This window comes from Pseudoalteromonas sp. SR43-3 (assembly GCF_014163875.1).
Classification (GTDB): Bacteria; Pseudomonadota; Gammaproteobacteria; order Enterobacterales; family Alteromonadaceae; genus Pseudoalteromonas; species Pseudoalteromonas distincta.
In genome coordinates this window covers 57,672-173,014 of the sequence record NZ_JACJEC010000005.1, presented here as the reverse complement: position 1 = coordinate 173,014, position 115,343 = coordinate 57,672, and the positions used below count along the sequence as shown (strand labels likewise).

106 protein-coding genes, 6 tRNA genes and 1 pseudogene (2 of these 113 cut by a window edge) are annotated in these 115,343 nt (G+C 39.0%); 73 read left to right on the top strand and 40 right to left on the bottom strand.

What is annotated here, in order from left to right; all coding sequences use genetic code 11:
- Window positions 1–676: the beginning of a TonB-dependent receptor gene (locus H5088_RS08830; protein WP_182732703.1), read on the bottom strand. It extends 1,916 nt beyond the left edge of the window; only the first 676 of its 2,592 coding nucleotides appear in the window; its start codon is at window positions 674–676; its stop codon lies beyond the left edge, outside the window.
- Between the two features lie 428 nt (window positions 677–1,104).
- Complete coding sequence (gene smpB, locus H5088_RS08825; protein ID WP_004335699.1) at window positions 1,105–1,584, bottom strand: SsrA-binding protein SmpB; 480 nt, start codon at window positions 1,582–1,584, stop codon at window positions 1,105–1,107.
- Window positions 1,585–1,730: 146 nt separating this feature from the next.
- Here smpB and H5088_RS08820 point away from each other — a divergent pair, with 146 nt between their 5' ends.
- Window positions 1,731–2,171, top strand: coding sequence for a type II toxin-antitoxin system RatA family toxin (locus tag H5088_RS08820; RefSeq protein ID WP_138488724.1), 441 nt, complete (start codon window positions 1,731–1,733; stop codon window positions 2,169–2,171).
- Window positions 2,168–2,491: an RnfH family protein gene (locus tag H5088_RS08815; protein WP_004335703.1), complete on the top strand. Its 324-nt coding sequence runs from the start codon at window positions 2,168–2,170 to the stop codon at window positions 2,489–2,491. Before H5088_RS08820 ends, H5088_RS08815 begins: the two co-directional genes overlap by 4 nt.
- Before the next feature lie 133 nt (window positions 2,492–2,624).
- Here H5088_RS08815 and H5088_RS08810 read toward each other — a convergent pair whose 3' ends face one another.
- On the bottom strand, window positions 2,625–2,984 hold the full coding sequence (locus H5088_RS08810) for an outer membrane protein assembly factor BamE (RefSeq protein WP_004335706.1): 360 nt from the start codon (window positions 2,982–2,984) through the stop codon (window positions 2,625–2,627).
- 107 nt (window positions 2,985–3,091) lie between these two features.
- On the opposite strand from H5088_RS08810, the gene H5088_RS08805 reads away from it, so the two are divergent.
- The gene (locus H5088_RS08805) at window positions 3,092–3,421 is read left to right on the top strand and encodes a GIY-YIG nuclease family protein (RefSeq protein WP_024594786.1); all 330 of its coding nucleotides are present in this window, start codon (window positions 3,092–3,094) and stop codon (window positions 3,419–3,421) included.
- Between the two features lie 94 nt (window positions 3,422–3,515).
- Here the strand turns inward: H5088_RS08805 and H5088_RS08800 are convergent, their stop codons facing one another.
- Together H5088_RS08800 and ilvC are read right to left on the bottom strand one after the other, a co-directional pair.
- Complete coding sequence (locus H5088_RS08800) at window positions 3,516–5,435, bottom strand: methyl-accepting chemotaxis protein (RefSeq protein WP_182752691.1); 1,920 nt, start codon at window positions 5,433–5,435, stop codon at window positions 3,516–3,518.
- Window positions 5,436–5,627: 192 nt separating this feature from the next.
- Window positions 5,628–7,100: a ketol-acid reductoisomerase gene (gene ilvC, locus H5088_RS08795; protein WP_182752690.1), complete on the bottom strand. Its 1,473-nt coding sequence runs from the start codon at window positions 7,098–7,100 to the stop codon at window positions 5,628–5,630.
- Window positions 7,101–7,239: 139 nt separating this feature from the next.
- Here ilvC and ilvY point away from each other — a divergent pair, with 139 nt between their 5' ends.
- From ilvY to H5088_RS08765, 6 genes are all read left to right on the top strand, one after another.
- Window positions 7,240–8,145: an HTH-type transcriptional activator IlvY gene (ilvY, locus tag H5088_RS08790; RefSeq protein WP_182752689.1), complete on the top strand. Its 906-nt coding sequence runs from the start codon at window positions 7,240–7,242 to the stop codon at window positions 8,143–8,145.
- Window positions 8,146–8,261: 116 nt separating this feature from the next.
- Window positions 8,262–9,308 (top strand): GGDEF domain-containing protein, encoded by a 1,047-nt coding sequence (locus H5088_RS08785; RefSeq protein WP_182752688.1) that lies wholly within the window; start codon window positions 8,262–8,264, stop codon window positions 9,306–9,308.
- Between the two features lie 400 nt (window positions 9,309–9,708).
- Window positions 9,709–10,521, top strand: coding sequence for a MipA/OmpV family protein (locus H5088_RS08780; protein ID WP_182752687.1), 813 nt, complete (start codon window positions 9,709–9,711; stop codon window positions 10,519–10,521).
- 1 nt (window position 10,522) lies between these two features.
- Entirely contained in the window at window positions 10,523–10,903 is a 381-nt protein-coding gene (locus H5088_RS08775; RefSeq protein WP_024594944.1) for a DUF3019 domain-containing protein, read from the top strand.
- Window positions 10,904–10,917: 14 nt separating this feature from the next.
- The gene (locus H5088_RS08770) at window positions 10,918–11,610 is read left to right on the top strand and encodes a response regulator (RefSeq protein ID WP_004335729.1); all 693 of its coding nucleotides are present in this window, start codon (window positions 10,918–10,920) and stop codon (window positions 11,608–11,610) included.
- 25 nt (window positions 11,611–11,635) lie between these two features.
- On the top strand, window positions 11,636–12,883 hold the full coding sequence (locus tag H5088_RS08765; protein WP_182672327.1) for an ATP-binding protein: 1,248 nt from the start codon (window positions 11,636–11,638) through the stop codon (window positions 12,881–12,883).
- A 91-nt stretch (window positions 12,884–12,974) separates the two neighbouring features.
- Here the strand turns inward: H5088_RS08765 and H5088_RS08760 are convergent, their stop codons facing one another.
- Window positions 12,975–13,196 carry a DUF3820 family protein gene (locus H5088_RS08760; protein ID WP_182752686.1) on the bottom strand — a complete coding sequence of 74 codons (222 nt, stop codon included), beginning with the start codon at window positions 13,194–13,196 and terminating at the stop codon, window positions 12,975–12,977.
- 350 nt (window positions 13,197–13,546) lie between these two features.
- Window positions 13,547–15,121, bottom strand: a complete 1,575-nt coding sequence (locus H5088_RS08755; protein WP_182752685.1) for a cation:proton antiporter family protein — start codon at window positions 15,119–15,121, stop codon at window positions 13,547–13,549.
- A 266-nt stretch (window positions 15,122–15,387) separates the two neighbouring features.
- Here H5088_RS08755 and H5088_RS08750 point away from each other — a divergent pair, with 266 nt between their 5' ends.
- Together H5088_RS08750 and H5088_RS08745 are read left to right on the top strand one after the other, a co-directional pair.
- Entirely contained in the window at window positions 15,388–16,131 is a 744-nt protein-coding gene (locus H5088_RS08750) for a sporulation protein (RefSeq protein WP_004335740.1), read from the top strand.
- 69 nt (window positions 16,132–16,200) lie between these two features.
- Window positions 16,201–16,650 carry a GNAT family N-acetyltransferase gene (locus H5088_RS08745; protein ID WP_004335742.1) on the top strand — a complete coding sequence of 150 codons (450 nt, stop codon included), beginning with the start codon at window positions 16,201–16,203 and terminating at the stop codon, window positions 16,648–16,650.
- A gap of 78 nt (window positions 16,651–16,728) precedes the next feature.
- On the opposite strand, the gene H5088_RS08740 is transcribed toward H5088_RS08745, so the two are convergent.
- The 6 genes from H5088_RS08740 to H5088_RS08715 form a co-directional block, all read right to left on the bottom strand.
- Window positions 16,729–18,084: a sodium-dependent transporter gene (locus H5088_RS08740; RefSeq protein ID WP_138488731.1), complete on the bottom strand. Its 1,356-nt coding sequence runs from the start codon at window positions 18,082–18,084 to the stop codon at window positions 16,729–16,731.
- Between the two features lie 204 nt (window positions 18,085–18,288).
- Window positions 18,289–19,581 (bottom strand): HAMP domain-containing sensor histidine kinase, encoded by a 1,293-nt coding sequence (locus H5088_RS08735; RefSeq protein ID WP_182752684.1) that lies wholly within the window; start codon window positions 19,579–19,581, stop codon window positions 18,289–18,291.
- A gap of 19 nt (window positions 19,582–19,600) precedes the next feature.
- Window positions 19,601–20,305 carry a response regulator transcription factor gene (locus H5088_RS08730; RefSeq protein WP_004335749.1) on the bottom strand — a complete coding sequence of 235 codons (705 nt, stop codon included), beginning with the start codon at window positions 20,303–20,305 and terminating at the stop codon, window positions 19,601–19,603.
- Between the two features lie 24 nt (window positions 20,306–20,329).
- Window positions 20,330–20,713: a DUF3019 domain-containing protein gene (locus H5088_RS08725; protein ID WP_024597091.1), complete on the bottom strand. Its 384-nt coding sequence runs from the start codon at window positions 20,711–20,713 to the stop codon at window positions 20,330–20,332.
- On the bottom strand, window positions 20,703–21,485 hold the full coding sequence (locus H5088_RS08720) for a MipA/OmpV family protein (protein WP_004335751.1): 783 nt from the start codon (window positions 21,483–21,485) through the stop codon (window positions 20,703–20,705). The genes H5088_RS08725 and H5088_RS08720 overlap by 11 nt, the downstream gene beginning before the upstream one ends.
- 478 nt (window positions 21,486–21,963) lie before the next feature.
- Entirely contained in the window at window positions 21,964–22,767 is an 804-nt protein-coding gene (locus H5088_RS08715; RefSeq protein WP_002963149.1) for a hypothetical protein, read from the bottom strand.
- A 112-nt stretch (window positions 22,768–22,879) separates the two neighbouring features.
- Between H5088_RS08715 and H5088_RS08710 the strand changes: the two genes are divergently transcribed.
- The gene (locus H5088_RS08710) at window positions 22,880–24,034 is read left to right on the top strand and encodes a serine hydrolase (RefSeq protein ID WP_182712666.1); all 1,155 of its coding nucleotides are present in this window, start codon (window positions 22,880–22,882) and stop codon (window positions 24,032–24,034) included.
- Window positions 24,031–24,531, top strand: coding sequence for a histidine phosphatase family protein (locus H5088_RS08705; RefSeq protein WP_002963152.1), 501 nt, complete (start codon window positions 24,031–24,033; stop codon window positions 24,529–24,531). The genes H5088_RS08710 and H5088_RS08705 overlap by 4 nt, the downstream gene beginning before the upstream one ends.
- Before the next feature lie 82 nt (window positions 24,532–24,613).
- Here H5088_RS08705 and yhbY read toward each other — a convergent pair whose 3' ends face one another.
- Window positions 24,614–24,910, bottom strand: a complete 297-nt coding sequence (gene yhbY / locus H5088_RS08700; protein ID WP_002963153.1) for a ribosome assembly RNA-binding protein YhbY — start codon at window positions 24,908–24,910, stop codon at window positions 24,614–24,616.
- Between the two features lie 88 nt (window positions 24,911–24,998).
- Here yhbY and rlmE point away from each other — a divergent pair, with 88 nt between their 5' ends.
- The 7 genes from rlmE (at window position 24,999) to H5088_RS08665 (ending at window position 31,253) form a co-directional block, all read left to right on the top strand.
- The gene (gene rlmE / locus H5088_RS08695; protein ID WP_002963155.1) at window positions 24,999–25,628 is read left to right on the top strand and encodes a 23S rRNA (uridine(2552)-2'-O)-methyltransferase RlmE; all 630 of its coding nucleotides are present in this window, start codon (window positions 24,999–25,001) and stop codon (window positions 25,626–25,628) included.
- Window positions 25,629–25,694: 66 nt separating this feature from the next.
- Complete coding sequence (gene ftsH, locus H5088_RS08690) at window positions 25,695–27,638, top strand: ATP-dependent zinc metalloprotease FtsH (protein ID WP_033013425.1); 1,944 nt, start codon at window positions 25,695–25,697, stop codon at window positions 27,636–27,638.
- Window positions 27,639–27,717: 79 nt separating this feature from the next.
- Window positions 27,718–28,563 (top strand): dihydropteroate synthase, encoded by an 846-nt coding sequence (gene folP / locus H5088_RS08685; RefSeq protein WP_154903580.1) that lies wholly within the window; start codon window positions 27,718–27,720, stop codon window positions 28,561–28,563.
- Window positions 28,563–29,912, top strand: coding sequence for a phosphoglucosamine mutase (glmM, locus tag H5088_RS08680; RefSeq protein WP_002962765.1), 1,350 nt, complete (start codon window positions 28,563–28,565; stop codon window positions 29,910–29,912). Before folP ends, glmM begins: the two co-directional genes overlap by 1 nt.
- 71 nt (window positions 29,913–29,983) lie before the next feature.
- Entirely contained in the window at window positions 29,984–30,733 is a 750-nt protein-coding gene (gene tpiA / locus H5088_RS08675) for a triose-phosphate isomerase (protein WP_182752683.1), read from the top strand.
- 1 nt (window position 30,734) lies between these two features.
- Entirely contained in the window at window positions 30,735–31,088 is a 354-nt protein-coding gene (gene secG / locus H5088_RS08670; RefSeq protein ID WP_002962769.1) for a preprotein translocase subunit SecG, read from the top strand.
- 80 nt (window positions 31,089–31,168) lie between these two features.
- Window positions 31,169–31,253, top strand: a tRNA-Leu gene (locus H5088_RS08665).
- Window positions 31,254–31,455: 202 nt separating this feature from the next.
- Here the strand turns inward: H5088_RS08665 and H5088_RS08660 are convergent.
- Window positions 31,456–31,818, bottom strand: a pseudogene (locus tag H5088_RS08660) (hypothetical protein); the annotation flags it as partial.
- Window positions 31,819–32,249: 431 nt separating this feature from the next.
- Here H5088_RS08660 and H5088_RS08655 point away from each other — a divergent pair.
- The 6 genes from H5088_RS08655 to H5088_RS08630 are packed head-to-tail and all read left to right on the top strand — an operon-like array spanning window position 32,250 to window position 37,973.
- Entirely contained in the window at window positions 32,250–32,720 is a 471-nt protein-coding gene (locus H5088_RS08655; protein WP_182752682.1) for a hypothetical protein, read from the top strand.
- 53 nt (window positions 32,721–32,773) lie between these two features.
- Entirely contained in the window at window positions 32,774–33,250 is a 477-nt protein-coding gene (locus tag H5088_RS08650; protein WP_182752681.1) for a hypothetical protein, read from the top strand.
- A gap of 56 nt (window positions 33,251–33,306) precedes the next feature.
- The gene (locus H5088_RS08645) at window positions 33,307–34,005 is read left to right on the top strand and encodes a molecular chaperone (RefSeq protein ID WP_182752680.1); all 699 of its coding nucleotides are present in this window, start codon (window positions 33,307–33,309) and stop codon (window positions 34,003–34,005) included.
- Between the two features lie 41 nt (window positions 34,006–34,046).
- Complete coding sequence (locus H5088_RS08640) at window positions 34,047–34,721, top strand: hypothetical protein (protein ID WP_259398106.1); 675 nt, start codon at window positions 34,047–34,049, stop codon at window positions 34,719–34,721.
- A 2-nt stretch (window positions 34,722–34,723) separates the two neighbouring features.
- A complete protein-coding gene (locus tag H5088_RS08635) occupies window positions 34,724–37,132 on the top strand; it encodes a fimbrial biogenesis outer membrane usher protein (RefSeq protein WP_182752678.1) in 2,409 nt (802 codons plus the stop codon).
- The gene (locus H5088_RS08630; protein WP_182752677.1) at window positions 37,122–37,973 is read left to right on the top strand and encodes a hypothetical protein; all 852 of its coding nucleotides are present in this window, start codon (window positions 37,122–37,124) and stop codon (window positions 37,971–37,973) included. Before H5088_RS08635 ends, H5088_RS08630 begins: the two co-directional genes overlap by 11 nt.
- On the opposite strand, the gene H5088_RS08625 is transcribed toward H5088_RS08630, so the two are convergent.
- Window positions 37,963–38,553 carry a LuxR C-terminal-related transcriptional regulator gene (locus H5088_RS08625; protein WP_182675039.1) on the bottom strand — a complete coding sequence of 197 codons (591 nt, stop codon included), beginning with the start codon at window positions 38,551–38,553 and terminating at the stop codon, window positions 37,963–37,965. The genes H5088_RS08630 and H5088_RS08625 overlap by 11 nt on opposite strands.
- A 408-nt stretch (window positions 38,554–38,961) precedes the next feature.
- Between H5088_RS08625 and H5088_RS08620 the strand changes: the two genes are divergently transcribed.
- The 10 genes from H5088_RS08620 (at window position 38,962) to purF (ending at window position 54,270) form a co-directional block, all read left to right on the top strand.
- Window positions 38,962–41,184, top strand: a complete 2,223-nt coding sequence (locus H5088_RS08620; RefSeq protein WP_039484465.1) for a TonB-dependent receptor — start codon at window positions 38,962–38,964, stop codon at window positions 41,182–41,184.
- Window positions 41,185–41,462: 278 nt separating this feature from the next.
- Window positions 41,463–42,584: a 4-phosphoerythronate dehydrogenase gene (locus H5088_RS08615; protein WP_182752676.1), complete on the top strand. Its 1,122-nt coding sequence runs from the start codon at window positions 41,463–41,465 to the stop codon at window positions 42,582–42,584.
- Between the two features lie 48 nt (window positions 42,585–42,632).
- Window positions 42,633–43,649: an aspartate-semialdehyde dehydrogenase gene (locus H5088_RS08610; protein ID WP_002962779.1), complete on the top strand. Its 1,017-nt coding sequence runs from the start codon at window positions 42,633–42,635 to the stop codon at window positions 43,647–43,649.
- Window positions 43,650–44,003: 354 nt separating this feature from the next.
- The gene (locus tag H5088_RS08605; RefSeq protein WP_182752675.1) at window positions 44,004–47,987 is read left to right on the top strand and encodes a FimV/HubP family polar landmark protein; all 3,984 of its coding nucleotides are present in this window, start codon (window positions 44,004–44,006) and stop codon (window positions 47,985–47,987) included.
- Window positions 47,988–48,265: 278 nt separating this feature from the next.
- Window positions 48,266–49,060: a tRNA pseudouridine(38-40) synthase TruA gene (gene truA, locus H5088_RS08600; RefSeq protein WP_002958360.1), complete on the top strand. Its 795-nt coding sequence runs from the start codon at window positions 48,266–48,268 to the stop codon at window positions 49,058–49,060.
- Between the two features lie 155 nt (window positions 49,061–49,215).
- Entirely contained in the window at window positions 49,216–50,091 is an 876-nt protein-coding gene (gene accD, locus H5088_RS08595) for an acetyl-CoA carboxylase, carboxyltransferase subunit beta (RefSeq protein WP_007376856.1), read from the top strand.
- Between the two features lie 25 nt (window positions 50,092–50,116).
- Window positions 50,117–51,382, top strand: coding sequence for a bifunctional tetrahydrofolate synthase/dihydrofolate synthase (gene folC / locus H5088_RS08590; RefSeq protein WP_182752674.1), 1,266 nt, complete (start codon window positions 50,117–50,119; stop codon window positions 51,380–51,382).
- 11 nt (window positions 51,383–51,393) lie between these two features.
- Window positions 51,394–52,035, top strand: coding sequence for an SPOR domain-containing protein (locus H5088_RS08585; protein WP_002958357.1), 642 nt, complete (start codon window positions 51,394–51,396; stop codon window positions 52,033–52,035).
- Window positions 52,036–52,230: 195 nt separating this feature from the next.
- Window positions 52,231–52,725, top strand: coding sequence for a CvpA family protein (locus tag H5088_RS08580; protein ID WP_002958356.1), 495 nt, complete (start codon window positions 52,231–52,233; stop codon window positions 52,723–52,725).
- Window positions 52,726–52,743: 18 nt separating this feature from the next.
- A complete protein-coding gene (gene purF, locus H5088_RS08575) occupies window positions 52,744–54,270 on the top strand; it encodes an amidophosphoribosyltransferase (protein ID WP_024596369.1) in 1,527 nt (508 codons plus the stop codon).
- 114 nt (window positions 54,271–54,384) lie between these two features.
- Here purF and H5088_RS08570 read toward each other — a convergent pair whose 3' ends face one another.
- Window positions 54,385–54,984 carry a Yip1 family protein gene (locus H5088_RS08570; protein ID WP_182694563.1) on the bottom strand — a complete coding sequence of 200 codons (600 nt, stop codon included), beginning with the start codon at window positions 54,982–54,984 and terminating at the stop codon, window positions 54,385–54,387.
- Between the two features lie 206 nt (window positions 54,985–55,190).
- Between H5088_RS08570 and miaE the strand changes: the two genes are divergently transcribed.
- Complete coding sequence (gene miaE, locus H5088_RS08565; RefSeq protein WP_182696375.1) at window positions 55,191–55,958, top strand: tRNA isopentenyl-2-thiomethyl-A-37 hydroxylase MiaE; 768 nt, start codon at window positions 55,191–55,193, stop codon at window positions 55,956–55,958.
- Here miaE and H5088_RS08560 read toward each other — a convergent pair.
- From H5088_RS08560 to H5088_RS08550, 3 genes are all read right to left on the bottom strand, one after another.
- The gene (locus H5088_RS08560; RefSeq protein WP_138488746.1) at window positions 55,955–56,740 is read right to left on the bottom strand and encodes a transporter substrate-binding domain-containing protein; all 786 of its coding nucleotides are present in this window, start codon (window positions 56,738–56,740) and stop codon (window positions 55,955–55,957) included. The two genes, miaE and H5088_RS08560, sit on opposite strands and share 4 nt — an antisense overlap.
- A 54-nt stretch (window positions 56,741–56,794) precedes the next feature.
- The gene (locus H5088_RS08555) at window positions 56,795–57,532 is read right to left on the bottom strand and encodes a UDP-2,3-diacylglucosamine diphosphatase (RefSeq protein ID WP_002958351.1); all 738 of its coding nucleotides are present in this window, start codon (window positions 57,530–57,532) and stop codon (window positions 56,795–56,797) included.
- Window positions 57,533–57,620: 88 nt separating this feature from the next.
- Window positions 57,621–58,112 carry a peptidylprolyl isomerase gene (locus H5088_RS08550; RefSeq protein ID WP_002958350.1) on the bottom strand — a complete coding sequence of 164 codons (492 nt, stop codon included), beginning with the start codon at window positions 58,110–58,112 and terminating at the stop codon, window positions 57,621–57,623.
- A gap of 155 nt (window positions 58,113–58,267) precedes the next feature.
- Here H5088_RS08550 and cysS point away from each other — a divergent pair, with 155 nt between their 5' ends.
- Window positions 58,268–59,647 (top strand): cysteine--tRNA ligase, encoded by a 1,380-nt coding sequence (cysS, locus tag H5088_RS08545; RefSeq protein ID WP_024596371.1) that lies wholly within the window; start codon window positions 58,268–58,270, stop codon window positions 59,645–59,647.
- 72 nt (window positions 59,648–59,719) lie between these two features.
- Here the strand turns inward: cysS and folD are convergent, their stop codons facing one another.
- On the bottom strand, window positions 59,720–60,574 hold the full coding sequence (gene folD / locus H5088_RS08540; protein ID WP_182752673.1) for a bifunctional methylenetetrahydrofolate dehydrogenase/methenyltetrahydrofolate cyclohydrolase FolD: 855 nt from the start codon (window positions 60,572–60,574) through the stop codon (window positions 59,720–59,722).
- 353 nt (window positions 60,575–60,927) lie between these two features.
- Here folD and H5088_RS08535 point away from each other — a divergent pair.
- The 11 genes from H5088_RS08535 (at window position 60,928) to H5088_RS08485 (ending at window position 70,427) form a co-directional block, all read left to right on the top strand.
- Window positions 60,928–61,004: transfer RNA gene (locus H5088_RS08535), tRNA-Pro, on the top strand.
- Window positions 61,005–61,061: 57 nt separating this feature from the next.
- Window positions 61,062–61,138: transfer RNA gene (locus tag H5088_RS08530), tRNA-Arg, on the top strand.
- Between the two features lie 23 nt (window positions 61,139–61,161).
- A tRNA-His gene (locus H5088_RS08525) sits at window positions 61,162–61,237 on the top strand.
- Between the two features lie 14 nt (window positions 61,238–61,251).
- Window positions 61,252–61,328, top strand: a tRNA-Pro gene (locus H5088_RS08520).
- Between the two features lie 70 nt (window positions 61,329–61,398).
- Window positions 61,399–61,475 (top strand) — tRNA-Pro (locus H5088_RS08515).
- A 378-nt stretch (window positions 61,476–61,853) separates the two neighbouring features.
- Complete coding sequence (gene tig, locus H5088_RS08510) at window positions 61,854–63,158, top strand: trigger factor (RefSeq protein ID WP_002958347.1); 1,305 nt, start codon at window positions 61,854–61,856, stop codon at window positions 63,156–63,158.
- A 164-nt stretch (window positions 63,159–63,322) separates the two neighbouring features.
- Entirely contained in the window at window positions 63,323–63,940 is a 618-nt protein-coding gene (gene clpP / locus H5088_RS08505) for an ATP-dependent Clp endopeptidase proteolytic subunit ClpP (protein ID WP_002958346.1), read from the top strand.
- A gap of 135 nt (window positions 63,941–64,075) precedes the next feature.
- Complete coding sequence (gene clpX, locus H5088_RS08500; protein WP_002958344.1) at window positions 64,076–65,359, top strand: ATP-dependent protease ATP-binding subunit ClpX; 1,284 nt, start codon at window positions 64,076–64,078, stop codon at window positions 65,357–65,359.
- A gap of 151 nt (window positions 65,360–65,510) precedes the next feature.
- Window positions 65,511–67,880, top strand: coding sequence for an endopeptidase La (gene lon, locus H5088_RS08495; RefSeq protein ID WP_182694190.1), 2,370 nt, complete (start codon window positions 65,511–65,513; stop codon window positions 67,878–67,880).
- A 183-nt stretch (window positions 67,881–68,063) separates the two neighbouring features.
- Complete coding sequence (locus tag H5088_RS08490; RefSeq protein WP_158000827.1) at window positions 68,064–68,354, top strand: HU family DNA-binding protein; 291 nt, start codon at window positions 68,064–68,066, stop codon at window positions 68,352–68,354.
- A gap of 171 nt (window positions 68,355–68,525) precedes the next feature.
- Entirely contained in the window at window positions 68,526–70,427 is a 1,902-nt protein-coding gene (locus tag H5088_RS08485; RefSeq protein ID WP_182752672.1) for a SurA N-terminal domain-containing protein, read from the top strand.
- Window positions 70,428–70,480: 53 nt separating this feature from the next.
- On the opposite strand, the gene H5088_RS08480 is transcribed toward H5088_RS08485, so the two are convergent.
- The 7 genes from H5088_RS08480 to pspF form a co-directional block, all read right to left on the bottom strand.
- Window positions 70,481–70,951 (bottom strand): VOC family protein, encoded by a 471-nt coding sequence (locus H5088_RS08480; RefSeq protein ID WP_002958340.1) that lies wholly within the window; start codon window positions 70,949–70,951, stop codon window positions 70,481–70,483.
- Window positions 70,952–71,039: 88 nt separating this feature from the next.
- Complete coding sequence (locus H5088_RS08475; protein ID WP_002958339.1) at window positions 71,040–71,801, bottom strand: ATP-binding cassette domain-containing protein; 762 nt, start codon at window positions 71,799–71,801, stop codon at window positions 71,040–71,042.
- Window positions 71,801–72,793 carry an oligopeptide/dipeptide ABC transporter ATP-binding protein gene (locus tag H5088_RS08470; RefSeq protein WP_002958338.1) on the bottom strand — a complete coding sequence of 331 codons (993 nt, stop codon included), beginning with the start codon at window positions 72,791–72,793 and terminating at the stop codon, window positions 71,801–71,803. The genes H5088_RS08475 and H5088_RS08470 overlap by 1 nt, the downstream gene beginning before the upstream one ends.
- Window positions 72,794–73,687, bottom strand: a complete 894-nt coding sequence (locus tag H5088_RS08465) for an ABC transporter permease subunit (RefSeq protein WP_002958337.1) — start codon at window positions 73,685–73,687, stop codon at window positions 72,794–72,796.
- Window positions 73,674–74,708: an ABC transporter permease subunit gene (locus H5088_RS08460; protein WP_002958336.1), complete on the bottom strand. Its 1,035-nt coding sequence runs from the start codon at window positions 74,706–74,708 to the stop codon at window positions 73,674–73,676. Before H5088_RS08460 ends, H5088_RS08465 begins: the two co-directional genes overlap by 14 nt.
- Complete coding sequence (locus tag H5088_RS08455; protein WP_024596506.1) at window positions 74,708–76,315, bottom strand: ABC transporter substrate-binding protein; 1,608 nt, start codon at window positions 76,313–76,315, stop codon at window positions 74,708–74,710. The genes H5088_RS08460 and H5088_RS08455 overlap by 1 nt, the downstream gene beginning before the upstream one ends.
- A 15-nt stretch (window positions 76,316–76,330) precedes the next feature.
- Complete coding sequence (gene pspF, locus H5088_RS08450) at window positions 76,331–77,395, bottom strand: phage shock protein operon transcriptional activator (protein WP_182752671.1); 1,065 nt, start codon at window positions 77,393–77,395, stop codon at window positions 76,331–76,333.
- 186 nt (window positions 77,396–77,581) lie between these two features.
- On the opposite strand from pspF, the gene pspA reads away from it, so the two are divergent.
- The 8 genes from pspA to H5088_RS08410 all read left to right on the top strand — a co-directional run bounded on the left by pspA (window position 77,582) and on the right by H5088_RS08410 (window position 84,195).
- Complete coding sequence (pspA, locus tag H5088_RS08445) at window positions 77,582–78,241, top strand: phage shock protein PspA (RefSeq protein ID WP_007376832.1); 660 nt, start codon at window positions 77,582–77,584, stop codon at window positions 78,239–78,241.
- 72 nt (window positions 78,242–78,313) lie between these two features.
- Complete coding sequence (pspB, locus tag H5088_RS08440; protein WP_024596504.1) at window positions 78,314–78,547, top strand: envelope stress response membrane protein PspB; 234 nt, start codon at window positions 78,314–78,316, stop codon at window positions 78,545–78,547.
- A complete protein-coding gene (gene pspC, locus H5088_RS08435; protein ID WP_024596503.1) occupies window positions 78,544–78,945 on the top strand; it encodes an envelope stress response membrane protein PspC in 402 nt (133 codons plus the stop codon). The genes pspB and pspC overlap by 4 nt, the downstream gene beginning before the upstream one ends.
- Before the next feature lie 63 nt (window positions 78,946–79,008).
- Entirely contained in the window at window positions 79,009–80,427 is a 1,419-nt protein-coding gene (locus H5088_RS08430; RefSeq protein WP_182752670.1) for a YcjX family protein, read from the top strand.
- A complete protein-coding gene (locus tag H5088_RS08425; protein WP_182752669.1) occupies window positions 80,424–81,446 on the top strand; it encodes a TIGR01620 family protein in 1,023 nt (340 codons plus the stop codon). Before H5088_RS08430 ends, H5088_RS08425 begins: the two co-directional genes overlap by 4 nt.
- Window positions 81,447–81,596: 150 nt before the next feature.
- On the top strand, window positions 81,597–82,784 hold the full coding sequence (gene megL / locus H5088_RS08420) for a methionine gamma-lyase (RefSeq protein WP_182752668.1): 1,188 nt from the start codon (window positions 81,597–81,599) through the stop codon (window positions 82,782–82,784).
- Between the two features lie 231 nt (window positions 82,785–83,015).
- Entirely contained in the window at window positions 83,016–83,813 is a 798-nt protein-coding gene (gene phhA / locus H5088_RS08415) for a phenylalanine 4-monooxygenase (RefSeq protein WP_002958327.1), read from the top strand.
- Window positions 83,814–83,850: 37 nt separating this feature from the next.
- Window positions 83,851–84,195: a 4a-hydroxytetrahydrobiopterin dehydratase gene (locus tag H5088_RS08410; protein WP_002958326.1), complete on the top strand. Its 345-nt coding sequence runs from the start codon at window positions 83,851–83,853 to the stop codon at window positions 84,193–84,195.
- A 61-nt stretch (window positions 84,196–84,256) separates the two neighbouring features.
- On the opposite strand, the gene H5088_RS08405 is transcribed toward H5088_RS08410, so the two are convergent.
- The 4 genes from H5088_RS08405 to H5088_RS08390 are packed head-to-tail and all read right to left on the bottom strand — an operon-like array spanning window position 84,257 to window position 88,995.
- On the bottom strand, window positions 84,257–84,694 hold the full coding sequence (locus tag H5088_RS08405) for a hypothetical protein (RefSeq protein WP_138682913.1): 438 nt from the start codon (window positions 84,692–84,694) through the stop codon (window positions 84,257–84,259).
- 8 nt (window positions 84,695–84,702) lie between these two features.
- Window positions 84,703–87,063, bottom strand: coding sequence for an ABC transporter permease (locus tag H5088_RS08400; RefSeq protein ID WP_182752667.1), 2,361 nt, complete (start codon window positions 87,061–87,063; stop codon window positions 84,703–84,705).
- Complete coding sequence (locus H5088_RS08395) at window positions 87,063–87,743, bottom strand: ABC transporter ATP-binding protein (protein WP_182682336.1); 681 nt, start codon at window positions 87,741–87,743, stop codon at window positions 87,063–87,065. Before H5088_RS08395 ends, H5088_RS08400 begins: the two co-directional genes overlap by 1 nt.
- A gap of 13 nt (window positions 87,744–87,756) precedes the next feature.
- Complete coding sequence (locus H5088_RS08390; protein ID WP_182716211.1) at window positions 87,757–88,995, bottom strand: efflux RND transporter periplasmic adaptor subunit; 1,239 nt, start codon at window positions 88,993–88,995, stop codon at window positions 87,757–87,759.
- A gap of 507 nt (window positions 88,996–89,502) precedes the next feature.
- On the opposite strand from H5088_RS08390, the gene H5088_RS08385 reads away from it, so the two are divergent.
- Window positions 89,503–90,291 (top strand): hypothetical protein, encoded by a 789-nt coding sequence (locus tag H5088_RS08385; RefSeq protein ID WP_182752666.1) that lies wholly within the window; start codon window positions 89,503–89,505, stop codon window positions 90,289–90,291.
- 142 nt (window positions 90,292–90,433) lie between these two features.
- Here H5088_RS08385 and dapD read toward each other — a convergent pair whose 3' ends face one another.
- Genes dapD through map form a run of 3 tightly spaced genes read right to left on the bottom strand, consistent with a single transcriptional unit; the run spans window position 90,434 to window position 94,705 of the window.
- A complete protein-coding gene (dapD, locus tag H5088_RS08380) occupies window positions 90,434–91,261 on the bottom strand; it encodes a 2,3,4,5-tetrahydropyridine-2,6-dicarboxylate N-succinyltransferase (protein ID WP_002958324.1) in 828 nt (275 codons plus the stop codon).
- Window positions 91,262–91,270: 9 nt separating this feature from the next.
- Window positions 91,271–93,889, bottom strand: coding sequence for a [protein-PII] uridylyltransferase (gene glnD / locus H5088_RS08375; RefSeq protein WP_002958323.1), 2,619 nt, complete (start codon window positions 93,887–93,889; stop codon window positions 91,271–91,273).
- A gap of 30 nt (window positions 93,890–93,919) precedes the next feature.
- Entirely contained in the window at window positions 93,920–94,705 is a 786-nt protein-coding gene (map, locus tag H5088_RS08370) for a type I methionyl aminopeptidase (RefSeq protein WP_002958322.1), read from the bottom strand.
- 271 nt (window positions 94,706–94,976) lie between these two features.
- Between map and rpsB the strand changes: the two genes are divergently transcribed.
- From rpsB to H5088_RS08300, 14 genes are all read left to right on the top strand, one after another.
- Complete coding sequence (gene rpsB / locus H5088_RS08365; protein WP_024596499.1) at window positions 94,977–95,705, top strand: 30S ribosomal protein S2; 729 nt, start codon at window positions 94,977–94,979, stop codon at window positions 95,703–95,705.
- Window positions 95,706–95,809: 104 nt separating this feature from the next.
- Window positions 95,810–96,661, top strand: a complete 852-nt coding sequence (gene tsf, locus H5088_RS08360; protein ID WP_182694236.1) for a translation elongation factor Ts — start codon at window positions 95,810–95,812, stop codon at window positions 96,659–96,661.
- Between the two features lie 158 nt (window positions 96,662–96,819).
- Window positions 96,820–97,569: a UMP kinase gene (gene pyrH, locus H5088_RS08355; protein ID WP_024596498.1), complete on the top strand. Its 750-nt coding sequence runs from the start codon at window positions 96,820–96,822 to the stop codon at window positions 97,567–97,569.
- A 49-nt stretch (window positions 97,570–97,618) separates the two neighbouring features.
- Window positions 97,619–98,140, top strand: a complete 522-nt coding sequence (gene frr / locus H5088_RS08350) for a ribosome recycling factor (RefSeq protein ID WP_206013162.1) — start codon at window positions 97,619–97,621, stop codon at window positions 98,138–98,140.
- Between the two features lie 244 nt (window positions 98,141–98,384).
- On the top strand, window positions 98,385–99,164 hold the full coding sequence (locus tag H5088_RS08345; protein ID WP_024596497.1) for an isoprenyl transferase: 780 nt from the start codon (window positions 98,385–98,387) through the stop codon (window positions 99,162–99,164).
- 19 nt (window positions 99,165–99,183) lie between these two features.
- Window positions 99,184–100,050 (top strand): phosphatidate cytidylyltransferase, encoded by an 867-nt coding sequence (locus H5088_RS08340; RefSeq protein WP_024596496.1) that lies wholly within the window; start codon window positions 99,184–99,186, stop codon window positions 100,048–100,050.
- Window positions 100,047–101,252, top strand: coding sequence for a 1-deoxy-D-xylulose-5-phosphate reductoisomerase (ispC, locus tag H5088_RS08335; protein ID WP_182716210.1), 1,206 nt, complete (start codon window positions 100,047–100,049; stop codon window positions 101,250–101,252). Before H5088_RS08340 ends, ispC begins: the two co-directional genes overlap by 4 nt.
- A 1-nt stretch (window position 101,253) precedes the next feature.
- The gene (rseP, locus tag H5088_RS08330) at window positions 101,254–102,606 is read left to right on the top strand and encodes a sigma E protease regulator RseP (RefSeq protein WP_002958314.1); all 1,353 of its coding nucleotides are present in this window, start codon (window positions 101,254–101,256) and stop codon (window positions 102,604–102,606) included.
- 100 nt (window positions 102,607–102,706) lie between these two features.
- Complete coding sequence (gene bamA / locus H5088_RS08325; RefSeq protein WP_024596248.1) at window positions 102,707–105,178, top strand: outer membrane protein assembly factor BamA; 2,472 nt, start codon at window positions 102,707–102,709, stop codon at window positions 105,176–105,178.
- An 11-nt stretch (window positions 105,179–105,189) separates the two neighbouring features.
- Entirely contained in the window at window positions 105,190–105,708 is a 519-nt protein-coding gene (locus H5088_RS08320) for an OmpH family outer membrane protein (RefSeq protein WP_182752665.1), read from the top strand.
- Window positions 105,709–105,715: 7 nt separating this feature from the next.
- Entirely contained in the window at window positions 105,716–106,738 is a 1,023-nt protein-coding gene (gene lpxD, locus H5088_RS08315) for a UDP-3-O-(3-hydroxymyristoyl)glucosamine N-acyltransferase (protein WP_182712633.1), read from the top strand.
- Between the two features lie 26 nt (window positions 106,739–106,764).
- On the top strand, window positions 106,765–107,217 hold the full coding sequence (gene fabZ, locus H5088_RS08310) for a 3-hydroxyacyl-ACP dehydratase FabZ (protein ID WP_002958310.1): 453 nt from the start codon (window positions 106,765–106,767) through the stop codon (window positions 107,215–107,217).
- A 2-nt stretch (window positions 107,218–107,219) separates the two neighbouring features.
- On the top strand, window positions 107,220–107,990 hold the full coding sequence (gene lpxA, locus H5088_RS08305) for an acyl-ACP--UDP-N-acetylglucosamine O-acyltransferase (protein ID WP_165742989.1): 771 nt from the start codon (window positions 107,220–107,222) through the stop codon (window positions 107,988–107,990).
- A gap of 148 nt (window positions 107,991–108,138) precedes the next feature.
- On the top strand, window positions 108,139–108,531 hold the full coding sequence (locus H5088_RS08300) for a septal ring lytic transglycosylase RlpA family protein (RefSeq protein ID WP_024596251.1): 393 nt from the start codon (window positions 108,139–108,141) through the stop codon (window positions 108,529–108,531).
- On the opposite strand, the gene cydC is transcribed toward H5088_RS08300, so the two are convergent.
- The 5 genes from cydC to H5088_RS08275 are packed head-to-tail and all read right to left on the bottom strand — an operon-like array spanning window position 108,514 to window position 114,931.
- Entirely contained in the window at window positions 108,514–110,259 is a 1,746-nt protein-coding gene (gene cydC, locus H5088_RS08295; protein ID WP_182752664.1) for a thiol reductant ABC exporter subunit CydC, read from the bottom strand. The genes H5088_RS08300 and cydC overlap by 18 nt on opposite strands.
- A complete protein-coding gene (cydD, locus tag H5088_RS08290; protein WP_182752739.1) occupies window positions 110,252–112,045 on the bottom strand; it encodes a thiol reductant ABC exporter subunit CydD in 1,794 nt (597 codons plus the stop codon). The genes cydC and cydD overlap by 8 nt, the downstream gene beginning before the upstream one ends.
- The gene (gene cydX / locus H5088_RS08285) at window positions 112,035–112,199 is read right to left on the bottom strand and encodes a cytochrome bd-I oxidase subunit CydX (protein WP_002958303.1); all 165 of its coding nucleotides are present in this window, start codon (window positions 112,197–112,199) and stop codon (window positions 112,035–112,037) included. The genes cydD and cydX overlap by 11 nt, the downstream gene beginning before the upstream one ends.
- 12 nt (window positions 112,200–112,211) lie before the next feature.
- A complete protein-coding gene (gene cydB / locus H5088_RS08280; RefSeq protein ID WP_002958302.1) occupies window positions 112,212–113,351 on the bottom strand; it encodes a cytochrome d ubiquinol oxidase subunit II in 1,140 nt (379 codons plus the stop codon).
- Window positions 113,348–114,931 (bottom strand): cytochrome ubiquinol oxidase subunit I, encoded by a 1,584-nt coding sequence (locus H5088_RS08275; RefSeq protein WP_182696042.1) that lies wholly within the window; start codon window positions 114,929–114,931, stop codon window positions 113,348–113,350. The genes cydB and H5088_RS08275 overlap by 4 nt, the downstream gene beginning before the upstream one ends.
- A gap of 301 nt (window positions 114,932–115,232) precedes the next feature.
- Between H5088_RS08275 and lpxB the strand changes: the two genes are divergently transcribed.
- Window positions 115,233–115,343, top strand: the 5' end (the start) of a protein-coding gene (gene lpxB, locus H5088_RS08270) for a lipid-A-disaccharide synthase (protein WP_182752663.1). The gene runs 1,047 nt beyond the window's last position; the window shows 111 of its 1,158 coding nt (coding positions 1–111); its start codon is at window positions 115,233–115,235; its stop codon lies beyond the right edge, outside the window.

Here is a 115,343-nt window from a genome sequence, read left to right as displayed (position 1 = left end):
GAGATGTATTTTTAAAGTAATCGATAATAACTGACGCGCTACTTTTCTCGCTAGTAGTACCCCATACTAAACTTGCTGTTGTTTCTTCATAATTGGGACCATCAGTACCACCGTAGCCCAAATTAACTTCAACACCGTCAATGTCTTTTTTCAAGATTACGTTTACCACACCCGCCACTGCGTCTGAGCCGTAGATAGCTGAAGCACCATCTTTTAGTATATCGATTCGCTCAATGGCAGAAACTGGGATACTGTTAATATCTACAAATGAGTTTGTGATACCTTCGGCAAATGCACTAATAGATACACGACGGCCATTGATTAGTACGAGCGTAGCATCAGCACCTAAGCCACGTAAACTAACAGCAGCAGACCCATTTGCAGTTGAATCTTGGTTGTTACCACGTGTTGAGAAAGTACCGCTACCCGCGACAGGCATTCTTTCGAGGAGTTGTTGTAGGTTGTCATAACCCATGTTCTCAATATCAGCTCTTGCGATTGATTGAACCGGAGAAGGTCCTTCGATATCTGAACGTTTGATTCGTGAGCCAGTTACTTCAATGCGCTCTACTTTGTTAGCTTCTTCAGCAGCGTAAGTTGTTGTTGTAAAACCTGCTGAAAGTGCGATTGTAGCACCTGCAATTAAGCTAGGTGTAAATGCAGTTGATTGCTTCATCCTTAAGTCCTTGTTGATATGTTATAAATTTAGTTGCTCTATACCAATCCTTTTTAAACTGTTAAATAAATCCCATATTTAAGCGGATTGATATAACAAGCGACGACATTAATATCATGTAACTTAAGTGTTAGCAATTAGACTGAAATGTGATTTTAGTATGGTTTTTTGTGTGTTTTTGGATGATTTTAAAACAGATGTTATGCGCTGAAGAAGGTTGAAATAGGCGCATATGCTTTATTTTGGAAATAACAAATACAGCCTAAATGCGAGTAATAATTAAATTAATTAATTCACAATAAAATTGTAATAAATTATTTACATGTATATTCTGAATGAATAGTAATCTTGTTGTATATTAATAAAACAAATAATAGTTGGTTTTTTTTAATAAAAAAAACGCCTAACTTGTTAGTTAGGCGTTGTGCTTATACTTTGTGTTTCATTAAACGTTCTTTTTCGCGAGACCAATCTTTATTTTTCCCGTCGTCACGTTTATCGTGCAACTTTTTACCTTTTGCTAGATGAAATTCAAGTTTCACCCAACATTTTTTCCAGTACATAGCTGTAGCTATTAATGAATAGCCATCTCGCTCTGTTGCACCGAGTAGACGGTCAAGTTCGCGTCTGCTTAATAGTAACTTACGATAACGCAACGGATCGCAAATTACATGGGTTGATGCACTATTAAGTGGCTGTATTTGCGCGCCAAGCAAAAATGCTTCGCCATTTTTAAGATGAATATAAGTTTCGGTGATGTTTACCTTACCTGCTCGGATACTTTTTACTTCCCAGCCTTGTAGTTCAACACCTGCTTCAAACTTATCGTGTAAAAAATACTCATGTCGCGCTTTTTTGTTTAGCGCGATGGTATTACTTGTCGATTTTGATGAATTTTTCTTAGCCATAGTGCCCTATAATATACGTAATGTGAGATGTTTTACATCGATTTTTTAATAATGCTTTTAAAAATTAAGCTTTAATTTAAGCAGCATGAAAATTTGGGGAAACGCGCAAAGCTTGCTAAAATTCGCCCACACAGTTGGGAGTGAGTATGCCACAAATAGAAAAAAGTGCGCTGGTTATGTACAGCACTAAAGAGATGTTTGATCTAGTTAATGATGTAGAAGCTTATTCGCAGTTTTTACCAAATTGCTCAGACTCAAAAATTGTTTCACAGCATGATAATAACATGACCGCGAGTTTAGAAATATCCAAGGCGGGTATAAAAAAGTGGTTTACCACCGAAAACACCTTTGTTGATGAGCAAACCGTGTTGCTAAGCCTTGTTGATGGACCATTTAAGACGTTAAAAGGGCGCTGGCATTTTCAAGAGCTTGACGCCAAAGCATGTAAAGTTCATTTGCACCTAGAGTTTGAATTTTCAAGTAAGTTAATAGAGCTTGCCTTTGGTAAGATTTTTAACGATGTTGCAAAAAATATGGTGAGTGCATTTACTCAACGTGCAAAACAGGTTTATGGAGCGAGAGCATGATTAATGTTGAGGTGGTCTTTGCATTACCAACCACGGCCACGTGTTTATCAATTGAAGTGCCACAAGGGACTACAGTCGAGCAAGCTGTTATTCAGTCAGGTATTATACAAAAGTGCCCTGAGATAGATGCTACATCGCTAACGTTAGGTGTGTGGAATCGAACTGTAAAAGCTAACTATGAATTAAAAGACGGTGACCGTATAGAAATATATCGTCCATTAATTGCAGACCCTAAAGATGCGCGTAGAAAGCGTGCAGAAAAAGCTAAAGAAGAGGGGCGTGCAAATAAAATAACGGGTGGCCGCCCACTCGAAAAGTAACGCAAATCGGTATAAACGTGGAAAAATTTAACGGATTAAATCACACGCTAACGTTGTTTAAAATGGTAAAAGCTTTTAAATAAACCAATAAAAAAGGTGAGCCATGCTCACCTTTTTTTACCACTTGAGAAATTTATTGCTCGAGCGGTGTAGTAAAGTTTTCAGGTTGGTCATAATCCCCTGAGATTGAAACTAACTTTTCATTTTCAAAGTTAATTACTAACTCTTTATTTTGCTCGTTTTTACGGCCCTTATTAAAGCTGTAAATATAACGCCAAGTATTGTTATCAAAGGCGTCTTCGGCAATAGGTCTGCCTAATACGTAAACAACTTGCTCTCGAGTCATATTTACACGAAGTTTTTCAACATCCGATTGCTCTAAAAAGTTGCCTTGTGGGATGTTAATTCGGTATACCCAGCTAGAGCAACCTGCTGCTGAGCTAAGTGTTAAAGCAACGATAAGCCAAAGAGAAAAAGTTTTTAACGACTGCATTGTTAGTTGTGATCCTTATTTTTTATAATCTGCATGATACCGATTAGTCACTGAAGGTAAAACCCTTTTAAGCAATTGTTTTATGTTAAGGGCGTTAAGGTAATGTTTTGACCATAAATAATGAAAAAAGTTTACAGCACATCGAAACGAATATTTTAAAAACGGAGTCTACTTGGTTTTTATATATAGTTGAGACACGATTTGGTCATTGGTACACAGGGATCACGACTAATGTTGAAAAACGCTTTGCAACTCATCAAGCCGGCAAAGGGGCCAAAAACCTTAGAGGGAAAGGGCCGCTTTTACTTATTCATCAACAACAAGTTGGTAATAAAAGTGAAGCAAGTAAACTTGAGTATCAATTAAAAAAGCTCCCTAGAGCCAAAAAAGAAGCATACGTTTTAGCATTTAATACCGGCGACACTAAAATCATTTAGTTAATTTATTTAGATTAAACCGTATTCGCTGTGGGCAAAAGCTAGCTTTTAATATAGCTTTTGCTCACAAAGGAAATATAGCAGTTATAGCTGCTTAGCGATGTTTTTCAAAGGTAGCGACAAGTGCATCGAGTGTTTGAGCGCTGTTTGCCAAGTCACGAATAGCTTGCTCTGTATTGATTTGCTCGCTCATTGCTTTATCGCTAATTTCACTTATTTGCTCTATGTTACGACCTACATCAGCAACCACATTACTTTGCTGTTCGGTTGCAGTTGCAATAAGCGTAGCCATATCGTTTATTTGATTAGCTGTTTCGGCTATCGCATCGAGTAATTCTACTGAGCTCTGCATGGCTCCAACGCTTTGCTGCGCTTTATCTTTTGATTGGCTAATATCGTTAACTACATCATCAGATATTCTTGTAAGCTCTTCAATCATAGATTGAATTTCGGTGGTTGATTGCGATGTACGGTTTGCCAGAGCGCGTACTTCATCAGCAACAACAGCAAAGCCTCGACCGTGCTCACCTGCGCGAGCAGATTCAATTGCCGCGTTTAAAGCAAGTAGATTAGTCTGATCCGATATCCCTCTAATTGAATCCACAATACTTGCTATATCAACCGTTTTTTTAGAAAGCAAAGTAACTTGCTCTGTTATGCCATCAATATCGCTAGCTAGGGCTGAGATAGTTGTCTGGCTTTGTAATACTTGTTTGTGGCTTTGAATGGTGTTCTCACGGCTGTTATCGGTTAACTTAGCTGTATTCGCTGCGCTTTGTGCTATTTCTTGCACTGTAGCGCCCATTTCGTTGATAGCTGCTGCGACAGATATTGTTTGCTCTTTTTGATTATCAATTGCTTGCGAGTTTCGTTTTGCCTGTTCAAATACATGATCAGAACTTTGGCGAATATCGTGGCTTTCACTGGCAACTTGAGTAATCGCTGTTTCTATTTTATTTATAAACTGGTTAAAGCCATTACTTAAATTGTTGAGCTCTGGTTGGCTTGATTCTGGTAAGCGGTACGCTAAGTTTGCATCGCCAGAGCCTAAGCGTGAAAATAACTCAGCCATTTTAGAAAGTGGAGATGAAAGAGAGCGAGCAAGTAAGTAACTAATCAAGCTAGCAACTAACGCGGTGATTACTGTAAAAGTAAATATTTGCCATTGTAGGGTGTTTACACTTGCGAATACTTCACTTTTTGGTACTTGTGCTACAACATATAAGTCAGTGTTTTTAATTGGGGTTGCAGCTATAAGAGTTGGTTCGCCATTTAAGTTAATTTCTTCTAGTGCAAAGCCATTACTATTAAATAGTTGGCTGTGAATATTTGCAGTATATAAATCGTCAATATTTGCTTTTGCTACTTTATTGGCATCTTTATGAAGTTGAATTAATCCATTTTTATCTGCAATAAATACAAAACCTGTTTGCTCAATTTTAAATTGCTGTAATAGCTTTTGCATATCAGTGATGCTTTTTGCAAGACCTGCTAAACCAGTACCATTAGCTTGCTGATGATTTACAAACATTTTCACATCATTGGCTGACTCTTGATAAATACTGATAGAATAAGGTTGTTTTGATTGTTTGAACGCAAAAAACCAGCCATCAGCTGCATCGTTTTTTAACACACGCAAAAAACCATTTTGGTTCCAGTACTGTGCAGTGTCTCTATTTGCCCAAGATGCTGTTGCTAAATCGTATTGCTGGGCAACACGATTTAATTCTTTTAATAATAAAGTGTCGTCTTGATTACTAGACTGAGCCCACTGTAAAACAAATTCGTTTGATGATAGTTGCTGAGCAGCACCAAGTAACTCATTAATTTCACCGCCTATATGATTACTGATTGTTTGCAGTTTACTAGGTAGCTCTGACTCGATCATACGTTGCTCAATTATGTCTTTAGAGCTGTATAAAGAGGTCAAGCCAATCAGTGCCGCTACGCATATAGCAATAACACTGCCTAAAGCTGTGATTTTTTGAGTAATAGAAAGGTTTTGTATCGTCATGATATTAATTAATTTTACAACTGAGTAGAGGACTATACTAGCACATTATTTATTTAGAGCTAGATATTGCCTACTGTGAAATGAATAGAAGGTAGCGTGTTATGGTTAAAATTTTATGAATATGCATAAAAAAGCCCATAAGCAAAGCCTATGGGCTTGGTTTCTAACAAGCGAAACATTTATCGTTTAGGGTTAAACAATCTTTTTCATTGCTGACATGTAGCCACGTAATTTAGCACCTACTTTTTCAACTGGGTGTTCACGAAGGGCGGCGTTAATTTGAATTAATGTTTGGTTATCAACTTGGTTACTGTGCTCGCCAAGGCCTTTACCAATAACATCTGTATCAATTTTTTCCATAAAATCTGCAAGTAATGGTAAACATGCATGGTTATATAGGTAACATCCATACTCTGCAGTGTCAGAAATTGTACGGTTCATTTCAAAAAGCTTTTTGCGTGCAATAGTATTAGCAATTAATGGCGTTTCATGTAAAGACTCGTAGTAAGCTGACTCTTCAATAATACCGGCTGCTGTCATGGTTTCAAAAGCAAGTTCAACACCTGCTTTTACCATTGCTACCATTAAAATACCGTTATCAAAAAATTCTTGTTCTGAGATTTCTACATCGCCAGCAGGGGTCTTTTCAAAGTTAGTCTCTGCTGTTTCAGCGCGCCATTTAAGTAAGTTTACGTCATCGTTATTCCAGTCTTCCATCATAGTGCGTGAAAAAGTGCCGTCGATGATGTCATCTTGATGCTTATTATAAAGCGGGCGCATAATTAGTTTTAGCTCTTCGCTTAGTTCGAACGCTTTTACTTTTGCAGGGTTTGAAAGGCGGTCAAGCATGTTTGTGACGCCGCCGTACTTAAGTGCTTCGGTAATTACTTCCCAGCCGTATTGAATTAGCTTTGATGCATAACCCGCATCAACGCCTTTTTCTATCATTTTATCAAAACATAAAATAGAGCCAGTTTGTAACATGCCACATAAAATGGTTTGCTCGCCCATTAGGTCTGACTTAACTTCAGCAATAAATGATGATTTAAGTACTCCTGCACGGTGTCCGCCAGTCCCTGCTGCATACGCTTTAGCTTGTGCTAAACCATGACCTTGAGGGTCATTTTCTGGGTGAACAGCAATTAGAGTTGGTACACCAAAACCGCGTTTGTATTCTTCACGTACTTCAGAACCAGGACACTTAGGCGCAACCATGATTACAGTAATGTCTTCACGTACTTGCATGCCTTCTTCAACAATATTAAAGCCATGAGAGTAGGCAAGTGTAGAGCCTTTTTTCATAAGCGGCATAATTGCACTTACTACAGCAGTATGTTGCTTATCTGGTGTTAAATTAAGTACTACATCAGCTGTTGGGATTAGTTCTTCGTAAGTGCCAACAGTAAAGCCGTTTTCAGATGCGTTCAAAAATGATTGGCGACGCTCAGAAATAGCTGATGCGCGTAATGTGTAAGAAACATCTAAACCAGAGTCACGTAAGTTTAAGCCTTGGTTTAAACCTTGTGCGCCACAGCCTACAATAACTAGTTTTTTACCTTTAAGTGCATCAACGCCATCGGCAAATTCGCCTGCGTCCATAAATTCACATTGCGCTAATTGCGCTAATTGCTCGCGTAAAGGTAAGGTATTGAAATAATTCGCCATTGTTAGTGTCCTATAAAGTCATGTTTGTTAGATGCGCAATGTTTACTGCGCTTACAAGCACCATATGTAAAATCGTTGCTTGCGTAAAATGATATATTTGAATTAAAGTGTTTCATAATATGAAATGCAGGGGGGTTGGATGGAACATAAGCACTTAAACTACTTTTTAGCGTTGGCTAAAACACTTCACTTTGGGCGCGCAAGTGAGCTTTGCCACATAAGCGCACCCACTTTGAGCCGAAATATAAAACACTTGGAAGAAGAAGTTGGAGTGGCATTGTTTATCCGCGATAACCGAAGCGTTAAATTAACGCGTGAGGGGGAGTCCTTTATTGATTACGCAACGGCAACGCTTGCTAATTGGCAACGTTTTAAAACGAATGTAAAAGACCCACAACAGCATATTTACGGCAAAGTAAGTATTTATTGTTCTGTAACTGCATCTTATAGTTTTTTACATCAAATATTAGAACAACTTCGTGCGCAGCATCAGTACATAGAAATAACATTAAATACCGGTGACCCAGCACTTGCTATAAATCGTGTCCTAGATGGCCACGAATTAATGGCAATTGCAGCTAAGCCTAATAAATTACCGTCGCAAATTGCCTTTGTTGATATTGGGCACTCACCACTTTTATTAATTGGCCCAAAAATTCAATGTCCGATCACACAAAAGCTTTCACAAAATAGTGATGACATTAATTGGTCTGATTTAGAGTTTATTGTCCCAGAACAAGGTTTTTCTCGCCAAAGGTTAGAGCACTGGTGGCGCAAAAATAATATTCACGGAAAAATCTACGCCCAAGTTGCAGGACATGAAGCAATGGTATCTATGGTGAGCTTAGGGCTAGGCGTCGCAATGGTCCCTAAAATAGTACTAGATAACAGCCCGCTGCAAGATAAGGTACAAATCCTAACACCAAAAATGCAAGCACCTGAAGGGTTTGATATCGGTTTGGCGGTATTAAGAAAAGAGTTAAATGACCCTGCAATCAGTGCGTTGTGGAATATAGCGCAAACTTTAGAAGCAAAAGCAATTTAATATGCACACAGAGTAAGCAAATTAGTTAAATAGTATTAATATAGGTTGCGTATGAGTTTACTATTACTTAACATTGAGTGCTAATAATAAAAACAATGACGCTTGAGAGTTTATTTATGAACCACGCCGTATCACTTGCTCATTCTGCTCAATGCCTTAAAAAGGCGATTCCTTTGATGGTAAAATACCGCATGCCGGTTACGCCTATCAACTATGCAATTTGGTACTGTTACATTCAAGGGAGTAACCCTTCATTAAATGCTGAATTAGACCATGTTATTGCTGAGCAACAAACATGCTCACAAGACAAAGCAAAAGAAATTTTTGATAAGCATTTAACGCAAGACGATCTGGCTTTCTTTCAAGAAATGACTGAAAAGTTCCATACAACCATGGAGCAAGTCCAGCAAGATATAAGCACCACGCTTGAGCATTCCAAAAGCTTTACAACTAGTTTAGTTGATTCACAAAATGAATTAAATATGCTTGCTGATGTAAATTCTTATAATGAAATATTAGGTTGTGTAGAGCGCTTAACCGACGATTCTATTGCTATGCAGGATTATGCTAGAGAATTTCAAACTAAGTTAGCTGTTGCTTACAACGAAATAAAAGATTTAAAAGAAGCACTTAATATTTCAAAAGAAGTAGCTGATACCGACACGCTTACGGGGTTTTATAACCGAGGTAAGTTTGATTCAGATATCGTAAAATTTTGTTTTGAATACTCAGAGAAAGCACAGGAAGATTCTCTTGCCGTACTAATTATGTTTGATATTGACCACTTTAAACGTTTTAACGATGACTTTGGTCATCAAAAGGGTGACGAAGTGTTGAGGTTAGTTGCCAAAAAAGTGAGAGAAAATACAACTGAAACAGCAAATATATATAGATACGGTGGCGAAGAGTTTTGTATAACAGCTTATTTTGACACTATTAACGATATAATAGCGTTTGCCGATTGTATACGTTTAGCTATTGCGAAATTAGCGATTCGTAAAAAGCATGATGTAACAGCTAAACGTGCTATTTCTGCAAGTTTTGGTTTAGCTATTTTACGTCCATTTACTAATAGCTCAGTTTTAGTTGAGCGTGCAGATAGAGCCTTATATATCGCAAAAACACATGGCCGAAACCGAATAGAAATAGCCCCTGATATTTAATAAGCATCAGAAGCTTGATTTATTACGGCTAAAGCCGCTATTAACTTTGGTAACCTAGTAGCTTGTAAGGTTAATAAAAAAAGTTGTTAGAGTTGGCTTCCTGCAGATTTTATTTGAATTAAAGCATTTGCGAGGTTATCCCTCATTTCCAAAGTTTCTCAAAGCAGTGCCAGCTTAGCCAACGCACATAACTAATTTGAAGGGTTTGTCACTTCAAAAACACAAAAGTTAACATTTGTGTATACAAATTGTGAATAATTGTAACCAGCTAGAGCTAGTTTAAAAAGACCTTGCTAGTATGGGGAACTTACTTAATTTAATACTTTGATGTACGCTGATGCGGTATTCCTTCTCCTTATTAACTGCTCTATGTTTTAGCACTTTGTTTGCTTGCCTTTCGGTGCAAGCAACACAGGCAAGCAAGCATGCTGACGATTATACAGAGCAAGATATAACAACTGATCGCCTGCATTTGAGTTTAAGCGTTGGGGCTGGAGTTATAACCAACCCTTTGCATGGTGGAGATAATATTCCGCTTGTGCTTATTCCACAAATTGCGTTTTATGCAGAGCAATGGTTTTTTGATAATGGCCGCCTTGGCTATTCATTTTCACAATCCCCAAAGCATCACTTTAATCTAGTTAGTGAACTCAACTCTGAATCTCGCTTTTTTATAGACTGGCACCCTAAAAATGTATTTGCATTGCAAAGTAGTGCTCTTAATAATCAGTTTGTAATGCAAAATGAAGCCTCGTCCTCTCGCTACGCTGATATTGATAATTTGCATAAACGGCAAATTGCCTTGGATGCGGGTATTGCATATCACTATGTAAATGATGACCATGTTTTTTCAGTTCAGGCTCTGCATGATATAACCGATGTTTATCGAGGTGTACGCGGTGCATTGCAGTGGCAATATCATACTGTGCTAGGAAAGCTTAAAATAAAGCCAACACTTGGAATAAACTATAAATCTGCGGAACTAAATAGCTATTTTTATGGACTTAATGAGGGTGAAACTCAATTTGGCAAAATAGACGTTGGTAGTAGTTGGCAATCTTATGCTAAAATCGACGCCCGTTGGCCACTGAGTAAGGCTGACTCTCTTCGTTTTCATGTAGCATATTACGACTATTCGGCTATGGATGGCAGTCCGCTCTTTGAACGTACTTATTCAATGACTGCATTTATAGGATTCGATCGTACTTTTTAATATGAAGTATTCAATATTAGTTGTGTTTATTACCACTTTTTTTAGTGGTTTTAGCGTGGCACAAACCCCTGTTTTTAGTGTTTCTCCAAAAGTCTGCGTGGTTTCCGAACAGCAGGATTTTTGCGATCTTGATTTACAGTTTAAATGGCTATTAAACACCTATAGTGATGTCTGTTTGTATCAACAAGAACAACTACTTCAATGCTGGCAGCAGCAGCGTTCTGGGCAATTTAATTATAAAGCGCGTGTTCAGGTGGAGACCATATACTCCTTAATCAATCCTCATACGGGTGTGTTAATAGCAAAAACACAGGTTGAAGTACAAAGCGCCCATGCTAAAAAAAATAGGCGTAGGCTACGCTCTCCGTGGAGCTTTTTTTAATTTAGGAGCAACTAATGCCAAAAATTTTACTTGTTGAAGATGATCTCGGTTTACAACAGCTAACAAAAGATTACCTTGAACATAATGGCCTTGAAGTCGAAGTGTTAGACCGCGGTGACGAAGTGTTTAATTACCTAGAAAACAATACACCCGATTTAATGATTCTAGACGTTATGCTGCCAGGTAAAGATGGCTTTAGCGTTTGCCGCCAAGTAAGAGATAAATTTACTCTACCAATTTTAATGTTGACTGCTAAAGGTGAAGACTTCGACCAAGTGCTTGGTTTAGAACTTGGTGCTGATGATTATGTAATAAAACCAGCAGAGCCACGTGTATTACTAGCGCGGATCAATGCATTACTACGACGTGGGCAACCAATAGTAAAATCTAGTGAAGAACTGCAGTTTGGTGATTTAGTCATCGATAAAACAAGCCGTATTGTAAAACTAAGTGATTCAGAGATTGTATTAACTTCGCACGAGTTTGAACTACTATGGCTATTAGCGTCAAATGCGGGTGAAGTACTAAGCAGAGAACATGTGCACCAACATATGATTGGCCGTCAATACGACGGACTTGATAGAACTGTGGATGTACGCGTATCACGAATTCGTAAAAAATTAGGCGATAATAGTGATAAGCCGTATCGTATAAAAACCGTATGGGGACAAGGCTATTTATTTGTTTCTGATGCATGGGATCTTTAGAACTATTTAAGGTTAATCGGCTGTAATGGGAAAACTGTTTACCAGCTTATACTTATATATCATTGTTTCATTATTTGTTGTAAGTGGTGTTATTGAGCAGCTGTGGCCCTATGAAGAGTCGCAGCAGCAGGTCTTCTTAGACGATGAGTTTGGGCAATCACTGTGGTTGCTTTCACAAACCCCAAATGGTCTTAAAAAACTAAAGCATAACTTTGAAAGTAAAGTGATTGAACGACGTGATTTAATACTTCCTCAAAAACAACAATCGCAGCTAAATCAAAACCACTACTTATATTTGTATGATAAGCAACAACGCATTGTTTGGTATGTAGATCTCGGTAATGATTCATTACTTCAAGTAGGACCGGTAGGCGTATTAACGCAGCAATCATCTTCTGTTTGGCCGTATTTATTACTACTTATTATTGTAGGTATACCAGTTGGGCTATGGAGCTTTTTACTCTGGCGTGACTTTGCAAAGCTACGTAAAGCGTGTGAAGCGGTAGAGGGTTTGCAAGACTTTCAACTAAATGACTCTTCTAAGTCTTTCTTTTTACCTATAACTGATACATTAAAGGTAATGCAGCAACGCATTGAGTTTTTGCTTAGTGCACAGCAAGAACTTACCTCATCGGTATCCCATGAGTTTAGAACGCCATTAGCACGTTTAAAGTTTGCAATTGTAATGTTACAAGAACAAATGCTTGACGAAAAAGGCGAAAAATACCTAACAAACATGCAAACAGATATTAGTGAGCTTGAGTCACTAGTTTCTGAAATGCTTGAATACGCGCGATTAGACTCTCAACAACCAAGTTTACAGCCAATAAACTGCGATTTAGCTGGGCTGGTAAAAACCACTATTGAAAAGCTAAATTTTGAAGCTAGAACAACGCTCTCTATAAACCTCCCTGAGCATTTAAATTACTACTGTGATAGCCACTTTATGGCGCGAGTATTTCAAAATTTAATTGGCAATGCGCTCAAATACACTCATCAACAAGTCAAAATTTCATTGCTACAAGAGGCAACTCACATCGTATTGATTGTTGAAGATGATGGTGAAGGGATTGACCCCGTTGAGCGAGAAAACGTATTTAAGCCTTTTACTCGATTAGATAAAAGTAGAGGCAAGGACACTGGTGGCTTTGGTTTAGGGCTTGCTATAGTTGCTAAAATAGTGTCGTGGCACCAAGGAGAGTGTAAAGCAGAAAGCTCAAGCTTAGGTGGTGCTAAATTTATTGTATATTTACCTCTCAAATTTAAGACATAAAAAAAGCGCCTAAGGCGCTTTTTTTGCGGTTAAAAACCAAAATCAACAAGTAGCAATATAATAGACCGCAAGTATTTAAAAAAGTTCTCAATTATTTTTTATTTTTTTCAAGTAATGGCATTAACATTTGCTCAAGGCCATTTAGTTTAACCTCATACATCATCGCTAGTTGGCTACCAAGTTTCGAGTTAGGAAATCCCTGCTGTTTGAACCACACCAAATAAGGTTCTGGTAGTAGTAATAAAGGGCGCCCAGCATATTTCCCAAAAGGCATCGCTGTATTTACAGCTATTTTTAATTGTTTTGGATCCATAAGAGTTACTTAGGTTTTAAAGTCTGCGTAAGTGTAAGGGATTTTAGAAATATAAAATAGGCTGTGACGGGCAAGAAACAGCCTATTTTGCGAGGGAGTAGGCCCTCTGATTTAATAATTTTTTGTTGATTAATATAAACCTAGTTGAACTTTAATTAGCTGGGATCTAATTAAGTTATTATTAGAACATGGGGTTTTATTTAACCAACATGGATAGTCTACCTGTTTTTTATGATCGTGGTGAAATGGCTTGTAAAGGAATGTAAATAGAATTGCTTTTCATTTAAAAACTAATAACAAAGCCTTAATGATTTTAAGGCTTTGTTATTTATAGACGTTATAAAAAGTGATTATTCGTTAAATAGCTCTTGTTTAACGTGCTCTGCAAAACCACTACCTGCTTCTAAGTAAAAGTTATAAGTAGAATGAACACCCATTTCTTCTAGCTCTTTTTGTTGATCAGGGTAGTTTGCAATAGCTGTTACTTGGCCTTTATAACCTGAGGCTTGTAGTTGCTCTAGCGCAAAAATATTTTGCATATGCTTTGGCATTGCAAGCATGACCATTTCTACTTGCGAATGATTTACTCGTTGCCAAAAGTCAGGATCTGTTGCATCAGCAATTAATACGTTGCGGCCTCTGTTAACGTGCTTATCTACCACTTCAGGTTTTATATCTATGCCTGCAACAACATTTGGGTGAGTCGCGTTGATTGTTTCATAAGCACCAGTACCAATACGTCCCATACCAAAAATAACTATTTTAGTATCGTTTAGGTTAACAGGTAGCTCTTCAGCTAAACGAGTTTTGCTTTCAAACTTTAATAGCCAGTGCTCTATTTTTACGTATAGCTCGTTTGAGCGCTTATTTAACGGCGAGGCAATTACAAAGGTAATAGAAACAGCAATTGCCATTACGGCCAGCCACTCAGAAGTGATCATGCCTGTGCTAGCTGCTACTGCACATACAATTAACCCAAATTCACTGTAGTTAGATAAACTAAAGGCGGTAAGTAATGATGTACGTGCGCGTAGTTTGAATATATTTGTGAACACGTAATAAAGCGCTATTTTAACAGGTAAAACTAAAACAAGTATAATAGCAACGATTAATGAGCTAGTGGTTAGCTCTGCGCTCAAGCCAATACTTAAGAAAAAACCGACTAATAATATGTCTTTTAAATTAAGCAGAGATTTTGATAGTTCTCCTGCTTTTTTATGTGGTGCAAACATCATCCCAATTATGAGTGCGCCTAGGTCGCCTTTTAATCCTGCAAATTCAAATGCATGATAACCAGCAACTAAAGCAAAGAAAAAACCAAATAATGGTAATAGTTCACCATGTTTAGAGCGATTTAATACGCCATACATGACAGGTCGTAATAAAGGCAGAGCAATTATTAATGCAATTGCCCATACATTTGGAATTTTACCTGTACTAATCGCTAAAAAGATAACAGCAAAGATATCTTGCATGACTAGTATACCAATGGCTATTTTACCGTGAAGGCTTGCCATTTCTCCGCGTTCTTCAAGCACTTTTACTGCAAATACAGTACTTGAAAAACTAAGCGCAAACCCAACTAATAAAGCACTTTGCCAACTTAAATCAATAAACAGTGGAATAGCGAAAACACCAAGCAATAACATAAAGCAACTAAAAAGCGCGCTGCTAAAAATAATATGCAATGTTGCAGGCGCCCACACTTGGGGTTTAATTAAACTGTTTACCTTTAGCTTTAAACCAATACTAAAAAGAAGAAGGGTTACGCCAAGTGCTGCTATTGTATCGAGCAACTCTGTACTTTTATAACCCGATAAATTTAAAGCAAAACCTGCTAATAAAAATCCAATAAGAGGAGGCAGCTTTAACTGATAAACAGCAAAGCCACACACAAACGCGGCGGCAAAATAGATTAGTTCCATAATTCTTAATATCACTTCATTTGGGGTTGCAGTGTAACGAAAAATTTATACCATTGAAAATAAAAATAGACCTAAAAATGAACGCGTCTAATCAAATACTTGCCTAGCTGTGTATAAAAAATGCGCATCAAACATATATTTAATCGTAAATAGCATGTAAATAACATTTTTTCACTGACATTGGCTTTTAAATATGGTTAAGATGCGATAACGAAGAAGTTTAAGCAAGAGCAAATAATAGAACCGCTCAGCTTAAGGAGAAATATATGTTTAAAAAGATTTTAGCGTCGGTAGGTATTGGTGCTGCAAAAGTAGATACTGTTTTAGAGACTGAACACCTACAACCTGGTCAGCTTTTTAATGCACAAATAGTCATTACCGCAGGTGATGTTAGCCAAGATATTGCGGGCTTAGATTTATTACTTATGACCCGTGTTAAAGTGGCAGGTGATGATGGCGATTATTTTACCAATCATGTGATTGACCAATGGCGAATTACAGATATAGGTACAATTGAGCCTGGCGAAGTTAAAAGTATCCCTTTTGAAGCACGTCTTCATTCTGAAACACCTATTACAGAAATTAATGCAGGTTACAATCAATCTCATGTGTGGCTTGAAACAGGTTTAGATATTGATTTAGCACTTGATCCGAGCGATAAAGACCATTTACATATTTACCCTAATGAAGCTGTTAAAACGTGCATGCAGGCGATGGAAAAGCTAGGTTTTAGCTTAATGAAAGCTGATGTAGAAAAAGGCCATTTGCGCGCTTCAACATTTCAATCGTTATCGGGCTGTTATCAGGAACTTGAATATAAGCCAAATAGCCGTAGTTTATTTGGCATTCAAGAGATCGAGTTGTCATTTGTACCAGAGGCACATAAAACACACGTGCTTATAGAGCTAGACAGGGCCTTTAGAGGCGATGGTTATGTAGATTTAACGATAGAGCATGACCACGTGAATTTATCGCAGTTGTGCGACCAACTAGAGCGCTTATTTGCTTAATATAAACTAACAAGTGAATAATTTTATTAAACCCGGCCTAGGCTGGGTTTATTGTTTATAGGATTTAAAATGCAATTTAAATGTGAGCAGTTTAATGCTTTAGATGCGCATACTCTTTTTACTATTATGCGAGGACGTGTAGACGTATTTGTTGTAGAGCAGGCTTGCCCTTACCCTGAACTTGATGATGTAGATATTGATTTAAATACACAGCATTTATATACACTAGACAATGGGCGGCTACACACTTATGCCCGATGCTATGAAAAAAATGAGCAATACAGCGCAATAGGGCGCGTGCTGGTAAGTAAAAGTGCGCGTGGCAAAGGCGACGCCACTGTACTTGTAAGTAAAGCTATAGAATGCTGTAAAGAGCGGTGGCCTGAACGAGATATTTATATTGGCGCACAAACCTACTTACTTGATTTTTACCGCTCCTTTGGCTTTGAAGATTACAAAAGTGAATATCTAGAAGACGGTATACCTCATCAAGATATGATTTTAAAACTCACTCAATAAATCCAATTTAAGCAGCTATAAAAAAGCCCACTAATGTGGGCTATTTTATTTAAAACTATTTTAAGGCTAAGGTATCATTTAGCTCAATAGTGAATGTAAAAACACCATGCCAATAGCAAGTGGACATACAAACTTAGTATACCAAGGCCATATTTTCCAAAACAATGTATTGTGAACTTCAGGGTTACCCTCTTGAATTGCTTTTAGTAATGAGCCTCTATACCAAATCCAGCCTACAAATATACAACACATAAGACCAAGTAAAGGCTGAGCTACTTTTGTAGTGAGAGTGATTACTAAGCCAAATAAGCTGCTAAGGTTACACACAATTGTAATACTGACGATAGCGATTAACGCCCCAATTAACCACGTTGCTTGAACGCGTTTCATCCCAAAGCGCTCTACGGTGTATGATACTGGCGCCTCTAACATTGAAATAGATGATGTTAAAGCGGCAATACTCATTAACGCAAAAAATGAAAAACCCACAAATAAGCCAACTTCGCCCATTCCATCAAATAAAGCGGGGAGTACCTGAAACACTAATGTATCTTCAGAGAGTAGCTTACCCGTTGTGGCCGAGAATATTTCAACGCCTTGAGCTTGTGCTACGTACATAGCCGGAATAATCAGTAAACCTGCAACAAAGGCTATAAATACATCAATAAGGGTTACATAGGCACCTAAAGAAACAAGATTTTCTTTTTTACTAATGTACGAGCCGTAAATAATCATTACGCTAGTGCCAAGCGATAGTGAGAAGAAAGCTTGCCCTAGTGCACTTACTAATAGTTTTGCGTCAAAAATAGATGAAAAGTCAGGAACTAAGTAGGCTTTTAAGCCTTCCATAGCACCATCTTGCGTCATCACATAAGCAATAAGTGCAAATAAAATGCCTAAAAGTGCAGGCATTAAACGCTTAGACCACTTCTCAATACCGTTTTCAACGCCTCTACTTATAATAGCGACTGTTAGTACGATAAAGATCATAGTGAATATAATATTTCGAGTAAGTGATTGCTCGCTTAACCATGTAGATGCTGTGTTGGCACCAACTAAAGTGGCTATGGGTTCAGCTGTGGCGCTGAGCATCCAACCGGCAACAATGGCGTAAAAGCTTAGTATAAAGCCAGCACATAAAATACCGCCAAAACCAACAGCAAAGGCAAAGTGTTTTTGCCATGGCTTATTAGATATTTTTTGAAGTGATGACACTGCGTTTGCTTGGCCATGACGTCCAATCATAAGTTCAGCCATTAAAGCAGGGTAGGCTAAAAAGAACGCAAGCACTAAATATGCGACTAAAAATGCAGCACCGCCATTACTTGCTGTTTGTGTAGGGAATCCCCAAATATTGCCCAAACCAACGGCAGAACCCGCGGCGGCCATAATAAAACCAAAGCGAGAGCTAAACTCGCCTCTAACTGCGCTCATATTATTGTACTTCTCTATTGTGTGACGGCGGTGACAATCTACTGGAAATGTAAAAAAATAAAAAGTGCTTATTTGCTGATCTAGCACAAATTAATAAGTAAAGTGTATGTTATAACCATCGATTTTAATTGTTGTTATTAAGTCGTTTAAAATAACGAGTTGATTTTGTTTAATAATTGTTAATTACAGTCTGTAACTATTGCTTTACGGATTATGGTGCTGTGCAATAGTGAGAGTAAAGCACGCCCCCCCTAACTGGGTGCTTTTACTTACTTTAACGCTGCCATGATGCCAATCAGCTACCTTGGTAACAATGGCTAGGCCAAGGCCATAACTCTTATCGGCTCTGTTACGGTGATCTTCCTCTCTAAAAAATGGACTAAATACATTACTAAAGTTCTCTTGTGCGATACCAGGGCCGTCATCTTCTACCGTTATTATAAGCTGTTGCTCGTGTAACTTTGCACTGAGGTAAATATGTTGGTTTGCAAAATCACATGCGTTAGTTAATAAGTTAGTAATTGCACGAGCCAGCCAGTGAAGATCTGCATTTATTATTTTATCTGTACTATTGAGCTGTACGTTGAGCATTTGCATTTCAAGTTTTGGTGCAAGTTGAACTAAAATATCTTCAAGGTAGGATTTAATATTGGTTGATGAATAGGTTAGTTTATTCGCGTTTTGCTCTAAAGTAGCAAATGCTAAATAGCTACTAAGCATCGATTCCATATGATCTAAATCGTTTTCCATACGGGTTAAATACTGTTTTACTTTTTGCTCATCATGGCTATCTAATGCCGCATCTAAACCAAATCGCAGGCACGCGATAGGGGTGCGGATGTCGTGAGACAAGCTCGAGGCCATTAGTTTGTTTTCGGCGACAAGTTTCTCTATTTGGCTAGCCATGCGGTTAAAAGTAAGCTCTACATCTTTTATATAGGTAAAGTGCGATACCTTTATTCGGGCTTGAACATTACCAGAGGCAAACTTTTTAGCGGCTTCATTTAAGACAGTTAGCCGTTTAGCTAAGGGCGCGATAATAAACCCCATAAATACACATAGGCCTGCGTAAAATAGTAGAGTTAATATAATGTCGTTATGCTGCTCGCTATCAGAAATTTTATCTAAGCGCATTGATAAGTGAAAAGGATTTAAAACGTCGCTACTATAAAGCATATAAAAGCCTTGCTGATCCTCTAAAATCAGCCCACCTAGCGTGTGCATTTGTAATAATAAAGAAGGTGGTAAGGCGAGTGACTCATTTGGCTTGTAGTCAATTAAAACATCAAACTCTCGGGCTAGTTGTTTTACATAATCGCTGCGCTCAGATGTAGGTATGTTAGCTAACTGCTTATTAAAACCCATGATCATTTTACTTTGCTGACTAAATTCATCTTGTGGGGTATGCGCTTGTTGACTAAAAGCATCAATAAGCCAGCCCAATACCACAATAGATAAAAGTGCACTGCCTAGAAGCGATATATAAAACTTTTTCATTTATTTATTCATCGCTCTATTACCACGCGGTAGAAACAAGTAAATATCCACGGCCCCAAATAGTTTTAATTTTTTCGGGGTTTTGTGGATCATCATTAAATTTTTTACGAAGTGCAGAAATAAGTACATCAACACTTCTATCAAGCCCGTCGTACTCTCTACCTTTCGTCGCTTTAAATACGGCATCGCGTGAGACAACTTGACCTGCATTGCTTGCAAGGTAGTGTAATAATAGATATTCGGCGCTTGATATGTTTATATCTTGCTCGTTAAGGGTCACATTTCTAGATTCGGTATTAATACTAAGTGCACCAACTTGAATAATGCTTTGGCTAACCTGTGGCTTATTTGGCTCATTGTTTTGACGCAGTGCTGCTTTTATTCGCGCTAGTAATGCACGCGGACGCACCGGTTTCATTATGTAGTCGCTTGCGCCAACTTCTAAACCAATAACTTCATCCATCTCTTCATCGCGTGCGGTGAGCATTATAATAGGCGAATTATAAAAGCTACGAAGCTCTCTACATACGCTGATACCATCTTGCCCCGGGAGCATAATATCAAGGAGCACAATATTTGGGTTTAACGTTTTGACCTTGCTAACAACTTCGTCACCACGATGACAAACATGCGTTGTATAGCCTTGCTCTGTTAAATATTCAGCAACCCATTGCGCTAGTGATGCATCGTCTTCAACAAGTAAAATAGTGCCGTAGTTATCCATAAAATATCCCTAATGCGATTGGTATTAAAATAGTCGCCAGCGGCGTTTTTTTTGTCTGTTTTGATAAACCCATTGTAGTTTTACTTCTGCTGTACTGATGACTTTGGATGTATTGCTATCAAATAGTTCAAATGAAATGCTTTGCTGTGAGTCAAAAGCATAATTAAAAGTACCACTTTGTTGCTTTAGCCAACATTGCATAATGTACTTTGAAGTTGCATCGCGTAGGCAGTAATTGCCAATGATAGGTTGCTCCCACGTAAGTGTGACATCGGCATAGCAATTACGCCCTTCGCGCAGTGCAACACAAGTGTCGGGTAGTGCTATGAGTGCTTCAGGGGGGTCCTGCGCTTTAACAGTAAAGGTACTGGGAAAGATCAGTAATACCCAGATCCATCTAAAATACATAACGTAGGCCTACCTTGGCTTTATGTTGATATCCTTGGGAAATAATTGGGCTGTCGTCAATTTCTTTTGAAAACCATGTAGTAAGCCAACCGGATAAAAACACCCAATCTTGGCTTATTGGATATTCAGCATGGAACTCAAAGATAATACTAGTACTGGCATTGCTGGTATAAATCGGGCGAAGGCTGGTGGCTTCATCGCTATCAATGCCAAAGTAATAATTGGTAAAGTCAGCAGAGTAGGCGCTTAAACCAACACCAGACCTAAACTCCCAGTTTCGCCATGGCAAAATGTGGCTAAAAAAGCTATTTATAACCCAGCCATTATGGGCACCAGATATGTCATGAAGGTATTCAAAGGAGAATTGTGAGTTTTCAAATCGGCGCGAGAGCCTAAGACCAACATCAAAATCGTAATTACGCTTTTTAATACCTTGGAGTTCTTTTATAACACCATGGTTATAAAACCCGAGGCCTTTTTCGTCAAACCCGGCTTGAGTATTTGTGCCAAGTATATCTAAGCCCCAATCAAATTTATCTATAAGGCTGTAACCAATTACAAGACCACCGCTGAGTTGATTGTGATCAAAATCAAGATAAAATTTATCGTAAGAAACAGCAAGACTTAAATCAAGCTCAACGCCCTTATCGTAAGATTCGATACCGATTAGGTAAGAATCTTCAATATAAAAGCCCGCACCTGCACTCCAATCCCAGGCAAAGCCTTGGGTTGGCTCTAACGTATTGTCTGCATAATAGCGATTACTTGCCATACTTGTGGTGCTAAAAATAAAGCAAAAAAGCAATGTTATGCTAACTAAAGTATGGTTAAGCAAAGTGTTTCTCATCCCTATGGGGCCTAATTATTATTTGTTATTAGGCGTAGTATATTGTTAATTCGTTCCTTTAATCTGTAAAAAAATGTAGTAAGTGTTAGGTCTGTTGAACTTTCAAGGTTAAATTTTCAGCAGTCTGTTTGGTATATAGGCAAGGCAGAGCCTATGCAGTGTGGCTATTCCCCATAAATGGGCGATAACGTAGCATTAATGCCAAACAGGCGCTGCCCAATGGGTTCTTCCTAAGGGCTATTTACGCTTTGTTGCTCGGTTTTTACTTATTCTTACATGGATGTAAGCCATTAGAATAACGCAGGAGCAGTTATCGAGCCCACTAGGTTACAAACCGAGCGCCGCGATTAAATAGCCCCTAGTTTGAACAAATTTTAATCCGTAAAGATCAACAGACCCTAATTTACTGAACTTTAATTTTATCGATTAATATACTGCTTAAGTAAAACTGCATCATAGGCGTTAATGCGCTTACTTCTGTTCTGTTACATGGACCACTAAGCTTGGCAAGGCTAGATAACTTTGACAACGTTTTGTACTGAGGAATTTGAATGTCTTTTCCAAGTCTTTCCATGCGGGCTTCATCAGTATTTTGCTGATGGACAAAAGCGACAACCTCAAGCTCATTAGTTATTTTTTGCTCTTCGGTGAAACTATAAACTAGTGGCTCACGATGAAAACTTGCACTATCAATAGAAGATTTAGCAAACCAAACAACATCACCTGATGCTTTGTGTGTGAGGCGCATACTTACTTGTGCAAATATTGCAGCGCATTCCTGAGTTGGGTATTGCTGAGCAATATCTGAATATAATGTAAAAGGGTTCTCAGGTTGCTTTATTGCGTACTTAACATCGTCAGTGAAAGTTAAATCAAGTTGCTGAATAGTTAGTGTGTAGTCGCTGTTATTTTTAGTTGTTACTTTTAGCTGTTTATCGTTAAGTGCTTGGCTAATTTGCGATAAAAGTTTATCGGTTACACTTGCCTTATCGGTAATAATTTTTACTGTTTGGTTTCTAACTACCTTATGTGCAGGAAGTTGAACGGATTTAACTTTTGGGGATGAGTGTTCTGTGGTGTACTCAAGCTGGTAGGTCTGACTTTTTAATGTTGGCTTTAATGGCATAGCCAGTGGCTCGGCCGGCTGCTTTGTAAGAGTACAACCAGTTGATAATATAACAAAAAGTGACACAACTAAAAAACGCATAAGTACTAAACACTCACTAAAAACCAAATAATCGTCGTATTGTACGTTAGTCCAAACAAAACTTCATGATATTATCTACATAGATGTAGTTAAAAAGATAAAATTTATAAAAATGAAGTATCTCAAATCTTTATTGTATAGCCTACCTGCTTTGTGTTTGTTGTTTAGCTCTGTGAGTTTTGCAGCAAAAGCAGATCCTGATTGGGATGCATTTGTAAAAAATTACGGCCGTTATGCGCAAAAAAAACTGAAAAATAAAGGTATACCAGGCGCTGCACTTTCGATTGTAAGTACAAACAACTCAGACTACATCCACACCATGGGTGTAACTAAAACCCGAAATGGACAAAAAGTAAATAAGCATACCCGGTTTAGGCTCGCGTCTGTTTCTAAAACATTTGCAGGCTCGTTATCAGCTAAATTAGCCAATGAGGGTTTACTTAAATTAGATAAAGCTGTTAGCGATTACATAACTGAGTTCAAAGGGACTGTTTATCAAGATGATTTAAAGGTATTTCACCTTCTAAGTCATGCAAGTGGGTTAGTGCCTAATGCGTACGATAATTTGATAGAGTCTCGTATGGATTACCCCAGTATTGTTGAAAAATTACTTAGTGTTAAACCTATTTGCAAACCAGGCGAATGTTACGGTTATCAAAATGTTATGTTTAGCCTTATAGGTAATGTGATATTACAAAGCAGTGGTAAAAGTTACGCGCAGTGGTTACGGGAAACTATTTTTGCGCCTTTAAAAATGAGTGATGCCAGCTTAGGTTTTGAATCTATGGTTCAGGATGAAAATTACGCATTACCACACGTGCGCGGTACAAAACGTTGGTATAGCGCTAAGCTTAAAAAAAATTATTATAAAGTGGGACCTGCAGCGGGTGTAAACGCAAGCGCAAATGACATGGCCATTTGGTTAAAAGCCCAGCTAGGGCAATACCCAGATGTTTTGTCATTGGATACTCTAGCAAAGCAAACGCGTCCTTATACACATACAAAAAAAGAAATGCATCGCAGGGTGTGGAAAAAACACCTTAATGAGGCTTATTACGGACTAGGTTGGCGGGTTTATAATTACGCTGATGAAACGCTTTACTATCATAGTGGCTGGGTGCAAGGATATAGAAGCGATGTGGTTGTGTTTCCCCACTTAAATGTTGGTTTTAGTTTAATCGTTAATGCTGAAACCGGCGTAATAAATGAATTAACAACTGAATTTATCGACAGGCTATTAGAATACAAACGAGGTAAAAAAATATGAATAAAATAATATTAGCAATCACTTTTTTAGCCTTGTCATTTAATTGTAGTTTGGCATTTGCCGCACCTGACGAGGTATATTTGTTTCGTCATAGCGAAAAGTTAACGGGGAAAAACCCAGCGCTCTCAGAAGAGGGGAAGGCACGTGCAAATAATTTAGTTACTTTGTTTAAAGAACATCAAAATATACATCTTTTTAGCAGCAACTATAAACGCACGTTGCAAACAGCCGCACCTTTGCAGGCACATTTTAATACCAAATTAAATGTGTATAACGCAGGTGAGCTAGGTGATTTAAAAAATGAGTTACTCAAACTAAAGGGTGTAGTTGTTGTTATTGGGCACAGTAATACGACGCCGCAACTGGCTGAACTACTCTCCAATGAAAAAGTGCCAGCTATGAGTGAGACACAATTTACTCAGTATTTTATATTGCATAATAAGCCCAGAAGTAATGGCACTGATTATGATGTAACGCATCATACAATGAGCTTTTAAATTAAAAAGTGTTAGGTAACAAAAAACCAGCATTAAGCTGGTTTTTTAATTTAAACGTACTAAATCCTTTAAATAGGATTAATTAATTACGTGGTAAATGTATTTTTTTCTCAACACTTTGACGATAAAGCACAATAGTGTGACCTATCGTTTGTAGCTTAGTCGCACCAGTTTCACGTACGATTGCTTCAAAAATAAGTGCTTTTGTTTCACGATCATCAGTTGGAACTTTAACTTTGATTAATTCGTGAATTTCTAATGCACTTTGAATTTCGACTACTACGCCTTCGGTTAAACCGTTAGAACCTAGTAAAACTACAGGCTTGAGGCTATGTGCCTGACCTTTTAAAAACTGCTTTTGTTTGTTTGATAATGTCATGTTTATACAAATTTTGCTGAATATGGCTTGAATTAAGGGTATTCTAACGCCATCTAGAGAATATTACTAATTAGTTGCGTGTTAATTTATGACAAATAAAAAACAGTCAGCCAGTTCACAGCGATGGCTGAAAGAACATTTTGATGATAAATATGTTCAAGAAGCGCAAAAAAAAGGCTGGCGTTCACGAGCGGTTTTTAAATTAGATGAAGTACAAAATAGAGATAAGTTACTTCGCCCTGGTATGACCGTTGTTGATTTAGGAGCAGCTCCAGGAAGCTGGTCACAGTATTTGGCAGAAAAAGTAGGTGACAAAGGTCAAGTAATTGCCTGTGACATATTACCTATGGACTCACTTGCGGGTGTTGACTTTTTACAAGGTGACTTTCGTGAAGAAGCTGTGTTAAATGCGTTGCTAAAACGTATTGATGGTAAAAATGTTGATGTGGTACTCTCTGACATGGCACCAAATATGAGTGGTAATAACTCAGTAGATCAAGCGGGTAGTATGTATTTGGTAGAACTTGCGCTGGATATGTGTAGTCAAGTACTAAAGAAAAATGGCGCATTTATTGTTAAGGTTTTCCAAGGTGAAGGCTTTGATCAATACTTGCAAGATGTACGTAATAGTTTTAAAGCAGTGAAAATACGCAAACCTGATGCCTCACGTGCCCGTTCTCGGGAAGTATATATAGTAGCGACTGGATACAAACTGTAGTACAGTTGCTTGGCGTTTAGTTGAATTTAAATTAATTGGATACAAGAGGTTAACCCCTTGAGCGATATGGCGAAAAATTTAATACTATGGCTGGTGATTGCAGTTGTGCTGATGTCAGTCTTTCAGAGCTTTAATGGTGGCGAGCAAGTTGATCGTCAAACAAGTTACACTCAATTTGTTAAAGATGTCCGCAGTGGCTCTTTACAAGAAGTTATTATCGACCGCGGTACAGGAAATATTACTGGTACGAAGAGCAGTGGTGAGCGTTTTCAAACAACGATGCCAATGTACGATGAAGACTTAATAAATGATTTACTTAAAAATGATGTAAATGTGAAGGGTGTACAACCTGAAGAACAATCATTCTTAGCAAGTATATTTATTTCTTGGTTCCCGATGATACTGCTTATAGGTGTATGGATATTCTTCATGCGTCAAATGCAAGGCGGTGGCGGTAAAGGCGCTATGTCATTTGGTAAGAGTAAAGCCCGTTTAATGAGCGAAGATCAAATTAAAACCACGTTTGCAGATGTTGCTGGTTGTGATGAAGCGAAAGAAGATGTTACCGAATTGGTAGACTTTTTACGTGACCCTTCTAAGTTTCAAAAGCTTGGCGGTAGTATTCCTAAGGGCGTACTAATGGTTGGTCCTCCTGGTACTGGTAAAACGTTACTTGCAAAGGCTGTTGCGGGTGAAGCGAAAGTACCGTTTTTTACAATTTCTGGTTCAGATTTTGTTGAAATGTTTGTCGGTGTTGGTGCGTCACGTGTACGTGATATGTTTGAACAAGCTAAAAAAGCGGCACCTTGTATTATCTTTATAGATGAGATTGATGCGGTTGGTCGTAAACGTGGCGCAGGTATGGGCGGCGGTAACGATGAACGTGAGCAAACACTCAACCAAATGCTAGTAGAAATGGATGGTTTTGGTGGTAACGAAGGTATTATCGTTATTGCGGCAACTAACCGACCAGATGTTCTAGACCCTGCATTACTTCGTCCAGGTCGTTTTGACCGTCAAGTAGAAGTAGGTTTACCTGATATACGTGGTCGTGAGCAAATACTTAAAGTACACATGCGTAAAGTGCCATTAGGCGATAACGTAGAAGCGGCTCTTATAGCACGTGGAACACCAGGTTTTTCTGGCGCTGATTTAGCGAACTTAGTAAACGAAGCTGCACTTTATGCTGCACGTGGTAATAAACGTGTTGTAAGTATGGCTGAATTTGACGCTGCTAAAGATAAAATCATGATGGGCGCAGAGCGCAAAACCATGGTGATGAGCGAGCAAGAAAAAGAAATGACAGCATATCACGAAGCAGGCCACGCAATTGTGGGCCGTATGGTTCCTGAACATGATCCAGTTTACAAAGTATCTATAATTCCACGTGGCCGTGCGCTAGGTGTAACAATGTACTTGCCTGAACAAGACCGTGTTAGTCATTCAAAAGAACTTTTAGAATCAATGATTTCAAGCCTTTATGGTGGCCGTATTGCTGAAGCGCTTATTTATGGTGCTGACAAAGTAACAACGGGTGCAAGTAACGATATTGAGCGCGCAACTGATATTGCACGTAAAATGGTTACACATTGGGGTTTAAGTGAAAAGCTAGGTCCATTGCTTTACGCTGAAGATCAAAACGAGATGTATATGGGTGGTGGCGGAAGCCGTGCATCTAGTATGTCGGATGATACTGCTAAAATAATTGATGCTGAAGTACGCTTGTTTTCAGATCGTAACTACCAAAGAGCAGAAGAAATATTAAAAGAAAATATTGATATTCTTCACTCAATGAAAGACGCGTTAATGAAATACGAAACAATCGACGCTAAGCAAATTGATGATTTAATGGCGCGCCAACCAGTGCGTGAGCCGCGCGATGCTCATGACCGCCATGAAGCTAAGCCGGTAAAAGAGCAAGAGCCTCAAGAGCCAGTGCTTGATGAAAGTCAAAAAGCGGATGATTCATCGAAAAAAGATGAAACAAACCTTGATGATAAAGCTGAATAATCGTTAAAATAGTTAGTGAAAGCCCCGAATTTCGGGGCTTTTTTGTATCAGCTATTTAGAAAAAGAATAAAGGTTGGCAATGACTAATATATTAAAGCTTCCCAGAGGACGTACGCTCAATATTGAAAAGCCTGTTATTATGGGAATATTGAATGTAACGCCAGACTCATTTTCTGACGGCGGGCAGTTTTTAGACCCCAAAATAGCGCTAAAGCGCGCAATGCAATTGTTAGGGGATGGTGCGCAAATTTTAGACATCGGGGGGGAGTCTACCCGCCCCGGCGCGCCAGATGTGAGTTTGAAAGATGAACTAGCCCGAGTAATTCCTGCTATTAAAGCGATACGTGAGTACAGTGATTGCGTTATTTCAATTGATACTAGTAAAGCGCAAGTTATGGAGCAAGCAATACTCGCTGGGGCAGATATAGTCAATGATGTAAGAGCTCTACAAGAAATAAACGCCTTAGAAACGGTTGCGCAGTATGAAGATGTAGCAATTTGTTTAATGCATATGCAAGGGCAACCCCGCAGCATGCAGTGCGCACCTCATTACGACAATCTGTTTGCAGATATAAATATGTTTTTTAGTGAACGTATTAAAGCATGTGAAACAGCAGGGATTAAGTTTGAGCGACTTATTCTAGACCCTGGTTTTGGATTTGGAAAAACACTTAGCCATAACTATCAAATATTGGCTAAGTTTGATGATTTTAACAAGTTAGGTTTGCCATTATTGGCCGGATTATCTCGTAAGTCGATGATAGGTAATCTATTAAATAGAGAAACAAATGAGCGATTAGCGGGCAGCTTAGCGGGTGCGTTAATCGCGGCGCAAAATGGCGCAAAAATTATTCGTGTACATGACGTTAAAGAAACCGCAGACGTACTTGGTGTATATCAAGCCTGCGAGAAAGGAATTGCATAATGAAAGAAAGAAAATATTTTGGTACTGATGGCGTACGTGGTCTAGTAGGAACGCCACCTATTAACCCTGAGTTTGCAATGAAGTTGGGTTGGGCTGCAGGGCGCGTATTATCTCAAAGTGGTACTAAAAAAGTCATTATAGGTAAAGATACGCGTATTTCTGGCTACATGCTTGAAACTGCACTTGAGGCTGGTTTAATTGCCGCTGGTATTGATGTTGTATTACTGGGTCCAATGCCGACACCTGCAGTTGCGTATTTAGCGCAAACATTTCGTGCAGAGGCAGGTATAGTAATTAGTGCCTCACATAACCCTTATTACGATAACGGTATTAAGTTTTTCAATGGGCAGGGTCTAAAGCTTGACGATGAAGTAGAGCTTCAAATTGAAGCGATGCTTGATGAGCAAATGACATGTGTTGCTTCAGATAAACTAGGTAAAGCTTCGCGTTTAGTTAGTGCAGACGGCCGTTATATAGAGTTTTGTAAGAGCCAGTTCCCCCAAGGGTTATCTTTAGAAGGACTTAAAATTGTTGTCGATTGCGCAAATGGCGCTACATACCATATAGCTCCTTCTGTCATGCGCGAACTTGGCGCTGAAGTTATAACACATGCATGCGAGCCTAATGGCGTTAATATAAATCATGAATGTGGCGCTACTCATGTAGATACCCTTAAACGCAAAGTGCTTGAATTTAAAGCTGACGTAGGTATTGCATACGATGGGGATGGCGATCGTGTAATGATGGTTGATCATAATGGTCGTGTATTTGATGGTGACGATTTAGTTTATATTATTGCTTGCCAAGCTGCCGAAGATGATATGTTGGGTGGAGGTGTAGTTGGCACTGTAATGTCTAACATGGGTCTTGAAAATGCTTTAAAAGCAAAAGGTATCGAGTTTGCTCGCAGTAAAGTGGGTGACCGCTATGTAATGGAATTACTACAGCAAAAAGGCTGGAAAATTGGCGGTGAAAGCTCAGGCCATGTATTAAATTTAGATTTAATTAGCACGGGTGATGGCATTATATCAAGTTTGCAAGTACTTGCAGCTATGGTTGCACAAAACCGTACACTACAAGATTTGGGTGCTGGTTTTACTAAATATCCAATGAAAATGATTAACGTGCGCTATACCGCTGGAACAGATCCGACAAAAGCGCCAGAGGTACTTTCAGCTGTAGCAGAAGTTGAGCTTGCTTTAGGCGACAAAGGCCGAGTTTTACTGCGCAAATCAGGCACAGAACCTGTTGTTCGTGTTATGGTTGAAGCCGAGCAAGAAAAAATTGTAATAGACAGCGCTCAAAAAATTGCAGCTGTTGTAGAATCTATGAGCAAACAGACTGATTAATAACAATAACCTCTTGTAACTTTGGGCGAGAAAAGTTAATATCTCGCCCGCTTTCTAATGTGGAGTGGAAAATGGCAATACGCAAGGCGATGGTCGCAGGCAACTGGAAAATGAATGGTTCGTTAGAGCTAGTTAAACAAATGTCTGATGCTATTAACGATGTAAAATCACAAGAGATGGACATTGTTTTATTTCCTCCATTCCCACTTGTACCTGCGATGATAGCTAGTGGTGTTTCTACAGGTGCTCAAACTGTTTCTGAAAATACACCTGGTGCGTTTACCGGTGAAGTAGACGGACAGCTTCTAAAAGACTTAGGTGCAACTTACGTACTCGTTGGTCACTCTGAACGCCGCAGTATTTATAACGAAAGTAATGAAACTATCGCTGAAAAGTTTGCTAGAGCACAAGAAGTTGGGTTAACACCAATTTTATGTGTTGGCGAAAGTGAAAGTGAGCAAGAAAACGGTCAAACCGAACAAGTCGTTGCTGCACAAATTGATGCAGTAATTGAAAAATTAGGTGTAGCAGCACTGAAAGATTCTGTGATAGCATACGAGCCCGTTTGGGCCATAGGCACAGGTAAGACTGCATCGCCAGAGCAGGCACAAACTGTTCATAAATTTATCCGTGATAAAATTGCTGCACTTGATAGCACTTTAGCACAAGGGCTTTCCATCTTATATGGTGGTAGCGTTAATGAAAAAAATAGCGAATTATTATTTGCACAAACAGATATAGATGGCGGCTTAATTGGCGGCGCAAGTCTAAAAGCAGAATCTTTTTCTGCAATCTGTAACAGTGCAAAAGGGACTGTATAAGATGTACGAAATTTTATTAGTAGTTTATTTAGTTGTGGCTCTAGCTCTAGTTGGAATGGTTTTAATTCAACAAGGTAAAGGCGCAGATATGGGTTCTTCATTTGGTGCTGGTGCTTCAGGCACGGTTTTTGGTTCGTCTGGTGCTGGTAACTTTATGACAAAAACAACCACAAGCTTAGCAACAGTATTTTTTGTTTTAAGCATTGTGCTAGGTAACCTAACTGCAGGTCAAATTAAAAAGACTGACGAGTGGGAAAACCTAGAAGCAGCTCCTGCAGTAGAAACTGTAGTTCCTGTTGAAGAAGATGTTCCGGTAACATCTACGAAAGAGCAAAGCTCTGACGTACCGAACTAATTTAGCGTAAAGCTATAGTTAAACGATTTATACTCCTCAAATAAATCATATGTTTAACAAATAAGCGAAAGCTTAAAAATGCGGATGTGGTGGAATTGGTAGACACGCCACCTTGAGGGGGTGGTGCTTTCGGGCGTGGGGGTTCAAGTCCCCCCATCCGCACCAAATTTAGAAGCCAGTAACAGAAATGTTACTGGTTTTTTTGTATCTGAAATTTATTGTGGGTGTTTTTTGAGCGATGTGTGTTTGTTGTTAAATAATTCTTCTATTTGTTAGAAAAAACTAGAAATATTAAAAATTTAGCTCAGACTTATAGATATCAAGCCGATAACAAATATAGACAATAAAATAAGGTATCTACAGACTCTACATCTAAAAAATCTGAGTAGTGATAAAAAGGTATGCGCATTTTACCAGCGCTTAATTGTAGGTCATCTGAAAATTTGTATGTAATATACGCCCATTCAAACTCTGCATCGAAGTCGTTTTCGCCTCGAGCTACAATTTGAGCTGTTGCAGTAAGTTTCTCTTGTAGGTCTGCAGATAACTATAATGCAAAAACGCTTTCATTTTTAAATGTAAAATCATCACCGTAACCGTACAAAGTACTCTCACTATCCAGACTTTTACCACAGATAATTGATGCAAAACCATTAACTTTTACTTCAACACTAACATAGCTAGATGCCAAAGCTGCACATATTGCTACTGCTACATATAGCTTGTTCATATGTTGTTCCCATGTGTTATTTATATGTCCATAAAATGTACTTATCTAATAAATAGAGTGTTTTAATTTTAACCAATATTATTCTGTTGTTTTTATAAATTAGGCGTGAACATTTGTGTTTAAAAAAGTTTAGTGTTGGGTTTAGGTATATAAATATGCGAATAGTAACCCTCTTTGGTTTTTGTTTATAACTTTTTGAACTGCTTCATAAGCCGTAAGCATTAAATTTACTACTTTACAGAGTCATTAAGATTCAACTCTATATATTTTATATAAGCTATTTAAATGAAATGTTTATATTTTCATATGTCCTCATAGTTGAAATTATCAATAAGTAAAGCTAGTCATAAGCAAATAACAACTTTCTAAACGACGATTTTATCGTAGGATTAATCCTGTCTTAGCGAGGTTGTTCAAAGGAAATGGCGCTGATGAAGAAGCTAACTTGGTTTTTATTATGTTGCTTTGCAATGAATGCATACAGTAACGATGAAGTAAGTTTAACTCTGGTAGGTTATATCTCACCAGTGTGCGGCTTTACTACTCAAAATAACAACCTACAGTTTTCTTCAGATGGCCTCGCGAGTACAAAGCTAGAGATTAATTGTAATTCACCTATGCGAGTATCAATGCAATCTGAAAATGGTGGCCTGCGCCACCAGCAAAGTGCTCAAATAAATGCTTATAACCTTAATTGGTCAATAGATGGCATTTCAAGTGAAGTTTCAGCAACGGCACTTGAACTTAAATCTATATACAATTTTGATGTTAATGAGATTTTATTTAACAGTGTAGCAAGATTACAGCTAAAACTAGATGAGCCTTTAATTTATGCCGGAAGCTACCAGGATGTGCTCCGCATAGAAATGACACCATCGGTTATATCTGGTGGAGTTTGGTAAAACACTAACTATTAAATATAAACAAATATGTCACATGGATAAGGAATATTAAAATGAAAAAGTTAATCGTGTTATCAGCAATCGCAGCTCTAACATCTGGCGCAGCATTTGCTGAAAATCTAAATGTAGGTGGCGCAGTGTCATCGGTTTGTGGGGTGAGCAACATTAACACTACACAATTCTTTCAAACATTGTCAGAAGGTATTACTAAAAATGTAGGCTTTGATTTGCAGTGTAATGATGTTGATGGTGCAACAATGTCATTAACAACATCTGAAGGGCACTTACAAAATGCTGACCATGAAGATCGTGGTGTCGGCTATACTGCCAAGTTAACTGCAGATACATTTGATTTTACGCTTTCTGCTGAGAATGGCCAAAATGATCAGTCAGAATCGCAAAGTCGTCCTGGTTCACCAACCCTTGCCGCCGGTGGCGTAGCTGGAAATATATTACTAACTGTAACACAAGCACCAGTTTATGCAGGTACTTACGCTGATACACTTATGTTGGCAATAACAGCTAACTAAGCAGCATAGTAAAAGGCAGTAGCTACTGCCTTTTACTTCATTAAGAGGGATTTTGTATGCGTTATATATTTCTAATTATAGTGTTGTTAACTTCATATTCTACAGGGGCTTTTCAAGTTAAACCAATGGTCGCGGAGCTAGAGTCTTCAGGTAGCCAATCACAGCAAACCATTCGTATATCAAACCCTTCAGACAGTCCTTTAACTATTGAGATATCTGCGTTTGATTTACTAATTGACCCTAATGGCGATGAAACATTAAAAGCAAACGACGATGACTTTTTAATTATTCCGATGACTACGATTATTCCGTCTGGGCAAAGTCAATCAGTAATTGTTCGATATATTGGGGAACCAATATTAGAAAACTCAAAAGCGTACCGTGTAGCCATTGATCAGGCATCTGTTGATTTAGAAAAGGCGGGGCAATCAGGCGTAGGTATGTCAGTTAGCTTTAGAACTTTGTTTAATGTAGTTCCCAAAGGTGCGGAGGCAAAATTATTAATTAAAAATAAACGTCAAGTAGATACAGAAACATGGAGTGTACTACTAGAGAATACTGGTAATAAATATATCCGTTTATCTCAGGCACAGTGGCTTATTAAAGGTGATGAACAACAGCTATTATTAGAAGGGACTGAATTGAGTAAAGCATTGACTGGAAAAATTTTATTACCTAAATCTAGCCGTGAGGTTTCAATAAAAATTCCTACAAGGTTTAATGCAGCAAGCAGTGATCTAGAGGTCAATTTTTAATGCTGCGGATATGCAGTTACTTTTTTATATATGTAAGTGTAATGACACCTGTTTTTGCTGTGGAAGTAACGCCTATGGTGGTTACTTTCTCTCCTGATAGTCGTTCAAATAATGCTTCTAGCTTGGTTCATAATCAATTACCAAGAGACATTGCTTTTGATATCCAAATTTACGAAATTGACTTTTCTCAAGGCACGCCTAAATTAATTTCTTTAGATGACTCTCCATTGTGGGTTTTTCCTCCATCGCTGTTTTTGCAACCAGGGCAAAGCCAACAGTTGCAATTTAGATGGTTAGATAAAAAACTTCCTAGTACAGATAAAAGCTATCAAGTTAGTTTGATTGAGCAGCCCATTGCAAACCAGTCTATAAATAAACAGTCACAACTTACGATGCTGTTAAATGTAAATTTAATTGTTCATTTGGATCAACCTAGATTAGTTCCTAAACTGACTATAAAAAAACCTCATGTTGAGGATGGCTTTATTATCACTGAAGTATTAAATGAAGGAAAAGGGGCTGGACGATTAAGTGATTATGAAATAAAGATTACTAAAAATAAAACCCTGAGCGATCGAATTTTAAAAGATCAATTAAAAGCAAACGGATACGATGTTTTTTTTGCTCCTAATAGTACCACTGTCATAAAAGTCCCTATTCCACAATCTTTACAGAAAGGAAGTTTAAGTCATTTACGTTTAGTACTGGCTCGCTAGTTATGCGAGTTTTATTATGCATATTTTTATTGAGCTTTACTCAATTATGTTATTCAAAAATTAACCCGTCTAAAAGAGCCATCGAACTCAGCGTTGAAGCAGAACTGAATAAAAATGCTATTGGTAAATTAACTCTTGCAGTTGATCCAAATGATAATTTATCACTTAAATGGAGTGAAGTTAAAGTTTCATTCGAACGACTTTTATTTTCAGAAGATTTTGATTCTTTAGAGTCTAAAGTTAATAACAATATTATTGATACAAAAGAATTAGAGTCATTTGGATATAATATTTCATTCGATATGAGTGATTTTAGCTTAGCAATATCAGTACCTCTTACACTGACTCGCCCTCAAGAGCTAAGTTTAAAATCTGATTCAAGGAATTTAACAGCATCGGAACCTGCAAAGTTAAGTGGGTTTGTTAATGCTTACTCAAGTTACTTGTATCAACAAGATAATAGTGAGAATACAACAGATGACCTCTTAGCTATTCGCTCTGAAATGGTAGTGAGTTGGGAAGGGTGGGTTTTAGAAAACGAAGTGGAGTATTTATCTGAAGTAGCTCCTACTTCATCAAATATTAGGCGCTTAGGTACTCGTGTAATGCATGACCTACCGCTTAGTGGGCTTCGGATATCCATTGGTGATAATTATAGTTCAGGTAGTTACTTTCAATCAACGGCACGGGTACTAGGTATGTCGCTTTCACATGATTTTTCGCTAGTTTCTGACAGGCCTATTAGACCCAGCGCTTCACGTAGTTTTACCTTGGAGAGTCCATCCTCTGTTGAGGTATTAGTTGGCGAGCGGATAGTACAAAAACTTAATTTAGCCGCAGGTATATATTCTCTTGATGATATTCCCCTTAATGAAGGAAGCAATAATATTACTTTGAGGATTACTGATATAGCAGGAGTAGTCCGTTTTGTTGATTTTGATGTAACGACCGGTTTAGATCTTTTTGCTCAAGGGCAACTGGAATATGAGTTTCATTTAGGCGTTCCTTCACGCTTAGGTAGTGAGCTAGATTATGATTACGACGAGCCACTAGCTAGCTTTTATCTTGATTATGGCATTACACCTAGCTGGACAGCCGGTGCGGCAGTACAAGGTGATGAGTATTCTCAGCAGATTGGTTTTAAAAATATTTATGCAGCTACAGTTGGACAAATTGCGTTTGAAAATGCGATAAGTTTCAATGAAAAAACAGGTCATGCTTATCGCATTGTTTATAGTAACTATAGAAATCATAGTGATAATAACACTGACATTACGGTGGGTTATGAATACTCATCAAGATATTTTACAGGTCTTGGCTATCGACCTGATTCTCAATCTAGTTCTCACTTAAGAGAGCATTATATTCAGGCTAATTATAGTTTTTTTTGGGGAGAGAATACGCAAACATCTTTTTTTACAAGTTTATCAAGGTCATATGATGAAGCTCAATTTGATAAATCAGTTGGAGTTAGTTTTTCTGGTGAGATCGATAATAGCCAATGGAGATATAGTTTAGGTGGGCAATGGGAGGGTCTCGCTGAAGAAAGTCAATGGGATGTAAGGTTGTCTGTCACTTATAAGTTTTCTAATACTCGGCGGGCTAAATTATCTCATCAATCTAGGCAGGATAAAACACGCTTAGAATTCTCTCAAGATAGTAATCAGCGCTATGTTGGAGCTTTGAATATAAGAGCTGGGCTTGAAAAAAATGATCAAAATGAAGCTGTTTTTGATTTAAATACTCAATATAACGCGAATCGTTTTGTTATGAACTTTGATCATGGGAGTTTTTACGAGCAGTTTAATGAGGCCTCAGCTTACCATCAGAGCCGATTAAGCTTGGCATCAAGCATAGCATTTGCAGATAAGAGTTGGGCTGTTGGGAAACCCATATACGATAGCTTTGCTTTGATAGAACCCCACTCTAGCCTTAGAGGAAAAAAGATCACCTTGGGACAATATGAGGATAACTATAGGGCTGATAATGAAGACTTCGAAACTATTTTATTAAACGATATTAGTTCATATGCCTCAACCAACGTTACAGTCGATATTGATAACTTAGAGCCGGGGTATGATATTGGTTCTGGCATAATTACCCTTTACTCACCTTATCGAACAGGTCATGCAATCACAATAGGGACTGCTGCAAACATATCAGTGATTGCGACTTTGTATGATCAACAGAAAAAACCCTTATCATTACAAGTTGGTACAGCAATTTGTATCGATAAAAACAGCCAAAAAGAGCATACATTTTTTACAAATAAAAAAGGACGATTTGCATTAACAGGTTTAACCGCCTGTAATTATAAAATTACACTTAAGAATGCAGAAAAGTCACATTTTACGATTCAAGTATCTGAAGGTGAGCAATTACAGCGCAAAGGAGCTATTTATGTACAATAAAAAAGTAAGTTTATTATTGGGTGGTTTAGCACTCTTTATTTTTACGCCCTTAATTCATGCGCAATGCGCCGCTAGGTTCGATAAGATTGAACATATTTATGATGATTTTGAAAGCTACCATGCCTTACAGCAAGTAGACTCTAAGAAAGAGCTACGGATAAGCGTCACTAATGATGAAAGCTGTCAATTAGAACTCGTGCTAACAAGTGAGAATCAAGCTCAGCTAAAAGGGCAATTTCAAAGTATTCCCTACGAGATGCAGAGTATACAAAGTAAGTTAGTCAGCACATCAACTTTAAAGTTAAACTTTACTGATTCTTCGACGATATTGACATTAGTCCTACCGTCAGGAACACCAATTAAAGCAGGTATATACTCAGATAGGCTCCAAATGAAATTATATGATCAGGGGAGTAAGTTATTAGATGAGCGAGAATATAGTATTCAAGAAAATATTGCCCCTAGGACAAGTCTTTCTGTACTTGGGTATAATACATTTTCAAATACTATCAATTTGGGAGAACTAATTCCGAGTAAGGAATACACTATGTTACCTAGTTTACAAGTCGTTACTAATTCAGATGTTCAATTGTCTGTAAGTTCAGATAATAATGGGAAATTAATACATAGTCTCTATAGAGACAAATATGCAATTAATTACAGTCTAGATCTGGCTGGAAGTTGGCTTCAACTAGATAACTTATCACAACATAAATTTACATACTCAGGACAAACCGTTTATCTATTACCTTTAAAAATTCAATTAAGTGATTTCGAAAGGCAAGCTGCCGGTGAGTATTCAGATACAATCAGGTTTCAAATAAGCCCGCTTAACTATTGATTTTACTTAAGTTTTTCTTGCACCAAAGTAATGCCTGTTGCTTGTTTTTTACAGCTATTTTTTGATACACTTTGTGTAAATGTACACGAACTGTAGCTTCACTGATAAATAAAGTGTCTGCAATTGCGCTTGAATGTAAGCCAGAAAATAACAAGTTTAATACTTTCATTTCTTTGCAGGTTAAGTTATTTGATTGCAGCGCAGTTTGTTGTTCACTCGCTAGCATTTGTCTCATCCAACCATCAGTTACCGCACGTGGAAACCAAAGTTTTCCTTGTTCTATTGCTTCTAATCCTTGCTGCAGTAGTACTTCGTCAGTGCCTTCATAAAACAAACCTTTTAAATTAGGCCACTCTTTTAATGCCAAAACATCACCGTCTTTGGGCACGTCAAAAATAACGAGACCTTGATGACCGTTTTTTAGCATAAACTGATTTATAAGTTCATGGTTGATAATAACATTTAAAGCTTGATAATTAACAAGTAGGACGTTGAAGTCAGCTGCAACACAAAAAAGTGATGTGTAATTTGGGCTGGTGAAGCATGTGGGGCTTTTATTGACTGTATTTTCAATATTCATAATATTCTATCCATAGACTACATTTTAGCACTATATTCTTATTTTTAGTTAATTTCAATGATACCTGAATGTGTTTTAGCTCTTTTTTTATACACTAAAGTACATGTATGAGTATGTTTTATGCGCTCTTTAAAGTAGTATTTATGAGATTTTTTGTTTTAAAACAGTTCATTAGTGAGGTAAATATTAGAGGGGTTTATTTATGATAATTCATCTAAAGCTAACAATGCTTAAATTACTGTCATTTTCTATGAATTTATTTAAATAATTTATACATTTATTCACAATAATGTCATATAATACCTGTCCAGAGGAAAGATGCTATTTAGCGTCTTTTTTTATGCCTAAAATTTATATTATCAATATAAAAGCATAACAAAAATCACACGGTATCCTTTGGAGAATATTTTGAAACTACGCACACTCTCACAGTTAAGCCTAGCAATTGTCGCTGCACTATCTACTTCAGTAAATGCTGAAGAAGCTAAAACAACCGCAAAACAAGACGCGTTTGAAAAAATCGAAGTCACAGCTCGTAAACGTACAGAGAGCTTATTTGAATCTCCAACCGCTATCACATCAATTGGGGCGAACCTAATTGATAAAGCCAATATGAGTAATCTTGAAGATATTGGTAAATATGTTCCAAACTTAAACATCACCCGTTACGGTGTTGGTAATGCAGCACATGCGTCTGTGTTCATTCGTGGTATTGGTCTGCAAGATCACATAATAACTACTGATCCAGGTGTAGGCGTATACTTAGATGGCGTTTATTTAGGTCGTCAAATGGGTTCTAATTTATCATTACCTAATGTTGAGCGTGTTGAAGTGCTTCGTGGTCCACAAGGTACTTTATATGGTCGTAATACATTAGGTGGCGCTGTAAATGTAATTACAAAGCAACCTGGTGATGAAGGTATTGTAACTACTTCAGCTAAGCTGGGAAGTCGTGGACGTATTGCTGGTGATGTTTATTTTAATAACTCACTAAACGATGAACTAAGCATGTCTGCGAGTGCATCTTACAAAACACGTGATGGTGTTGGTGAAGCTGTTAATTTAGCAAATCCAGAGAAAGAAATTGGTGAGGAAGAGGAATTCAGTGGTCGTGTAGCCCTTAAATGGCAAGCGAACAGCGATTTAGCATTCACTTTTGCTTTAGATGGAGTTGATAACGAGTCAGGTCAATCGCCTTACACAATTGAATTAACTGACCCGCTAGATGCAAACGATGTGTTTAATGGCGACTTCCCATTATTGACTCAAGATTTAATTCCATCAGACCCTGATGATTTAGGTACAACCGTTGCAGGTATTGAATCAACTTCTTACTCAGGTTGGGGCACATCGTTCTCGGCTGATTGGGCAATTAACGATACTTATACTACTAAGTTTATCTCAAGCTACCGTACATCTGAGTATGAAGGTGGCCTAGATGACGATGCATCACCTTTAAACTTATCTGAGTTTCCAGAAGAGGGCGGAGCTGATCAGTACTCGTTTGAAATTCAACTAAATGCAACATTTGATAATATGGACTTTGTGTCAGGCCTTTACTTTTTTAATGAAGATGGCTTTACACGTTCAGGCCCATTTGTATTCAGCCCATTTAATACACCCAATGGCTTATTGAATGACGGAGTAACAGAATCATTTGGTGGTTACGGCGATTTTGAAATTAACCAAGAAACTAATTCTTACGCAGCCTACTTTAATGCAAGCTACGATTTAACTGACGATTTAACGGTAGGTGGTGGTCTTCGTTATTCAAAAGATGAAAAAGATGCAAATGCTATATTCCCATCATTTCCTACTCGTAAGTATGTAAGTGCAGATTTTGATGCAGTTACGTGGGATGTAAATGCATCTTATCAGCTTAGCAATAATATGAATGTGTATGGCCAGATTCAAAAAGGCTACCAAACAGGTGGTTTTCCACCGCGTCCATTTGGTGGACCAGATCAATTTGTATCGTTTGACGAAACAAAAGCGGTTAATTACGAAATGGGTTTAAAAGGCCAAGTACACGAAAATGTATCTATGATGCTTGCAGTATTTGTGACTGATTACACCGATTTAGCATTACCGTTTTCAGATCCAACAGCGGGTGGTGGCTTTGTAACAATTGTAGAAAATGCGGGTCAATCTAAAGCGCAAGGTATTGAACTTGAAACAACCGTTGCTATTACCGATGACTTTACTATTCGTAGTGCAGTTGGTTATTTAGATTCTGAAATAACAGAAGTTGCTGAGGGCGTACAAGGCATAGGTAAAGGCGATTCACCAGCACTTACACCACGCTGGACTGTCATGGTTGCACCTTCTTACTTTATGGATTTAGAGAGTGGCGCAACACTTGCGTTTAATGCTAATTATTCGTATCGCAGTGAAATGCAAGGTCAATCAGTTTACAACCAAAGTGAGACTATTGATTCTCGTGAATTAGTTGGTTTTAATATTTCGTACACTAATCCATATGGCGATATGGAAGTTACACTGTATGGTGAAAACGTTCTAAACGAAGTTTACGATGTTGGTCGTCTACAACAATCAGGTTTTGTTGGTGTAATGCGTAGTAATGACCGCAGCGAATTTGGTTTGAAATTCAAAAAAGATTTTGAGCTATAAACTAAAATCAAGTAAATAAAATTCAATGTAATTGAAGTTTATTTTTCATAATAAAGGCCGAATCATGCTGTGATTCGGCCTTTATATATTCATTAGTAAAATTATTATCCGCATAATTTAAATCCCTAATTTAAATCCCTAATTTAAATTGCTGATTTAAAACAATCAACATAACCACTTTTAAGTATTTGTATCAGCTTAAATGCGCCTTTTTAGTTTGTGTAAAGGCTTGGTTGTTCGTTACAATGGCGCCACTTAATTGCCAAACGGACTCAGTGATGAAAATTCTTGCCGATCAAAATATGCCTTTAGTTGAGCAGTACTTTGCAGACTTTGGTGAGGTTGAGCGTTTTGATGGTCGTAAATTAACGCCTGAACAATTAATAAATGTAGATGTACTCCTTACTCGTTCAGTGACTAATGTTAATCATGAACTATTGGCACAAGCTAACAAGCTGCGCTTTGTGGGGACTGCCACAATTGGCATTGACCATATTGATACGCAATTACTACATGATAGAAATATTGCTTTTACCAGTGCACCTGGTTGTAATGCCGTTGCTGTAGCTGAATATGTAATTAGTAGTTTATTTGCATTAAGCCAAGAAAATGCGCGCCCATTATGTGGTCAAACAATTGGTATTGTTGGTATGGGTAACATTGGCACGTGTTTGTCGCAAAAATTAAAAGCATTAAATGTCGACGTACTGCTGTGCGATCCAATTAAGCACGAAAAGGGCTTACTACAAGAGCATGTAGCGCTTGATGAGTTATTAGCGCAGTCAGATGTTGTTACTTTTCATGTTCCACTTGTTATAAGTGGCGAGCACAAAACGCTGCACATGATGAATAAAGAGCGATTAAAAGCACTTAAGCCAGGACTCACGCTAATTAACGCAAGCCGAGGCGATGTAATTGATAATCAAGCTTTGCTTGAGGTAATGGAAGCTGGGGCTGATTTAGATTTAGTACTTGATGTATGGGAAAAAGAGCCCAATATTCTAACTGAATTACTAGAGCATGTGCGTTATGCCAGTGTGCATATCGCAGGGCATACACTTGAGGGGAAAGCTCGTGGTACACAAATGTTGTATCAAAAACTGTGTCAGCTCAAAGGTGTTGAGGCGATTAAATCGTTGGATGATTTTTTACCAACACCAGCCGTTACAAATGCAACTGTTACGCAAAGCCTTAATGAGCAAGATATTGCCCGTTTAGTGCATTTAATTTATGACGTTCGCCGCGATGACGGAATATTACTTCGTCGTCTAGAGAGCGACGGCTTTGATAGTTTACGTAAAAACTATCCAATAAGGCGAGAATTTAGCACTTTATTTCTACAAGGTGATAGCTCACAACTAGCAGCACTTAGCCAGCTTGGCTTTAGCATAGCTGAATAATTATTTAACTAACGATGTTGTTTTAATGTCGTTTATAGAGGAAGAAATATGTCGCAAAAATATAACGTTGCCGTACTTGGCGCTACTGGTTTAGTAGGCCGTCAAATCATTGAAACGCTAGCAGATCGTAAGTTTCCTGTTGATCAGCTTTTTTTACTTGCTAGCAGCCGCAGCGCAGGTGAAGATATAAAGTTTCGTGGTGAGACCATTGAAGTACTTGACGTTGAAGGCTTTGACTTTAGCCAAGCGCATATAGGTTTGTTTTCTGCTGGTGGCAGTGTATCTGAAAAATATGCTCCTATTGCTGCTGATGCCGGCTGTATTGTAATCGATAATACATCGCACTTTAGAAATGATTTTGAAATCCCACTCGTGGTGCCAGAAGTTAATGCTTCAAGCCTAGCTGATTTTAGAAATCGTAATATTATTGCTAACCCTAACTGTTCAACTATTCAGATGATGTTAGCACTTAAACCAATTTATGATGCTTACGGAATAGACCGTATTAACGTATCTACTTACCAAGCTGTATCGGGTGCAGGCAAAGACGCGGTTGATGAACTTGCAAAGCAAACAGCTAATTTGATGAATGCACGCCCTATGGATAATAAAGTATTTCCAAAGCAAATTGCATTTAACGTTATTCCTCAAATTGATAGCTTTGAAGATAATGGCTATACGCGCGAAGAAATGAAAATGGTAAACGAAACTCATAAAATTTTGGGTGATACCACTATTGCAGTGAACCCAACGTGTGTACGTGTTCCCGTATTTTTTGGGCACTCAGAATCAATTAATATTGAAACGCGCATGCCTTATGACTTTGAACACGTTAAACAACTTTTAAAAGACGCGCCTGGTGTCGAGCTAATTGATGATGAAGGTGACTACCCAACAGCAGTGTCTGACGCTAGTGGTAACGATACTGTGTATATAGGTCGATTACGTGCTGATATTTCTCATCCTCATGGATTAAACATGTGGGTTGTAAGTGACAACACTCGTAAAGGTGCTGCAACTAATAGCATTCAAATTGCAGAAGAGCTTATTGCCAATTACATGTAATAGTTAATTGCGCTAAACATGCTTTTGAAGCGGTAAACAGTAGTTGTTTGCCGCTTTTTGTTTATATGGCTTGTCAAATTTTTGCCGTTTAATTTTAAAAATACAAAAACTGATTGATAACACTCAATAAATTAATATTTATAAAGATGTTTTAAGGCATTTATTTTCAAGGTGTTGCGATGGATATTACGCTCTAACTGGTTTATAGTTTGTAATTGGAATAGAGCTTGCAATAAAAATAGATTGTAATAATAAATGCGAGTCAGTCATTTGGCTGATAATAGCAATAATAAACAATATTTATGCACTTAAGTTTTAGGTGTTTTATTAATATTTAAATATTAAAGGATCAGCATGCGCGGTTTAGCTACACTTATTATATTAGCGTCTGCATTGATAGTAACGCCAGTTTACTCTCAGGACAGTACCCAATTAAAGGGGCCTAAAGGCGTTGACTATGGTGCGCAAGGGCGATCAATTGGGCCAATTAAACCAACTGATACGCTTTGGCGTATAGCAGCTAAAGTGCGCCCAGACAATTCTGTCAGTATTTATCAAGTTATGCAGGCTTTGTATAACAAAAATCCCGATTCATTTTTAGAACAAAATCTTAACCACATTCAAAATGGTGCCTATTTAAAAATCCCTACCTTAGCCGAAATAAAAGCTGTAAATACGCAGCTCGCAAAGCAACGCTCTGAGCAAGATGATGCATTATGGGAAAAGAAAAAAAATGGCACGCTTACACAAAGCGAAATTAACTCAGCGCAAACAAAAGTAACTCAAGCGCGTAAAATTGATGTAGACGATGCTAAAAAAGAGATACAGAAAGAATTAAATGAAATAAAAACAGAGCAAGGTACTAAGCTTGTTGAGTTACAACAACAGTTTAAAAGCTCAGTTAGTAATGTAGAAGAGATTTTAGTTGAAAATAATAATCTCAAAAAACAGTTATCAGGAATATCAAAAGAGCTCGAAAACTTACGTTTGCAATTAGGACAAGACAGCGAAATTCAAAATCAGTTAAAAGAACTCATTGTTAAACAAAACGAGATTATTGCCCAACAAAAAAAACAAGAAGTAATACCAAAAGAGTCATTTGATTTTGGCTCATTATTTTCAAATCCCATAGTACTGGGCTTGTTAATGTTTATTCCTGGGTTACTGATTATTTTTGCAATCGTTATGTTTTTACGCAAACGAGCAAGTAATCAAGAAGAGCCGCAAAACGATGATGACTTTTTACCACAAACCCCAACTTATACTGGCGATGATGATTTAGGCCCAAGCTTAAATGACGATCCAATTGTACCTGACCCTTTAGATGACTTGAGTGTTCAATTAGATGATAGTCTCGAAAGTGATATGTTGCCTAATGATGATTTAGACGACGGCTTAGATGATTTTTCTGGCGACGAAAATTTACTTAATCAGGATGAGCTCGAAAGCTTGCTAAGCGATGACATTGTTTTTGATGATGAAAGTACCGATGACGATGATGAGCTCGATATTTTTATGCAGCAAGGGTTTGATCAACCTTCAGATGAAAACGCTGAAGATATAGATTTAGACTTATCTGATGACTCAATTAACAATGATGAAATCCTAACTAATGACGATTTAGATAGCTTGTTTGATGAAGAAGATAGTCTACCTGAATTTGATGCACCGCAAACAAGCGAAGCTTTAGAGGATGACAGCTTAGAATCTCATGATGAAATGGCGGCTTTAAGTGAAGAGCTTGCAGATGAAGATAATTTTGATATAGATGAATTATTAGATCAAACATCAACAGAATTAGATACCTCAAATAACACTTCAGCTGAACTTGATACAAGCGACGACTTTGATTTAGACGATATAGATAGCTTAATTGATGAGGCGAATGACCCAAAAAGTGATGTGGTAGATGACTCACTTGATGCAGAGCTACTCGACGAAGATGAACTTCTAGAAGAAAGCGACGACTTTGATTTAGACGACATAGATAGCTTAATTGATGAGGCTGCAGTTGATACTGCAGATGACTCATTAGTTGAGGAAAGTGACGACTTTGATTTAGACGATATAGATAGCTTAATTGATGAAGCAGCAGTTGATACTGCAGATGACTCATTAGTTGAGGAAAGCGACGACTTTGATTTAGACGACACAGATAGCTTAATTGATGAAGCAGCAGTTGATACTGCAGATGACTCATTAGTTGAGGAAAGTGACGACTTTGATTTAGACGACATAGATAGCTTTATTGATGAGGCAGCAGTTGATACTGCAGATGACTCATTAGTTGAGGAAAGTGACGACTTTGATTTAGACGATATAGATAGCTTAATTGATGAAGCAGCAGTTGATACTGCAAATGATTCATTAGTTGTGGAAAGTGACGACTTTGATTTAGACGACATAGATAGCTTAATTGATGAGGCAGCAGTTGATACTGCAAATGATTCATTAGTTGAGGAAAGTGACGACTTTGATTTAGACGACATAGATAGCTTAATTGATGAGGAAGCAGTTGATACTGCAAATGATTCATTAGTTGAACAAAGCGATGATTTTGATTTAGACGACATAGATAACCTAATTGATGATGAAGTAAAAAATTCAGATGTAAGAGATTCAGAAATTGATAATGCATTGGCAGACTCAGTTGAGGATTTAGCAGATGCTCAAGAAGAATTAAATGTTGATGATATTGAGTCGCTTGCTTCATCATTAAATGAAGAGCCTGAGCTTGAAGAAGAGCCTGAGCTTTACGATGAGCCTGAGCTTGTAGAAGAACCTGAGCTTGAAGAAGAACCTGAGCTTAAAGAAGAACCTGAACTTATAGATGTAACGGTTGATGATTTTTCAGATACATCAGAGTCGCTTCTTGATCCAGAAGATGCGCTTGAAGAATATACAGATGATACTTTAAAGAGCGTTGATGAGCTTTTAAATGAGCTACAACAAGCGACGGATGATGACTATATAGAAACACCAGATTGGTCTTTAGATGAGCTTGACGACGATCTTGAAGAAATAGAAGTAGATCTTGGTGACGATCCGTTAGCGGGCGACGATGACTCAGATCTTACAAAAGTTGAAGAGCAGCTTGATAGCGATCTTATAACGCCAAGTGAAGAGTTAGATGAATATCCTGAACTTGAATTAGATGATGATCATTCATTATTGGAGAATGAACCTTCGTTTGAGCCGCAAGAACCTAAAGAAAATGCACCGAGTGAAGAAAATGCAGTATCACTTAGTCAAACAGAGAAAGATCTCGCAAATGCGCTTTCTGAAAATGCTAACTTAGATAGCTTAGAAGATGATTTTGATGATGAACTATTAATTGATAATGACTTCTCTGAATCAGAAGCTAAGGCTGAAGACGAGTCGTTTGATGATGATTTACTGCAAGAAATTAATGACGGAATTGATTCTGTTGAACCAGTTAGTATAGAAGAGGATAACAAACCTCTTAACCTTGATGAAGTTCAAGAAACACTAGAAAGTGAGTTGCCATTTACCCCCGAAGAATTACAAGGTGATGATTTAGACGGTAAGGCGCAGGGAGTCGCTTCCAGCCAAGCTGAGCAGGACTTATCAAATGCGCTTTCTGAAAATACTGATTTAGATAGTTTAGAAGACGATTTTGATGATGAAATTTTAATTGAAGACGATTTTTCTGACTTAGATGTTGAGTTTGACGAAGATACTTTAGAGCAAGCGCTAACTGATGAGTTATCAGACGAGCAGCAAGAGCAAACAAATGCAGAGCGCGAAGCACAGTTAACAAACTCAGATGAAGCAGGTAGCACTGATATTAGCTCTGACGATGAACTTGATGAAGAGTTTATGTCAAATTTGACGCAAACTGATTTTGATTCATTACTTAGTGAGTTAGCGGAGCCTGAAGAATTAAGTGCTGAGGATAGCAGTGAATTTGATGTCGACTTTGACAGCTTGCTAAAAGAAGACTTAGAGGAAGATGACTCATTAACTACAAAAGAGCCACTTGTTGAAAGTAGTGATATTGAGCAACTTGATAATGATGAATTTGTAGATATAGATTCATTATTAGAAGAAAGTGAAGAGGCTGAACTTGAACACGAACCTTACACCGACGTTAATATGGATGTCGGTTTGAGTGAGTTTGATGCATTACTTGCTGGTGATAACCCAACCGATGTTGATGCTGAAAGTGGTGGTTATTCAGCTAAACTAGATTTAGCGCGTGCTTATATTGAAATTGATGATTTTGATTCTGCGCTCAAGGTCATTGAGGATGTCATCAACAAAGGCCCAGAAGAAGTTCAAGAAGAGGCACTTAGTTTAAAAGCGAAACTAAAATAACAAATTGTTAAAAAAACCCTTAATTGGTTATTCTAATTAAGGTTTTTTTTATGGATGTTAGTTTAATTATAACAAGGGAAAGCAACGCATTAATGAAGCGGATTTTATAGTATGTAATTGTTATAAAAGAATAATTTACATCGTAATTATTAAGTTATTTGATTCATTAAAATGCTCATGTTTTTAATAAAAAGGGTATTACCGCACACCTCCTTTTATTGCGTCGAGAGATAGCATAAAATGCCGTGTTCATTAGCACAGTAGGTAAAGCAGTAATTATGCGAGTAGCACTTGGAGTTGAATACAACGGCGTACGCTATAGTGGGTGGCAACGTCAATCACATGTTAATAGCGTACAACAAGAAGTAGAAAAGGCATTGTCGCGTATTTGTAATCACCCAGTTGAAGTAGTATGTGCGGGGCGAACTGATGCGGGTGTGCACGGTACAGGTCAAATAATACATTTTGAAACTGAAGCTTCGCGTGACATGGTCGCATTTACAATGGGTATGAATACCTTATTGCCTAAAGATATTGCTATTCGCTTTGCACAACCAGTTGCTGTCGATTTTCATGCTCGTTTTAGTGCAACAGCTCGCCGATACCGCTATATTATTTATAACTCTCCTTTTCGAGGAGCGGTGTTAAGCGAAGGGGTTACGCATTTTCATCACCCATTAGATGAAGTTAAAATGCAGGAAGCCTGTCAGTATTTGATCGGGACACACGATTTTACATCTTTTCGAGCGATCCATTGTCAAGCGAATACACCAACTCGTACTATTCATCATTTATCGGTACAGCGCCAAGGGTGTTACGTTATTATTGATATTAAGGCGAATGCGTTCTTACATCACATGGTACGTAATATAACGGGGAGCTTGATGGATATTGGCATACATAAGCAACAGCCTATTTGGTTGAAAGAATTACTTGATTGTAAAGAGCGTGCTAAAGCAAGTGCTACAGCTAAAGCTGCAGGTTTATACTTGGTTGATGTCGATTATCCTGAAGAGTTTAATATTCCTAAAATGCCTTTAGGTCCATTGTTTTTACCTGACGCTGAAATTTAGTTATGGTTGTCGTTAGTGCTTTTTATGAACACTTTTAACTACTAAGACCAGTTTTTTATACCGCGTTAGTGTAATTCATGTTTTAATTGAAAAAATTTGTCTGCTAATTGCTATTGGCAGGCTCGCGACACAGAACAGCATTAAGAGAGTTGCAAATGAGTTGGCTAGAAAAAATCTTACCTAAAACGACAAAATCATCAGGTCGTAAAGAAATCCCAGAAGGTGTTTGGGCTAAGTGCACATCGTGTGATTCAATTTTATATAAAGCTGAATTAGAAAAGTCATTAAACGTATGTCCTAAGTGTGACCACCACATGCGTGTTAGTGGCCGTAAGCGCCTGGAGCACTTTTTAGATGAAGGTGACCGTCAAGAGCTTGGCACACAACATGAGCCTAAAGACATTCTTAAGTTTAAAGATTCTAAAAAATACTCTGATCGTATCAGTGCAGCCCAAAAAGCAAGTGGTGAAAAAGATGCACTTGTAGCTATGAAAGGCCGATTAAAAGGTATTCCAGTTGCAGCAGTAGCATTTGAGTTCTCGTTTATGGGTGGTTCAATGGCTTCTGTTGTTGGCGCTCGCTTTGTTGATGCTGTTGATCAATGTTTAGAGCATAACATGCCGCTTATTTGTTTTTCTGCATCAGGCGGTGCACGTATGCAAGAAGCGCTTATGTCGCTTATGCAAATGGCTAAAACAAGTGCTGCACTTGCAAAAATGACTGAAAAAGGTCTTCCGTTTATTTCAGTCATGACTGACCCAACTATGGGTGGTGTATCTGCATCACTTGCTATGCTGGGCGATATTAACGTTGCAGAACCTAAAGCATTAATTGGTTTTGCGGGTCCTCGTGTTATTGAGCAAACTGTTCGCGAAACATTACCTGAAGGCTTTCAGCGTAGTGAATTTTTGCTTGAACACGGTGCAATTGACATGATTATTGACCGCCGTGAAATGCGCGATACCCTTGCACGCATTTTAGCTAAATTTATGAACTTGCCTTCTACGGAACAAGAGCATAGAGTAGCGTAAATTTCAGCTTTACTGATTACACGTTATGACAAAAAAAACTCCTAGCCAATCATCAAGCCTTGATGATTGGCTTTTTTATTTAGAAAGTGTTCACCCAGCTAACATTGCTATGGGCTTAGAACGAGTTGCTAATGTTGCTAACAATATTGGCCTGTTAAACACTCCAAGTAAAATTATTCTTATTGCCGGTACAAACGGTAAGGGCACCACAGCACGCTGCTTAGAGTCGCTATTGCTAGCGCAAGGTTTCAATGTGGGTACTTACGCATCTCCACATTTAATTCGTTATAACGAGCGTGTACGAGTTAATGGGAAAGAATTGGCAGACCAATTTCATATAGATGCTTTTCACCAGCTTGAGCAAGGCCGTAAAGACACTCCTCTGACTTATTTTGAATATGGTACTTTGGGGGCGTTGGCAATTTTTAAACGCTGTAACGTCGATTATGTATTACTAGAGGTTGGTTTAGGTGGACGCTTTGACGCCACAAATATAGTCACTCCCTTTGCAAGCGTGATCACCACTATAGACTTAGACCATAAAGAGTACTTAGGTGATACCCGTGAGTTAGTGGCTTATGATAAAGCCGGTATTTTTCGTGAAAATACGCCCGCTATTATAGGGGATTTAAATATTCCTCACACAATGACTGATTACGGCAAAGAAATTAATGCCAACATGACGCTGTCGGGCAGTGACTTTATTTTTAAAGAAAATGCTGAGAGCTTTAATTGGCAATATAAAGAACATAATCTTGAAATAGATAAGCCTGCAATACCGTGTCAAAATGCAGCTACCGCATTAACTACGCTAAGTGTTTTAAACTTATTACCTAGTGAATCAATTATACGAAGTTGTTTAGCTAATTTAGTTGTCGAAGGGCGCTTTCAACAGTTAAGTGTTGAGCCTTTAGTCTTTACCGACGTAGCACACAACCCTGAGTCGGCGCGTTATTTAGCCAATAAGTTATCAAGCTATAAAGATAAAGGCTTTAAAATTCATGCATTAGCCGCTATGCTTGCTGATAAAGATAAAGCGGGTGTATTTAAAGAAGTAAGTCACTTGGTCGATGAGTGGTCATTAGCGAGCTTAAGTGGCCCGCGAGGCGACACTGCAAGTAATTTACAAAATGCACTGCACGAATTGTCTCATCATAATACTATTAATAGCTATGATAGTGTGGCACAAGCACTGAATGTAATTTTACCAGAACAACAAAGTGATACTATGTTGATTATATTTGGTTCATTTTTTACAGTTGCTGGCGCTATTAATTACTTTAAAAAATAGAGAGGATGTCGGTGAACTCAAGTTTTATTAATCGCTTAGTCGGAACAAGTATAGTGGTGATCGCAGCAATTGTGTTTATCCCTAATATACTCGATGGCGAAAAAGTGCATTATAAAGAAGGCTTTAAAGCGATCCCAGACCGCCCTGAGTTCAAAACAATCGATCTTCAAGAGTCAATTGATGAAAATATGGCTAATGCTGAGCCACTAAAGCAAGATGAAATTGAAGACATTCAAGCTGACGATGAAGCTTTTGAGCAGCAAAGCGCGATGGATGAGAGTGATTACGCTGTGGAAGATAAAGTTGTTGAAGCAACTATAGAACCCAAAGCTACACCAATTACAAAAGCGCCTGTTCAAGCTAAGCCAGAGCCAATTGCACCACGTAAAAGTGATGAAAACCTAACGAGTATGGCCTATGTTATTCAATTAGGTAGTTTTTCACATGTTGCAAACGTTAAAGCATTACAGGCTAAATTAAAGGCTGAAGGGTTTAAAACGTTTACTAAACCGATTAAAACCCCAAATGGGACACTAACCAAAGTATTTGTTGGTCCTTCGCTTGATAAAAGTGAATTACAAAAGCAGCTCCCCCAGCTCAAAGAGCTTACTAAATTAAATGGTAAAGTTACGCAGTACGAAGTAACAAAATAATTTTAAAAAGGCTTGTATAACAAGCCTTTTTTTTATTTATTTATATTTTTTTTATCATTATCTTTATCTCACAATACCTACACTAGAATGTTAATTTTTTGTATTAACTACAACCCAGTAATCTCCCGTTTAAACTTGCATACTAACGATGTTTGGGTATAGAATGCGCCCCAAATTAGCGACTAATTGGTTCTTATGATCTGGGTTGATTACGCCATTATTGGCATCATTGTATTGTCTACCATCATCGGTTTAATACGCGGCTTTGTAAAAGAAGCAATGTCATTAGCTGTATGGGCTGGCGCCTTTATCATCTCTAGCTTATTTTACCAATATTTAGCTTCCTTCCTAACAACCATTTCTGAACCCCTTTTAAGAAATGCGGCGGCCATAGCCATATTATTCTTTGCGACGCTACTGTTAGGCGGTTTACTAAACTACATTTTAGGTGAACTTGTACATCGTACTGGTTTATCGGGTACCGACCGTGTTTTTGGCATAGTGTTTGGTGCTCTACGAGGCGTGTTGGTCGTGAGCGCGTTACTCTTCTTTCTTGATGCTTTTACTGGTGCACCCAATACGCACTGGTGGGGCAATTCTATTTTGATTCCAGAATTTGGCTTTGTTGTTGAATGGTTCTTTTCGTACCTAGAAAACAACTCGAGCTTTTTAAATTCAGTAAACCGTTAATCGGCGAGGATAAATTACATGTGTGGTATCGTTGGAATAGTCGGAACATCCCCTGTCAATCAGGCGATTTATGATGGCTTAACTGTTTTGCAGCACCGTGGTCAAGATGCCGCGGGTATCATTACCATTGAGAATAATACGTTCAGCTTACGCAAAGCAAATGGCTTAGTGAAAGATGCCTTTCACACTCGTCATATGAAACGACTACAAGGTACGATTGGTCTTGGCCATGTGCGCTATCCTACAGCAGGGTCTTCAAGCTCATCTGAAGCACAGCCTTTTTATGTTAACTCACCGTTTGGTATAGCGCTTGCCCATAATGGTAACCTTACTAATGCAGAAGCTTTAAAAGAGCAGTTATTCTCAGAAGCACGTCGTCATGTAAATACAACATCTGATTCAGAAATCTTACTCAACATCATGGCACATGAACTAAGTAAATCTGATAAGTTGCATTTAGACCCTGAAGATATATTTACTGCGGTAACCGAGGTAAATAATAAAGTAAGCGGTGGTTATGCAACAATTGCTATGATTATTGGTCACGGCATTGTTGCTTTTCGTGACCCTAATGGTATCCGTCCACTTGTATTTGGTAAACGTGAGACTGCAAAAGGCACTGAGTACATGTTCGCTTCAGAAAGCGTTGCGTTAAAACCGGATGGTTTTGAGTTTGTACGTGATGTTGCCCCTGGTGAAGCTATATATGTTACAGAAGAAGGTGAATTTCATTCACTTAGTTGTGCAGATAAAGCATCTTACTCGCCGTGTATTTTTGAATTTGTTTATTTTGCTCGACCTGATTCAACAATAGACCGTATGTCTGTGTACGCAACACGCGTAAACATGGGCACAAAACTAGGTGAAAAAATTGCACGCGAATGGGCTGATAAAGACATTGATGTAGTTATCCCAATCCCAGAAACTTCATGCGATGTAGCACTGGAAATTGCACGTGTGCTTGATTTACCGTATCGTCAAGGTTTTGTTAAAAACCGTTATATCGGTCGTACATTTATCATGCCTGGCCAAGAGATGCGTAAAAAATCAGTGCGTCAAAAGCTAAACGCAATTGATCGCGAGTTTAAAGGTAAAAACGTATTATTGGTTGATGACTCAATTGTTCGTGGTACAACATCAGCACAAATTGTTGAAATGGCTCGAGAGTCTGGTGCTAAAAATGTTTACTTTGCATCCGCAGCGCCTGAAATACGCTTCCCTAATGTGTACGGTATTGATATGCCTTCAGCAGCTGAGCTTATTGCTCACGGACGTGAAGTTGAAGATATTAATGCAAGTATTGGTTCTGACGGTTTAATCTTTCAATCGTTAAAAGATTTAATAGCTGCGGTTAGCCAAGAAAATCCTGAAATTACTAAGTTCGAAACCTCAGTATTTGATGGGCAATATATTACAGGCGACATTGATCAAAACTATTTAAACCGTATTGATGAGCTACGTAACGATTCAGCAAAAAGTACCCGCGAAAGTGCGATGTCTTCAAGTTTAGAGATTCACAACCAAGACGAAAACGAAGCTGATTAATTATTAGTTAATAAAAAGTCGTTACATAAAAAAAGGAGCTAATTAGCTCCTTTTTTGCGAAGGAAAGAAAGGGAACATTTCTATCAAACACGACTCTTTTTTAGCTAAACTTTATTAAGTAAACATTGGAGTAACAATCCCATTTGTCCAAAGCATAGCTGTTACAGCTAAAATAATAACTAGTAATATTAATCCACACGTTACAACCGAGCTGGCATAAATAAAACCACGCTCTTCTGGAATATGCATAAGTATTGGTACGCCGGTATAAAGTAAGTAGACCGAGTAAGCTAGTGCAATAATTCCAATACACACTACAAACCAAAGTACAGGCCAAAAGGCGGCAAGCGCCGACATAAACACAGGTGTTGCAGTATAAGCTGCAAGTTCAAGTGTTTGTGTAAATGTAGGCTTAGAGCCAAATGTAACGGCCATCCAATGAGCCAAATACGCCAATGCAAAAACACCCGCTATTAAAGCAAAATACATTGCAACTGCAATTAATAGCGCACTATCGTGCGTTAAAAATACAGGATCGCCTGCGCCTATACTCCATCCTAAATAAACAGATGAGTAATAACCCATTATTGAAGGAAACAAAGCAATCAGTAAAATATGCGACAAACTATAGGTTAAACTTTCATGGCGATTATCTATTGTTTGCCATTCTTCAAGTGGGTGAGCATAAATGCCCCAGAGGTGATTTAGTATCATAGTGCTTACTCCATAAAAGGAACGTATTACTGTTTTGGTTGGTTTATTTTTATACAGTCTACGTACAGTTATGGTTCACTTATTTTGCAAAGTCAAGTTAACTCACTATTAACATTTTTGCACAGGTTAGGGCTTTGATTTATCCCAAACAAAATTTCGTGTTAAAATAATGGCATATCAAATTTATTTAGTAATGAGCAGTCAACGTGCCACATAGCCAACTTTTAGAGCCGATCAATAACTTTTTAGTGTGTACAACCCCACAGCAGTGGGTGGAGCAGGCAATTAAAAAAGAGAACTTATCAGTAATCTTAATCGATCACTTAATTTGTGAGTTAAAAGCGGCTCAAAGTGCGATGTTTTTAATACGTAAATACGCTGTTGATAAAGAGGGCAGTGATGCCTTACTCGAGTGGCTAAAGCCATTTGAAACGCTTATTTATAAGCGTGAAGGAAATTGGCGTGATCTCGCCGCTAAAAATAAGCTAACTAAATCAATAATTCCTAAATCTAATTCGCCATATGGACAAGATTTAATTGATAAAATGGTATTGTTGATAAAAGAAGAGTTGCATCATTTTTACCAAGTGCTCGAAATTATGGACGAGTACGGTGTAGAGTACCAAAGCATTACACCATGTCGTTATGCAAAAGGCATGCTTCGTCATGTTAAAACGTTTGAGCCAAACGCCCTTGTTGATAAATTAATTGTAGGCGCTTACATTGAGGCGCGTTCATGTGAGCGTTTCGCAAAGCTTGCGCCGCATGTTGACAAACGTTTAGGTGATTTTTATATTTCGCTGCTGCGCTCTGAAGCCCGTCATTACCAAGATTATCTAACTTTAGCGCAAGAAATTGCTGATTTTGATATTACCGAACGAGTTAAAGAATTTGGCGAGATTGAAGCCGAATTAATTTCATCACAGGATGAAGATTTTAAGTTTCATAGTGGCCTGCCAATAGCAGAAAGCTAATTTTCTTTTAAAAAATTAATGTATTCAGCTGTTTTTTGATTGCTGAAATTGTGTTTCTTCATGATTTCAGCAATGCTTCCGTTTTCAATTATTATATCAATCCCTCTATTAAACTTTTGTAAGTACTCTTTTGCCCTGTAATTTGATTTAGAGACAACTAAATATAGTTTATGAGAAGCAAGATCTGGCAATAAGTACTCGATTTTATTCTTATCTAAATCAACTTCGTTATTGTGCTCAAGCCAATACTTCCCTACTTCTTTAGTGCCTGCGACCAAATCAATACGTCCTTGTTGTAGCAGGTATAAACTTGTAGGAAGGCTTTTAGTGGATGTTATTGCCAGCTCAGTATTTCTTGTAAACTCTTGGCTTACAAAGGCATTGTCTTCTGTACCAATACTATAAGGTGTTAATGATTTAACTGTACCATCGAAGTTAATAGCACTCTCTTTGCGTTTAAAAATTCCTGAATGAGCAACTGCAAGTGGGCGAGAGTAGTAAAAAACTTCATTTCTTTTTAATGAATAAAAAGCGCCTAAAATAGCTGTTTTTCTCTTTTTTTCTAATAGCTTTAGGGCGCGGTCCCATGTCGTAAACTCGGCTTCGCTATTAATGCCTTGAGTTTTAAGGGCTGATTGAGTGATTTCATATAACCAACCGTTATCAGGAAGGTTTTCGCTAAAATAGGGAGGGTAGTTTTCAGTAACAATTTGCCATGTTTGCTCGCTAAATACTTTGGTAGGAATGGCAATTACTACGATGAAAATTAACAGCTTAATCATTAAACCTCTCACTATTATTCAAATATATAGTTAAATAATAGTCAGGATTTTAAATTATGCGAAAGGCGTGCTAATTAATTCTTGTGATTGAGGGGTAACGACTAAATAAGAGCCTTGGGTATACCAGTCACCTAGCACTGTACGAGTAAGCGTTTGTTCATTAACTTTATAGGTATGAACATTAGGGCGGTGAGTATGACCATGAATCATATTAGTAACGTTATGTTTGGCAAAGGTGGCAAGCACGGCTTCATCTACAACGTCTAAAATTTCGATAGGTTTATCAGCTTGGCTCAACTTACTTTTTTCACGGGCATTACGCGCTATTTTTTTACGATACCAAAGTGGCATTGCAAGCATTAATTTTGGCCACCACCAACCACGGCTTTTTTTACGAAATTTTTGATACTCAGTATCTTGAGTACACATTTCGTCGCCATGTAAAATAACGGTAGGCGTACCATATAAATCAATGACTGTTTGTTCATCGAGTAAAGTCATTGCGGCCATGTCTGCATATTGCTTGCGCATGATGAAATCACGGTTGCCATGTATAAAATAAACAGGTGTCCCACCATCATTAACGGCGCTTAAATGCTTTGCTACATCGGCACTCAGCGCTGTAATGTAGTCATCTCCAACCCATACTTCAAAAAAATCACCCAAAATATAAAGTGCATCTACATCTTTATTTAGTATATGCGTATTTAAAAAGTCAAAAAATGCAGCGCTAATGTCGGGGCGGTTTTCGCTTAGGTGTAAATCTGCAATAAAGTAAGTTTGGCGAGTCATAGGTCAGTCTTTTCGATATAAATAAAGCGGGCGTATACACATTGGTAAATGCCCGCTGATACTCCACATTACGTGGGTAAACTTACTATTAGCTAACAGTAACGCTTTCGATGATCACATCTTCAAGAGGCACGTCTTGGTGAAAACCAGTACTACCTGTTGCTACGCCTTTTATTTTATTTACTACGTCCATGCCTTCTACTACTTCAGCAAAAACACAGTAACCCCAGCCTTGCGATGTTTCGCTACTGTGGTTTAAAAAGTCGTTGTTATTCACGTTAATGAAAAACTGCGCTGTAGCTGAATGAGGATCAGGTGTACGTGCCATTGCTAAAGTACCTATCTTGTTAGATAGGCCATTATTAGCTTCATTTTTAATTGGGTCGTTAACTTCTTTTTGTTCCATACCTGGTACAAAACCACCGCCTTGAACCATAAAACCATCGATTACACGATGAAAGATAGTGCCGTTGAAAAAATCAGCATTTGCATACTCTAAAAAGTTTTTAACAGTGTTTGGAGCTTCTTGCTCAAACATTTTAATGGTGATGTCACCAAAATTGGTGTGTAGAACAACCATGTGTTTTCCTATATCTGGTTTAAATATTGGCGCTATTTTATCGTAGTTGGCTAAGATTAACAAAGTAGATGTTTGGTTTGTTATAAAGCGCTAGAGCAGGGGCTTTTCAAGTGGTAACATAACTGTTCAAGTAAATAGTCAAGGACTCAAAGTAAATGGTAAATATATACAACACACTCACGCGACAAAAAGAGCAATTTAAACCTATGGTCGAAGGCAAAATCGACATGTATGTGTGTGGTATCACCATTTATGATTACTGCCATATTGGACACGCTCGTACTTTTGTTGGTTTTGACGTTATTGTGCGCTACTTACGTCATATTGGTTACGATTTAAAATATGTACGTAACATTACAGATATCGACGATAAAATAATTAAACGTGCAAATGAAAATGGTGAGTCAATAAACGACTTAACTGTGCGCATGACTAAAGCGATGCATGAAGATTTTGATAGCCTAAATATGCTACGCCCAGATGTTGAACCAACAGTTACAAGCCATATGGATGAAATTATCGTTATGGTTAAGCGCTTGATTGAAAAAGGCCATGCCTATGTTGCAGCTGATGGCGATGTTTTGTTTGATGTATCAACGTTTGAGCAATATGGTGCGCTTTCTCAGCAAGATTTAACTATGTTGCAATCGGGCTCTCGCGTAGAAGTGGCTCAAGATAAAGACGATCCGCTTGATTTTGTGTTATGGAAAAAAGCCAAAGCAGGTGAGCCATCATGGTCATCACCGTGGGGTGAAGGGCGTCCTGGTTGGCATATTGAATGTTCGGCAATGAGCTCAAAACACTTAGGTGAGCATTTTGATATTCACGGTGGGGGGTCTGATTTACAGTTTCCACATCATGAAAACGAAATTGCCCAGTCGTGCTGTGCAAACAACGGCAAGTATGTAAATACATGGATACATACTGGCATGGTGCAAGTAAATAAAGAAAAAATGTCTAAGTCGTTAGATAACTTTTTTACTGTGCGTGAAGTTTTAAAAGCATACGATGCCGAATCTGTTCGTTACTTTTTAATTTCAGGGCATTACCGCAGCCAATTAAATTACTCACAAGAAAATTTAGACCAAGCGCGTTCATCACTTGAACGCATTTATACAGCGCTTCGTGATGTCGTACCGGTAGAGTGCGACTTAGAAGGCAATGAGTTTGTTGCTAAGTTTAGAAAAGCAATGAATGACGACTTTAATACACCAGAAGCACTACCTGTGTTGTTCGAACTTGCTAAAGAATTAAACCGCGTAAAAGAAAGTGACGCAGGTCAAGCTGGCAAGTTAGCGTTTATACTGCGTAGCCTCGGTGAAGTGTTAGGTGTTGCTCAACAAGCACCGGAAGCTTTTTTACAAGGTGGGCAAGATGACGACGAAGTTGCGACAATTGAAGCATTAATTGTAAAGCGGAACGAAGCACGTGCTAGTAAGGACTGGGCTGCTGCTGATGAAGCACGTGATGCGCTTAATGCGTTAGGTGTAATACTTGAAGATTCAGCTGGTAAAACAACGTGGCGTAAAGCGTAAGCGTTTAAAGTAATTCAGGTCAAACTAAAAAAGGGTTGCCAAATGGCAACCCTTTTTTGATTTTTTAACAGCTTAGCTGTGATACTTTTCACACGCTTCAAGTGTGTTTTCAATTAAGCTTGCGACAGTCATCGGGCCAACGCCACCTGGTACAGGTGTAATAAAATGCGCTTTTTGTTCGGCCACACTGTATTGAACATCACCGACTAATTTACCCGTATCTAAGCGGTTAATGCCCACATCGATAACAATAGCGCCTTCTTTTATCCAATCTCCCGGTATAAATTCAGGTTTACCGACAGCCACAACTAATAAGTCAGCGCGGCGAACATGTGTTTCTAAGTCTTGAGTAAATTTATGGCACACAGTGGTAGTACAACCTGCTAATAAAAGCTCTAACGACATTGGACGACCAACAATATTTGACGCGCCAACGACAACTGCATGCATCCCTTTATAACGTACACCCGTTGAATCAAGTAATGTAATAATACCTTTAGGGGTACATGGGCGAAGGGCAGGCATACGCTGTGCTAATCGACCAATGTTATATGGATGAAATCCATCAACATCTTTATGTGGGGTAATACGTTCTAAAATCTTTTCAGCATCAAGACCTTCTGGCAGTGGTAACTGCACTAAAATTCCATCAACTTCGGCATCATTATTTAGCTCGTCAATTAAATCTAAAAGAGTTTGCTCTTGTGTGTCTGCTGGTAAATCAAATGATTTAGAGATAAAACCTACTTCTTCACAGGCTTTACGTTTTGAACCAACATAAACTTGGCTTGCTGGATCAAGTCCTACAAGTACTACTGCAAGTCCTGGTGCACGTAAACCATTTGCTACACGTTCACTTACGCGTTCTGCTACAGCGCTACGTACTTGTTTTGCGATTGCCTTACCATCAATGATGTTTGCCGTCATGGGTGACCTTTAATTGGGGTTAATTAACTAGATACCGATACTCTAAAAACGAATGCACAATAAAATAGGGGTAAAAATGCTAATAAAGAAAAATACGCTCTTTATTTAACTCGTTTTATAATATGCCTACTATTTTCGCAGAAAAGCATAGCAGCGCCAAGTTGCTTTTAAGGTATATAACGTTTGAGCTGTTAAATAGTTTAAAATTCAGCCGACTATTGTAATATTTAACCATTGTGCACTAAAAATGAGCACTTGATTGGTTTTCTTAAAAAAACGTTTGACCTAACCCCGTCAAATCACTATTATGCACCCCGTTGTCAACGAGGTCACTCGCTAACAATAATAAGTTTCGGCGATTAGCGCAGTTTGGTAGCGCACTTGGTTTGGGTCCAAGGGGTCGCAGGTTCAAATCCTGCATCGCCGACCATTTTTTTATAATTTTTTATAATCGAATAGCTTATTGGTAAACTATGAAGTTTTCGATGCGCCCATAGCTCAGCTGGATAGAGCAACGCCCTTCTAAGGCGTCGGTCGAAGGTTCGAATCCTTCTGGGTGCACCATTTGAAAACATGTAAATATAGCGGTGATTGTAGCTCAGTTGGTAGAGCCCCGGATTGTGATTCCGGTTGTCGTGGGTTCGAGCCCCATCAGTCACCCCATTTACAACGAATATCGGCGATTAGCGCAGTTTGGTAGCGCACTTGGTTTGGGTCCAAGGGGTCGCAGGTTCAAATCCTGCATCGCCGACCATTTTCTTAAAATGGTCTTAAACTCTCAGTTTAAGTGTTCAGTATGAAAAAAGAAGTTAACTCTTCAATGTCGGCGATTAGCGCAGTTTGGTAGCGCACTTGGTTTGGGTCCAAGGGGTCGCAGGTTCAAATCCTGCATCGCCGACCATTTTCTTATCTAATAAGAACAATAAGTAAATTCCTCTAAGTTATAAATCTAAATCTGTTAGCCTATAATTCTATTAAATAATTTCTATTTTATTCTATTTAGTCCGTAGTTAGCCTGTTTTTTATTCAGTTAGTCTTTATAGTCCCTTATCTAGTCCAAATAATTGCCCCCTATACTCGACTATCATAAATATTAGGTTATAATGCCGCGTCTATTGTTTAACATAGTGCCCGAAGGGCAAAGCAGCAATGGTGTCTCATGGTAGCGACGGATGCTTTTAAGTGTGAAAAACCGCTTAAACTTTATCAAGACTCATGCAGAACACTTTGTTTGTAAAGGAAGGCGAACAGTCGCCAAAATTGAATATTGAGGTAAATCATGCAAGTTTCTGTTGAGACGACCCAAGGCCTTGAGCGCCGTATAACTATCACCGTTCCTTCAGAGAACGTTGAGACCGAAGTAAAAAAACGCCTACAACAACTGTCAAAAACACAGCGTATAGATGGTTTCCGTGCTGGTAAAGTTCCAGTATCTGTAATTAACAAGCGTTTTGGCCCTGCAGTTCGTCAAGAAGTTGCTGGCGAAGTAATGCAACGTAATTACATCGAAGCAATCGTTTCTGAAAAAATCAACCCAGCTGGCGCGCCTACATTCGCTCCTAAATCACTTGAAGCAGGTAAAGATTTAGAATTCTCAGCAACGTTTGAAGTTTACCCTGAAGTTGAAGTTCAAGGTCTAGATAAAATTACTGTTGAAAAACCAGCAGTAACAGTAACTGACGAAGATTTAGCTAACATGCTAGAAACACTTCGTAAGCAACACGCAGCGTGGGCTGATGTTGATGCAGCTGCTGGCGAAAACGACCGTGTAACAGTTGATTTCGTAGGTACTATCGACGGTGAAGTATTTGAAGGCGGCAAAGCTGAAGACTTCCCATTAGAACTTGGCCAAGGTCGTATGATCCCAGGTTTTGAAGATAACATCGTAGGTAAAAAAGCAGGCGAAGAAGTAGTTGCTGATGTAACTTTCCCTGATGATTACCACGCTGAAAACTTAAAAGGTAAAGCGGCTCAATTCACTATCACAGTGAAAAAAGTTGAAGCGCAAGAATTACCAGAATTAAGCGAAGAGTTTGCAACTAAATTCGGTGTTACCGAAGGCGGCGTAGACGCGCTTAAAGAAGAAGTTAAAAAGAACATGACACGTGAGCTAGACCAAGCGGTTAAAGCAAGCGTTAAAGACCAAGCAATCAAAGGTCTTTTAGCTAACAACGAAATCGAAGTGCCTAAAGCACTTGTTGATCAAGAAGTTGATGCTCTACGTCAGCAAGCAGCTCAACGTTTTGGCGGCGACGCTCAAAACATGCCAGAGCTTCCAGCTGAATTGTTCCACGAGCAAGCTGTAACACGTGTAAAAACTGGCCTTTTATTAGGTGAAGTGATTAAAGCTAACGACATCAAAGTTGATGATGCTAAAGTTGAAGCATTAATCGCAACAGTAGCTTCTGCATACGAAGATCCAACTGAAGTAGTAGAATACTACAAAGGTAATGATCAACTTATGCAGCAAATGCGTAATGTAGCAATGGAAGAGCAAGCTGTTGAAGCTATTTTAGCTAAAGCAGTTGTTACTGATGTTGAAAAAGCATTTGATGACATCATGAATCCACAGCAAGGTGCTTAATAAGTCATTGACTTAAGCTCTCGCTAACGATTAAATGGCTCGTGTTACTCTGTTTATACAGCGTGCCCGGGCCATTTTAGTTTTTGGCTCTAAATTTGCGAAAAACGATAACTATGCTTCCTTATAATAAGGATAAGTATAAGCGCATAAGGAATTAAATAAGTATGAATACTGGTATTACAGATCCCCTAAATGCATTGGTCCCAATGGTTGTTGAACAAACACCAAAAGGCGAGCGCTCGTATGATATTTATTCGAGATTATTAAAAGAGCGTATTATCTTTTTAACAGGTCAAGTTGAAGACAACATGGCAAATCTGATCTTAGCGCAAATGCTATTTTTAGAATCAGAGAACCCTGATAAAGATATCTTTTTATATATCAACTCACCAGGTGGTTCAGTAACTGCGGGTATGGCTATTTACGACACAATGAACTTCATCAAACCAGATGTAAGTACAATATGTGTAGGTCAAGCTGCAAGCATGGGTGCTTTTTTACTTACTGCTGGTGCTAAAGGTAAGCGTTTTTGCCTACCAAACTCACGTGTGATGATTCACCAACCATTAGGTGGTTTCCAAGGTCAAGCATCTGACTTTGAAATACACGCTAAAGAAATTCTGTCTATTAAAGATAAGCTTAACCGCTTAATGGCTGAGCATACAGGCCAACCATTAGATATTATCTCTAAAGACACTGATCGTGATAACTTCATGAGTGCTTCGCAAGCTGTAGATTACGGCTTGGTAGACTCTGTGTTTACAAATCGCGACAAAAAGTAAGCGCTTGGTAAGCAGGACTACCTGTTTGCCACTTTGAGTTACTATGCGAAAACCAATAAATTTTGGTATAGTTAAAGCGTATTGAAATAGCCGCCAATAGTTTTGGGGGCCAACGTAATAAAATGAGGTAGCTGAATGTCTGACACTCCTACAGACGGCGACAAAAGTAATAAATTGTTATACTGCTCTTTTTGTGGCAAAAGCCAACATGAAGTGCGTAAATTAATTGCAGGCCCTTCAGTATACGTTTGCGATGAATGTGTAGAGTTGTGTAACGATATTATCAGGGAAGAGATCAAAGACATTGCTCCTAAGCATGATACGTCTGACAAACTACCTGTACCAAAAGAAATTCGTAAACACTTAGACGATTATGTTATTGGTCAAGACCATGCTAAAAAAGTATTGTCTGTTGCCGTTTATAACCATTATAAACGCCTACGTAACCAATCGACTAAGCAAGACATTGAATTAAGTAAAAGTAATATTTTGCTTATCGGCCCAACAGGTAGTGGTAAAACATTACTTGCAGAAACATTAGCGCGCCTACTTGACGTGCCGTTTACTATGGCCGATGCCACTACATTAACCGAAGCAGGTTATGTAGGTGAAGATGTTGAAAACATCATTCAAAAGCTTTTACAAAAGTGCGATTACGATGTTGAAAAAGCACAGCGCGGTATTGTCTACATCGATGAAATTGACAAGATTTCTCGTAAATCAGATAATCCTTCAATTACGCGCGACGTATCAGGCGAGGGCGTTCAACAGGCGCTACTTAAACTGATTGAAGGCACCGTTGCTTCTGTTCCACCGCAAGGTGGTCGTAAACATCCACAGCAAGAGTTTTTACAAGTAGATACATCTAAAATCTTGTTTATTTGTGGTGGTGCATTTTCAGGCCTAGATAAAGTAATTGAGCAACGTAGCCATAAAAACACCGGTATCGGTTTTGGCGTTAGCGTAAAAGAGTCTGCGGCGAGTCGTTCTTTAAGTGAAACATTTAAAGATGTAGAGCCAGAAGATTTAGTTAAATATGGCTTAATTCCTGAGTTCATAGGCCGTTTGCCGGTAGTGGCTACGTTAACTGAACTTGATGAAGCAGCTCTTGTACAAATATTGAGTGAACCTAAAAACGCGATTACTAAACAGTTTTCAGTATTGTTTGGTATGGAAGACGTTGAACTTGAGTTTCGCGATGATGCCTTAGCTGCAATTGCCCACAAAGCAATGGAGCGTAAAACAGGCGCACGTGGTCTTCGTTCAATTGTTGAAGGTGTATTACTTGATACTATGTACGAACTTCCTTCAATGGATGATGTAAGCAAAGTGGTTATTGATGAAACCGTTATTAAAGGTGAGTCAGATCCAATCTTGATTTATGAAAATAATAAACAAGATAAAGCTGCATCAGAATAGTTTTTAAGCTATTTGAATGGAAAAAGGAGCCTTAGGCTCCTTTTTTTATAATTAATTTAATCGAGTTAGGGAAAATTGTTGAACTTTAATTAGGTTATCCCCATATACTTGAGTAATCTTTAAAATAAATGAAGTGCGAAGAGAAACTATAATGACGCTTGAGAGAACCGACCGAGTCGAAATCCCAGTCCTTGCACTGCGCGATGTTGTGGTATACCCGCACATGGTGATCCCGCTTTTTGTTGGCCGTGAAAAATCAATAAAATGCCTAGAAGCGGCAATGGACAAAGACAAACAAATTTTCTTGGTTGCACAAAAAGATGCAACTGTAGATGAACCAGAGCAAGATGATATTTATCGTATCGGTACTATTGCCACTGTACTTCAGTTATTAAAATTACCAGACGGTACAGTTAAAGTTTTAGTGGAAGGTACACAGCGCGCACAAATTGAAGAATTTGTAGATAACGATGACTTTTTTGTCGCTAATGCTCAATTTATTGAATCTGATTCTGTAGATGAACAAGAGCAAGATATTTTTATCCGAAGCGCAATTAGCCAGTTTGAAGGCTATGTAAAGCTAAATAAAAAAATTCCACCTGAAGTACTAACTTCGGTTTCAGGTATTGATGAGCCAGCACGTCTTGCCGACACAATGGCAGCGCATATGCCGCTTAAAGTACCTGAAAAACAAAAAGTGCTCGAAATTTCAAGTGTCACAGAACGTCTTGAATATTTAATGGCACTAATGGAAGGCGAAATAGACTTATTGCAAGTTGAGAAGAAAATTCGTACCCGCGTTAAAAAGCAGATGGAAAAATCTCAGCGCGAGTATTACCTCAATGAGCAAATGAAAGCCATTCAAAAAGAACTTGGTGAGCTTGATGATGTGCCTGATGAATTTGAAGCGCTTAAAAAGCGTATTGAAGATTCTGGCATGCCTGATGAAGCTAAAGAAAAGGCAACTACAGAGCTCAATAAGCTTAAAATGATGTCGCCAATGTCTGCAGAAGCAACTGTAGTGCGTTCATACATAGATACATTAATTAATGTGCCATGGAAAAAACGCTCTAAAGTGAAAAAAGACTTAGCAGGCGCACAAAAAATTCTTGATAGCGATCATCACGGCTTAGATAAAGTAAAAGAACGCATTATTGAGTACCTCGCAGTACAACAGCGTACTAATAAGCTCAAAGGGCCAATTTTATGTTTAGTTGGACCACCAGGTGTTGGTAAAACATCACTTGGGCAATCTATTGCACGTTCTACTGGTCGTAAGTATGTTCGTATGGCGCTTGGCGGCGTACGTGATGAAGCTGAGATTCGCGGTCATCGTCGTACATACATAGGTTCAATGCCAGGTAAGCTAATTCAAAACATGACAAAAGTGGGCGTTAAAAACCCATTATTCTTATTAGATGAAATCGATAAAATGTCATCAGATATGCGCGGCGATCCAGCATCAGCATTGTTAGAGGTGCTTGATCCGGAGCAAAACAGTCATTTTGCCGATCACTATCTTGAAGTCGATTACGATTTATCTGACGTTATGTTTGTAGCAACATCAAACAGCTTTAACATTCCTGGTCCATTATTGGACCGTATGGAAGTTATTCGCTTGTCGGGTTACACCGAAGATGAAAAGCTAAACATTGCAAAAGAGCACTTAATTACTAAACAAGTTAAACGTAACGGCTTAAAAGAGTCTGAAATAGTTATCGAAGACAGCGCAATTATTGGCATTATTCGTTATTACACACGTGAAGCGGGTGTACGTAACTTAGAGCGCGAAATTTCGAAACTATGCCGTAAAGCCGTTAAAAATATCTTACTTGAAAAAGACACTAAAATAGTGACCATCAATCAAGATAACCTAGAAGAGTTTTTAGGTGTGCAGCGCTTTGACTATGGCAAAGCTGAAGATGGCGACCGTATTGGTCAAGTTACAGGCTTAGCATGGACAGAAGTTGGCGGTGATTTGCTAACAATTGAATGTGCGGCAGTGCCAGGTAAAGGCAAGTTAAGTTACACCGGCTCTCTTGGCGATGTAATGCAAGAGTCGATTCAAGCTGCAATGACGGTTGTGCGTAATCGAGCAGATACTTTCCGTATTAACAGCGACTTTTACGAAAAACGTGATATTCACGTACACGTACCTGAGGGCGCAACACCAAAAGATGGTCCTAGTGCGGGCGCAGCAATGGTAACGGGTCTTGTATCTAGCTTAACGGGTAATCCTGTACGAGCAGATGTTGCTATGACTGGTGAAATTACACTACGCGGTGAAGTACTTCCGATTGGTGGTTTAAAAGAGAAGTTATTAGCGGCGCATCGTGGTGGAATTAAAACAGTGATCATTCCAAAAATTAACGAACGTGACTTAAAAGAGATACCAGACAACGTGCTGGCAGGTCTTGATATTCACCCAGTTACTTGGATTGACGAGGTGTTAAAGCTTGCTTTAGTGCATCCTGTTGAGAGTTTTTCGGTCGAAACACCTAAAAACCAAGAAAAAACATAAAAAAAGTGCTTTTTAGGGCTTTTCAAATCTAAACGGTATGATAAGTTAAGCACTGGTTTTCAAGCCTAGCCCTTACGGGGCCTAGGCTTAAGAAAAATATAATAATGTGGGCATTAAAAGTTTGCTCTAAAATTTTCAAAAAAGTGATGTTAGTTTAAAAAACCATCGCTCTTGATAATAACAATGAAAGAGGATGATATTGTGAATAAATCTCAATTAATCGATCAAATCGCAGCTGATGCTGACATTTCTAAAGCGGCTGCAGGTCGTGCACTAGATTCATTCATCGAATCTGTATCTGGCGCGCTAAAAGATGGCGACTCAGTTGCACTTGTAGGTTTTGGTACTTTCTCAGTACGTGAACGTGCTGCACGTTCAGGCCGTAACCCGCAAACTGGTGAAACTATCCAAATTGCTGCTGCAACTATTCCAGCTTTCAAAGCCGGTAAAGCGCTTAAAGACGCAGTAAACTAATCACTGTTTTAAACACATTAGTTATGGCGAGTGTAAAGTTACTGATTCACCACAACAGATGAGTTAAGTAACTTTTCCGCCAGTTACTTCAAGTGAAAAAGCGTATCTGGTAAGATACGCTTTTTTTACATGTGACAAGGTAAAATACCTTGATCAAAAAGAGATAAACAAATGCTTGAGAAAATCAGAGAAGGTTCGCAAGGACCTGTAGCCAAAATAATTTTAGGCGCGGTGATTTTATCTTTTGCCTTAGCAGGGATCGGTAGTTACTTAGGTCAAACCACAGAACAACCCGTTGCTGAAGTAAATGGAATTAAAATTAGTCAAACCGATTTTAACCGTGCTTACCAAAATGAACGTAGCCGTTTAGAGCAACAATTTGGTGAATACTTTACACAAATTGCAGCTGATCCAAATTACATGGCACAAATTCGTCAAGGTGTAGTTGACCGCTTAGTACAACAAGAATTGCAATCACAGCTAGCGGCTGATTTAGGCCTTCGCGTAAGCGACGAAAGTGTACGTAAAACAATTTTAGAATTACCGTACTTTCAAATTGGTGAAAAATTTAATAACGACCGTTACCTACAAGTAATTCGTCAAATGAATTTTCAACCAGACGCTTTTCGTGAATATTTACGTAAAGATATGACACGCAGCCAGGTAGTATCTGCTGTTGCAGGTACAGACTTTGCTCTAGAGAGCGAGCTGAAAAGCGCAATTGCTCTTCAGCAGCAAACTCGTAGTATTGATTACGTAGTTGTAAACAAAGAGGCACTTGCCGCGAATGTTGAAGTATCAGATCAAGAAGTATCTGATTACTACGACTTAAACGCATCTCAATTTTTATCTCCAGAGCTTATCTCAGTAAGTTACATTGAGCTTAAAGCGGCAGATATCAATGTTGAATCGGTAACCGAGGATGACGTTAAAGCGTATTATGAGCAAAACAAAGCACAATACGTTGAGCCAGAAAAGCGTCGCGTATCACATATCTTAATTGATAACAGTGAAGACGATGATGCAGCAAAAGAAAAAGCCAATGCTCTTCATGCACAGCTAGAGCAAGGTGCAGACTTTGCTGAGTTAGCACAATCATCGTCTGACGATATCGTTAGTGGCGAAATGGGCGGCGATCTTGAGTGGATTGAGCGTGATGTAATGGACCCTGCATTTGAAGACGCGGCTTTCGCGCTTGAAAATAAAGGTGATATTTCTGACGTTGTTACTTCTGAGTTTGGTTATCACATAATTAAACTTACTGACATTCAATCACAACAAGTTAAAGCGTATGACGATGTTAAAGCTGACTTACGTGCTGAATTAGAACAAGCTGAAAAAATTGATGCATTTTACGAAAAGCAAACTGAAATGGGTGCACTTGCATTTGAAATTTCAGACCGCTTAGATGATGCTGCAGAAGTTGCTGAAGTGGAAGTTAAATCTACACCTCTTTTAGCACTTAATGCTCTACCAGAGCCGTTAAACAGCCCTGCAGTTGTCACAGCACTAACATCAGTTGATTTACTTGAAGATAAAGTAAATTCTGAAGTTATTGAGCTTGGCGATGAGCATGCAATCATTGTTCGTATTAACGAGCACAAAGCTGCTGCTACTAAGCCGTTAGACGAAGTAAACGAGGAAATTAAAGCGCGTTTAGTGAATGAAAAATCATCTGAGCTTGCTAAAGAAAAGGCACGTAGCTTATTTGCAGAAGTACAAGCAGGTAAGAGCTTAAACGATGTTGCTAACGAGCAAAGCTTAACACTTCGCCAAGAAGCTAAGTTAACACGTCAAAGCTACACTGTTTCACCTGCTATTGTGACTCAAGCTTTTAAAATGGCTCACCCAGCGGATTCTGCGGTAGTCGATCTCGTTAATTTAAATAATGGTGATGCAGCAATTGTTGCGCTTAAGTCGGTAACGGATGCACAAGTTGCAGCTAATATTGACCCTCAAGCAAAACAAAGCATTACTATGGCGCAAGCTAATAAAAACTACATGGTATTTATTGAAGCGCTTAAAGCCAATGCTGAGCTTAACTTACCAACGGCTACACAAACTGTTGAGTAATTAATTTTAGCTCATAAAGAAAGGCGCTTTTAAAGCGCCTTTTTTATTGTCTTTTAATTACCTCTGGCAATAAACTCAATCCGATTGCCGCTAGGCTCTCTTATCATCATATGTTGGGTTGGGCCGCTACCTAAGTTTTCGGGTGCAAACTCTATAATAATATTATTTTGCATTTTTAAGTGTTCATGTAGCTCGCTTAACTTTTTGATACTTTCAACACTGAGTGCTAAATGGTGTAAGCCCACATTTTCTGCTCGATTAAACTCCACACGTTTTGCATCGTTTTTCACGCGCCATAATGTAATGGTTATTTTATTGTTTGATAAAAAATAAGCAGGATAGGCTGGGTCATTCCCTAGCGTTTTAAAGCCAAGTACATCAGTAAAAAATGCTTTGGATGCATCTAAGTTTGATACGGTTAAACCTAAATGATCAACGCCACCAACCCAATTTGTATCAGCAATAGCTGAGGCTGATAGAAGGAGTAATGGGGAAAGGCTAAGTAGTAACTTTTGTTTAAGCATGAGATCTCTTGTTAATTAAATACAATTAACAAGAAGACCTAGTTAAATACGGTTACCTTACAAAAAAGTTAGGTATTTATAATCTGCTTTAGCAGCTTAATAAACGCTGCGTTACTTTTGACTGAGGGTTTTGAAAAACATCTTCAGTAGGACCGTATTCAACCACTTCGCCTTTATCAAGTACAACTACAAAATCACTAATGTGACGTACTAAACTTAAATGATGAGTGATCATCACATACGTAAGGCCTGTATCGCGCTGCAGCTTAAGTAACAAGTTTACTATTTGCGCCCGTATAGAGGGATCTAAAGACGAAACAGCTTCATCAAGTACAATCACCTTAGGATCTAAAATTAATGCACGAGAAAACGCTACACGCTGTAGCTGCCCCACACTAAACATATGCGGGTAGTAGTGTTTATGATCAATTAACAAACCCACCTTAGAAAGCGTTGCATCAATCTTTTCAGTGCGTTCACTAGCATCAAGCTCAGTATTATATTGCAGGCAATCATCAAGCATTTCGCCAATGGTTAAGCCCGGGTTGAGCGATGCAGCTGAATCTTGAAAAATCATACGAATATGGCGACATTGATTATCGCGTACGCCATTATCTTCGATAATATTATTCTCGAGCAAAATTTGCCCGCTATCAGCGCTATCAGCTCCTGAAAGTAGTTTTGCCAACGTACTTTTACCTGCGCCTGTTTCGCCAATTATGGCAATGCTTTCACCTTTACCTACGCAAAATGAAATGTTTTTAAGGACTTCAAACTTTTTACGTGAAAAAAGCCCAGCTCGCACATTAAAGGTTTTACAAAGTGCTTGTACTTTTAACAGTGGCTGCATTACTTCATGTCCTTAATTAACGGGAAGTGACACGCATAACTATGCCCATGATGCTTAGTCAGGGCTGGTGTAACCACACAGGCTTTTTGTGCTTGCGGGCAACGCGGCCCGAGGCGACAGCCAATAGGCAAATGTTGCAGGGTAGGGATAGTCCCTTTAAGTGCATAAAAAGGTTCTTTATGCGCTAAACCTTGTTCGTAGTCTGGCAAGCTTTTTAGTAATGCTTGCGTGTATGGATGGCGAGGCTGTTTGAATATTTCATGGGTTGGGCCTGCTTCAACCATTTGCCCGCAATATAAAACATGAATGCCATGCGACCAATGTGCAATCTCTTCCAGTTCATGAGAGATCATTAAAATAGACATGTTTTTAAGTTGGTTTAAGCTTTTTAGTAACCTAAATACCTGTGCGCGAGTTGTGCTCTCAAGCGCTGTAGTTGGCTCATCTGCTATCAATAGCTTAGGCGTTCGAGCAATGGCCATTGCAATCATTACTTTTTGACATACGCCTTCTGAGAGCTCATGAGGGTAACTACTTAGTACTGCTTCGTGGTTTTTAATGCCCACTTTATGAATAAGCGCTTTTACTCTGTCTTTTCTCTCGCGGTTGCGCTTTAAAAAGAAACCTTTAGTTGCGACCTCTGGGAGTGTTTCGGCAATTTGGTCAAATATTTTAGCGGTTGGGTCAAGGCAGCGACTTGGATCTTGATAGATCATCGCTATATCTTGGCTTACTATTTTACGGCGTTTCTCTGGGCTTAAACGCATTAAGTCTACGCCGCGCCAATGAATACGGTCGGCAGTAATATCCCAGCGTTCGTTCAATACACCAATAATCGCTTTTGCTATTAAGCTTTTGCCAGAGCCAGACTCGCCTACAAGCGCATGTACCTCGCCTTCTTTTAAGCTAAAGCTCACTCTGTCTACGGCTCTAATTACAGTTTCAGAGGTACGTAGTTCAATTGTTAAGTTACGAACATCGAGTAATTGCATTTAATCAGCCTTACGTGCTTTTAGCACTTGTCGCAGGCCATCGCCTACTAAATTAGTAGATAACACGGCTAAAAATAACAGCACACCAGGTAGTGCTACAGTCCACGGCGCTAGATAAATAAGGCCTAAGTTTTCGGCTAATATTGCGCCCCATTCGGTCGTCGGTGGTTGAGCCCCTAATTTTAAAAATCCCAGTGCTGAAATATCTAATATCGCAGTAGAAAGCGCCATCGTGAATATAACCACAATATGCTCATAAATATTAGGGAAAATACCGCGCGATATTATATGCCAATTAGATGCGCCATCGAGTCTAAACGCAGTAATGTAATCTTTACTTAATTCATCAACAATTAGGTTGCGCACCGAGTGAATAAATTGCGGTAGTAACGCTAAAATAATTGCCCATACGGTATTCATTAAACCAGGGCCGAGTATGGCGATTATTATTATTGCCAATAACAAAGAAGGAATAGAAAGTGTTATATCAAGTAAATGATTTAAAAAGCTTGAACGCAACCCTTTACTAATCCCTGCAAAAGTCCCCACTAATACACCAAACAGGGTCGTGATTAGGGCAGCTACAACAGAAAGTCCAAACGTATATGTTGCACCATTCATTAAGCGCGAGAGTACATCACGGCCTAAATCATCGGTGCCTAAAATAAAGCGTACATCGCCCATTTCTCGCCATGAGGGCGGTATGAGTAATGCATCACTATGCTGTTGGTTTACGCCATAGGGCGCTAAAAAAGGAGCAGTGGCGGCCAATAATGCAAACGCCATAAATATCCATAAACCAACCAAAGCTGGGTGATTGTTTTTAAATTTGCGCCAAAATCGCGCAAGTGGCGATTTATTCGACTCTTCAGAAAATAAATTAAACTTTGCCATGGGCCTGATTCCGCGAGAGTGGATCGAATAAAGTGTAAGTAAGCTCAGCAGTAATAGAGGCTAAAATAACAAATAAAGACACCGCCATTAATCCACCTTGAATAGCTGGAAAGTCACGCTGATAAATACTATCGATTAACCATCGGCCAATACCCGGCCAAGAAAAAATAACTTCAGTAATCATCGCAAGTGTTATCAAGGTGCTAAATTGCAAACCAATTTGCTTAATTACCGGTAGTAGTGCATTACGCAGTGCATGGTGCATGATAAGTTGACGGCGGTTAAGGCCTTTTGCCCTAGCTGTTTTAATAAAGTTTTGATCCATTACCTTAAGCATAGACTCGCGAGTAAAGCGCACTAATACCGTGGTTGGATACATGGCCAGTACAATAGTAGGGAGTGTTAAATGGCGCAGCGCATCAACAAAGGCCATTCCTTTATATGGAAATCCAGCTAGAGCAATATCAATTAATATAAACCCTGTACTGGCGGGTATTTCGTAAAGGAGGCCCATTCTGCCCGACATTGGAAACCAGCCAAGCTTTAATGAAAAAACCATTATTAACAACAATGCGAGCCAAAACACAGGCATTGAATAACCTACCATAGTGACAGAGTTTATAAGTTTGTCGGGCCAGCGTTTATGATAGCCAGAGCCTAAAATGCCAGTAGGTACACCAATAACAACCGATACAATTAATGCATATACGCTTAGCTCTAAAGTAGCCGGTAGTAAGTCAATAATATGGCTAAACACGCTGTTACCAGAGGCAAATGAAAGCCCCCAATCGCCTTGAAATATTCTCCCTAAAAAGGCAATGTATTGCATAAAGTAATTGCTGTTGTATAAATATTTATCCTCAAGCTCACTATGCTGTGCAAAGTTACCACTTGGTATGCCACTTAAATTACTTAGCGGATCACCGGGAAATAAATACGCCAGTGAAAACGTAAATACGCTGAGCATTAGTATCATAAAAAAGAACAAACCAAGGCGACGTAAAATATAATCTAAGATCATTATTTTTTCCTCGCATTAGCAAGCGAAATAGCACCAAACGGGCCAAGTGTTATGCCTTCCACATCAGCGCTACTTGCTTGAAAGCGCAAGCCATGAGCAATTGGTAATAACGGCAACTCTTTAATAATTAAGCTTTGTGCATCTTCGTAGTATTTTTTACGTTTATTTAAATCAGTGGTGTCTAGTGCTTTAGTAAGCAATAAATCAAATTGGGGATTACACCAGTTTGCAGGGTTTTTGCCACTAAAAGTAGCGGTACAACTCAGCAGCGGGCTAAAAAAGTTATCAGGGTCGGGTGTATCTGCGGCCCAACCAAGTAATACACTGTCGTGCCTATGCTCGCCAATACGTTGAATAAACGTATTCCACTCATATTCTACAATACTGACGTTAACGCCTACTTTGCGTAAATCACTTTGCATAAGCTCAGCCATTTTACGTGCGTTGGGATTATAAATACGACTCACAGGCATAGCCCATATCGTCATATCAAAGCCATTAGGCAACCCTGCTTCAATAAGTAATTTTTTAGCAAGTTCTGGATCAAACGTAGGTATATCTTCTTGTGGCTCAAATGCCCAAGAGGTTGGCGGCAAAATAGATTGTGCGCGAGTACCGTTACCGTAATAAACCGCCTGCATTATTTTATCTACATCTATTGCGTGCGCAAGCGCTTGGCGTACGCGTAAGTCGTCAAACGGAGCACGCTCTGTATTAAATGCCCAATAACCTATGTTTAAGTTTGTTTCTTTTTCGACGTTTATATCATCACGTTGCGCTAAAATGCTCAATTGCGCACTACTTGGATGAGCCGTTACATCGCACTCTTTAGTCAGCATTTTTGCTATGCGCGTAGTGCCGTTAGGGGTTATATCGTAAACCAATTGCTCAAGTGCAACGTCATGCTTCCAATAAAGTGGGTTACGGTAAAAGCGCACAAGATGATCTCGGCGGTATTCTTTATAAATATACGGGCCGGTGCCAATAGGGTACTGATCAAATAGGTTCTTTTGATTATTTTTCTTAAGTTTCATGGCGTATTCTTCTGAAAGCACCACGGCAAAGTCGGTAGCCATATTAGCTAAAAAACTACTTTCAGGATTAAACAATTCAAAACGGACTTGGTAGTCAGACACGCGCACAATTTTGCGAATAAGTTGATCAATTCCTACACTTTGAAAATACGGGTAATCAGCATCGCCCACAAAGTGATATGGATTATATACATCGAATAATCGGCTAAAGGTGAATATAACGTCGTCGGCGTTAAAGTCCCGCGATGGGGTAAAATAAGAAGTTGTATGAAACTTTACATCTTTACGCAGGGTAAAGGTAACCGATTTACCATCTTTGCTAATTTTCCAATCGGTCGCCAGCTCACTTTGAAACTCTGCCGTAACAGGGTCAATGCTAATTAAGCGGTCGTATAATTGGTTAGCAATTATATCAATAGTTGAACCGGTGGTCGTGACTTGCGGATTAAACGACACAGGGTTAGCTTCAGCGCAATAAACTAAGCCTTGGTTTTTTTCTTCTATGATTTCTTCTTTGCTATCAAGGCAACCAACTAAAGTGGTGGTAAGCAAAACAAGTAATAATTTATGCACCCGCATAACCTCTGACTATTGTTGATCCAACAAGTTGTATTTTTTAAGATAACCACGTAATTGATGATACGTTAAACCAAGTACTTCTGCAGTTTTCTTTTGATTAAATTGGCTATGTTCGAGTGCTTTATTAATCATGTTTATTTCAAAGTCGTTTGAATGCTCTTTTAAGCTGCACGGAAATTGAATATCGACGGCTACATTACTGCTTGCTTGAGCAATCGGTGGCGCAACAACAATAGGCTCGGCATTAACCGTTTGAGCTGCTATAGGTGCTTTAATGCGCGCTTTTGGTCTAAATGGGCTATCGAATGGGTCTAAAATAATCTGGTGAACGGGAATATGTTCACTACCGTGGCGATACAAACTGCGTTCAACCACATTTTTAAGTTCACGAATATTACCAGGCCAATCATAACTAAGCAGTGTTTCTGTTGCGCTTCGGGTAAAACCGCTAAACAGTTCCCACTCTAAATCGCGCGCCATATTCATCGCAAACTGCTCAGCAAGAAGCATAATATCGTCTTGGCGTTCGCGCAGTGGTGGCAGGGTAATTACATCAAAGGCAAGGCGATCGAGTAAATCACTTCTAAATTCACCTTGCTCGGCCAAATAAGGAAGATCTTCGTTTGTCGCACACACTAAGCGGGTATCTACTTTTACAGTTTGTTTGCCGCCAACACGTTCAAACTCACCGTATTCTATAACGCGCAGCAGTTTTTCTTGTACCATAGCTGAGGTATTAGCTAATTCATCTAAAAACAGTGTGCCGCTGTTAGCGCGTTCAAAACGACCTTCGTGACGTTTACTTGCCCCCGTAAAAGCACCGCTTTCGTGGCCAAATAACTCACTTTCGAGTAGGTTTTCGTTAAGCGCTGCACAGTTAAGCTTTACGTAGTTTTGATCCCAGCGTTTTGATAAAAAGTGTAAGCGTGCTGCTATTAGCTCTTTACCTGTGCCGCGTTCACCAATAATAAGTACCGGTTTATCTAAATTAGCCAGTTGCGATACCTGATCTAATACAGACAGAAAGCTATCTGATTGGCCGAGTAAATTATCCTGTTGGCGATATTGGCTCATATTTCCTAACTCTTGGTCATTTTTACTAACAGTTAGTGTATTTCATAATTAGGGATAACTAAAGAAATTTGTATATTTAGTTTAACGTAATGAAAATAAAGTGTATTTTAACTTTTAAAAAGTTGGCAAGCATATTGATACTAGTTATAGCAGACTAACTAAGTTTTAATTACAGAGGTAAATGTTATGGGAATTTTTTCACGTTTTGCAGATATTGTTAATTCTAATATCAACGCCATTTTAGATAAAGCAGAAGACCCAGAAAAAATGGTTCGTCTGATTATTCAAGAAATGGAAGATACGCTTGTTGAAGTACGTTCTACATCAGCTAAAACATTGGCTGAGAAAAAAGAAATTGTACGCCGCTTAGATACACTTAAAGCGCAGGTAAGTGATTGGCAAGATAAAGCCGAACTGGCTTTAAGTAAAGACCGCGACGATTTAGCGCGTTCAGCCTTACTTGAAAAGCAAAAGTCGGCAGATGCAGTTGCTTCAGTAGCGAGTGAGCTTGAACATGTAGAGTCTCATATTGAGAAATTACAGCAAGAAGTAACGACGCTACAAGAAAAGCTAGCAGATGCTAAATCTCGTCAAAAGGCAATTATACTTCGCCAACGTTCGGCTGAGTCGCGCCTTGAAGTGAAAAAGACACTTGATAGCTCAAAAGTAGAAGAAGCACTTAACCGCTTTGAACGTTACGAAACCAAAATTGATGGACTAGAATCTCAAATTGAGTCGTACGATTTAGGTAAAAAGACGTTAGCGGATGAAATTGCTAATCTACAAAAAAATGAAAAGATAGATGATGAGCTAGCCGAACTTAAAAAGAAGTTAGCTGATAAATAATTACATATAAAAATATATGGGGCCCTTGTGCCCCAGCTTAAAAACATCAAAACGGATTGTCAGGAGAGGATTATGTTTGATCCAGAGATATTAGTTGCACCATTTATCTTGTTTATGATTTTTGTTGCTCCGCTGTGGCTAATTTTGCACTACCGTAGCAAGAAACAAGTAAGCCAAGGTTTAAGTGAGCACGAACATCGCCAATTACTTGAGCTTGCACACAAAGCTGAAAAAATGGCTGATCGATTAGAAACACTTGAAGCATTGCTTGATCAAGAGTCACCACAATGGAGACGCAAAGTATGAGTGCCAAACGCGAATTATTAAGAGACCCACAACGCGGTAAAATAGCCGGTGTGTGTGCGGGATTAAGTGACTACTTTAATATGGAGTTATGGTTAGTTCGCATTATATTTGTTAGTGCGGTACTGCTAACGGGTGGCCCATTATTTGTGGTAGCGTATATTGCAGCCTGGTTCATTTTAGATAAAAAAGAGCCCGCAACAGCGCAAACAAAAAGCTCAACTAAAACTGATGATCCGCTAGAAGTAAAATTTAAAGTATGGCAAAAAGGCGAGCCGCCGCGCCGCGCATTGCAAGATTTAAAAGAGCGTTTAACGCGTGTAGATACTCGCCTTCAAGATATGGAGCGCCATGTAACTTCAAGCGAGTTTACGGTGAGCCGTGAAATTAACAAACTTTAAAGGATTTAATAGCACCTTATTTGCAGCGTGATAAATTACGGCAAATTAGGTGCAAGACACTTTATGAGCCAATCATTTGCAAAAAAGACCTTTAAAAGCATTCAAGGCAAAGCACAAAAAGCCCTTCATCGCAGTTTAGACCAACACGTAAAGCTTGCCGTAACTGGCCTAAGTGGTAGTGGTAAAACTGCCTTTATTACCGCGCTTGTTAAACACTTAACAACCCAAGCGGACGATAAAAACTTACCTTTTTTTGATGTAATGCGCGAGCACCGCCATGTTGCCACTAAAGTTGTGCCGCAAGAGGCGTTAAAAGTCCCTACATTTAATTATACGCGCGCGCTAAATTCATTATTACCTAGCGATGGGATGCCTACATGGCCTGCATCAACTGAGCGGATTAATACGCTGCGCTTGGCAATAAAGTATCAAAGCAACGCAGGGCTGCGTGGGCACTTTTCGCCGCAAACAACGCTTTATTTAGATATTATTGACTACCCGGGTGAATGGCTCCTTGATTTACCTATGCTTGAGCAAAGCTATTCTCAATGGTGCGAGCAGCAATATCCGTTATTAACTCAGCCTTCGCGCGTAAATACATCAAGTGATTTTCTAGCAGCCGTTGAGCAACTTGATTTAAATGCACCTGTAGATGAAAACGCACTGGCTCATATTGCTCAGCTTTATCAAAGCATGTTAGTAGGGCTTAAAAAAGACACCAAACTTGCCATGCTACAACCAGGGCGTATGCTTATGCCTGGCGACTTACAAGGGGCGCCATTGTTATTGTTTTTTCCGGTATCGGGCGAAGTAAATAGTGATGATGTCGTTGCGGGTTCTAATTTAGCGCATTTAATTAAGCGCTTTAACGCCTATATAAAAGAAGTTGTAAAACCATTTTATAATGAGCATTTTAGGCACTTCGATCGCCAAATCGTACTTGTAGATGTACTTAGTGCATTAAACGAAGGGCACGAAACCCTTCAAGAGCAAAGCAGTGTAATAAACCAATTACTTGCACACTTTAACTATGGTGAATCAGGCTTTTTTAAACGTTTATTTAAGCCAAACATAGACAAAATATTATTTGCAGCTAATAAGTCAGATCACATAAGTGCAAAACACCATAAAGATTTAGCACTACTGCTTGATTCGCTCGTGCATGAGCAAAGTAATCATTTAAAGTTTGATGGTGTGCAAATAGAAACTATGGCCATGTCGTCAATTACAGCAACGCAGCCGCGCCAAATTGCCGACAAAGGCCAAACGCTTGACTGTATTTACGGCAAGCCATTACACGAGCTTGATTGGCTTACGTATTTACCGCCGCAACCTCCCTCGCGGATGCTTAATAAAAGTGAGTGGCCAGCACAGGGATTTGAGTTTTTATCGTTTTCTCCAATGCCGAGCCCCGATAAACAACTAAAACATATTCGATTAGATCATGTCATGCAGTACCTGCTAGGAGACAAATTAACATGAGTGAGTCAAACCAAACATTTCAAGCAGGGCGTCGCATAGATACGCAAAGCATTGAACAAAACGAACCCGTTTTAGCACCTGCAAAAATTATTCAACACGGGCAAAGTGATTACGAAGAACTTGAAGATGAAGCACTAGAGCCAGAAATAGATCTGGAGCCTGTGTACAAAAAGTCAAAGTGGCAAACGCTTAAAGGTGTTTTTGCTATTAGTTTTATAGTACTGGTGCTTTTAGAATTTGCGTACTCGTTATTATTTGCTTTCGAGCAGTCAATTATTTTAGGCAGTGTTTATTTAACCGCAGTTGTAAGTGGCGTACTGCTAATAGGGCGCTTATTGTGGCGAGAGTACCGAATGCTGCGCAGTTTAAAGCGTAACCAATTGCACCGGGTTGAAGCCGACAGGCTTTTAAACAGCGAGCAAGTAGGCGGTGCATTACCTTGGCTCGAAAAGCTCAATAAACATCAGGAGCTTGATAACTTTGAAACCTTTAAAAACCAAGTAGCGATGCATCACAGCGACAAAGAAATAATGACGCTGTACGCCAACAGTTTATTAATAACCCAAGACACCAAAGCTAAAAAGCTTATAAATCGGTTTGCGAGTGAATCTGCACTGCTAGTTGCCCTAAGCCCACTTGCGCTGGTGGATATGATGGCTGTGCTTTGGCGCGGTACTAAGTTAATAGAACAAATTGGTAAAATTTACGGCATTGGTTTTGGCTACGCGAGCCGTATAAAGTTATACCGCATGTTGATAAAACAAGTAATGTTTGTTGGCAGTGCAGAGCTTGTATCTGACCTTGCTGCAACTGCACTAAGTGCTGAGCTTTTAGGTAAGCTTTCGGGGCGGGCAGCGCAAGGGGTTAGTGCTGGTATTTTTACAGCGCGTATTGGTTACAAAGCAATGGAGCTTAGTCGCCCATTACCAAGGCTTGAAAACAAGCGCAGCTTACTAAAAGGCACTGTGCAAAGCATCGCAGGTAAAATTATGAGCCGCAAAAAGGCGGAACCAACGTAGTAAAGGTAGTGGCAATATTTGTGTACAAACGTGCGCTGCACGGTTTTTACACAAATAGCCATCTGAGCATCCGGCATGCTTGCTGTTTGTAAGCGCATACGTTTTGATTGTTGAATCGCAAAAACATAATAATCAAAAAATGAGCCTACAATGAGCAAGCATCATATAAACACCCAGTGTATTCACGGACCACAAAAAGCAAACGACCCGCACTGCGCACTCACTTCTCCTTTGTATCAAACCTCGACCTTTCATTTTGAAAATGCCGCACAAGGTGCTGCGCGTTTTGCAGGCGACGAACCTGGCTATATTTATACGCGCTTAGGAAACCCTACAACCACAGAGCTTGAACAAAAAGTTGCTCAACTAGAGAGCTGTGAAGCAGCTGCTGCAACCGCAACAGGTATGGGGGCCGTATCTGCCTCAGTACTGAGCTTTTTATCGCAAGGAGATCATCTTGTTGCCTCAAGTGCTTTATATGGTTGTACCTTTGCGTTTTTCTCGCATATGTTGCCGCGCTGGGGAATCGAAGTCACTTTTGTTGATATGACCAACGAGGACGAACTACGCGCTGCCATCAAACCTAATTCAAAAATGATATTTGTAGAAACGCCAATCAACCCCACTATGGCGGTTATTGATTTGGCACTTATTGGCGCAGTTGCTAAAGAGCACAACTTAATTAGTGTGGTCGACAACACCTTTTTAACGCCGCTCCTGCAATCACCAAAAAAATACGGTATCGACATTATAATGCACAGTGCGACCAAGTACTTAAACGGCCACGGAGATGTAGTTGCCGGTATTGTATGTGGATCGTTTGAGCACATAACACACATTAAAATGACCGTACTAAAAGACATTGGTGCAACCATAAGCCCGCACGATGCATGGCTAATTAATCGAGGCCTAAAAACACTCGCCATTAGAATAGAACGCCATTGTCAAAGTGCACAAACAATAGCGCAATATCTAGAAGCGCACCCACAAGTAAGTACCGTATATTACCCAGGGCTTAAATCGCACCCAGGTCATAAGTTTATTGGCAACCAAATGAAAGCCGCTGGTGGTGTTATTGCATTTGAAATAAAAGGCACGCTACAAGATGGCGCACAATTTATTGATAGTATGAAACTTTGTACACTTGCAGTAAGCCTCGGCGACGCTGAAACACTGATTCAGCATCCTGCATCTATGACTCACTCGCCTTATACGCCAGAGGAGCGAGCCGCCGCTGGAATAAGTGATGGGCTGATCAGACTCTCGGTTGGGCTTGAAGATGTTAACGACATTATTAGTGATTTAGACCAAGCTTTTACTGAAATTGGTTATGTGTAATTAATTGTATACACATAAAGGCAAGCTACAGGCCTTTATTTAAAGGTCTGTATTTTTAGATTGCCATAGGTGTAATTATAAATTTACGATAGTGGTGATCGTCCCAAATACTGATGTTAGTCTATCTATTAAACTTTTCTTCACTTTTGCATAGTATGGGGTCATTCGATATTCATTAGGTTTGAGTATCACACTGACACCGATTTAGGGCTCACACCCAAGAAGGTACTTATGGCTAAAGCAAGTAAATACACATCCAAAACACCAGACGAAAATGGTGTTATACACTGGAGTGATGAAGAAAATAAAATTTGGTCTGAGCTTGTAGCGCGTCAACTTGCATGCATTGAAGGCAAAGCCTGCAACGAGTACATGCAAGGGTTAAAAAAGATTAACCTGCCGCACGATCGTATTCCGCAGTTAAGCGAACTAAACGAAGTGTTACTAGCCACTACCGGTTGGCAAGTCGCGCCAGTACCTGCGCTTATCGACTTTGATGAGTTTTTTAGATTACTGGCAAACAAGCAGTTTCCGGTAGCTACATTTATTCGTAGCCGCGAAGAATTTGACTACCTACAAGAGCCAGATATTTTTCATGAAATATTTGGCCATTGCGCCATGCTAACTAACCCTGACTTTGCCGAGTTTACGCACAAGTACGGACAATTAGGTTACGCAGCGCAGAAAAAGGACCGTGTATACCTTGCGCGTATATACTGGTTTACAGTTGAATTTGGTTTAATGCAAACCGAAGACGGCCTGCGTATTTACGGCGGCGGTATTTTATCAAGCCCAGGTGAAACTCAGTACGTATACTCAAACACGCCAGAAATCAGCCCAATGAATGTGCTTGATGTACTGCGTACGCCGTACCGTATTGATATTATGCAGCCACAGTACTACACCATAAATTCGATTCATGATCTGTTTGATATATCGCAAATGGATATTATGACTTTGGTTGAGCGAGCTAAAGAGCTTGGCTTGCACGACCCAAAATTTCCACCAAAAGAAAAATTAGCCAGTTAAACATTAATGCTAAAAAAGCTAAAAGTAAGGATTTAGAATGTCTTCATTAAGTGCACAAAAATGCGAAGCCTGTCACGTAGATGCGCCAAAAGTATCTGACGAAGAGTTAGCACAATTAATTACTAAAATCCCAGACTGGGTACCAGAAGTACGCGACGGCATTATGCAGCTTGAGCGTGTTTATAAATTTAAAAACTTTAAGCAAGCTATCGCGTTTACTAACAAAGTAGGCGACATGGCAGAAGACGAAGGCCATCACCCAGGTTTATTAACCGAGTGGGGCAAAGTAACGGTTACATGGTGGAGCCATTCAATTAAAGGCCTACACAAAAACGACTTTATTTGCGCAGCTAAAACAGACGACGTATTTAACGCGCTGTAAACTTTTTAAAGGTTTAACCTTCGCAACAAAAAGCTCGCTAAAGTTATTTAGCGGGCTTTTTTTATATACCGTTGTCACTGGCATTTATAGAAATTGAATGAACTTTTAGTTGCTTATCTGAAAACTTACTTTTAAGCATGTCGATGGTTTTTTCTTGTTGCCTACAAGGAGGACAGGGGCCTACATCTTCATCTATTGAGGTGTAAAACAACGTATACTTTTGCTGGGTAAAATCGGGCAATGTTGTTAATAGCTGCTCTAAATTACTTTTAATTAAATCAGAATCAGGATGGCTTTGTTTATTTTTAAAAATGGATAAAATATTTGGTAAATATTTATCAGAGTAATGCATCAACTCGCCTTTGCTGTTAAATAAAAACATTTGCGGTGCGGTATTATTAATGGGCGATTTAACCATTTGGTAATGAGAGAAACTGTACTGCTCAGCGTATGTATTTCCACCATATATAAGTAGTGTAGCTAGTAGTAATTTATACATGCTTATCCTTAAGTTAAGTTATTCCACGAATTGTTAAGTGTTTTTTTAATCTCTATAGCAATAATACATATAACCGCTAACAAAATGACTAAATGCACTGTAAGTATCGTGTTTAGGTCAAAAACGGATTGTTGAAATAAAAAAGTTTGTAGTTTTTCATGTTGGGTGAAAAATAGCGCAATAATAACTATGTGGGTTATCACAAATGCAGTGAAAAATAGCTTTAAAAATAAATAGCATATTTGGTAGCTGCGAGCGCCCATAGCACGTCTTAATGCAAGCTCTGTAGATGATTTAGCAGTAAGCTGTTTAATACTGCTGTAGTTGTATAAAAACGCAGAGAGTAGAAGAATTGAGGAACACACGACGGTAATTATTAGTAATGCATTTCTAGGGGCTTGCTCATTTTTTACTAAAGATGAAAGGGGGGTAAGTGATAAATCGTTAAAGTTTACACTTAATGCTCTTACTGCCGTTTGGAGTTCACTTTCAACTTGTGTGATGGGCGCATGAGTTTTAATTATAATTGTTTCAAAACCTGTCAGGGCACTTATTACATTATATACAGTTGGCTGAACCGGTGTGTCGGCCCCTTCATTATAAATATCATTAACAACGCCAACTACTTTATGTTTTACTTTTCCAGTATCAAATTGGGCTAATAAATAAGCTTGGCTTAGTTCTGTGCCTGCAAAGTATTGATCCCATAAAGCGCTGTTAACGACAATGTTTTGGTACTGTTGCCATTGCACACTTTGCCCAGAAATAAGCTTAGCGCCAATAGTTTTAAAGTAATGCGGGCTCACTCTATGGCTTGCGGTACTGGCGCTTTTAACCGAACTGATAGCTTGTCCGGTAACGGTGTACCATGCACTAAACCCACTGCGATCTGATAGTGGCGGGGCAGAGCTAAGTGATACTTCTTCAATAATGGGCAGTGAATTTAATTGCTGAATTAATTGTTGAGCAGAGTTATTTGCATTAAAGGCCTCGCTAGGTGATTGTGGAAAACTAAAGCTGGCAATTAGAATATTATCTGCATTAAAACCCATACTTTTATTATTTAAATTAATCTGGCTGTAAATAACCAAACTACTAATGTAAACACTTGTAATAGCAAGGCTAGTAAGTAACGAAAGCAATGAGAACACTTGTACTTTTTCGCTTGTTGTTGCACTTTGGCCGCGTCCAATACTGCTGTGTACCCACCTTCGCTGAAAATAACTAAGCGCCGATAAAAAAGTAATAATAACTATGTAAAATACCGCCAGCGTAAATAATGAAAAAGAGCTGCTTAGCTTATTCAGGCTTGGTAATAAAATTGCGCTAATGCGGTCGCTCAGTGGATACAAAACGCACATTACAATAATAAGTAGTAGGCTTGTGAGTGCAATATCAATAATTTGCTGCACAAAAATGTGTTTGTTATTGGCTCCACATAGTTTGCGTATAGTTTCTTCTTGTTGCTTTTTAATTGACTCTGCACAGTAAAATGCACAAAAGGCAATAAAGCTAAATGAGAGTAAAATATAATAAAGTAACTGCAATAAGTTTAGGCGCTTTATTATTTTATTAAAGTGAGTAGGGCTAACGCCAATACCATCACTAAACTTAAGTTCGGTGTTATCAAATATAAACATTTCGTTTTGTAAGTGCTTATTTAGCAAGCTTAAAAAGAGTGTTTTATTTTTAACGTTTCCTAAAATATACGTAAATGTATCTGGGGTCAGGCTACTTTCTTGAGGCAAAATGCGCTTGAGTTGCGAGTAAGAAATAAGGAGTTTAGGTTCATAGGCACGTTTAAAGCTTTTAAACTCTTTTGGCATTACAGCAACAATGTTTATGCTTTTATTATTAACAACAAGCTGTTTGCCAATAATATCAGTGACACCTTTAAAATGAGTATGCCAAAACGAATAGCTAATGGCGGCACTTAGTGCGCTGCCTTGTTTTGGGAAATCTAGCTTCTCAAAGCTGCCTAAAGCAGGAATGATACCTAATTGTTTATAACCCCCCGATATAAAGCTTACCTTAACAGGCACGCTATCATGATTAACCGAAAGCTTTAATGATAAATCAATAGAGCGTTCAAAAACGCCGACTAAATCTTGGTGCAATAAGGTTATTTCATCAAAAATGTACTCATCAACGGGTAAGTCATTTTGAGTGTCACTTAAGTAAACTTGTTTAATGTTGTGGATGTTATTTATTGCCGTGTGATCGGCTGATAAAAACTGACTATGAATATTATTTATATTTAAAATTAAACACAAAGGAATACTCAGCAACAAACAGCTAAGCCATAATTTAGTATTTTGCTTAGCATATTTTAGCCAGTTTAAGGTCAGATCAGTAATTAAGTTCAGCATCAAAAACCTTGCGCACTAAGCTGTCCGTCTTGAATATACAAACGCGTTTTTGCTGTTTTAGCATGGTTTTCATCATGTGTTATTAAGCAAATTGTTTTGCCATCGTCGTTTAGCTTATTGAGTAACTGATATATTTGTTCGCTATTACTCGAATCTAAATTACCCGTTGGCTCATCGGCTAAAATAATAGAGGGCTCATTTATTAATGCTCTAGCAATAGCAACTCTTTGTTGTTGCCCGCCTGACAATTGGCTTGGCTTTCTATCAATAAATTCAAGCATATTTACTTTATTAAGCGCAGCTTCTACTTTTTTTTGGTAATCCTTCCTAGGCACCGATTTGTTGTAACTGAGTGGCAAAGCCACGTTATCAAATACGCTTAAATGATTTAATAAATTAAAGTTTTGAAATATAAAACCAAGTTCTCTGTTTTTAATGGCTGCAATAGAGTCGGGTGTTAAGTCTGCTGTGTTAGTGCCTAAAATAGTGTATTGCCCTTGGCTAGGTAAGTTTAGTAAACCTAAAATAGAAAGTAGGGTACTTTTACCACTGCCAGAAGTACCAGTTATTGCAATGTAGTCACCACTGTTTATTTTAAAACTTACAGCTTTGAGGGTATCAATTTTGGTATTAGGGTATTGATAAAAAATATTATTAAACTCTATTAACGGATAACTCATAACTGACACCTCATTAAAATACTTCTTTCAAATCAAGGTAACTTTGAGTGGCATAAGCTGCTGGTAGTAATAAAACATAGTTACCTTGTAGCGACTCATCAAAGCTTAAAGTGTCTTGCTCAGTCGTTTTGTAATTTATATGAGTAAGAATAGCTTTGCTGGAGGGCGTTATTTCATATACTTTCCACAGACTGTAGTTATCAAAATCATTCGGTTTTTTAATGTTTTGAGCTACTAAAGATTGCTCCAAATAAATATGAGCTTCTATTGCTTGGCTGCTTCTAAGCCATGATGGAGGGGAAGCGTCTAATACTAAAAATACATTAATAGCGCCATTTCTTATTACCGTATCAATATAATCAACCTTAGCTGCAATTGTGCCACTGGGTGTAACTATGTCTGCTTTTTGGCCAATTTTTAACTGAGTGGATGAATACTGAGGGACTTGTATTTTAGCCAGTAAGTTGTCGGTCTCTATTAACTCAAACAGCGATTGCCCTTGAGTAACCGCTTGACCTAATTTAGCTAAGTTTTGGCTTACGGTACCGTCAAAGTTTGCTGTGAGTGTTAGTTGCTCTTGACGCCTTTGTAAATAGCTAAGTTTGTTTTTTGAGATGTTTACTTTGTTATCAAGCGCAATTAATTGCTGATCAAATGCCTCTTTAAATAGACTAAGTTCACCATTTTTGGCATTAACTTCAAGTTCACTTTGCTTGTAAAGCATTTCGCTTTGCTTAAAGCGAATTGCAGAAATAATACCTTGTTCCATTAAGACTTTATTAGCATTTAATTCAAGCGCTTGCTGCTGCAATGCCATTTTAGCTTTTGATAAGTCGACTTTAATTTGCGAGAGCTTAATTGCTAAATTACTTTTATCAATAGCTACTTGGGATTCTAAATTAAGCTGCTCATAACTCGCATTATGTATATCTTGTTCCAATTCGTAGTTAGTTAGCTTTGCTAATACTTGGCCTTTTTTTATAGCTTGCCCTTCACGAATTGTAAGTGTGTTGATATTGCCTTTTAGCGGCGCAGACAAAAGCTCTCTTTGTGTAGGCTCTATTGTACCAATCCCTTTTAATACATTGGGTAATGATACTTGAGAGACTAATATTGGCTTTAAATAACGTTCAGGAATATCATTTGAGAAAAGTAGTATCTTAATTAAATAACCCAAAGCCAATAACAACAATAAAGCCGCAATAGCGATAGGGTATCTACTTTTTTGTTTAACGATTAAATACTCTTCCATTAGTACAACCTACTTGTGCTTTTGTTATTTTAAAATGTGGTAAACGCTGTTTTAGTTAGGATTTTTATTTTCCTTAAGTAAAGGGTGTAAGGGTAAGCTAGCTGAGTAATATTTTTTAGCTGGCAGTTAATGGTTTGATTTATCACCAACTCCGTTCCCAAAACACATTCAGTTATATCACCACTAAGTTAACTATGTAAATTTTATTTTAATGGAATTTAGTGGAAGAAAGGTTTGATTATCTTGTTTGTTGATGAAGCAGGGCAAGGTAATTACTACGTTGCTACATAAAAGCACTTTTTTTATAAGTGATCTTAGGTTTAGGGGGGTATTGCTAACAATGAGCAGTAGCTCGGGATTAATTAAATCAAGCAAATGTTAAACCTACTACATAAAACATGACCATCCTCTTCAGCGCTACATTTACTACTACTTTCTTTAGGTACAAGATGAAAAATTAGATACTATGAAAATCTACATCGTTGTTAAGTCTAATAAGGAAGTTAAATGGCACCCAAAGATAAAGAAGTAATTTTTATAGAACAAAACACAAAACTTATCCTATTAGGATTATCCATATTTATTCTAATTTCAGTTCTTTCTGCGATATATTTTTATAATAGTACTTTCAACTGGTTGAGCCCAGCTCCAAACCGTGGAGAATGGGGCGCTATGGGAGACTATTTTGGTGGTTTAATTAACCCAATACTGTCTTTTGTAACAATTGTTCTTCTTTTATTATCTATAAAAATTCTAGTGAGGGAATTAAAGGCGACAACACAAGAATTAAGAGAAACTAAAGAAGTTCATCAAGAGTCAGTTATGGCTCAAGACAGGAACCTGATGTTTGCTCCACTCACAAAGAGAATAGATCAAGTTATTGAAGAAATTGAAGCTTTAAAAGGTCAACCTGTAATTAGTAGCAATATCGCGAAAAATAATATTGGATTTGTAGAGCAGCACTTAACCCTATTTGATATACACCACAAAGGGTTAGAAGGCTTGAGCCATAAGGAAGAATCTTTTCAAATATTATATGTAGAAGGGCTAGTTAAGAATTTAGGTGAGCTTAAAAGGAATCTCTGCAAAATAAATATGCTATTAAGTGAATTATATAGAGTTAAAACTCCTAAAATAGCTTTTATAACAGATGAATTAGAAACGTTGACTTATTTTATGTTTAGATTGCTAAAAAAATTAGAAGCTCAGTTTACAAGTGATTCACAGCTTAATGTTACAAGCGAAATTGAATCGTTAAAAAGTAATATTTTGAAATTGAATCTTTATGTAAACTAAGGTAAATATAGAGAACAGGAACATTAAAAAAAAAAGCTCAAAACCAAAGGGCTTAGAGCTTTTCTATATACAATTAAAGTTTAGCTAAAACACTTCACTTAAAAGTATCGTTGGGTTTCGTTTCCCTCAACCCAACCGACTGTTACTCATCAATTGAGCGTAGTAGGGCGTTGATGCCTACTTTTTCACGTGTTTGTTTGTCTACTTTTTTTACGATGATTGCAGCGTAAAGGCTGTGGGTGCCATCTTTTGACGGTAGTGCGCCTGGTACAACTACTGCGCCTGCTGGTACGCGGCCGTAGTGAATTTCGCCAGTTTCGCGGTCATAAATACGGGTGCTTTGGCTGATATAAACGCCCATTGAAATTACTGCGCCTTCTTCAACAATTACGCCTTCAACAATTTCAGAACGTGCGCCAATAAAACAGTTGTCTTCAATGATAGTTGGGTTAGCTTGTAGAGGCTCTAAAACGCCGCCTATGCCTACGCCACCTGATAAATGTACGTTCTTACCAATTTGTGCACATGAGCCTACAGTTGCCCATGTATCAACCATGGTGCCGTCGTCAACGTATGCGCCAATATTTACGTACGATGGCATAAGTACGACGTTTTTACCTACAAAGCTGCCTTTACGGGCTACTGCGTTTGGTACTACGCGCATACCGCCTTGCTGAAATTGCTCTGGCGTGTAGTCGCTAAATTTAAGTGGTACTTTGTCGTAAAACTGGTTTACGCCATCGTTCATTGGTTGGTTGTCGCGAATACGAAACGACAGTAAAACCGCTTTTTTAAGCCACTGGTGTACAACCCATTCACCTGAGATTTTTTCAGCAACGCGTGCTGCGCCGCTATCAAGTAAATCAAGTGCATCAATAATGGCTTGTTTTACGTCGCTTGATACTGTGCTTGGGCTAATGCTATCGCGGTTGTCCCATGCGTTTTCGATCATCGTTTTTAAATCTGACATGTGTGTCCTCTATTCTGTTTCGGCGTTGAATTTTTTACGTAATGCCTGATGAATTTTTGCTTGTTCTTCATCAGTCAGCGCTTGGTATTCGTTATTAGATACGACAAAGAAATCCTCTGCACGTTCACCCACCGTGGTAATACGGGCAGCGTGAATGTGTAGTAAATGCGCTTGGAAAACTTCGGCTATTTTGGTTAGTAAACCTTGTATATCGACGGCTTGAATTTCTATTAAGCTACGGTCTTTGCGTGCATGTGGGCGCAACACAATTTTAGGTTTAATATTAAAATCTTTAAAGCGTTGAGAGCGGCTCTTTTTAAAGCGAATTTTTTTACGTGGATCGCTAAGTGCTTGCTCAAGCCCGCGTTTAATTGATTGCGCTCGACCACTTGCAATAGGGTCGCCACTTACTTCAAGTATTACAAAGCTAAACAGGACGTAACCGTCTTTTGTGGTCAGTACTTGCGCGTGTTGTATTTGTGCTTTTTTAGAGCCAATTACACTCACTAATCTCGCAAATAACGCACCAGAGTAGGGGCTGTATACAAATACTTGTGTACCCCCATGCATTGCTTTGTTAGATACAATAACACTGGGTTGGCTTAAATCGGTGCTAGTTAATAAATGCTCACTTTGCCACGATATTTGCTGTTCGCTAAAGGCGGTAAAGTAGTTGGCTTTAAAGCGACTCCAAATTAAATCAATTTTATTCTCAGGGTAACCTAAGTTGAGTAGACGTTGTTTAGCTTGGTGCTTTTTATCACGAATTTGGTCGCGCTGATCCATTGGGTTTTCAAGCCCTAAGCGTAATGCGCGCTGCGTGTGCAAGTACAATTCACGCAGTAGGGTGTTTTTCCAATCGTTCCATAAGTTGTCGTTGGTTGCACGGATGTCGGCAACGGTTAAACAATATAAATAGTCGAGTTGGCGCTCTGTTTTAATACGTGTTGCAAAGTCTTTTATTACTGCAGGGTCGTTAATATCTTTACGCTGCGCGGTAACCGACATAAGTAAATGGTTACTTACAAGCCACGCTACTAATTTTGCATCAGAGGATGAAAAGCCATGTAATTTAGCAAAGGCTATAGCATCAACAGCGCCAAGTTCTGAGTGATCTCCCCCTCGGCCTTTAGCAATGTCGTGAAATATACCGGCTAAATAAAGTAGCTCTGGTTTATCCATTCGAGTGACTATTTCACTACAAATAGGAAACTCGCTAATGCCAGTTTTATCAAAGTATTCGTAAATATTTTTGATTAATTTGTGAGTATGCTCATCTACGGTGTAGGCGTGAAACAAATCGAACTGCATTTGTCCAAATATATTACGCCACTGCGGTAAGTAGGCGGCAAGCATGCCGTGCTTGTGCATAAGCGTAAATGCGCGGCCCATACCATTAGGGTGTTTAACTAAGCGTAAAAAGGCTTCACGACAGGCTGCATAATCTTGTAAATCCCCCAATAAACGGCGGCGTACTTGGCGGATTGTACGAATAGTGCTTGGGTAAATATGCGTTATTGCAGGGTTGTCTGCTATGTGCTCAAACAATACAAAAAGTTGGTCACGTCTAAAAAATACAGATGGATCTTTTACGCGTATTTGATGACCCACTTGCTCAAAGTTTCTGTCGAGTACTATCACCGTTTTTTCACTACTTTCGGGCATGATACTTTGCTCAAAGTATGAAAGTAGCATTTGGTTAAGTTCGCGAACGCGGCTCATTATTCTAAATAAGCGCTTCATCATACGCTCAACAGAGGCTTTACCGTCGCTACCAAAACCTAAAATTTCGGCTGCTTGTGGTTGATGATCAAACAATAAGCGGTTTTCAGCCCGACCTGCGGCTAGATGCAGTGCAAAGCGAATATTCCATAGGTTTTCTAGGCACTCTGAAAGCTCTTGAAACTCTTCATGGGTTAAGTAGCCGTGACTTATTAACTCTTGCAGAGTTTCGGTTCTAAAGTGCTTTTTTGCGACCCAAATAATGGTTTGCAAGTCGCGCAGGCCACCGGGGTTTTCTTTAATGTTTGGCTCAAGATTATACGCGGTGCCGTGGCACTTTTTGTGACGTAAGTTTTGTTCTTGAACTTTGGCAGTAAAAAACTCACCGGAGCGCCATACGGGGGTTTCTAGAATATGCGTTTTGAGTTTTTCAAACTCAATATGATTACCAAAAATAAGGCGGCTTTCGAGTAAACTGGTGGCAAAAGTAACGTCTTCACGTTTTTGCTCAATGGCTTGTTCTATCGTGCGCACGCTGTGGCCAATCTCTAAGTTGAGATCCCATAGCATGGTGACAAACTGGCCTATTTTTTCGCATATTTCTTCGCTTGGTGGTTTAGTTACAAGCAATAAAAAATCGATGTCGGAGTAGGGATGTAGCTCGCCACGTCCGTATCCGCCTACTGCTATTAGTGCTAAATCAGGTTCGCGCGCTAAGTCGTAAACATGAAAAAGCTTAATTAGTAGGCGGTCAATAAACTCAGCCCGGGCATTAATTAAATTCCCAACCGGTTGTTTAGAAAATTCGTTATGTAACCATTTATAAAAATAGCTAGAACAATCGCGATAATCACTAAGTTGCTCTGCATCGCTGAGCAACTTTTTTACTTTGTTGGGTAATGCCACGTGGGCTGGCTCCTAATTTCTTATTTATTATTAGTGTTCTATGATCCTGTCGATAGTATCATCTGATCGTAGCGTTAAAATTTCAACACCATTTTCAGTCACTAATAAAGTATGTTCCCACTGTGCAGACAAGCTGCGGTCGCGAGTTACTACAGTCCAATCATCTTTAAGTAGCTTACATTGGCGTTTACCCGCATTAACCATTGGTTCAATTGTTAAGCACATGCCCGCTTTTAAAGTTTCGCCAGTACCCGCTTTACCGTAGTGCATTACTTGTGGTTCTTCATGAAATCCTGCGCCAATACCGTGGCCGCAATATTCACGAACAATAGAGTAATTAAAACTTTCTGCATATTTTTGAATAGCAGAGCCAATATCACCTAAGCGCACACCTGGTTTTACCATTTTAATAGCAAGGTATAAGCTTTCTTGTGTTACTTCTGCAAGACGCTTAGCTTGGATGTTTGGTGTACCAACGTGGAACATTTTAGAAGTATCGCCGTGGTAGCCATCTTTAATGACAGTGACGTCAATATTAACGCTGTCGCCTTCTTTTAATGCTTTGTCATTTGGAATTCCGTGACAAATAACATGATTAACTGACGTACAAACTGATTTTGGAAAGCCATGATAATTTAACGGAGCAGGGATTGCTTGTTGCACATTAACAATATAATCATGACAAAGTGTATTTAGCTCATCGGTGGTAACACCCGGCACTACATGAGGGCCGATCATTTCAAGTACATCGGCCGCTAAGCGCCCAGCTACGCGCATTTTCTCTATTTCTTCAGGGGTCTTGATAATAGCGCTCATTGAGGCTCCAAAGTTGAGTTTCTAACATTTATCGCCGAACAAATTTTGCACGCGACGTTGAGTATTTAATTTTAATATGGTATAAAGCGCGCCGTCTTTTTACAAATAAATTCTTAAATGATTTTTTGTATTTAAGGCAAACACAATTTTATTTTAACACACACACGTATCGTCACATACACTTGGGTGCATTTGAAGTTTAATTACTTCGGTGTTGGTGCTATGGGATATGTGGAGGCCTAACCCTAAACAACTATAGAGGATCTATAAAATGGCAAACGTTTCAATGCGCGATATGCTTCAAGCTGGTGTTCACTTTGGTCACCAAGCACGTTACTGGAACCCTAAGATGAAGCCTTTCATCTTCGGCACACGTAACCGTGTACATATCATCAACCTTGAGCAAACTGTACCAATGTTCAACGACGCACTTAAGTTTTTATCAAGTGCTGCAGCTAACAAAGGTAAAGTTCTTTTCGTTGGTACTAAGCGCGCAGCAAGCGACGCAGTTAAAGCAGCTGCTTTAGAAAGCGATCAGTTCTTCGTAAATCACCGTTGGTTAGGTGGTATGTTGACTAACTGGAAAACTGTACGTCAATCAATCAAGCGTCTTAAAGACCTTGAAGTACAAAGCCAAGACGGTACTTTCGAGAAATTAACTAAGAAAGAAACGTTAATGCTTAACCGCGAAATGGAAAAGCTTGAAAAGAGCCTTGGTGGTATCAAAAACATGGGCGGTCTTCCAGACGCGCTTTTCGTTATCGATGCTGACCACGAGCACATTGCTATCCGTGAAGCAAACAACCTAGGTATCCCTGTTGTTGCAATCGTTGATACTAACTCTAACCCAGACGGCGTTGATTACATCGTTCCTGGTAACGATGATGCTATCCGTGCTGTAAGCCTTTACACTAGCGCTGTTGCAGCTGCTATCACTGAAGGTCGCGAGAATAACATCGTTGCTCAAGCTGAGAAAGACGATTTCGTTGAAGCTGAGTAATTAGCTATCATCAAGTCTTCATCTTTTTAAGGTGAAGACTTGTTATTCTTGTAGAGCGGGTAACCCGCTTATCTAAACCAGATTTCAGATTTGAGGATTTACTAATGGCTGTAACTACTGCCCTAGTTAAAGAATTACGCGAGCGCACAGGCGCTGGCATGATGGATTGTAAAAAAGCGTTAACTGAGACTGATGGCGACATCGAGTTAGCGATTGAAAACATGCGTAAAAGTGGCGCTGCTAAAGCTGCTAAAAAAGCAGGTAACATTGCTGCTGAAGGTACTATCATCATCAAGCAAAACGCTGGTGTTGCAGTACTAGTAGAAGTTAACTGTCAAACAGACTTCGTTGCAAAAGACGTAAGCTTTTTAGCATTTGCTGATAAAGTTGCTGAAGCTGCAATTGCTGACACTCTTACTATCGAAGACTTACAAGCTAAGTTTGAAGAAGACCGTGTTGAGCTAGTAACTAAAATTGGCGAAAACATCAACGTACGTCGTCTGCAGTACATCGCTGGTGAAAACCTAGTTGAGTACCGTCATGGCGACCGTATCGGTGTTGTTGTTGCAGGTGTTGCTGATGAAGAAACACTTAAGCACGTTGCAATGCACGTTGCTGCTTCACGTCCAGAGTACTTAACTCCTTCTGACGTACCAGCTGACGTTGTAGAAAAAGAAAAGCAAGTACAAATCGAAATCGCGATGAATGAAGGCAAGCCTGCTGAAATCGCTGAGAAGATGGTTGTTGGTCGCATGAAAAAATTCACTGGTGAGGTTTCTCTTACTGGTCAAGCTTTCATCATGGACCCTAAAAAATCTGTTGGCGATATTCTTAAAGAGAAAAACGCAACAGTTACTGGCTTTGTACGTGTAGAAGTTGGTGAAGGTATCGAGAAGAAAGAAGAAGATTTTGCTGCTGAAGTTGCTGCTCAAATTGCAGCTGCTAAAGGTCAGTAAGATTAACTATTTGTGATGCAAAAGGAAATTAGATGCAATTAAAGTACTATTTGGTTTTGCTTCACAGCTAGAAATTCTTTAAAATAACCGCGCTTTTATGTTTAACATAAGCGCGGTTATTTTTTATCCATAATTCAATAAAAGTTGGCCCCTATACTATGACTATCAATCGCAAACCTATTTTTAGACGTGTTCTTCTCAAATTAAGTGGTGAAGCTTTAATGGGAGACGAAGGCTTCGGCATCGACCCTAAAGTTTTAGACCGTATGGCACAAGAAATTAAAGAGCTAGTAGAGCTTGACGTAGAAGTGGGTTTAGTTATTGGTGGAGGTAACTTTTTACGCGGTGGTTCACTTGCAGAAGCAGGCATGAACCGCGTAGTAGGCGACCACATGGGTATGCTTGCAACGGTTATGAATGGCCTTGCAATGCGTGATGCGCTACACCGTGCATTTGTAAACTGTCGTTTAATGTCGGCTATTCCGCTAAATGGTGTATGTGACGCTTATAACTGGGCTGAAGCAATTAGTTTATTGAAAACTGGCCGCGTTGTTATTTTTGCAGCAGGCACCGGTAACCCATTTTTTACTACCGATTCTGCAGCGTGTTTACGCGGTATCGAAATTGAAGCGGATACAGTAATTAAAGCGACTAAAGTGGATGGCGTGTACAGTGATGATCCTGTTAAAAACCCAGAAGCGACGCTTTACAGCCACTTAAGCTACAATGAAATCATTGAAAAAGAATTAAAAGTTATGGATTTAGCGGCATTTACTCTAGCCCGCGATCACAATATGCCATTGAGCGTATTTAATATGAATAAATCAGGCGCGCTAAAACGCGTAATTATGGGTGAAGAAGAAGGAACACTTATTTCTTCACAAGCCTCAGATGAAATAATCAAATAATTAGGATTAAACCGTGATTAACGATATTCAAAAAGACGCGCAAGCGCGCATGCAAAAAAGTGTAACTGCACTAGGTAGCCAATTATCTAAAATTCGTACTGGCCGTGCACATCCTGCAATCCTAGATGGCATTATGGTGTCGTACTACGGTGCACCAACGCCTTTAAACCAAGTTGCTAACGTAACAATTGAAGATTCTCGTACACTTGCTATTGGTGTATTTGATAAGTCTTTAGCGCAAGCTGTTGAAAAAGCAATTATGGCGTCTGACTTAGGTTTAAACCCTATGTCGGCAGGTACTGTTATTCGTGTACCACTTCCTCCACTTACAGAAGAACGTCGTAAAGACCTAATCAAAATTGTACGTGGCGAAGTTGAAGGCGGTCGTGTTGCTATTCGTAACATTCGTCGTGATGCTAATGGCGATGTAAAAGGTTTATTAAAAGATAAAGAAATATCTGAAGATGAAGCGCGTCAATCAGATGATGCGATTCAAAAACTTACAGATAAGTTTATCAAAGAAATGGATACTCTATTAGCTGCTAAAGAAGCAGAGTTAATGGAAATCTAAGTAAGTCCCTGTTTATCTTTTGAGGTTAAATTTGCAGTAGTGTGTTTGGTTTTAAGGCAAGGCAGAGCCTACGTAGTGTGGTTATTTCCCATTATTAGGCGATAGGAATGCATAAAATCTAAAAACGCGCTGCCCAAAGGGTTCTGCCTAGATTGAATAAATTACAATCCTGAAAGGTCGACAGGACCTATTAAAATTATTAGTTTTGAAACGCCGTCTAGGGTATACTAGGCGGCGTTTTTTTATGGAATACTCGATATTTATGGTTCTAGATGCTGACACAATTTCACAGCAATGTTTACCCAAACATGTTGCTATCATCATGGATGGGAACGGACGTTGGGCGCAAGCTAGAAATAGACCTCGTGTGTATGGGCATAAAAAAGGCGTAGACGCAGTTCGTCAATCTGTTCAGTTTTGTACTAAATTAGGGATACAATCGTTAACCTTATTTGCTTTTAGTAGTGAAAACTGGCGCCGCCCTGAAGACGAAGTAAACACTTTAATGGAGCTTTTCTTATTTGTTTTAACAAAGGAAGTTAAAAAGCTTCATAAAAACAATGTAAAACTGACCATTATTGGAGACTTATCACGATTTTCTGAAGGATTACGTAGCAAGGTAGACGCTGCACATAAGCTGACTGAAAATAATACCGGATTGCGCTTAAATGTTGCAGCTAATTACGGTGGTCGTTGGGATATGGCTAACGCGGCTAAACAACTTGCTTTGCAAGTTGCGCAAGGCACACTCAACGCAGAAGATATTACAGAAGAGCGCTTAGCACAGCATATGAGCATGGCAGATCAGGCAGAACCTGATTTACTTATTCGCACTGGTGGCGATGTTCGTATTAGTAATTTTTTACTATGGCAAGTTGCTTATGCAGAACTTTACTTTACCGAAACACTTTGGCCTGATTTTAATGAAGCAGCATTTGCTGAGGCTATAGCGTGTTACGTTGCCAGAGAGCGACGTTTTGGTTGTACGGGCGAACAAATAAAACAATTACTCGCTCAAACCTAAATAGAATAAGGGTCACATTTTGTTAAAACAACGAATTTTAACCTCACTTGTGCTTGCACCATCGGCATTAGCTTTGGTTTTTTATACACCGCTTACGTTATTTAGTTACTTTGCCGGTGCAATAGTATTATTAGGCGCATGGGAATGGTCTGCGTTTATGGGTTTATGCGATAAGCTCAAACGTGGTGCTTTTGTTGTATTGATTGCAGCCTTACTAGGCCTGCTTAATTTACATTGGCCTATTGAATCACTATGGGAAAGTGGCAAGCTAGTAGGTGATGCGAATTACTTATTTACGCTTTCGTTTGCTTGGTGGATTGTTGCTAGTTATTTAATTTGGCGCTATCCAGAAATGGCTAAAGCGTGGAATGAAGGTCTAGTAATGCGCGGCATTGCAGGTTTATTAACACTTGTGCCGTTATGGCTTGCACTAAATACGCTGCGCAGTGCGCAATATGCTGAATCAACACATTTTGGCTCTGTACTTATTTTAGTCGTATTGGGTATTGTGTGGAGTGCAGACGTTGGTGCTTATTTTTCAGGTAAGAGCTTTGGTAAGCATAAACTTATGCCAAAAGTGAGCCCTAATAAAACAATTGAAGGCTTAGCAGGCGGTGTAGTCGCTTCTATCATTTTTGTTTTAGCATTTTGTCACTTTACCGATGTTGATTTAGGTGTTTGGCCTATCTACGCGATAATGACTGCATTTATTGCATTGTTCTCTGCGGTAGGTGATTTACTTGAAAGCATGTTTAAACGTGAAGCTGGTTTAAAAGATAGCGGCCGTTGTTTACCTGGGCACGGCGGTATTTTAGATCGCATTGACAGCTTAACGGCTGCAGCTCCAATGTTTGTAATGTGCTATGCGTGGACTCTTAGTTTATGAGCCAAAAGCAATTGCTGGTTATTTTAGGCGCAACAGGTTCAATTGGTTTAAGTACACTAGATGTTGTATCGCGCAATAAAGAGTTATTTGATGTTTTTGTTTTAGCTGCAGGGCAAAACGCAAAAAAAATGGCTGAGCTGTGTATTGAACACGAACCACTTTATGCGATTATGGCTACCCAGCAAGCCGCTGAGCAGTTATCTGCTTATTTAGCTAATACACCATGCCAAACGCTTGTTATGCACGGCGAGCAAGCAATGTGCGACTTATGTGCTCACCCAGATGTTGATGTCGTGATGTCGGCAATTGTAGGTGCAGCTGGTTTACTGCCAACATTAAGTGCAGTAGAAGCAGGTAAAAAAGTACTCCTTGCTAATAAAGAATCGTTAGTTATGTCAGGTCAGTTGTTTATTGATAAAGTTAAACAACATAAAGCGACCTTGCTGCCAATTGATAGCGAACATAATGCTATTTTTCAATGTCTACCTTCTTCGTTACAAAGTGCCAAAGGCGATCAAAATTTACAGCAACATGGCGTAAGTAAAATTTTGCTTACCGGTTCTGGTGGCCCGTTTTTAACGCGCGATATAAACACACTAAAAGATGTAACTGTAAGTGAAGCCGTGGCGCATCCTAACTGGTCGATGGGTCAAAAAATATCAGTAGACTCGGCCACTATGATGAATAAAGGCTTAGAGTTTATTGAAGCTAAGTGGTTATTCAATTGCGACACCAGTGATATAGACGTAGTGATTCATCCACAAAGTATTATTCACTCAATGGTGCAATATCATGACGGTTCTATTTTAGCGCAAATGGGTAACCCTGATATGCGCACACCAATTGCCCATGCACTTGCATACCCTGAGCGAATTAATGCAGGCGTTAAACCGTTAAACTTCTCTGATATATGTGATTTCTCATTCACCAAGCCTGACTTTTCTCGCTATCCAAATTTACAATTAGCGATTGATGCGTGTAGTGCAGGGCAGGGCGCGACTACAACGGTTAATGCTGCAAATGAGATAGCAGTAAGTGCATTCTTAAACGGTAAAATTGGTTTTACTGATATATACAAAATAAATGCACAAACGCTTGAATCTGCAACGTATACCAATGTACAAAGCTTAGATGAAATTTTAGAGTGCGATAAATTAGCGCGTATTAGCGCTTCAGAATTTATAACAAAAGTGACGCATTAATATGTTTGATTTTTTTTGGAATCTTGGCTCATTTATTTTAGCGCTTGGCATTTTAGTGGCCATACATGAATATGGCCATTTTTGGGTTGCACGAAAAATGGGCGTTAAAGTGCTGCGTTTTTCAATTGGTTTTGGTAAGCCACTGTTAAAATGGCACGATAAATATAATACCGAATACGTGATTGCCGCTATTCCATTAGGCGGTTATGTAAAAATGCTTGATGAACGTGTTGATGACGTGCCGGCAAACCAACGTCATTTATCGTTTAACGCTAAATCTGTACAAGCACGTATTGCCATAGTTGCAGCGGGTCCAATGGCCAACTTTTTGTTTGCCATTTTTGCTCTTGCAGTAATGTATATGGTGGGTGTGCAGTCGGTAAAGCCTGTGGTAGGTAGTATTACCGAGGGTAGCCGGGCAGAGCAAGCGGGCATTATGCCTTCTCAACATATTATAAAAATTGGTGATGATGATATAACGACCTGGCAAGATGCCACGTTTGCACTTATGTCTAATTTAGGTGAAGAAAGCGTTGAAGTGATAGTGCGCGATAAAAACCTTCAACCACGTGTTAAAACGCTTAATTTAGAGGGGTGGAAATTAGATCAGCAAGACGTGCCACCATTAAGCTCGTTAGGTATTGTACCGTTTAGACCTCAAGCAACTTTAACAATTGCCGCCGTAACTAAAGACTCAGCTGCAGAACACGCTAATTTACAAGTTAATGACACAATTTTGGCTGTAAACGGTGAAACAATAAGCAATTGGCAGCAATTAGTTAATCTTATTACGCAATCAGCTAACAAATCTTTACAATTTAGTGTAAAAAGACAAGATACTATAAAAGCCATTACAGTAACCCCTAAAGGGCGCATTGATAATAACGGTATTGAGCAAGGCTTTTTAGGCGTTGCTCCTGTTGTACAGCAATGGCCTGATGGTTATGTAGAGACTAGACATTACGGCCCGCTCGATAGTATCGTGCGAGGCACAAAAGAAACGTGGCGCTTAATTACACTCAGTTTTGACATGATTGGTAATTTAATTACAGGCCAGGTTTCGGTTAAGAATTTAAGTGGCCCTGTGGGCATTGCAGTAGGCGCTGGAACTAGCGTAAGCTATGGGTTAGTGGCCTTTTTAAGCTTTTTAGCCTTAATAAGCGTTAACTTGGGTGTATTTAATTTATTACCCTTACCAGTACTTGATGGTGGACACTTAATGTATTACATAATTGAACTTTTTCGTAAAAAGCCGGTCTCTGAAAAGACACAAGAGTTTGGTTTTAAAGTGGGCGCCTTGTTGCTCATTTTTCTAACATGTTTCGCTTTGTTCAATGATGTATCGCGTTTGTAGTTTTACAGCGTGGCAAATTACTAATTAGAACACGATTGTAAAGCACCACTTTAGTAGGGTGTTATGCGGTAATACAGTTGTAAAGGATAAAGATAATAAAATGGCTATAAAAAAACATTTGGCAGTAACAAGTTTATTGGGTGCAAGTTTTGCAGCCCTAGGCCAAAACTCCTTTATTGTTGAAGACCTGAAAGTTGAAGGTTTACAGCGTGTAGCACTTGGTGCAGCGCTAACACATATTCCTATTAACGTAGGCGATAATGTTGATGACTATACGATTTCAAAAACAATAAAGTCACTTTATCGTTCTGGGCACTTTGATAACATAAAAGCCCTTCGTGATGGCAACAACGTTATTTTTAAAGTAACGGAACGTCCTACCATCAGCTTCATTGAGTTTGAAGGCAATAAAGACATTAAAGACGAGCAGCTTAATGAGTCTCTTGATCAGCAAGATATTCGCCAAGGTGAACCACTTGATAAAACCGTTATCGATAGTATCGAAAAGGGCTTAGTTGAGTTTTTCCACAGTATTGGTAAATACAACGCTAAAGTAGATATCAGTATTACTAAGTTGCCTCGTAACCGCGTTAAACTTAAATTAGAGTTTGATGAAGGTGATGCAGCTTCTATCCGACAAATTAACTTAGTGGGTAATGAACTTTTTTCTAATGAAGAGCTTCTTAAACTTGCTGAATCGCAGCAAGATTTACCTTGGTGGCAGTTTATGGGTAGCGATCGCTACCAAAAGCAAACCATTGAAGGCGATTTAGAAAAAATTCGTAGTTATTATTTAGACCGTGGTTACCTACGTTTTAATATCGATTCAACGCAAGTATCAGTGAGCCCTGAACGTGAATCAGTTTACGTTACAGCTAACTTAACCGAAGGCGTAAAATATACCGTTAAAGGCTTTGACTTTATTGGTGACTTGCTTGGCCGTGAAGACTTAATTAAAAGTGTTATCCCACTTAGAGCGGGTGAGCTTTACAATGGCTCAGTCGTTACTTCGTCAGAAGAATTTATTAAAAGCTACTTAGCACGTTTTGGCTACGCTAATGCTGAAGTGCGTACAATTCCAGAAATTGACGACGAAAAGCAAGAAGTACAACTAACACTATCGGTTAATCCAGGTAAGCGTGTATACGTTCGTCGTATTATTGTTGGTGGTAACCAAAATACAGCTGATGAAGTACTTCGCCGTGAAATGACACAACTTGAAGGCGCCTGGTTATCTAATCAAAACCTTGAGCGTTCAAAACTACAAATTCAACGTTTGCCTTATATGGAAACTGTTGATTTTAACGTAGTGCCTGTACCAGGTGTGGATGACCAAGTAGATGTAGACTTTACTGTAAAAGAGCAATCAGCGGGTAGCTTTAATGCTGGTCTTGCTTATGGTTCTTACTTAGGTCTGCAGTTTAATATTGGTGTAACAGAATCTAACTTTTTAGGCACAGGTAACCAAATTGGTTTAAACCTTAATACGTCTACAGGTTCTGAAAGCTTAAGCTTATCGTACACAGACCCATACTTTACGCCAGATGGTGTATCGCAAGGCAGTAGCATCTTTTACAGAAACTACGATGCAAGTAAATTTAGCCTTGTTGAGTACAAATCAAAAAGTTATGGTTTAGGCACAAATATTGGTTTTCCAATTGATGCTGTAAATCGTGTTAACTTTGGCGCCCGTTGGATTAAAGAAGAGCTTTCGGATATTGCAGAGTACGAGCAAACGCGTGTACTTCGTGAAACATTCTTAGATCCAGACAACCCAGATGCAGGCTTTGACTTTACTAAGTATGAGCTGAGTGTTGGTTGGTCGCGTATTACAGTTAACCGTGGTTTATTCCCAACAGCGGGTTCGCGTCAAACTCTAAACTTAACAGCAACAACGCCTAACTCAGATCTTCAGTACTTTAAACTGAATTACGATTCGCGTTTTTACTGGCCTATATCAAATGACCACCGTTGGGTATTCTCAACGCGTGCAGCGCTTGGTTATGGTAATGGTTATGGTTCTACAAACGGGTATGAGCAAACACTGCCATTCCAAGAATACTTCCGTATAACGGAAATGGAACTTCGTGGCTTTGACCGTAATACAATATTACCACGTGCTGTATCGCGTATACCGCAGTCTATTCCGGGTACGCCAGGTGCAGACGGTACTACAACCGGTAGCATTGGTGGCGCATCAGAATTTGATATTCTAGTGCCACAAGGCCGTATTGGTGGTAATGCTAAAGCAGTGGCAGGTATGGAGCTAATTGTTCCTACGCCATTCTTAGATGAAGAAAATACCAGCTCTGTACGTACTAGCTTCTTTGTTGATGCTGCAAACGTATGGGATACTGAGTTTAACGTAGACCGCTATCAAAACTTAGGCGTTGATGAACGTGCTAAATTAGATGACTATTCAGACCCAATGCGCTTTAGGGTTTCAACCGGTCTTTCATTACAATGGATCTCTCCAATGGGTCCAATGCTGATCAGTTTTGCGTATCCATTGCAAAAAGAAGAAGATGACGATACGAAAACCATCAGCTTTAACATTAGTAACACTTTCTAAAGGAGTTTTTTGTGAAAAAATTATTTAAATCAACAGCTGTAGCAGTTTTAGCAACTTTAATGATGGGTACTTCTGTGAATGCATTTGCACACAAAGTAGGTATTGTTGATATGCAGGAAATCTACAAGCAAATTCCTCAAATGGCTAAAATTGAACAGTCTTTACAAACTGAGTTTGCTGAACGTCGTCAAGAGCTTGAAAAGTTACAAGGCGATATTCGTTTTGAAGCTGAAAAATTTAAACGTGAAAGTACAACTATGAGCCAAGCTCAAAAAGATGCACTACGTGATAAAATTCAAGGCATGCAAAAAAATCTTGCTGAACAAGGTCGTCCTTTAGAGCAAGAAATCAAAGCGCGCCAAAACCAAGAGCTTGCTAAAGTTCAAGGTGTGATAATCAAAACAATTGAAGAAATTGCTAAAGAGGGCGACTTCGACGAAGTTAAAGTAAAAGACACAACAATTTACTTTAACCCTAAAGAAGTAACTGATCTTTCGTCTAAAGTTGTAGCTGCAGTTAGTAAGAAATAATCACTCTATGCAAAATTATACGCTTTCGCAAATTGCGGAACTTCTAGGCGCCGAACTTCAGGGTGATGGCGCTTTAGAAATAAAAAAAATAGCGACACTTGCAAATGCCCATTCTGGGCATATTGCATTTTTAGCGAACTCAAAATATCGCTCGCAACTTGAAACTACTCAAGCTAGCGCTGTAATAGTAAGCCAAGCCGATGCTCAGTACTTTAGTGGTAGCAAAATTATTGTTGCTAACCCGTATGTAAGTTACGCAAAATTAGCGCAATTTATGGATACAACACCACGCTCAGCCTCGACGGGTATTCATCCAAGTGCTACGGTTCATTCAACAGCGATTGTTAGTGACAGCGCCGCTATAGGGGCTAATGCAGTCATTGAAGCTGATGCGGTGATAGGTGACAATGCGCAAATTGGTCCGAACAGTTTTATCGGAGAACGTGTTAAAATAGGCTCTGGCACTAAGCTTTGGTCTAGTGTGACTATTTATCACGATGTTGAAATTGGTTCAGATTGTTTGTTTCAAGCAAATAGTGTTGTAGGTAGTGATGGGTTTGGCTATGCGAACGAACGCGGGCAATGGGTAAAAATACCTCAGCTTGGTTCAGTGATCATAGGTAACAAAGTTGAAATTGGTGCAAGCACGACAATTGATCGTGGCGCACTGGACAATACCATTATCCATAGCAATGTTATTATCGATAATCAGTGTCAAATAGCGCACAACGTTGAAGTTAATTCAGGCACCGCAATCGCGGGCTGCACCGTACTTGCAGGAAGCGTTACCATTGGCAAAAACTGTCAAATTGGTGGCATGGTTGCAATTAATGGTCACATGTCTGTATGTGATGGTGTTATAATTACCGGCATGAGTATGGTGACAAAATCAATCACCGAACCAGGTATTTACTCATCTGGTATGCCCCATACAACAAACAAAGAATGGCGTAAATCAATAGCTCACTTGCGTAACCTTTCAGACATGAAATCTCGTCTTAAAGCGCTGGAAGCATTGGCTAAGTCATAACGTTGAACACTAATAAGGATGCTATTTTGGCAAACGAATTAAATAGCCTTGATATTCAAGAAATTTTAAGTTTATTACCGCACCGTTACCCGATGCTATTAATTGATCGTGTTATTGATTTTACACCTGGCAAATCTTTACATGCTATTAAAAATGTTTCTATAAACGAACCTATATTTACTGGCCATTTCCCAAATCAGCCAATTTTTCCTGGTGTGCTAATATTAGAATCAATGGCGCAAGCCACGGGTTTATTAGGTTTTAAAACAGTAGAAAATCGTAGTGAAAACGAATTATATTTATTTGCTGCTGTTGATAACGCACGTTTTAAACAGCCAGTGATCCCAGGTGATACAATGCACCTTCATGTTGAGTTTTTAAAAGAACGTCGCAACATTTGGAAGTTTGCAGCAGAAGCTAGAGTCGACGGCAAAGTAGTGTGTAGTGCCGAAATTATGTGTGCGAGAAGAGAGTTTTAATAGTGATCCATTCTACAGCAATAATCGAACCTGGCGCTAAACTAGGTAACAATGTCTCAGTTGGTCCGTATAGTTATATTGGCAATGATGTTGTTATCGGTGATAACTGTATTATTGAGTCTCATGTTGTTGTTAAAGGGCCATCAACTATTGGCTCTGGCAATCATATTTTTCAGTTTGCGTCTGTGGGCGAAGCCTGCCAAGACAAAAAATACAACAACGAGCCAACCACATTAATCATGGGTGATAACAATGTTATCCGTGAATGTGCCACTATTCACCGTGGTACAATTCAAGACCAAGGCGTTACTAAAATTGGTAGTAATAACTTATTTATGGCTTATACACACGTTGCACATGACGCGGTAATTGGCGATAACGTAATTTTTGCTAACAATGCAAGTGTGGCCGGCCATGTACATGTAGGCGACTGGGTTATCTTAGGTGGTAATTCGGGAGTTCATCAGTTTTGTAAAATTGGTGCACATGCCTTTATTGGTATGTATTCAGGTGTTAACAAAGATGTACCACCTTTTGTTACTACCATTGGTATGCCAGCAGGCCCTGCCGCTATCAATAAAGAAGGCATGAAACGTCGTGGTTTCGAAAGTGATGAAATTATGGCTGTACGACGTGCATACAAAGCGTTTTACCGTAAAAGCTTAGGTGCAGACGAAGCGATTGAATCGCTTAGTGAAGATGCTGAAAAGTACCCTGCTGTGAAATTGATGGTCGACTTTGTTAAAAGCTCAGAGCGCGGCATTGTAAGATAATTCGCGCGTTTTGCTCTAAGCATAAAAAAACCACCCTAGATGATAAATCGAAGGTGGTTTTTTATTGCCCACGGTTTAGACCTAATTCAGTTAATACTCAGCGAGCTCAAGTTAGTATGCATCTAATTTGTATAATAAAAGTCATCCTATGCGTTTACCTAAGTTAGTTGTCACTCTTTTTATTACTTCAGCGTTAGCCGCTTGTAGTAGCCAACCTATTGTTAAATCATCTACTGGAGAGGTTACTCAAGTTGGTAAAGCATCTTTTTATGCTGACAAATATCACGGGAGAACAACTGCCAACGGAGAGCGCTTTAGCCAACAAGCCGCCACAGCAGCCCATTTAGAGTTCGACTTTGGCACTAAGGTCGTTGTTACCAACCTCGCTAATAATAAATCAGTCACGGTAAGAATTAACGATAGAGGCCCGTATGTGCGAGGTCGTATTATTGATTTATCAAAGAGTATGTTTGAAAAGATAGCCGACCCTAAAGTCGGCGTTATTGATGTATCAGTAACGGTTTTAAAACCGGGTAGTTAGCGCAATATAGTCGGGATAAGTGCTACTGAGCTCTTTATGAGAGCCTTGTGCGACTACTTTACCGCCTTCTAACCATACAACATTATCCATTTGAGCAAGTAGAGCGGGATCGTGCGTAATTGTCAGCACGCTGGCGTTATTCATAACATGCATTATTGCTTGCATTACCCCTTGCTTAGATTGATTATCAAGACCTTCTGTTGGTTCATCAAGAACTAAAATAGTAGGGTTTTTAAGTAATGCTTGGGCAATGGCTATACGCCTAGATTGACCTTGCGACACGTTACGCCCGCCAGTGCCTAATCGTGTTTTTAAACCTTCTTTTAGATCATTAAACCATGGGCTCAATTGAGCTAATGCGAGCGCTTCAATCATTTGCTCTTTAGTTGCATTTGGCGCGGCATAACGTAAGTTTTCACTTAATGTGCCATCAAAAATATGGTGCTGCTGGGCGAGTATATTTATAACATTTGCGCGTATATCATTATTTAACGAATGTAAGTCAACAACGCTATTTTGATTGTTTAGCGTTATGCTGCCTTGTTGCAAAGGCCATAAACCAGTAAGTAAATTTACAAGCGTCGTTTTACCGCTGCCGCTTCTACCTACAATCGCTACTTTTTGCTGAGGCATTAGTTCAAAACTGATATTAGTTAGCGCTTTTTGTTCACCATATTGGTAGCTAATATTGTTAAGTACTAACGTGTGATTTTGCGCGCTAAAGTTTTCATCAACGTCTATATGTTTACTTTCAATTTGCGTACTAGCTGCTTTATCTTCAAGTGTAAACAATCGCTTTGCTGCTTTTAAAACATTTGGAAGCTCTATAAACGCGTTGGGTAGTAGTAATACGCTTTCAAAGCTTGCCAGTACAAATAAACTTAACATAGCAAGTTCTACATTTACCATACTGCTTGCGTAAACCAGCGGCACAATGGTTACTATGCTAGCAAGCATGGCTAATTGAACAACCAACAAGCTTAATCCATCTGAGTTTGCCAGTGCTTTGTGGCGAATAAATAATTGCTGATTGTACTGCTCGCTTAATTCGTCGCACTTATTAAGTTGCTGCGAACGGGCTTGATAAATACTAAGCTCTCTAAGGCCTGTAAGTGTATCTGAAAGCTCAGAGCGAAGTTGTGCACTAAGTTGTGTTTCTTTATGGCTGTTTTTAGTGAGCTTTATGCTGAGTAGGGCAGGTATAACCACACCAATAAGTATAATGCCAGTAAAGCAAATAAGGGCGACGTTGCCATTATAGGCCGACATAAACAGCATGATGATTGGCACACTTAAAAGAGCGACCAGCATAGGAAGTAAAACGTTTAAATAAAATTTGTCGAGTGCGTCTACATCGTTTTGTAATCGGTTAACTAGATCAGCGCTGCGGCTCATTGCTAAATCAACATTGTTAAGCTTGCTTAACGTTGCAAATACATTGGTACGTATTTCACTTAGTAATAAAAACGTGGCGTTATGAGTAACTAGGCGTTCGCCATAGCGCGATGCTGTTCGCACAATAGCTAAAAAACGAATCGTGCCGGCAGGAGTAAAATAATTCATTTGTACGCCCGCAATACCAGCAGCGGCCATTGATGCTAAAAACCAGCCAGATATAGCCAACAGGCCCACATTAGCTAATACCGTAATCGTCGCTAAAAATGTACCCAATAGCATAGCTTTGTAATGAGGAGCACAAAGTTTTAATAAACGAATAAAATTACGCATGCACCACCCCTTGTTCAGCCGTTTTTAGTAAGTCAGCAAATGCACCATTTTGCGCTGCAAGTGTTTCAAAGTGACCTTGCTCAGCTATTTTTCCATCGTGCATCACAATGATATTGCTGGCATGTTTAACGGTATTTAATCTATGGGCAATAACTAATACTAAGTTGTTTTTAGCATATTCATTAATAGCATCTTGAATAAGCAGCTCTGTTTGACTATCAAGGTGCGCAGTGGGCTCATCAAGCACTAAGACTGGTGCTTGTTTTATAAATGCGCGAGCCAGTGCAATACGTTGTTTTTGACCGCCAGAAAGCCCTTCACCTTGCTCACCTATCTGGGTGTTAAAACCATCGGGTAGGGTATTAATAAATTCAAGCACACCAGCTTGTTTTGCCGCGTGTTCAAGCTCTTGCTGTGTGGCAGTGGGTTTGGCCAATTTAATGTTGGCAGCAATGGTGTCGTAAAATAGCGTCGCTTGTTGTGGTATCCATGCAATATTATTTTGCAAGTAAGTAATATCGGTTGTACTTAAACTCTGATCATTAATAGATAGGTTGTTAATCACCTCAGGGTGAAACCCTAATAGACAATCAAATAACGTACTTTTACCTGAGCCACTACTGCCCACAACTGCAATTAAGCCTTTATTTGGCAATGTTAAATTTATATTTTTAATCCCTTCGTTACTACCAGGGTATATAAAATTAAGGTCGGTAATACTTATTGAATTAATTGTATTTAAAGTTAAATTGTTTTCAGGTGTGCTGGTAGTTACTGGCGCATTTACGTCACTTGGCAGTGGGGCATTTAAAATCGCAACCATATCGGCCGCCGCACTAATACCTTGTAAACGTGCATGGTAATGACTACCTAGTTGGCGCAGTGGTAAATAAAATTCAGGCGCTAAAAGTAGCACCACAAAGCCAGTGGCAAAATCAAGAGTGCCAAAAAATAGTCTAAAACCAATAATTACGGCAACGAGTGCCACGCTAATAGTGGCTAAAAACTCAAGTGCAAATGATGATAAAAACGCGATTTTTAAAACATCGAGTGTCGCGTGTCTAAAATCATCTGAAATTTTAGCTATTTGTTTAAGCTCGGTACATGTTGCATTAAATAGTTTTAGCTGAGTTAAACCTTGCACGCGGTCAAAAAAGTAATTGCCCAGTACAGCAAGTTGCTTCCAGCGTTTTTGGTTTAAAGCTTCGGCTTTAGAGCCTACTAAAATCATGAAAAAAGGAATAAGTGGGGCGGTTAATAAAAATATCAGCCCAGCTTTATAATCTGTCGGAAAAATAACTACCAATATTGCCAGCGGAATAAGCGCGCTGTAAGCAACACCTGGCAAGTATTTAGCATAATAGTCGTGAAGTGCTTCAACGCCATTATGCAGGGTATTTAATGTAGCGCCTTGGCCGTGTTGTTCTATATAACTAGGCCCAAGTAAGCTGAGCTTATGAAGAAGTGTTTGGCGCATAGCCGATTTTATTTTAAGCGCAGCAAATGCACTTAAGCGCTCACTTAACGCTAAAAACACCGCGCGCAATAAAATAATGCCTGCTAAGGGCCATAATAAATGAGTGACTTGGGCTAAATTATTACCTTCAAACATTACATTATGAATAGCTTGAGCCAGTAAATAAGCACCTGCAATCATCAGTAATGCGTTAAAAGTACCCAGTGCAATGCTTAACTTTAACCACACTGCAGTGGGTTTACTTTGACGCTTTAAAAAAGCGCGCAGTGATTGCTGCTGCGCGCGATCTGGCCGGGGGTTAGTCGTCATCTTTTGTGTTGTTAGCATCATTTAATAAATCGTGCATGGCTTGTTCATCATCAGCAATGCTGTTTTTATTTTGATGAAATTCGTACCACATTACATTTATTACACCTAAGGTACAGGCCAAAAGTACACCTAAAATCCAAGCGAAATACCACATTGTTTAGTCTCCTTAGTAGCTACCATGAGTGTTGTTTTCAATTTCTTCTACCGTTACTCTGCGCCACATTTTTACGTAACACCAAGTGGTGTAGGACAATATTAGTGGTACAAAAATACACACTGCAACAAACATTATATTGAGCGTTTTATGGCTCGATACCGCATCCCAAATTGTTAAGCTAATATTAGGGTTATTACTTGATGGCATAATAAATGGGAACAGAGAAACACCGGCCGTCATAATTACGCCAATTAACATTAAGCTTGTTGAAATAAGTCCAAGTGCAGGTTTATTTAATTTTGAAAACACAAGTGCACTTAATGCCATTGCAAAGGCTAAAATAGGGAAGGTCATTGTCCACGGACGAGTGCTGTAATTACTTAACCAAGCACCTTGCGCTGTAGTGACTACTTTAGCTAAAGGGTCTGCATGACTTTGTGTATCAGCCATAGATACAACTTGGTAACCCGTTAAGTTAGCCACCCAAAAACCAGCTGCAGCAAATAACACGATAAACACAATAAGAGAATAGCGACCATATTGACCCGAACGCTCTGCGACCACACTTGCTGTTCTAAGTTGTAACCACATACCCGCATGCGCAACTAACATGGTAATACTCACTAAACCTGCAAGTAATCCAAATGGGTTAAGCAAGCCAAAAAATGATCCTTGGTAGCTTACACGCATAAGGTTATCAATATTAAACGGTACGCCTAAAAATAAATTACCAAACGCAACACCAAATACTAATGCTGGAATTGCGCTGCCTGCAAGCAAGCCCCAATCCCAGTTATTGCGCCAGCGTTTTGAGTCTACTTTACTGCGGTAATCAAATCCAAGTGGTCTAAAAAACAAAGCAAAGAGTACTAGCATCATGGCAAAGTAAAAGCCCGAAAATGCAGCTGCATAAACCATAGGCCACGCCGCAAATAACGCGCCGCCTGCAGTTATAAACCATACTTGGTTACCATCCCAATGCGGGCCAATTGTGTTTATTACTGTGCGGCGCTCTGAATCTGTTTTACCAACGAGGCGGAGCAACATAGCAACGCCCATATCCATACCATCGGTAATAGCAAAACCAATAAGCAGCACACCAATGATCAACCACCAAAGCATTTTTAATGTTTCATAATCAAAAATCATGATTGCTCTCCTTCAGTTTTATCAGCTTTGCTTGGTAATTCAAAATGATACTTACCAGTATGTAGCGAGCTTGGCCCTTGCTTAACAAAGCGGATCATCAGCCAGCCTTCCACAATGGCTAAACCAGTATAGAAAACAATAAACCCAGTTAAGCTAATTAAAATATCGTTTACTGTTAGTGACGACGTGGCTAAAAAGGTCGGCAGTATTTCAGATATAGCCCAAGGTTGACGACCATACTCGGCAACAATCCAGCCAAACTCAATCGCTATCCAAGGTAGTGGAATACTCAATACGGCAGCCCATAACAACCAGCGTTTTTGCTCAATAACGCGGTGTGCGTTGTAGTAAAATGCCAATATAAATACACCTAGCATGGCCACACCACAGGCAACCATAATCCTAAATGACCAAAACATAGGGCCTACTTTAGGAAAAGAGTCTTTAACAGCTTTTTGAATTTGTTCTTCAGTAGCATCTACAACATCAGGTGTGTAGCGCTTAAGTAGCAAGCCATAGCCTAAATCATCTTTTAGAGTATTAAATTTGGCGATATTATCTGGCGTATCTTCACCGTTTCTAAGTTTTGTAAGGTATTCATAAGCAATCATACCGTTGCGAATACGTACTTCATGTTGTTTTTCTAGGTCGTTAATACCCGTTACTTGCTCATCTAGTGAGCGCGTAGCAATTAACCCAAGTGCGTAAGGTATTTTAACCGCCGCATGTGTTACTTGCTCTTCTGAATCAGGAAAACCAAATGCGGTAAACGCAGCCGGAGCTTCTTCTGTGTGCCATTCAGCTTCAATTGTGGCAAGTTTTACTTTTTGGACTTCGCCTACTTCGTAGCCTGATTCGTCACCGAGTAAAATTACACACAAAATTGACGCTAAACCAAAGCCTGATGCGACTGAAAAAGAGCGTTTAGCAAATGCTAAATCACGACCCTTCAATATGTACCAGCTACTAATACCAAGCACAAACATAGACGCTGCTACATAACCTGCCGATACAGTATGAATAAACTTAACTTGGGCTACAGGGTTAAACACAAGCTCTGCAAAACTGGTCATTTCCATGCGCATGGTTTGATAGTTAAATTCAGCGCCTACTGGGTTTTGCATCCAACCGTTGGCAATTAAAATCCACAGCGCCGACATGTTAGTACCAATGGCCATTAAAAAGGTCGCGCCTAAATGTTGGCGTTTAGAAAGCCTGTCCCAGCCTAAAAAGAACATACCCACAAAGGTCGATTCTAAAAAGAATGCCATTAAACCTTCAATAGCCAGGGGAGCCCCAAAAACATCACCTACGTAATGGGAGTAATAAGACCAGTTAGTACCAAACTCAAATTCCATGGTAAGGCCTGTTGCCACACCAATTGCAAAGTTAATACCAAACAATTTTCCCCAAAACTTAGTCATATCACGATAAATTTCGCGACCGGTCATAACATAAACCGATTCCATAATAACTAAAATCCAGGTCATACCTATCGTTAACGGTACGAATAAGAAATGAAAGAGAGCGGTAACAGCAAACTGTAATCGCGATAGATCCACAAAGGTTTCATCTATCATTATTGGCTCCTTGAGAGTGACGGATTAACAGGGCAACATTTTATTGGCAAAGTTAAAATTTAATGAACTTTCAGTAATTACTGAAAGTTTGTAATAGTATTTACGTTTGTGCAATCTTTGTCAACATACATATTAGTAAAACTTAATATATATTTCCTATGCTACATCAGTATTAAAAACAAACAACATAAAGCCTTAACTTAGGTGATAAAAAACCAGTTATTTAAAGCGTTTAACCAAACAGTAAAACACGGTAAACTAACAAGCATGAACGCCTGGTTTACTTGTGAAATAAAATCAAATGAATAAAGATAAAAAACAACTACGAATTGGTATTGTGGCAGGTGAACTGTCGGGCGATATTTTAGGTGAAGGCTTAATTAAAGCCCTTAAAAAACACTTTCCGGACGCT

Bases quoted from the DNA above. Each gene is read 5' to 3' on its own strand.
- H5088_RS08460 (WP_002958336.1), bottom strand. From the start codon at position 74,708: ATGATCTTAGATTATATTTTACGTCGCCTTGGTTTGTTCTTTTTTATG.
- H5088_RS08785 (WP_182752688.1), top strand. From the start codon at position 8,262: ATGAACCACGCCGTATCACTTGCTCATTCTGCTCAATGCCTTAAAAAG.
- H5088_RS08605 (WP_182752675.1), top strand. From the start codon at position 44,004: ATGCGCGGTTTAGCTACACTTATTATATTAGCGTCTGCATTGATAGTA.
- H5088_RS08470 (WP_002958338.1), bottom strand. From the start codon at position 72,793: ATGCAATTACTCGATGTTCGTAACTTAACAATTGAACTACGTACCTCT.
- H5088_RS08630 (WP_182752677.1), top strand. From the start codon at position 37,122: ATGTACAATAAAAAAGTAAGTTTATTATTGGGTGGTTTAGCACTCTTT.
- H5088_RS08425 (WP_182752669.1), top strand. From the start codon at position 80,424: ATGAGTGAGTCAAACCAAACATTTCAAGCAGGGCGTCGCATAGATACG.
- H5088_RS08760 (WP_182752686.1), bottom strand. From the start codon at position 13,196: ATGGATCCAAAACAATTAAAAATAGCTGTAAATACAGCGATGCCTTTT.
- H5088_RS08640 (WP_259398106.1), top strand. From the start codon at position 34,047: ATGACACCTGTTTTTGCTGTGGAAGTAACGCCTATGGTGGTTACTTTC.
- H5088_RS08395 (WP_182682336.1), bottom strand. From the start codon at position 87,743: ATGAGTTATCCGTTAATAGAGTTTAATAATATTTTTTATCAATACCCT.
- H5088_RS08810 (WP_004335706.1), bottom strand. From the start codon at position 2,984: ATGCAGTCGTTAAAAACTTTTTCTCTTTGGCTTATCGTTGCTTTAACA.
- map (WP_002958322.1), bottom strand. From the start codon at position 94,705: ATGAGCGCTATTATCAAGACCCCTGAAGAAATAGAGAAAATGCGCGTA.
- pspF (WP_182752671.1), bottom strand. From the start codon at position 77,395: ATGAGCCAATATCGCCAACAGGATAATTTACTCGGCCAATCAGATAGC.
- clpX (WP_002958344.1), top strand. From the start codon at position 64,076: ATGTCTGACACTCCTACAGACGGCGACAAAAGTAATAAATTGTTATAC.
- H5088_RS08645 (WP_182752680.1), top strand. From the start codon at position 33,307: ATGCGTTATATATTTCTAATTATAGTGTTGTTAACTTCATATTCTACA.
- H5088_RS08615 (WP_182752676.1), top strand. From the start codon at position 41,463: ATGAAAATTCTTGCCGATCAAAATATGCCTTTAGTTGAGCAGTACTTT.
- H5088_RS08345 (WP_024596497.1), top strand. From the start codon at position 98,385: ATGGAATACTCGATATTTATGGTTCTAGATGCTGACACAATTTCACAG.
- ispC (WP_182716210.1), top strand. From the start codon at position 100,047: ATGAGCCAAAAGCAATTGCTGGTTATTTTAGGCGCAACAGGTTCAATT.
- tsf (WP_182694236.1), top strand. From the start codon at position 95,810: ATGGCTGTAACTACTGCCCTAGTTAAAGAATTACGCGAGCGCACAGGC.
- yhbY (WP_002963153.1), bottom strand. From the start codon at position 24,910: ATGACATTATCAAACAAACAAAAGCAGTTTTTAAAAGGTCAGGCACAT.
- H5088_RS08765 (WP_182672327.1), top strand. From the start codon at position 11,636: ATGGGAAAACTGTTTACCAGCTTATACTTATATATCATTGTTTCATTA.
- H5088_RS08410 (WP_002958326.1), top strand. From the start codon at position 83,851: ATGTCTTCATTAAGTGCACAAAAATGCGAAGCCTGTCACGTAGATGCG.
- H5088_RS08720 (WP_004335751.1), bottom strand. From the start codon at position 21,485: ATGGCAAGTAATCGCTATTATGCAGACAATACGTTAGAGCCAACCCAA.
- H5088_RS08430 (WP_182752670.1), top strand. From the start codon at position 79,009: ATGAGCCAATCATTTGCAAAAAAGACCTTTAAAAGCATTCAAGGCAAA.
- accD (WP_007376856.1), top strand. From the start codon at position 49,216: ATGAGTTGGCTAGAAAAAATCTTACCTAAAACGACAAAATCATCAGGT.
- H5088_RS08405 (WP_138682913.1), bottom strand. From the start codon at position 84,694: ATGTATAAATTACTACTAGCTACACTACTTATATATGGTGGAAATACA.
- H5088_RS08750 (WP_004335740.1), top strand. From the start codon at position 15,388: ATGTTTAAAAAGATTTTAGCGTCGGTAGGTATTGGTGCTGCAAAAGTA.
- clpP (WP_002958346.1), top strand. From the start codon at position 63,323: ATGAATACTGGTATTACAGATCCCCTAAATGCATTGGTCCCAATGGTT.
- H5088_RS08735 (WP_182752684.1), bottom strand. From the start codon at position 19,581: ATGAAAAAGTTTTATATATCGCTTCTAGGCAGTGCACTTTTATCTATT.
- cysS (WP_024596371.1), top strand. From the start codon at position 58,268: ATGGTAAATATATACAACACACTCACGCGACAAAAAGAGCAATTTAAA.
- H5088_RS08820 (WP_138488724.1), top strand. From the start codon at position 1,731: ATGCCACAAATAGAAAAAAGTGCGCTGGTTATGTACAGCACTAAAGAG.
- lon (WP_182694190.1), top strand. From the start codon at position 65,511: ATGACGCTTGAGAGAACCGACCGAGTCGAAATCCCAGTCCTTGCACTG.
- ilvC (WP_182752690.1), bottom strand. From the start codon at position 7,100: ATGGCGAATTATTTCAATACCTTACCTTTACGCGAGCAATTAGCGCAA.
- H5088_RS08755 (WP_182752685.1), bottom strand. From the start codon at position 15,121: ATGGAACTAATCTATTTTGCCGCCGCGTTTGTGTGTGGCTTTGCTGTT.
- H5088_RS08815 (WP_004335703.1), top strand. From the start codon at position 2,168: ATGATTAATGTTGAGGTGGTCTTTGCATTACCAACCACGGCCACGTGT.
- H5088_RS08725 (WP_024597091.1), bottom strand. From the start codon at position 20,713: ATGTATTTTAGATGGATCTGGGTATTACTGATCTTTCCCAGTACCTTT.
- H5088_RS08385 (WP_182752666.1), top strand. From the start codon at position 89,503: ATGGCACCCAAAGATAAAGAAGTAATTTTTATAGAACAAAACACAAAA.
- lpxD (WP_182712633.1), top strand. From the start codon at position 105,716: ATGCAAAATTATACGCTTTCGCAAATTGCGGAACTTCTAGGCGCCGAA.
- pspA (WP_007376832.1), top strand. From the start codon at position 77,582: ATGGGAATTTTTTCACGTTTTGCAGATATTGTTAATTCTAATATCAAC.
- H5088_RS08625 (WP_182675039.1), bottom strand. From the start codon at position 38,553: ATGAATATTGAAAATACAGTCAATAAAAGCCCCACATGCTTCACCAGC.
- pspC (WP_024596503.1), top strand. From the start codon at position 78,544: ATGAGTGCCAAACGCGAATTATTAAGAGACCCACAACGCGGTAAAATA.
- phhA (WP_002958327.1), top strand. From the start codon at position 83,016: ATGGCTAAAGCAAGTAAATACACATCCAAAACACCAGACGAAAATGGT.
- H5088_RS08275 (WP_182696042.1), bottom strand. From the start codon at position 114,931: ATGATAGATGAAACCTTTGTGGATCTATCGCGATTACAGTTTGCTGTT.
- rlmE (WP_002963155.1), top strand. From the start codon at position 24,999: ATGACAAATAAAAAACAGTCAGCCAGTTCACAGCGATGGCTGAAAGAA.
- H5088_RS08775 (WP_024594944.1), top strand. From the start codon at position 10,523: ATGAAGTATTCAATATTAGTTGTGTTTATTACCACTTTTTTTAGTGGT.
- folD (WP_182752673.1), bottom strand. From the start codon at position 60,574: ATGACGGCAAACATCATTGATGGTAAGGCAATCGCAAAACAAGTACGT.
- pyrH (WP_024596498.1), top strand. From the start codon at position 96,820: ATGACTATCAATCGCAAACCTATTTTTAGACGTGTTCTTCTCAAATTA.
- rseP (WP_002958314.1), top strand. From the start codon at position 101,254: ATGTTTGATTTTTTTTGGAATCTTGGCTCATTTATTTTAGCGCTTGGC.
- rpsB (WP_024596499.1), top strand. From the start codon at position 94,977: ATGGCAAACGTTTCAATGCGCGATATGCTTCAAGCTGGTGTTCACTTT.
- cydX (WP_002958303.1), bottom strand. From the start codon at position 112,199: ATGTGGTATTTCGCTTGGATTTTAGGTGTACTTTTGGCCTGTACCTTA.
- H5088_RS08570 (WP_182694563.1), bottom strand. From the start codon at position 54,984: ATGATACTAAATCACCTCTGGGGCATTTATGCTCACCCACTTGAAGAA.
- H5088_RS08400 (WP_182752667.1), bottom strand. From the start codon at position 87,063: ATGCTGAACTTAATTACTGATCTGACCTTAAACTGGCTAAAATATGCT.
- pspB (WP_024596504.1), top strand. From the start codon at position 78,314: ATGTTTGATCCAGAGATATTAGTTGCACCATTTATCTTGTTTATGATT.
- cydC (WP_182752664.1), bottom strand. From the start codon at position 110,259: ATGCGTAATTTTATTCGTTTATTAAAACTTTGTGCTCCTCATTACAAA.
- truA (WP_002958360.1), top strand. From the start codon at position 48,266: ATGCGAGTAGCACTTGGAGTTGAATACAACGGCGTACGCTATAGTGGG.
- H5088_RS08745 (WP_004335742.1), top strand. From the start codon at position 16,201: ATGCAATTTAAATGTGAGCAGTTTAATGCTTTAGATGCGCATACTCTT.
- tig (WP_002958347.1), top strand. From the start codon at position 61,854: ATGCAAGTTTCTGTTGAGACGACCCAAGGCCTTGAGCGCCGTATAACT.
- H5088_RS08550 (WP_002958350.1), bottom strand. From the start codon at position 58,112: ATGGTTGTTCTACACACCAATTTTGGTGACATCACCATTAAAATGTTT.
- H5088_RS08465 (WP_002958337.1), bottom strand. From the start codon at position 73,687: ATGGCAAAGTTTAATTTATTTTCTGAAGAGTCGAATAAATCGCCACTT.
- H5088_RS08390 (WP_182716211.1), bottom strand. From the start codon at position 88,995: ATGGAAGAGTATTTAATCGTTAAACAAAAAAGTAGATACCCTATCGCT.
- folC (WP_182752674.1), top strand. From the start codon at position 50,117: ATGACAAAAAAAACTCCTAGCCAATCATCAAGCCTTGATGATTGGCTT.
- H5088_RS08740 (WP_138488731.1), bottom strand. From the start codon at position 18,084: ATGAGCGCAGTTAGAGGCGAGTTTAGCTCTCGCTTTGGTTTTATTATG.
- tpiA (WP_182752683.1), top strand. From the start codon at position 29,984: ATGGCAATACGCAAGGCGATGGTCGCAGGCAACTGGAAAATGAATGGT.
- H5088_RS08480 (WP_002958340.1), bottom strand. From the start codon at position 70,951: ATGCTTAAACAAAAGTTACTACTTAGCCTTTCCCCATTACTCCTTCTA.
- H5088_RS08770 (WP_004335729.1), top strand. From the start codon at position 10,918: ATGCCAAAAATTTTACTTGTTGAAGATGATCTCGGTTTACAACAGCTA.
- H5088_RS08610 (WP_002962779.1), top strand. From the start codon at position 42,633: ATGTCGCAAAAATATAACGTTGCCGTACTTGGCGCTACTGGTTTAGTA.
- H5088_RS08475 (WP_002958339.1), bottom strand. From the start codon at position 71,801: ATGCAGCCACTGTTAAAAGTACAAGCACTTTGTAAAACCTTTAATGTG.
- H5088_RS08650 (WP_182752681.1), top strand. From the start codon at position 32,774: ATGAAAAAGTTAATCGTGTTATCAGCAATCGCAGCTCTAACATCTGGC.
- H5088_RS08580 (WP_002958356.1), top strand. From the start codon at position 52,231: ATGATCTGGGTTGATTACGCCATTATTGGCATCATTGTATTGTCTACC.
- cydB (WP_002958302.1), bottom strand. From the start codon at position 113,351: ATGATTTTTGATTATGAAACATTAAAAATGCTTTGGTGGTTGATCATT.
- frr (WP_206013162.1), top strand. From the start codon at position 97,619: ATGCAAAAAAGTGTAACTGCACTAGGTAGCCAATTATCTAAAATTCGT.
- purF (WP_024596369.1), top strand. From the start codon at position 52,744: ATGTGTGGTATCGTTGGAATAGTCGGAACATCCCCTGTCAATCAGGCG.
- bamA (WP_024596248.1), top strand. From the start codon at position 102,707: ATGGCTATAAAAAAACATTTGGCAGTAACAAGTTTATTGGGTGCAAGT.
- H5088_RS08560 (WP_138488746.1), bottom strand. From the start codon at position 56,740: ATGATTAAGCTGTTAATTTTCATCGTAGTAATTGCCATTCCTACCAAA.
- H5088_RS08490 (WP_158000827.1), top strand. From the start codon at position 68,064: ATGAAAGAGGATGATATTGTGAATAAATCTCAATTAATCGATCAAATC.
- ilvY (WP_182752689.1), top strand. From the start codon at position 7,240: ATGGAACATAAGCACTTAAACTACTTTTTAGCGTTGGCTAAAACACTT.
- folP (WP_154903580.1), top strand. From the start codon at position 27,718: ATGACTAATATATTAAAGCTTCCCAGAGGACGTACGCTCAATATTGAA.
- H5088_RS08800 (WP_182752691.1), bottom strand. From the start codon at position 5,435: ATGACGATACAAAACCTTTCTATTACTCAAAAAATCACAGCTTTAGGC.
- cydD (WP_182752739.1), bottom strand. From the start codon at position 112,045: ATGACGACTAACCCCCGGCCAGATCGCGCGCAGCAGCAATCACTGCGC.
- secG (WP_002962769.1), top strand. From the start codon at position 30,735: ATGTACGAAATTTTATTAGTAGTTTATTTAGTTGTGGCTCTAGCTCTA.
- smpB (WP_004335699.1), bottom strand. From the start codon at position 1,584: ATGGCTAAGAAAAATTCATCAAAATCGACAAGTAATACCATCGCGCTA.
- ftsH (WP_033013425.1), top strand. From the start codon at position 25,695: ATGGCGAAAAATTTAATACTATGGCTGGTGATTGCAGTTGTGCTGATG.
- H5088_RS08730 (WP_004335749.1), bottom strand. From the start codon at position 20,305: ATGGATAACTACGGCACTATTTTACTTGTTGAAGACGATGCATCACTA.
- dapD (WP_002958324.1), bottom strand. From the start codon at position 91,261: ATGTCAGATTTAAAAACGATGATCGAAAACGCATGGGACAACCGCGAT.
- glmM (WP_002962765.1), top strand. From the start codon at position 28,563: ATGAAAGAAAGAAAATATTTTGGTACTGATGGCGTACGTGGTCTAGTA.
- H5088_RS08705 (WP_002963152.1), top strand. From the start codon at position 24,031: ATGAATAAAATAATATTAGCAATCACTTTTTTAGCCTTGTCATTTAAT.
- H5088_RS08300 (WP_024596251.1), top strand. From the start codon at position 108,139: ATGCGTTTACCTAAGTTAGTTGTCACTCTTTTTATTACTTCAGCGTTA.
- H5088_RS08655 (WP_182752682.1), top strand. From the start codon at position 32,250: ATGAAGAAGCTAACTTGGTTTTTATTATGTTGCTTTGCAATGAATGCA.
- megL (WP_182752668.1), top strand. From the start codon at position 81,597: ATGAGCAAGCATCATATAAACACCCAGTGTATTCACGGACCACAAAAA.
- H5088_RS08555 (WP_002958351.1), bottom strand. From the start codon at position 57,532: ATGACTCGCCAAACTTACTTTATTGCAGATTTACACCTAAGCGAAAAC.
- H5088_RS08635 (WP_182752678.1), top strand. From the start codon at position 34,724: ATGCGAGTTTTATTATGCATATTTTTATTGAGCTTTACTCAATTATGT.
- H5088_RS08715 (WP_002963149.1), bottom strand. From the start codon at position 22,767: ATGCGTTTTTTAGTTGTGTCACTTTTTGTTATATTATCAACTGGTTGT.
- H5088_RS08485 (WP_182752672.1), top strand. From the start codon at position 68,526: ATGCTTGAGAAAATCAGAGAAGGTTCGCAAGGACCTGTAGCCAAAATA.
- H5088_RS08710 (WP_182712666.1), top strand. From the start codon at position 22,880: ATGAAGTATCTCAAATCTTTATTGTATAGCCTACCTGCTTTGTGTTTG.